The sequence below is a fragment of the Streptomyces sp. BJ20 genome, assembly GCF_022869105.1.
In the GTDB taxonomy this organism is placed as follows: Bacteria; Actinomycetota; Actinomycetes; order Streptomycetales; family Streptomycetaceae; genus Streptomyces; species Streptomyces griseoincarnatus.
Genome location: NZ_CP094918.1, coordinates 7,297,587 through 7,412,427, shown reverse-complemented (window position 1 = coordinate 7,412,427; position 114,841 = coordinate 7,297,587). Strand labels below are relative to the sequence as shown.

Genomic DNA, 114,841 nt, shown 5'->3' with positions numbered 1-114,841 from the left:
CCCACGATGAAGCAACGCATCCACGCCGAGGCGCACGGCAAGTCCCCCAGCTGCCGGCACCGGCCCCTCCCGGACACGGCCGAGGAGGACACCGAAGCGGAACAGGACAGTTCCACGGAACGCCGCCCCGAGTCCGAACTGGTCCCCGCGCACTGCTCCCCGGACACGGCGGCCACCCTGCCCGCACCCGCCTCGGCCCGGATCCCCCTGCAGCGCTGAGGCCGCCGCGCCCCGCCGCCCCGCGGACCCGACCCTCCTCGTGCCGTCGCTGCTTCACCGGAGTCCTGGCGAACTTGCGTACAGCACAACGGCACGACACGAGCAGAGAGAACCAAGACCCCGGTCGCCATCCGACCGGGGTCCGGGTCGTGTCCGGACCCGGCGCCCGCACACGGCGGCGTGAGCCTTTGTGAGGCTCACCTGGAACTTCCCACACCTCAGGGCCCTCGACAGGCTCTCAGAGCGGGCCGAGACGCCTCCTCAGCAGGCAGAACACGTTCCCCTCGGGGTCGAGCACATGCCACGTCTCCTCGCCGGTCTGCCCCACGTCGGCCGGCCGCGCCCCGAGCGCCAGGAGACGCTCCAGCTCGGCGTCCTGGTCGCGGTCGGTGGCGTTCACGTCGATGTGCAGCCGTGTCCTCTCCGGCTGCGGCCGCTCCTGCTTGCTGAGGATCAGAGTCGGCCGGGCCCCGCCGAACCCCTCGCGCGGGCCGATCTCGATGTCCTCCCCGTCTCGGTCCGGCTCCACGAAGTCGAGCACCTCGCACCAGAACCGAGCGAGCAGCTCCGGATCGCGGCACTCCAGCACCAGTTCACTGATCCGACTCGCCATGAGGCCCCACCTTCGCATCGGAAGCACGAGCCCGCGACCGTAGCGCCCGGCCCTGCGTCACGCGAGAGGTGCCGAGGCCCAGACGGCGCCGCGCAGGTCGGCGACGACACGGAAGCGCTCCAGGACGACCGGCGTCGTGTCGTCCACGGCGAAGTCCGCGTCGCCCAGAGCCGCGCGCATCTCCGCGCTGCCCCAGAACCGCTCGTGGCCCGCGCGCCACTCGGCCACGCCGGCGTACCCCTCCCCCTCGTCCACCGCGTGAGCGGTGTCCACCCGCGCCAGCGGGACGACACGCACCCCGGTCACCTCGAGGACCGCGACCGGCCGGTCCTCCGAATCGACGAGCACCGAACGGTCCCCGACCGCCGGCAGGGGCTCCCCCTCGCGCTCGTACTCGGCAACGAGTCCGGTCGTGGCGGTCTTGGAGCCGTCCAGGACCGCCGCGACCAGACGGTCGCGCAGCGGGCCGGGGAAGGCGAACTCCGCCTTGGGCAGCTCAGCGACGTCCGCGGCGAGCGACGTGGGGTCGGATGTCATCCGGCGACGGTAACCGCCTGACGCCGACCACGCACGGCAAAAACCCCCGGTCCGAGTGGACCGGGGGTTTCCGTGCTGTGGGGCTAACAGGATTTGAACCTGTGGCCTCATCCTTATCAGGGATGCGCTCTAACCAACTGAGCTATAGCCCCGCCGCGCTGTGCGGGGGTGTGTCCCGCGCGCTGACTCCTGAAGATTAGCGCACGACCGGGGCAGTCCCAAAATCGGTTCCCCGCGGACCGTCAGCGCGGCCCGGGCGCGCCCGGTGAGCTGGTCACTCGTCCTCGGCCAGGGTGAGCTCGACGCCGCCCACGAAACCGGCCGACAGGTTGTAGATGAACGCGCCGAGGGTCGCCAGCGCCGTCGCCAGGATGACGTCGATGACGGCGATGACCGTCGTGAACATCAGAACGTTCGGCAGCGACAGGAACGACTGCAGGTCGAAACCGTTCGAGCCCTCCGAGCCGGTCGCCTCGGAGATCGTGCCGCCGACGGTCGAGAAGACACCCATGGCGTCCATGACCATCCACAGCACTGCGGCCGCGACGATCGTGCAGATGCCGAGGGCGATCGACAGCAGGAAGCTGACCTTCATGACCGACCACGGGTCGGCCTTCGCCACGCGCAGGCGCGCCTTGCGCACGCGCGGGGTGGTGCTGGCGCCCGTCCGGGGACGGCGCACGGCGCCGGTGCGGCCGGCTGCGGCGCCGGCCTGGGCCGGGTAGGCCTGCGGCGGGTGGTACGGACCCGCCTGCTGCTGCGGCTGCCGTTCCCCCGGCAGCGGTGAGGCAGCCTGGGCGCCACCCTGACCGGGTGCGGCCTGCGTGCCTCGGGTGTCCGTCACGGTTCCCCCCTGGGATCCCTGTCTGGTGGACGAGGAGGCGTCGGGGACCGGCGCCTTGATCGCTTTGAGATTGGTCGTGTGCGGGTCTGTCGCCCGCGCGGCGGAGCCACGGCCGCCGCCGTCCGTTCCCGTACTGGTTCCGGCCGGTCCGGCGCCCGTGGCTCCGCTCACGCTGACTCACTCCTCGTGCTACTCGGACGCGGGCGCCTCGCCCTGGTCCGTACCGGTGGTCGCGTCCCCGTCGGCGGACTCGTCCACGACCACGTCGCCGTCGACTTCCTCCGCCTCGCGTCCTGCTTCGGCGTTACGGGCGATGCCGACCACGGCATCGCGCTTGCTCAGGTTGATCAGTTGGACGCCCATGGTGTCACGGCCGGTTTCCCTGATCTCGTTGACTCGCGTACGAATCACACCACCCGACAGCGTGATGGCGAGAATCTCGTCGGTTTCCTCGACCACCAGCGCGCCGACGAGGGAACCGCGGTCCTCGACGATCTTGGCGGCCTTGATGCCGAGGCCACCGCGGCCCTGGACGCGGTACTCGTCGACAGCGGTCCGCTTCGCGTACCCGCCGTCTGTGGCAGTGAACACGAACGTACCGGGTCGAACAACATTCATCGAGAGCAGCTCGTCCCCTTCGCGGAAACTCATGCCCTTGACGCCCGAGGTGGCACGGCCCATGGGCCGCAGCGCGTCGTCCGTCGCCGTGAACCTGATCGACTGTGCCTTCCGGCTGATCAGCAGCAGATCGTCCTCGGCCGAGACGAGTTCGGCGCCGATCAGTTCGTCGTCGGTTCCGTCCTCCTGCTCGCGCAGGTTGATCGCGATGACACCGCCGGACCGCGGGGAGTCGTAGTCCTTCAGCGGGGTCTTCTTCACCAGGCCGGCCTTGGTGGCCAGGACCAGGTACGGCGTCGCGTCGTAGTCGCGGATGGCGCGGATCTGGGCGATGGTCTCGTCCGGCTGGAAGGCCAGCAGGTTCGCCACGTGCTGCCCGCGCGCGTCGCGGCCCGCGTCCGGCAGCTCGTACGCCTTCACCCGGTACACGCGGCCCTTGTTGGTGAAGAACAGCAGCCAGTGGTGCGTGGTGGAGACGAAGAAGTGGTTGACGATGTCGTCTTCCTTGAGCTTCGCCCCGCGCACGCCCTTGCCGCCGCGCTTCTGCGCCCGGTAGTCGTCGGTCTTGGTGCGCTTGATGTAGCCGCCCCGCGTGACCGTGACGACGATGTCCTCCTCGGCGATCAGGTCCTCGATGGACATGTCGCCCTCGTAGGGGATCAGCTTCGTCTTGCGGTCGTCGCCGAACTTCTCGACGATCGCGGCCAGCTCCTGGCTGACGATGCCGCGCTGGCGGACGGGGGAGGCCAGGATCTCGTTGTACTCGTTGATCTTCGCCTGGAGTTCGTCGTGCTCCTGGACGATCTTCTGGCGCTCCAGGGCGGCCAGTCGGCGCAGCTGCATCTCGAGGATGGCGTTGGCCTGGATCTCGTCGATCTCCAGGAGGTCCATCAGACCGCCGCGCGCGACCTCGACGGTGTCGCTGCGCCGGATCAGCGCGATGACCTCGTCGATCGCGTCCAGGGCCTTCAGCAGACCACGCAGGATGTGCGCCCGCTCCTCGGCCTTGCGCAGCCGGAAACGCGTACGGCGGACGATGACCTCGATCTGGTGCGTCACCCAGTGGCGGATGAACGCGTCCAGCGACAGCGTGCGCGGCACGCCGTCGACCAGGGCCAGCATGTTGGCGCCGAAGTTGGTCTGCAGGTCGGTGTGCTTGTACAGGTTGTTCAGCACGACCTTGGCGACCGCGTCCCGCTTCAGCACGATGACCAGGCGCTGGCCGGTCCGCGAGGACGTCTCGTCGCGCACGTCGGCGATGCCGCCGATCCTGCCGTCCTTCACCAGGTCGGCGATCTTCTGCGCGAGGTTGTCGGGGTTGGTCTGGTACGGCAGCTCCGTGACCACCAGGCACTGGCGGTTCTGGATCTCCTCGACCTCGACCACCGCGCGCATGGTGATCGAGCCGCGGCCCGTGCGGTACGCCTCCTCGATGCCCTTGCGGCCCACCACCAGCGCGCCGGTCGGAAAGTCGGGGCCCTTGATGCGCTCGATGAGCGCGTCCAGCAGCTCCTCGTGCGACGCCTCGGGGTTCTCCAGGTACCACTGGGCGCCGGCGGCGACCTCGCGCAGGTTGTGCGGCGGGATGTTGGTCGCCATGCCGACCGCGATACCGGCCGAGCCGTTGATCAGCAGGTTCGGGAAGCGGGCGGGCAGGACGGTCGGCTCCTGGGAGCGGCCGTCGTAGTTGTCCGTGAAGTCGACGGTCTCCTCGTCGATGTCACGGACCATCTCCATCGACAGCGGCGCCATCTTGCACTCGGTGTAGCGCATGGCCGCCGCCGGGTCGTTGCCCGGGGAGCCGAAGTTGCCGTTGGAGTCCACCAGCGGCATGCGCATCGACCAGGGCTGCGCGAGGCGGACCAGCGCGTCATAGATCGAGGAGTCGCCGTGCGGGTGGTAGTTGCCCATGACGTCGCCGACGACACGGGCGCACTTGTAGAAACCGCGCTCGGGGCGGTAGCCGCCGTCGTACATCGCGTACAGCACGCGGCGGTGGACGGGCTTGAGCCCGTCACGGACGTCGGGCAGCGCACGCGACACGATGACGGACATCGCGTAGTCGAGGTACGAGCGCTGCATCTCCGTCTCGAGCCCGACGGGCTCGACGCGCATACCGGCCGCGTCCGGGTCCTCGAGAGGCGTGACGGGAGTGTTCTCGTCGGTCATTGCTGGTGAAGGTCCTTCCTGGTGCGGTCAGCTGAGACCGACTCAGATGTCGAGGAAGCGGACGTCCTTGGCGTTGCGCTGGATGAACGCGCGGCGGGCCTCGACGTCCTCGCCCATCAGGACGGAGAAGAGGTCGTCGGCCTGGGCGGCGTCGTCCAGGGTGACCTGCCCGAGGACCCGGTGCTCCTGGTCCATCGTGGTGATGCGCAGCTCCTCGGCGTTCATCTCACCGAGGCCCTTGAAGCGCTGGACGGAGTCCTCACGGATGCGCTTGCCGGCGTTGCGGCCCATCTCGATCAGCGCGTCACGCTCGCGGTCGGAGTACGCGTACTCGAAGTCGTCCTTGCCCCACTTGATCTTGTAGAGCGGGGGACGGGAGAGGAACACGTGCCCGGCCTCGACCAGCGGCCGCATGAAGCGGAACAGGAACGTCAGCAGCAGGGTGTTGATGTGCTGGCCGTCGACGTCGGCGTCCGCCATCAGGATGATCTTGTGATAGCGGAGCTTCTCGATGTCGAAGTCCTCGTGCACACCGGTGCCGAACGCGGAGATCATCGCCTGGATCTCCTGGTTCTGCAGGATCCGGTCGATGCGCGCCTTCTCGACGTTGAGGATCTTTCCGCGGATCGGGAGGATCGCCTGGTACTCGGGGTTCCGGCCGGACTTGGCCGAGCCGCCCGCGGAGTCACCCTCCACGATGAAGATCTCGCACTTGGTCGGGTCGTTCGACTGGCAGTCGGACAGCTTGCCCGGCAGCGACGCCGTCTCCAGCAGGCCCTTGCGGCGCGTCAGGTCGCGCGCCTTGCGGGCCGCCACGCGCGCGGTGGCCGCCGCGATGCCCTTGCGCACGATGTCCGCGGCCTCGTTCGGGTTGCGGTCCAGCCAGTCGGCGAGGTGCTCGTAGACGACCTTCTGCACGAAGGTCTTCACCTCGGTGTTGCCCAGCTTGGTCTTGGTCTGGCCCTCGAACTGCGGCTCGCTCAGCTTGACCGAGATGATCGCGGTCAGACCCTCGCGGATGTCGTCACCGGTGAGGTTGTCGTCCTTGTCGCGGAGCAGCTTCTTGTCGCGCGCGTACTTGTTGATCAGCGAGGTCAGCGCCGCACGGAAGCCCTCCTCGTGCGTACCGCCCTCGTGGGTGTGGATGATGTTGGCGAACGAGTACACGCCCTCCGTGTAGCCGCCGTTCCACTGCATGGCGACCTCGAGCGACAGGTGCCGCTCCTTGTCCTCCGCCTCGAGGTCGATGACGGTGGGGTGAACCACCTCGCCCTTGCGGGAGTTGAGGTACTTCACGAAGTCGACGATGCCGCCCTCGTAGTGGTACGAGACGCTCTTGACCTCGTGCTTCTCGTCCTCGCCCGCCTCGTCCGCGCCGGCGGTCGCCTTCGCCGACTCGCGCTCGTCGGTGAGGTTGATCCGCAGGCCCTTGTTCAGGAACGCCATCTCCTGGAAGCGCCGGGAGAGCGTCTCGAACGAGTAGTCCGTGGTCTCGAAGATGTCGCCGTCGGCCCAGAAGGTGACCGACGTGCCGGTCTCCTCCGTCGCCTCGTGCCGCTGCAGGGGCGCGGTGGGGACGCCCAGCTTGTAGTCCTGCGTCCAGCGGTGGCCGTCGGTCTTCACCTCGACGGCGACGCGCGTCGACAGCGCGTTGACCACGGACACGCCCACGCCGTGCAGACCGCCGGAGACCGCGTAACCGCCGCCGCCGAACTTGCCGCCCGCGTGCAGCACGGTGAGGACGACCTCGACGGCGGGCTTGCCCTCGGAGGGGACGATGCCCACGGGGATGCCACGGCCGTTGTCGACGACGCGGACGCCGCCGTCGGCCAGGATTGTCACGTCGATGGTGTCCGCGTGGCCGGCCAGCGCCTCGTCGACCGAGTTGTCGACGACCTCCTGCACCAGGTGGTGCAGGCCCCGCTCGCCCGTCGACCCGATGTACATGCCGGGTCGCTTGCGGACCGCGTCCAGGCCCTCGAGGACGGTGATGGCACTCGCGTCGTACGACGTGGCGTCTCCGGTCGAGGAGCCTGCCGCGTCGCCTGCGGCGGTGTCGGTGGACGGGATGTTCTCGTTGGGGTTGCCGGAATCGGCCACGAAGCGCCCTTTCTGGCACAGCACGAGCCGGGCTCGTCGGCAGGTTGCCGGAGCGGCTGCGGCATGTTGCGTTGGTAAGCCTTGATCAGCGTTGCTCAGCGTCTTCCCGGGCGGTCCCCACGATCGGGGCGGGATTGTCTTCCAGTCTACCGGTAGCGCTGACATCGATGGGGGTTTGCGGGCACCTGAGTCCGCATGTGCCGCCCGGAAACGGCCTCGCCCGACTCCCGATATGCGGATGGGGGCTCCAGAGGCCCCACGAGGGCGCTCAGCGCTTCCGGCCGTCAACCCTTGGCTACTTAGGAGTCAGGTGGCGATTCGCACCCGCGTCCGGTGGCACGACGACGTGGGCGTCCGGCCCGCGAACGCTGCGCTCGGACGCCCGGATGTGATGTCTCTCACGTATGAGCGGCGGGGCGGAAAAAGCCCCCGGATCACCCGTACGTGTCGCCCGGACCGGTGCTTCCCGGGGCGCGCAGCGGCCCGTAACGGCGGGCCGGACCGGACGGTCCCACCACCTTGATCAGCCGCACGGTGCCGTGCCCGAGGTCGTCGTTGAGACGAGCCACGAGCGTCGGCGCCAGCAACCGCAGATTGGTCGCCCAGGCCGTCGAGTCGCAGCGCACCACCAGCACCCGCTCGTCCTCGTCGTACCGCTCCGGCTCGCAGTGCTTGGCGACGTCCTCGCCGACGATCTCCGGCCAGCGCCCCATCACCCCGCCGACCGCCGCCGGGGCCTCCCAGCCGCGCTCGGTGAGCAGCCGGTTGATCGCCGCGCCCAGCGCCATCGGATCGCGCCGGTCGCCACGCGCGCCGGAGCGCAGCCCTCCGCGTCGCGCCTGCTTCTTCTGCTGCGCCGCGTCCCCCCGCGCGCGTGCCGCCTCCCGGGCCGCGCGCAGCGCCACGCGCGCCAGGTCGACGCCCGAGGGCTCGGGGTCCTTGCCGGCGCCGTCGGCAGGCGGCCGCTCCCCGCTCACGCGCGCTCCACCGTCCCCTCGGACACGGCGAACCGCGCGCCCGCCAGCACGTGCGGCACGTCGTCGTCGACGGCGGCCGTCACCAGCACCTGCTCGCCGGGGGCCACCAGCTCCGCCAGCCGCTCCCTGCGGCGCGTGTCCAGCTCGGCGAAGACGTCGTCGAGCACCAGCACCGGCTCGTTGCCCTCGGCCCGCAGCAGGTCGTAGGAGGCGAGCCGCAGCGCCAGCGCGTACGACCACGACTCGCCGTGCGACGCGTAACCCTTGGCGGGCATCTGGCCCAGTTTGAGCAGCAGGTCGTCGCGGTGCGGGCCGACCAGGGTGACCCCGCGCTCGATCTCCTGCTTGCGGACCTCCGCGAGCGCGGCGATCAGCTGCTCGAAGAGATCCTCACGGGTGTGCGCCTCCCCCGGCGCCGACGGCTTGTACTCCAGCGCCACCGGGCCGCCGCCGGGCGCCAGCTGCTCGTACGCCTTGTCGGCCAGCGGCTGGAGCGCGGCCAGCAGATCCAGGCGCTGCGCCAGCAACTCCGCGCCCGCGCGGGCGAGATGCTGGTCCCACACGTCGAGCGTGGAAAGGTCCAGGGTGCGGCCGCCGTGCCGGCGGGCCAGCGCCGCCGACTTGAGCAGCGTGTTGCGCTGCTTGAGCACCCGGTCGTAGTCGGAGCGCACGCCCGCCATGCGCGGGGAGCGCGCCGTGATCAGCTCGTCCAGGAAGCGCCGGCGCTCACCCGGATCGCCCTTGACCAGCGCCAGGTCCTCGGGCGCGAACAGCACGGTCCGCACGATCCCCAGCACGTCACGCGGCCTGACCTGCGAGGACCGGTTGACGCGGGCACGGTTCGCGCGGCCGGGGTTGAGCTCCAGCTCGACCAGCTGCTGCCGGTCGCCCTGCCGGACCTGGGCCCGGACGATCGCGCGGTCGGCTCCCATGCGCACCAGCGGCGCGTCCGAGGACACCCGGTGGCTGCCGAGAGTGGCGAGGTAGCCGACCGCCTCGACGAGGTTCGTCTTGCCCTGCCCGTTGGGACCGACGAAGGCCGTCACCCCGGGGTCGAGCGGGACCTCGACCCGGGGATAGGAGCGGAAGTCGGCCAGCGACAGATGCGTGACGTGCATGGGTGTTCCGCCGACCTCCTCGGGCGTTGTGGACCGCCGAGCGGCCCTGTGGACAAATGACGTGCCTGTGGACTACTTCTTCTCGACCGCGTGGCCGCCGAACTGGTTCCGCAACGCCGCGATCATCTTCATCTGCGGCGAGTCCTCCTGGCGCGAGGCGAACCGCGCGAACAGCGAGGCGGTGATCGCCGGCAGCGGGACCGCGTTGTCGATGGCGGCCTCCACAGTCCAGCGTCCCTCACCGGAGTCCTGTGCATAACCCCGGAGCTCGTCGAGGTGCTCGTCCTCGTCGAGGGCGTTGACCGCCAGGTCGAGCAGCCAGGAGCGGATGACGGTGCCCTCCTGCCAGGAGCGGAAGACCTCCCGGACGTCGGTCACCGAGTCGACCTTCTCCAGCAGCTCCCAGCCCTCGGCGTAGGCCTGCATCATGGCGTACTCGATGCCGTTGTGGACCATCTTCGCGAAGTGGCCCGCGCCGACCTTGCCCGCGTGCACCGATCCGAAGTCGCCCTCCGGCTTGAGGGCGTCGAATATCGGCTGCGCCTTGGCGACGTCCTCCTTGGAACCGCCGTACATCAGCGCGTAGCCGTTCTCCAGGCCCCAGACGCCGCCGGAGACGCCGCAGTCGACGAAGCCGATGCCCTTGGCCGCCAGCTCCGCGGCGTGCTTCTCGTCGTCGGTCCAACGGGAGTTGCCGCCGTCCACCACGACGTCGCCGGGCTCCAGCAGCTCGGCCAGCTCGTCGACCGTGGACTGGGTCGGCTCACCGGCCGGGACCATCACCCACACCACACGGGGGCCGCTGAGCTTGCCCACAAGCTCCTGCAGGCTGTGGACGTCGGCGAGGTCCGGGTTGCGGTCGTACCCGAAGACGGTGTGGCCCGCGCGGCGCAGCCGCTCGCGCATGTTGCCGCCCATCTTGCCGAGACCGACGAGACCGAGCTCCATCAGATGTGTTCCTTAAGGTTGCGACGGGACGTGCCGGCACTTGCGTACCGGCGTCCGAGCCTAAACCCTGGGGGTACCACCCACGCTTTTCGGGCAGTGGGGGAGCGCGCGCACATCTGTGGGCATACGCGCTCACACGCCCGTCCCCACCTGCGGCTTCGCCGCGGGCGGCGGATCAGCCGCTGAGCCGCACCGGCATGATCAGGTACTTGTAGGCCTCGTCCGCCTCCGCGTCCATCGCCGGGCGGCCGCTGAGCAGCGCCGGCTTGGTGGACGTGGTGAACGACAGCTGGGCCACCGGGGAGTCGATGGCGCTCAGGCCGTCCAGCAGGAACGTCGGGTTGAAGGCGATGGAGATGTCGTCGCCCTCGAGCTGGGCGTCGACCCTTTCCACAGCCTGTGCGTCGTCGCTGGAACCGGCCTCCAGGATCAGCACGCCCTGCTCGAAGCTGAGCCGCACCGGGGTGTTGCGCTCGGCGACCAGGGCCACGCGCTTCACGGCCTCCACGAAGGGGGCGGTCTCGATCACGGCGACGCTGTTGAACTCCGTCGGGAACAGCGTGCGGTACTTCGGGAGGTCGCCCTCCAGCAGACGCGTGGTGGTGCGGCGGCCCGCGCCCTCGAATCCGATCAGGCCCTCACCGGCGCCGGAGCCGGACAGCGCCAGAATCACCTGGTCGCCGCTGGTCAGCGCCTTGGCCGTGTCCAGCAGGGTCTTGGCGGGCACCAGGGCGACCGCGGAGGCCTCCGGGTTCTCCGGCTTCCACAGGAACTCGCGGACCGCGAAGCGGTAGCGGTCGGTGGAGGCCAGCGTCACCGTGTCGCCCTCGATCTCGATGCGCACACCGGTGAGGACGGGCAGGGTGTCGTCGCGGCCGGCCGCGATGGCGACCTGCTGCACGGCGGAGGCGAAGACCTCGCCGGGGACCGTGCCCGTCGCGTTCGGCATCTGCGGCAGCGCCGGGTACTCCTCCACAGGCAGTGTGTGGAGCGTGAACCGCGAGGAGCCGCAGACCACCGTCGCCCGTACACCGTCTGTGGAGATCTCGACCGGACGGTTGGGCAGGGCGCGGGAGATGTCGGCGAGCAGGCGGCCGGAGACCAGCACCGTGCCCTCCTCCTCGACCTCGGCCTCCACCGACACGCGCGCGGAGACCTCGTAGTCGAAGCTGGACAGGCTCAGCTGACCGTTGTCGGCCTTGAGCAGCAGGCCGGCGAGGACAGGCGCCGGCGGACGGGCCGGGAGGCTGCGAGCCGCCCAGGCCACTGCCTCCGCGAGTACGTCGCGTTCCACCCGGATCTTCACTGTTGCCGCCTCCTGCTGTTGCCGGCGCTTCTCGCCCTGTGCCTGGCTTCGTCGTCTGACTCGGTGTCGTCGGCCCCTCGGAGGGGAAGGACACCGGGGTCCAGTCTGACGCACCGCACTGACACTAGGCGCCTGTCGGGGTCAAGTCGTGACGGGTGGCAGGCGGGGCCGAGACAGCGAGTTGTGCACAGGACCCTCTTCGAAACGAATTCCTCGCTCTCTATGGTCGGGAGTAGTAGTAGGGCCTGTGGATACCGTGGATAACCGCGTTTTCGCAGCTCAGAGCCGGTTTTTTGTCCACGGTCCCTGTGGGCGGAGGCGGTGGACAACCGGGCCTCACTGTGGAGAACAGAAAGTTCTGCACATCCCGTGCACAGGGGAGGCCGACTTCTCCCCAGACGCGTCCCCAGGTTTGAGCTCCTTTCCCACAGCCCTCTCCGGCAGCTCGATGTGACGGCTTTCACTCGGGGCGGTGAGAGGACACGTCGCGTTGCCGAACAGTGGACAGCCATGTGGAGAAGCGGCCGATCACTGGGGACAACCGGCCACAGCCTGTGGGAAGCCCGTGGACAACTTGGTGCACAGGCTGTGGATCGTCGTGTCGTCCACAGTCTGTGGAGATCGTTCGTCCACGGATCCACAGGCAAGTGACCTGCGCAGACAGCTTTTCACCAGGGGCGGCTGTGGACGGTGTCGGGACAACTTTCCGGTCCCCAGCGTGTGGACGGGAAAAAGTCGCCGAATCTGTGGAGGAAGGCCGTAACCCGCGGTGGAAATCGAACAGTGCGCTCGGTCCGGCGTAGGGGGACGCGCGTCCGGAGGGCGCGGGTCGGACCCCGGGAGGGCGTGAATCGGGCTCCGGAGAGCCGGGGGCGGGCTCCGGAGAGCCGGGGGCGGGCTCCGGAGCACGAAGAAGGGCGCCCCCGGATCTCTCCAGGGGCGCCCTCAAGGGTGCGTGCGGGCCGTCAGCCGGCCTTGATGCGGTTGGTCAGCTCGGTGACCTGGTTGTAGATGGACCGCCGCTCGGCCATCAGATTGCGGATCTTCCGGTCGGCGTGCATCACCGTCGTGTGGTCACGCCCGCCGAACAGCGCGCCGATCTTCGGCAGCGACAGGTCCGTCAGCTCACGGCAGAGGTACATGGCGATCTGCCGGGCTGTCACCAGCGCGCGGCCCCGCGACGTGCCGCACAGGTCCTCGACGGTGAGCCCGAAGTAGTCGGCGGTCGCGCTCATGATGGCCGTCGACGTGATCTCCGGGGCCGAGTCGTCGCCCCCGGGCATCAGGTCCTTGAGGACGATCTCCGTGAGTCCCAGGTCCACCGGCTGCCGGTTGAGCGACGCGAAGGCCGTCACCCGGATCAGCGCGCCCTCCAGCTCGCGGATGTTGCGCGAGATCCGGGAGGCGATGAACTCCAGCACCTCCGGCGGGGCGTTGAGCTGCTCCTGCACCGCCTTCTTGCGCAGGATCGCGATGCGCGTCTCCAGCTCCGGCGGCTGGACATCGGTGATCAGGCCCCACTCGAAACGGTTCCGCAGCCGGTCCTCCAGCGTCACCAGCTGCTTGGGCGGCCGGTCGGAGGACAGCACGATCTGCTTGTTGGCGTTGTGGAGCGTGTTGAACGTGTGGAAGAACTCCTCCTGCGTCGACTCCTTGTCCGCCAGGAACTGGATGTCGTCGACGAGCAGGATGTCCATCTCGCGGTAGCGCTTGCGGAAGCTGTCGCCCTTGCCGTCGCGGATGGAGTTGATGAACTCGTTGGTGAACTCCTCGGAGCTCACGTACCGCACGCGCGTGCCCGGGTAGAGGCTCCGCGCGTAGTGCCCGATGGCATGCAGCAGATGCGTCTTGCCGAGGCCCGACTCCCCGTAGATGAACAAGGGGTTGTACGCCTTCGCCGGCGCCTCCGCGACGGCCACCGCGGCCGCGTGCGCGAAGCGGTTGGACGCGCCGATGACGAACGTGTCGAAGAGGTACTTCGGGTTCAGCCGCGCGGTCGGCTCGCCGGGACCCGTCGCCGGGGCCGGCTGCGCCGCCAGGGGGCCGGGCGCGCCGGTCGTCGGCAGGTTCGGGCCGACCGGGCCGCCGCGATGGACGTGCCCCGAGCCGGGCGGCGGCTCGGGCAGGTCGCGGCGGCGGTCGTCGCGCTGGTCGTAGTCGCCGCGGGACGGCTCGTAGTCGGAGCGCTGGTCGTAGGACGGGCGCTCCACAGGCTGGGGACGGTAGTCCTGGGAGGACGGACCGCCGTAGGAGTCCGAGCCGTACGGGTCCTGGGTGCCGTACGGATCCTGCGAGCCGTACGCGTCCTGCTGCGGGGAGCCGTAGGCGTCCTGGGACGGCGAGGCGTACGGGTCGCGGTCGGGGAAGCCGAGCCGCTGCTGCTGCCAGCCGTAGTCGTCCTGGGAGGGACGCGGCCAGGAGCCGGGCTCGTGACGCTGGTACTCCGACGGGTAGGCGGGGCGCGCCGAGGGCAGCTGGTCGTCCGGCCGGCCCTGCTTCTGGTCGCCGCCGCGGCGGCGGTCGTACCCGCCGTACGGCTCACGGTCCTGGTAGGACTCGCGCTCCTGGTACGGCTCGCGGTCGCGGTGGTCCGGACGCTCGCGGTGGTTCTGCCGTTCCGGGTGCGCGGAGGGCAGCTCCGGCTCCTCGTAGCGCGGCTGCGGACGGGAAGCGGGCGCGGGCGTGGCCGGCGGCTCGCCCGCGGTCTCGTCGACCGTGATCGCGATGCGGATCGGACGGCCGCATTCGCGGCTCAGGCTCTCGCTGACGACCGGGGCCAGACGGCCCTCGAGCACGCCCTTGGCGAATTCGTTGGGCACGGCGAGCAGGGCGGTGTCGGCGACCAGGGCCAGCGGCTGGCAGCGCCGGATCCAGTGTTCGTCCTTGCTCTCGACACCTTGTCCGCGTCCCTCGCCGAGCAGTTGCTCCAGTACGCGTGGCCACACTGCGGCAAGATCGGCAGGTACGTCAGCCACAGGGCACGCTCTCTCACAGGTCCCTCGATCGTGTGATGCGGGGGACGGGTCGGGATGTAAATCGGGTGGTGGAGGGTCAAGGGAACGAATCGGAGTCCAGTCACGGTAGTCAGCGCGACCGGTACGGTTCAAGTTGTTGTCCCCAGGCTGTGGACAAGTGTCTCCCGGCGCCCGTCGGTTTGACCGAATGGCGCAGTCGCGCGTACCGTAACCAGGTCGAGTTGTCGATGGCTGCTGCCGCCTGCCTCCGATGGGCACAGATCGCGCAAGATGATCGGTCAGCGGTGCACTCGGGCGTAACGCGAGCTACTCGTGGGCGCACGGTGACAGCCAGGACGGCACCCCGCAAACACCGATTCTTTCTGGAGCCCCCGAGTGAGCAAGCGCACCTTCCAGCCGAACAACCGTCGTCGCGCCAAGACCCACGGCTTCCGGCTGCGTATGCGCACCCGTGCCGGCCGCGCGATCCTCGCGTCCCGCCGCAGCAAGGGTCGCGCCCGTCTGTCCGCCTGATCCCGATCAGGTCATGACGTCGTGCTGCCCACCGAGAACCGGCTGAGGCGGCGCGAGGACTTCGCGACCGCGGTACGACGAGGACGCCGGGCCGGGCGCCAGCACCTCGTCGTCCACCTTCGTAGCGGTGCAACGGACCCGCATGCGCCTGGGGAGAGCGCTCCCCCGACGCGTGCGGGTTTCGTCGTGAGCAAGGCCGTGGGCGGAGCGGTGGTGCGCAACAAGGTGAAGCGGAGGCTTCGCCATCTGATGCGCGAGCGAGTCGACCAGCTGCCCCCCGGTAGCCTGGTAGTGGTACGAGCGCTGCCCCCCGCGGGCGACGCCGACCACGCACAGCTGGCCCGAGACCTGGACGCCGCTCTGCAGCGGCTGCTGGGAGGGGGCGCGCGATGAAGTACCCGCTGCTGGCACTGATCAAGCTCTACCAGTGGACGATCAGTCCGCTGCTGGGCCCGGTGTGCAAGTACTACCCGTCGTGCTCCCACTACGGCTACACGGCCATCGACCGGCACGGTGCCGTCAAGGGCACAGCACTCACGGCCTGGCGCATCCTGCGGTGCAATCCGTGGTCGCTCGGCGGTGTGGACCATGTCCCGCCGCGCAAGCGCCCGCGGTGGCACGAGATGCTGCGTAACGCCTGGCGTGCACGCAAGGGCGGGACCTCCGCCGCCGAACCGGCCACCGAGGGACAGACTTCTCCCACGAGTCCTACGAGTCCGTCGGGCCCGGCCGCAGAGACCTCGTCCCATGCCCAAGGAGCATGATTAGTGGACACGATTGCCAGCCTCTTCAGCTTCATCACGACACCTGTCTCCTGGGTCATCGTCCAGTTCCACAGCGTGTACGGCTCCCTCTTCGGGCCTGACACAGGATGGGCCTGGGGCCTGTCCATCGTGTCCCTGGTGATTCTCATCCGCATCTGCCTGATCCCGCTCTTCGTGAAGCAGATCAAGGCGACGCGCGCCATGCAGACGCTCCAGCCGGAGATGAAGAAGATCCAGGAGCGCTACAAGAACGACAAGCAGCGCCAGTCCGAAGAGATGATGAAGCTCTACAAGGAGACGGGCACCAACCCGCTCTCCTCGTGTCTTCCCATCCTGGCGCAGTCGCCGTTCTTCTTCGCCCTCTACCACGTGCTCAACAGCATCGCGTCGAACGACACCATCGGCGTGATCAACGAGCGACTGCTGGAGAGCGCTCAGAAGGCCCACATCTTCGGCGCCCCGCTCGCGGCCAAGTTCACGGACAGCCCCGAGAAGGTCGAGGCGCTCAACTCGTCGCTGACCGACGTGCGCGTCGTCACGGCGATCATGATCGTCCTGATGTCGCTGTCGCAGTTCTACACGCAGCGCCAGCTGATGACGAAGAACGTCGACACCACGGTGAAGACGCCGTTCATGCAGCAGCAGAAGATGCTGATGTACGTCTTCCCCGTCATCTTCGCCGTCTTCGGCATCAACTTCCCTGTCGGTGTCCTCGTCTACTGGCTGACCACCAACGTGTGGACCATGGGCCAGCAGATGTACGTCATCCACAACAACCCGACCCCGGGTTCCAAGGCCCAGGCCGCCTATCTGGAGCGCCTCTCCAAGCACATCGCCAAGCACGGCAAGACCCGCAACCGCCGGGAGCGCGCCATCGTCAAGGCGATCGTCGCGAAGGGTCGCGACCGCAACGAGTACGAGCGCAAGTTCATCAACGGCCTGAACAAGGCGGGCCTCGCAGCCCAGACCGACGGCGTCGTGATCAAGAGCGAGAACGGCGCCGACGCCCAGGCCGAGGACGGCACGACGACCACCGCCGCCGCCCCCAAGCGACAGCAGCCCAAGCGGCAGCCCAAGTCCAAGCGCCACCACTCCGGCGCGGCCAAGCCTGCGGGTGAACCCACCTCGCTGACCAAGGCCGACGACCCGCAGGATGCCAAGCCGAGCGGCAACAAGGGCAACGCCAAGCCTGCCGGCAACGGGTCCACGCGCAGCAGGGCCCAGTCCGGACAGCGCAAGGGCCCGCAGCGGCCCAAGTCCCCGTCGAAGAAGTAAGAAGGAGTCCATCCCGTGACGGAAGGCACCACCGCGGCCGCTGCCGAGGGCGCAGACACCCTGACCCGCCTCGAGCAGGAGGGCGAGATCGCGGCGGACTACCTGGAGGGTCTGCTCGACATCGCCGATCTCGACGGCGACATCGACATGGACGTCGAGGCCGACCGCGCCTCTGTCTCGATCATCAGTGACACGGGCACCCGCGATCTGCAGAAGCTCGTGGGCCGTGACGGTGAGGTGCTGGAAGCTCTCCAGGAGCTCACGCGCCTCGCGGTCCACCGGGAGACCGGCGACCGCAGCCGTCTGATGCTCGATATCGCGGGCTACCGCGCCCGCAAGCGCACCGAACTCGCCGACCTCGGCGCCAAGGCCGCGGCCGAGGCCAAGAGCAGCGGACAGCCAGTGCGGCTCGACCCGATGACCCCGTTCGAGCGCAAGGTCGTGCATGACGCGGTCAAGGCGGCCGGCCTGCGCAGCGAGTCCGAGGGCGAGGAGCCGCAGCGCTTCATCGTCGTGCTTCCCGCCTGATCGGCTCCCCCGTTCCACCGGCCCCGTCTGTTGCGCAGGCGGGGCCGCTCTTTGTCAGCCTGGTAGTTCTGGTTCTGGTGTCGGCGCCCCGCGCCGGCACGGTACGGAAGGACGGTCCCCCCGTGACGGAGGCAGCGGAGCTTCCCCCCGCGCCCGAGCAGGCCCGTGAGGTGTTCGGTGAACGCTTCGCGGACGCGGTCCGGTACGCCGAGCTGCTCGCCGAGGCGGGCGTGCAGCGCGGTTTGATCGGACCGCGCGAGGTGCCCCGCCTGTGGGAGCGGCATCTGCTGAACTGCGCGGTGCTCTCGGAGGTCGTGCCCGAGGGCGTCACCGTGTGCGACGTCGGCTCGGGTGCCGGTCTGCCGGGCATCCCGCTGGCGCTGGTCCGGGAGGACCTGAAGATCACCCTGCTGGAGCCGCTGCTCCGCCGCACCAACTTCCTGACCGAGGTCGTGGAGCTGCTCGGCCTGGACCATGTGACCGTGGTCCGGGGACGCGCCGAGGAGGTCATGGGCAAGCTGCCTCCCGTGCATGTGGTGACCGCTCGGGCCGTGGCGCCGCTCGACCGTCTGGCCACCTGGGGCATCCCGCTGCTGCGGCCGTACGGGGAGATGCTCGCGCTCAAGGGAGACGCCGCGGAGGAGGAGCTGAAGAGTGCCGCCACCGCCCTGACCAAGCTCGGCGCCGTGACCACGTCGATCGTGCACGTCGGCGAGGGCGTCGTGGATCCCCCGTCCACGGTGGTGCGGGTCGAGGTCGGGGAGAGCCCCGGCGGTGTGCGCTTCGCCGCCAAGCGTGCCAAAGCCGCTCGCACCGGACGTGCCCGACGCCGGCGAGGATAGCCGTATCCCTTCGTCGTGGAGAGCGAGGGGTCCCGTAGGGCGGAGACGCCCGTCGGGACGACCTGCCCGGTCCTCGGGGCCGGGCGTACTCCACACAAGCTGCCTCACCCACACATGCCGGAGTGTCGCGGCAGCGCCGCCTCCGCCGCTGTGCATCGTGTTTCACGTGAAACGTCGCTCACTGCTGCACGGCATCATCAGTCGGGGCCGCGCTGCGGCCGAACCTCGTGAACGGAAGCCTCTGGGCTCCCTCGGCGAGAGCTCCGCTCCACGCGAGTCACCTCCGCCCTTGCGGGGCACGGAGATGTCCACAGAGGTGGATTTCTCCACAGAACGTCAGGCCTCACTGGTTCGCGACCCCGAAGGCATGGGAGGCTCTGTTCATTGCGAGCCTGAAGTCGAGGAGAGTGAATCCTTGCGGTCCGACGCCAACATCGCGGGACCGATGACCGATCCGGTCCCCGGTCCCCGTACCGAATCGATGGGGGCGGATGTTTCACGTGAAACACCGCCTCCGATGGACGACACTCCCATCGGTCGCGCTGCCCAACTGGCGGTGGAGGCTCTGGGCCGTGCCGGTGAAGGGCTGCCGCGACCCGAGCAGACCCGTGTCATCGTGGTCGCCAACCAGAAGGGCGGCGTCGGGAAGACGACGACCACCGTCAACCTGGCTGCCTCGCTCGCTCTGCACGGTGCCCGCGTTCTGGTGATCGACCTCGACCCGCAGGGCAACGCGTCCACCGCCCTGGGGATCGACCACCACGCCGAGGTGCCTTCCATCTACGACGTTCTGGTGGAGAGCAAGCCCCTGTCGGACGTCGTCCAGCCCGTCCCCGATGTCGAGGGTCTCTTCTGCGCCCCCGCCACCATCGATCTCGCCGGTGCGGAGATCGAGCTGGTGTCGCTGGTGGCGCGCGAGAGCCGGCTGCAGCGGGCCATCCAGGCCTACGAGCAGCCGCTGGACTACATCCTCATCGACTGTCCGCCGTCGCTCGGCCTCCTCACGGTCAATGCCCTGGTGGCCGGCCAGGAGGTGCTCATCCCGATCCAGTGCGAGTACTACGCGCTGGAGGGACTCGGGCAACTGCTGCGCAACGTCGACCTCGTGCGGGGCCACCTCAACCCGGCCCTGCACGTCTCGACGATCCTGCTCACCATGTACGACGGCCGTACACGGCTCGCCTCCCAGGTCGCGGAGGAGGTGCGTACCCACTTCGGCGACGAGGTCCTGCGCACCAGCATCCCCCGCTCCGTCCGTATCTCCGAGGCACCGAGCTACGGACAGACGGTGCTGACTTACGATCCTGGGTCGAGCGGTGCTCTCTCGTACTTCGAGGCGGCACGCGAGATCGCGCTGAGGGGCGTCGGCGTCCGGTACGACGCGTCGCAGGCGCACATCGGCGCACAGCAGACTGATCCGAACATGGTGGAGGGCGTGCAGTGAGTGAGCGACGGAGGGGGCTGGGTCGTGGGCTCGGAGCACTGATCCCCGCTGCCCCGACAGAGAAGACGGTGCCGCCGGCCGCATTGGGCGGGACGGCCTCCCCGTCGCCCGCAGCGGTCCCGGTACTGCCGAATGAGCGCGGAGTGGCTGCCGCCAAGGTGGCCACCCTGGCTTCCGTTTCACGTGAAACGGAAGACACTGCAGCGGCGAGCCCTTCGGTGCCGGCTGCACCGATGGGTGCGCATTTCGCCGAGATCCCCCTCGACGCCATCACGCCGAACCCGCGGCAGCCCCGTGAGGTCTTCGACGAGGACGCTCTGGCCGAGCTCATCACCTCCATCAAGGAGGTCGGTCTGCTCCAGCCCGTCGTCGTCCGACAGGTGGGCGGCGGCCGCTACGAGCTCATCATGGGTGAGCGCCGGTGGCGTGCCTGTCGCGAGGCCGGCCTCGACGCCATCCCGGCCATCGTGCGCGCCACTGACGACGAAAAGCTCCTCTTGGACGCGCTGCTGGAGAATCTCCACCGTGCGCAGCTGAACCCGTTGGAAGAGGCCGCCGCCTACGACCAGCTGCTCAGGGACTTCAAGTGCACGCACGACCAGCTGGCCGACCGCATCGGCCGGTCCCGGCCGCAGGTGTCCAACACCCTCCGCTTGCTGAAGCTGTCCCCGACCGTGCAGCGCCGGGTGGCTGCCGGAGTGCTGTCCGCCGGGCATGCCCGAGCCCTGCTCTCCGTCGAGGACGCCGAGGAGCAGGACCGGCTGGCCCACCGCATTGTGGCCGAGGGCCTCTCGGTGCGAGCCGTTGAAGAGATCGTGACCCTGATGGGCTCGCGGCCGCAGAAGACTCAGCGCTCCAAGGGGCCGCGGGCAGGCGCCCGGGTGTCCCCGGCCCTGTCCGAACTGGCGACGCGTCTTTCGGACCGCTTCGAGACGCGGGTGAAGGTCGACCTCGGCCAGAAGAAGGGCAAGATCACCGTCGAGTTCGCCTCGATGGAGGACCTGGAACGCATCCTCGGCTCCCTCGCCCCAGGAGAGGGCCCGGTGCTTCAGAAGAGCCTCGTGGACGAGGACGACACCGCGGAGACCGACTCCTGAGGAGTCGCTCCGATCGGCCTGAGCCCTGTCAGGGCGGACCGTGTTCCGGTGCCTACCGGAACACGGTCCGCCCTTTGCCTTGTGGCGGTATCGGGGGAATCGCTTCATGGATACGATGCGTTCGTATATGGCGCATCCACCCGGCAACACGTCTGAGAGCTAGGCAGGGGCCATGCGAATGACGAGCCGCACCGGACTGATGAGCGCGGGGCTAGGGGTGGGCGTCGTCAGTGGCTTCATCGGCAGTCTGCTCAGAGAACGGAGTGCTCTGACCGCCGCCCGTGTAGCAGCGGGCGAAGGAAGCGAGGAACAGCCTCCATGGGCCGTCGGCTCGTACCGCTCACGCTGGACAACCTCCCGGACCTCCCCGAACGCTGCCGGTCGTGCGTCTTCTGGGAGCTCGACCCCGTCAGCGGCGAAGCAGCCGTAAAGGCGGGCACCGCGGCGCTGGAGAAGGAGTCCTGGATCTCGGCGGTCCTGCTCGACTGGGGCTCCTGCGGACGCGTCGTCTACGTGGACGAGGTCCCCGTCGGCTACGTCCTCTACGCGCCCCCGGCCTATGTGCCGCGCTCCACGGCGTTCCCCACCAGCCCGGTGGCCGCCGACGCGGTTCAGCTGATCACCGCGTTCATCCTGCCCGACTATCAGGGACAGGGACTCGGTCGCGTGATGGTGCAGACGGTGGCCAAGGATCTGCTGCGGCGAGGGTTCAAGGCGATCGAAGCCTTCGGCGACGCCCGCTGGAAGGAGCCGGCCTGTGTGCTTCCCGCGGACCATCTGCTCGCCGTGGGCTTCAAGACGGTCCGCCAGCACCACGCCTACCCCCGGCTGCGTCTGGAGCTGAGGTCGACACTCTCGTGGAAGGAAGATGTGGAGATGGCACTCGACCGTCTGCTGGGGGCCGTGCAGAAGGAGCCGGCGCTGCGGCCGCTCTGATTCCACTCACACGAATGGGCCGACCCAAGAGGGTCGGCCCATTCGTGTTTCACGTGAAACATCGACCACCGTGGAGGCGGCTCACCGTACTACTCGGCGATGAAGTCCTCGAGGTCGCGGACGATCGCAGCCTTCGGCTTGGCACCGACGATGGTCTTGGCGACCTCGCCACCCTGGTAGACGTTCAGGGTCGGGATGGACATCACGCCGTACTTGGCGGCCGTGCCCGGGTTCTCGTCGATGTTGAGCTTGACGACCTCGATCTTGTCTCCGTACTCGGCGGCGATGGCCTCGAGGGACGGGGCGATCTGGCGGCACGGACCGCACCAGGCGGCCCAGAAGTCCACCAGAACAGGCTTGTCGCTCTTGAGGACGTCCTGCTCGAAGGAGTCGTCGGTCACGTTCTTCAGGGTGCCGGCCACAGCGGGCTCCTTAATCGTTGATGCGTGGGGCGGGGGTCAGACAGTGGTCTTCTCGGGCTCGGCCTTGTCCTCGTCGGCGAGAGCGGCGAGGAAGCGCTCCGCGTCGAGGGCCGCCGAGCAGCCGGTACCGGCCGCGGTGATCGCCTGGCGGTAGGTGTGGTCCACCACGTCACCGGCCGCGAAGACGCCCGTGATGTTGGTGCGCGTCGAGGGCGCGTCGACCTTCAGGTAGCCCTCCTCGTCCAGCTCGAGCTGGCCCTTGAAGAGCTCGGTCCGCGGGTCGTGGCCGATCGCGATGAACAGGCCGGTCGCCGCCAGGTCGGAGAGCTCACCCGTCTTGACGTTGCGCAGCTTCAGCCCCGAGAGCTTCTGGTCGCCCAGGACCTCAGCGACCTCGCTGTCCCAGACGAACGAGATCTTCGGGTCGGCGAAGGCGCGCTCCTGCATCGCCTTGGAGGCGCGCAGGGTGTCACGGCGGTGGACGATCGTCACCGACTTGGCGAAGCGCGACAGGAAGGTCGCCTCCTCCATGGCCGTGTCACCGCCGCCGATGACGGCGATGTCCTGGTCCTTGAAGAAGAAGCCGTCACAGGTGGCGCACCACGAGACGCCGCGGCCGGAGAGGGCGTCCTCGTTCGGCAGGCCGAGCTTGCGGTGCTGCGAACCGGTCGTCACGATCACAGCCTTGGCCTGGTGGACCGTGCCGGCGGTGTCCGTGACGGTCTTGATCTCACCGGTCAGATCGACGGCCACGACGTCGTCCGGAACGAGCTCGGCGCCGAAGCGCTCCGCCTGGGCCCGCATGTTGTCCATGAGCTCCGGGCCCATGATGCCGTCCTGGAACCCGGGGAAGTTCTCCACCTCGGTGGTGTTCATCAGCGCACCGCCGGCGGTGACAGCGCCCTCGAACACGAGGGGCTTCAGCGACGCACGGGCGGTGTAGAGCGCCGCCGTGTAGCCGGCGGGCCCCGAGCCGATGATGATCACGTTACGGACGTCGCTCACGGCTGAATTCCTCGTCTCTGGTCTGGCGTCGTTCGACCGGTGGGAGCTTCTTTCGGAACTCTCACCCCACCCAACGGATCCTAAGGGGCCCGCATTCCCGCCGTGCCCGGGCACGGCGGGACCGTGCTCCGGCGGGCACGCCGGGGCCACACACCGTACGGGATACCACGCAGGGCCAAGACCACGCGTGTGCGGTCAGCGCGCGTAGGAGTGCTCCAGCAACACCCTCGCGGTGGTGGACGGAGAGGTGTTCTGCACGCAGGTCGCGTCGACGATGTACGCGGTCACCCGCGTGGCGTCCGAGGCGTCGGGCAGCACGACCAGCAGAGCGGCCTTGCCCTGATAGACACCCTGCTCGGTGGCCAGCGCGGCATCGTTGCGGCCGATGCCCTCCTGGACGCAGTGCGGGATCTCGGGCTTCGTCAGCACCCGGGGGTTCGCCTCGGAGGAGTCCGACTCCATGCCGAAGGTGTGGGGGGAGCGGGCTCCCTTGTCCTGCTCGGGGCTGCGTGCGAGCAGATCGTCGACCTTTTTCTCCAGCTTGCCCTCGGAGAAGGTGTCAGCAGCGGTCGTCGTCCGCTGCTCGTCGCCCGGGCCTTCGCCGCCGTTCAGCGACGACAGCACCACGGAACCGAGACCAAGTGCGGCCACGGCGAATGCCGCCCCCAGGACGGCTCGGCGGCTCCTACCCCGTAGCCGCGTTTTGCGGCCCGGCCCCGTGGTCGAGGAGCGAGGGCGTCCCGTAGGACGGTCGGAGTGGGGCGCCGATGTTTCACGTGAAACATGCAGTGGCCCGCCGTCGGCCGTCGCTGTTCCGACGGAGGCGTTCTCGTCCTCACTGTCGGTCGCCGGTGCCGTGGCATGCAGGAGCGCTTCGGCGGCCAGCGCCGCGTCGATGCGTCCCGCGACGTCCGCCGGCATCCGCGGCGGGCCCGGAACCGAGCCGAGCAGTCCCCGAATCTCCTCCAGGGAGGCCTGGACGTCGGCACAGAGCTCGCACCGTTCCAGATGCTCGCGGATGTCGTCCCTGCGGTCCGTCGGGAGGAGACCTTCGGTGAGGTCGGAGATCTCCGTGACGTCCGGGTGCTCCGCCTTGTCGGTCGTCGACGTCACGCTCGCCCACCTCCGCCCTTCACTGCAGCCGGGTCGTTCGATCCTGTGTCGGGTGGGTCCGGTCGTCGCCGTGGACCCGCTGCGGGTGGGACGGATGTCCCCCCTTTCCGGTTCCGTCCCGCGCCTCTGTGCTCCTCGTCACCAGTGCCTCCCGGGCGCAGGTGGGTGAGCAGGGGCAGGAGTCTCGCACGGCCCCGGGCACACCGGCTCTTGACCGTGCCGGTGGGCACGTCGAGGATGCGGGCCGCCTCGGCGACCGGGTAGCCCTGCATGTCCACGAGGACGAGTGCGGCCCGCTGGTCGAGCGGGAGGGTGCCCATCGCCTCGATCAGCTGCCGGTGCAGATCGTTGCGCTCCGCGGGGGCCGAGGCCGACTCGTGCGGCTCGAGCAGCTGCTCCAGACGCTCTGTGTCGTCGACCGGCGCGGTCTTCCGGGAGGCGGCCTTGCGGGCGCGGTCCAGGCAGGCGTTCACCGTGATGCGGTGCAGCCACGTCGTGACGGCCGACTGGCCGCGGAAGGTGTGGGCGGCCCGGTAGGCGGAGACGAGGGCGTCCTGGACGGCGTCAGCGGCTTCCTCTCGGTCCCCCAGCGTCCGGAGGGCCACGGCCCAGAGCCGGTCGCGGTGCCGCCGCACGATCTCACCGAAGGCATCGGCGTCGCCCTCGACATGCCGGGTGAGCAGATCCTGGTCGCTCACTCCGTCGTATGCGGCGCCGTCCGCCATCGGACCCCCTCCCTCGACGCAACCGGCCTCAGCTGGTCACCTTGATGTCCGCGATCCGGCCACGCCACTGCCCGACGTCGGTCTGCATGGGGAGCTCGGTCAGCCAGACCAGGAGGTAGCGGGTCCTCACCGTGTCCTTGGGCGCGAGGGAGACCGTGCTGCCCGACCCTTCGGTGACCTTGTCGTACGAGTCGAAGGAGGTCGGGCGGGACTGCGCGTCCCCGGGCGCGGCACGGAGTTCGACGGACGTGCTGCCGACGAAGGTGACGTCGACCTTCCCGACGTCCTGGCTCCTGCCGAGGTCGACGACGACGCCCACGCCCGGCTTCAGCCGGCCGAAGTCGGAGCTCGCGTAGTAGCTGGTCTGCCAGTAGCTCGCCGGATCGCCGTCCAGGATCTTGGGCAGGTTCTCCGGGTACTCGGACCCGTCCTGGCCGAACGGGTCGAAGTCGTGCAGCTCCGAGATGGCGATCGGCTTGCCGCGCACCGGCTTCGGGTCGTTCTTCTCGTCGCCGTCCGTCGTCTGGGTGTTGGTGGTGTCGTCGTTTGTGCCGCCCTGATCCATGAGGGCGTCCGCGAGCTGCCAACTGCCCAGTCCCAGCGCGGCGATCAGCAGCGCCGAGACCGCCCACTTCAGGGCCTTGCCGGTGCGGCTCTGCAGCGGAGGAGGCGGCACCGGCGTCGGCTGGGTGACGCGGGGAGAGGCGGCGGGGCGACCGTAGGAGCCTTGCTGGTACGTGGTGCGCTGGTAGTCCGGCGGGGTGGTGAAGGCGGGCTCCGGCGGACGGATGCGGGGCATCTCGCCGATCGCCTTCACCAGCTCCTCGGGCGTGGTGCACGGTGACTCGTGACGGGAGGCGGTGGCGCCGTCGTTGGCGAGGGCGCGCATGGCCAGTTCGGACAGGCCGCGGTGGACGCCGGCCCGGACCTGGTCGGGCGGGATCAGACCGATGTCCTTCGGCAGACCTGACATGCCGTAGGCGTCGTTCTCGTACGGCCAGCGCTGGGTCAGCGCCGCGTACAGCAGGGCGCCGATCGACTCGGTGTCCGTGCGCTGCGGGGTGTCCGAGCTGGCCCCGCGCAGCGCCGCGTTGACGGCGAGACCGCGGATACGCCATTGGCCGGTCGAGGTGCGCAGGACGGCGTTGGGGTTGAGACGGAGATGGGCGAGGCCCTCACGGTGGGCCGCCGCCATGGCGCTCGAGACCTGACTGACCATCTGGTAGGCGTCGTACACCTCCAGCGGACCGGAGGCGAGAAGGGTGGTCAGCTCGGTGGCGTCGGGCAGCCATTCGTGGACGACGTAGACCAGGTCGTTCTCCTCGACGGCGTCGAGGACCTGGACGAAGCGCGGGTCGCCCAGCAGGGCCGACGAGCGGGCCGCCGCCAGCACGGACCTGGCGCGCGAGTGGTCCGCGGGCAGGACGTGCACGCCGACGGCACGGCGGAGCTTCTCGTCCACGGCACGCCAACTGCTGAACCCGTCCAGACGGGTGACGCACTCCTCGAGGCGGTAACGTCCGGCCAGCTTGTGGCCGCTGTGCAGCTCCGGTGGCGAGGTCATCGCGGGGCCCTCGGTCCCGGTGCTCTCCTGTGCCTCGTCGTTGTCCGTGTCCTGCTCCCGGTTCTTGGCCACCCCGTCGGCCGTGGACTGGTCCGCCTCCGCGGTCAGCGACTGCTCGCCGCTGTTGTCTGCCACGTCGACGGCAGCTGTGCTCCGTTCCGCCACCGTCGTTCCCTGCCTCCCCATCCGTTGCGCGCCGGCCCGGCGTCCGTCGCGCGCAGTCCGACGCCGAACCCAATTGTGCCCACAGTCCGCCGCTATGCACGACACGCGGGGGCCGGTGATGGTTGTGCGCCTACCCCCTGCCTCAGCGTCCCAGGCGTCCCCGGACCATACCGACCAGCGAGTTGACCTCCTCGATGCGCATCCGGCGCGCGGCGACGTAGAAGACGCCCAGCAGGATGGCCCCGCCGCCGAGCAGCGCGGCGAACGAGCCGAGGACTCCCTGGCCCAGCACCTTGCTGATGCCGTAGCAGGCCGCGCCGCTGAGCAGGGCGGCCGGGACGGAGGCGATGCACAGGCGGGCGTAGGTCCGCAGCACCCGGGCGCCGTCCAGGTCGCCGCCCAGCCGCTTGCGCAGCCGACGCCAGGCGACGCCGACGCCGAGGGCGTAGGCGACCCCGTACGAGGCGGCCATGCCGACGACGGCCCAGCGGGCCGGCAGCACCAGGAAGCAGAGACCGGAGGCGATCGCGTTCGCGGCGGCCACGATGACCGTGTTGTAGAAGGGGGTCCGCGTGTCCTCGTAGGCGTAGAAGGCGCGCAGGACGACGTACTGCACGGAGTAGGGGATCAGACCGAGGCCGAACGCCATCAGCATGTAACCCATGTTGGTGGCCTCGCTGGTGCCCGAGGACCCGAAGATCAGGGTGCACATCGGGATGCCGAGCGCGAGGAAGCCGAAGGCGATGGGCACGATCGCGACGGCGGTGGTCCGCAGACCCTGGGAGATGTCGTCGCGGACGGCGCCCCCGTCGTCCTCCGCCGCCGAGCGGGAGATGCGCGGCAGCAGGGCGGCCATCAGGGACACCGTGATGATGGCCTGCGGCAGACCCCAGATCAGCTGGGCGTTGGCGTAGGCGGCGAAACCGGTGCCCTCGACGTGCGAGTCCAGACCCGCGGCGGTGGACAGCTGGGTGACGACCAGCGCGCCCGCCTGGTTGGCGAGGACGAACAGGATGGTCCACTTGGCGAGCATCGCCGCCTTGCCGAGGCCGTGGCCCTTCCAGTCGAAGCGCAGCCGCATGCGGAAGCCGGTCTCCCGCAGGTACGGGATCATCGCGAGGGCCTGCACCACGAGGCCCAGCAGCACGCCGACGCCGAGGAGCCGCATGCCCTCCGGCGGGATGTTCGAGACCTGCATCTTCGAGTCCGCGGCGGTGCCGTAGACCCAGATGAACGTGCCGAGCGTGACGATGATGACGATGTTGTTCAGGACAGGGGTCCACATCATCGCGCCGAACCGGCCGCGCGCGTTGAGGATCTGACCCATCACCACATGGACGCCCATGAAGAAGATCGAGGGCAGGAAGTACCGGGTGAAGGTGACGGCGACCTCGTTGGCAGCGGGGTCCGAGGCGACGGGGTTCGACAGCGCGCGCACCAGCAGCGGGGCGGCCAGCCAGGCGGCCGCGGTGAGCAGCGCCAGCGCCACCATCACCAGCGTCAGCAGCCGGTTGGCGTAGGCCTCGCCGCCGTCGTCGTCATCCTTCATGGCACGCACGAGCTGCGGCACGAAGACCGAGTTGAGGCCGCCGCCGACGGTGAGGATGTAGATCATCGTCGGCAGCTGGTAGGCGACCTGGAAGGAGTCGCCGAGCAGGCCGAGGCCCAGGGCCGACACGATCAGCGCAGACCGGATGAAGCCCGTGAGACGGGACACCATCGTGCCCGCCGCCATCACCGCGCTGGACTTCAGCAGACCGCCGGCGCGGCCGCCCTTCTTCGGCGCGGGCGTGGACGCGGGCTCCGGGGCCGCCGGCTCCGCGGCGGGGGGCGGAGTGGCGCCCGCGTAGTGGCCGGGCGTCGGGGACGCGGGTCCGGGCACCGGTGCGGCGGCGTACTGCTGCGGGCCGCCCGCCGGCTGCCCGGGGTGCGGGCCGCCCCGGGGACGGGCCTGACCGCCGTGCTGGTCGGGGAAGGCGCCGCTCTGTTGCTGGTCGCGGAAGAGGTGCGCGAAGGCGTCCGGCTCGTGGCGCTGCTCCCCCGCCTGACCGACGAGGTCGTCCACGCCGACGTACTGCGTGGTGCGCGGGTCGTCGCCGTACGGCAGGTGCTGGGTGGGGCCGTCGGGCTCCGGGGCGGGCGTCCGGGCCCACACCCGGGGGTCGGGCGCGTACGGCGACTGGGGCGGCTGCCCGTAGAGGGGCTGCTGCGGCTGGTGCGCGCCCGGCGGGGGCGGCGGGTGTGCCGACCGGTCGTAGAGTGCCTCCGCGACCGGGTCCTGGGCGTCGATGTCCCGCGCCCGGTAGGGGTCCTGGGCGTAGGCGTCCTGGACGTACGGGTCGGCGGGTGGCTGTGACGCCTGGTCGTGCCCGGGCGGCGGCCCCACGGCGGGGTCCGACTCGGGATGGCCCGAGTTGGCCGCGGCATCGCCACGGTCACCGTCGTACGGCGCGTTCATGGTTACCCCACCTCATCGTCCCTGGCCCACCGGCCACGACCTTCTCAACGGTCCACTCTCTCACCCGTGCCGGACGGGTCGGCGCTTTCCGGTGCGGTGTCCCGGGCCGGGTCACTCGGCTGCTCCGGAGCGTCCTCCCGGGTCCTCGGCGCGGACTCCCCGGTAGGACGCGTCTCGGAGACTGCGGGGTTCTTCGCGCCCTTGTCGGCGGCGTCGGCGTCCGCCTCGTCCGACGCGTCGTCCTGCTCCCGCTCCTCGGCCTGCCGGGCCGCGGCGCGCTTGCGCTGGGTGTACATCCTGAAGCCGGCCAGGACGAGCAGCAGCACACCGCCGCCGATGACCAGCATCACCGTCGCGGTGATCTCGGTGACCTTCACGTCGAACGTGACGGGCTGACCGTAGGGCCGTCCGTCCTGCGTGTACAGCTGGGCGACCACGGTGGCCCGGCCGTTGGCGTTGGCGTTCGTGGTGAACTTCACCGACTGGCTGTGGCCGCCGGAGACGGCGACGGGCTGCTCCTCGTAGGCGTCGCCGTCGATCTGCAGACGGGTCGGGTTCGTGGAGGTGAGCCGGAGCACCAGGTGCTCGACGCCCTGCACCAGGTTGTTCTGGACCGTCACCGGGATCGTGGCGCTGCGGCCGGAGAGCTTGGTCTCCGACTTCTCGATCAACCGGACCTGGCTGCTCAGCGTGTCCAGGTACGTCTCGACGCCGCTGCGGTAGATCGCGGCCTCGGCCGGCCGGCCGCGCCAGGACACCGCCATGCCCCTGTTCAGGGCACGGCCGAAGGGCGTCACCACGCGGGACTGGTCGGACAGGATCACCTTGAAGCGGTCGAGCTTGTCCTGCGTCCTGGCGATCTGCTCGAAGGCCGACCGGGGGAGCTCCTGCTTGCGCAGAGACTTGGGGTACGCGGACGCCGGGGGCACATCGGTGCCGGCGGCCGGGTCCGGCTTGGACTTAGCGGCCGCCGTGAGGTCCTGGGGCTGCGACCAGGTGCTGTCCTGGAGAGCACCGATGGCCTCGGCCATCGTCTGGGCCTGGGCGGCGGACGGGGTGCGCTGCGGGGCGACCACGACGCTGCGCGGGCGGTCCGTCTGCAGGGCGAGGGTGAGGCTCTGGGCGAGGAAGCGCTGCACCGCCTGGGTGGAGGCGGAGGCCCTGGTCATGTCGCCGTCGAACACGGTGGACAGCCGCGCGTCCGCCACCACGGCCGTGGTGCCGCCGCCGATGGGACGGGGCGCCGTGGGCGTGTAGGTCAGGTCACGGCCGCCCTCGAAGGTGTCGCCGCGGACGATCACCTTGTCGGCGCCGGCCGAGGTGGCGACCTTGATGATCGAGGGGTCCACGGCTCCCTCGACGGGCCAGGCGTAGTCCGTGCTGGGCACGACGTGGAGGATCGACTCGACGGTGCGGGCGGCGACGTCGGTCGCCTCCTTGAGGTGCCGCAGCGAACCCGTGACCGACGTGCCGTGGTGGGCGAGGGAGGCCAGGTCGGGGTCGCCGAACGGCAGCGCGACGACCTCCTTGTCCGCCACCGCCTTCTGCACCTCGGTGAGCCAGCGCTTGGCGACCTCCTGGTGGCCGCCGACGACGTCCTGGTCGTCCGTGTTCTCGCCGGGGATCTCGTAGCGGGTGGTCATCGCCTCGACGGAGGCGAGCAGGTCGGGGTCGATCACCCAGGTGACGTCGAGGTCCTTGCCGAGGGCCACCATCCGGTCCAGACGACCGCCGGGTGAGATCTCCGCGGCGAGCTCGTCGTCGTGGAAGACGGGAGTCTGCTCCTCGTCGGAGCCCGTCTCCGCCGTCATGTGGACGGTGGAGACCAGCGGCCACATGAAGGTCGTCTTCGTCTTGGCGTCCAGCTCGTCCGGCTGCCACGGCAGGAAGGTGTGGCGGACGCCGAGCGTCTGCTCCCAGGGCTGGTCGGAGGTCTCGCCGGTCAGGGTGACGGACAGGTCGTAGACGCCGTCCTGGCCGAGGTCCAGCTCGTCGGCCGGCACGGAGATCGTGTAGGGCTGCGAGACGCCGGGAGTGAGCTTGGAGAACTTCTCGGTGTACTTGTCGTCGATCTCCGCCCCGGCAGGGCTGTCGACGTCACCGGAGTTCTTGGCGGCCGTGTCGATGCTTGAGCGGGTGTCCAGCAGAGAGCCCACCCGCAGGCCGACGGAGGCGTCGGTGACGGCCTTCTTGCCCTTGTTGGTGACCGTCCCGGAGACGGTGACGGTGTCGCCCTCGCTGGGGGCGCCGGGTGTGAGGGAATCCACGGAGACGGCCACGGATCCGTCGGCGGAGGCGGCCCGGGGCGCGGCCGGGGTCGCCGCCTCCGCGGGGGACCCCGCGGGCAGCTGGAGGAACCCGGCCAGGAGGGGTGTCCCGGCGAGCACGGCACCGGTGCGCCGCAGCCAGCGGCGGGCAGGTGAGGGACTGGTCCCCTGGAAGTCTGCCGCCTCGGCCACGCGCTCGCCCGTCCCTTGTCGTCGTCAGTGGTCGTCGGAATGTGCGTCCAGGCATGGTAACGAGGTGCGAGGAGGGGAAGTGCCGCGGACCGGCGGCCAAGATCGAGGGGCGCACGCCTTGTCCATGATCGCCACAGGTGTCCGTCCTGGCGTCTTTTTCCGGACGCTCGGGGCCGTGCGGGCCACGTACCCTCTTCTGTTGTGCCGAACGCCAACGAAGCAACCAGTGCCCTGAGCCAGGTGCAGGACCGCGCCGTGAGTGAACTGCTGCGGGTCGCCCCTGTCGCCGACGACCTAGCCCGCCGTTTCCAGGAGGCGGGGTTCTCACTCGCTCTGGTCGGCGGCTCGGTGCGGGACGCGCTGCTCGGCCGCCTCGGCAACGACCTGGACTTCACGACCGACGCCCGCCCGCAGGACGTCCTGAAGATCATGCGTCCCTGGGCGGACACCGTCTGGGACGTCGGGATCGCCTTCGGGACGGTCGGCGCCCAGAAGGAGGCGCGGGTCGGGGACACCGACCGGAGCTTCCAGATCGAGGTGACCACCTACCGGTCCGAGGCGTACGACCGCACGTCGCGCAAGCCGGAGGTGTCCTACGGCGACTCCATCGAGGACGACCTCGTCCGTCGTGACTTCACCGTCAATGCGATGGCCGTCGCCCTCCCCGAGAAGAGGTTCATCGACCCCCACGGCGGTCTGAAGGATCTCGCCGAGCGCGTACTGCGTACGCCGGGGACGCCCGAGGAGTCCTTCTCCGACGACCCGCTGCGGATGATGCGGGCCGCGCGCTTCGCCGCCCAGCTCGACTTCGAGGTGGCCCCCGAGGTCGTCGCGGCGATGAAGGACATGGCGGGACGCATCGAGATCGTCTCCGCCGAGCGGATCCGGGACGAGCTGAACAAGCTGGTCCTCTCTCCGCATCCCCGTAAGGGCCTCACCCTGCTCGTGGACACCGGGATCGCCACCTCTGTACTGCCGGAGCTGCCGGCCCTGCACCTGGAGCGTGACGAGCACCACCGGCACAAGGACGTCTACGAGCACACCCTGATCGTGCTGGAGCAGGCGATGGCCCTGGAGGAGGACGGCCCCGACCTGACTCTGCGCCTCGCCGCCCTGCTGCACGACATCGGCAAGCCCCGCACCCGCCGCTTCGAGAAGGACGGCCGTGTCTCGTTCCACCACCACGAGGTGGTCGGGGCGAAGATGACCAAGAAGCGCATGACCGCGCTGAAGTACTCCAACGAGTTGGTGAAGGATGTCTCCCGGCTGGTCGAGCTGCATCTGCGGTTCCACGGCTACGGCATGGGAGAGTGGACGGACTCCGCCGTCCGCCGCTACGTCCGGGACGCGGGACCGCTGCTCAGTCGGCTGCACAAGCTGACCCGCTCGGACTGCACCACGCGGAACCGTCGCAAGGCCGCCGCGCTCTCCCGCGCGTACGACGGGCTGGAGGAGCGGATCGCCCAGCTGCAGGAGAAGGAGGAGCTGGACTCCATCCGTCCGGACCTCGACGGCAACCAGATCATGGAGATCCTGGATATCAAGCCGGGCCCGGAGGTCGGGAAGGCGTACAAGCACCTGCTGGAGCTCCGGCTGGAGAACGGCCCGATGGAGCATGACGAAGCGGTGAAGGCACTCAAGGAGTGGTGGGCCGAGCAGCAGGGCTGACAACGGAAGCGGGGTCACGTTTCACGTGAAACATGACCCCGCACACGGTTCGAGGGCGGTGTTTCACGTGAAACACCGCCCCCGGCGTCGTTCTTACTTGTCCTTCAGGCAGAGCAGGAAGCTCTTGCTGCCGTTGGTCTCCGTGTAGACGTACGCGAAGTCCTTGGCCTCGGCCTCGCACTTGCTCTGGGCGGTCAGGCCGGAGTAGTTGCCCTCGACCTTGGCCAGCACCTTGTACTGCGCCTTCGCGTCACCGCAGTCGACGACCTCGAGGTCCGGGTCGTTGTCGTCCGTGCTGCCACGGTGCATGCAGTCGCCCACGGCGGCCGTGTTGGCGTCGTCGCGGCTCGCGAGGAACCCACCGATGGCCACACCCGCGACGATCAGAACGATCACGATGTTCTTGATCATCTTGAAACTGATCTTGCGGCCCTGCGGCTGCGGGGGCACCGGGGCCCCCGGCGGCGGGAAGCCGGGCTGACCGGCCTGCTGCGGGAAGGGTGCCTGGCCCTGGGGCTGGCCGTAGGGCTGCTGCTGGCCCTGTGCGAACGGGTTGCCCTGGGGCGGCGGAGTGGTCACTTGGGGGTCCCCCTGTTACGTAGGCGCATGACGCGAAAGGCGCGTCGATAAGACCCACGTAAGTTATCGGTCCGCACCGACAACTCTGTAGTCAGTTCCCGCTTCGTGGCACTGATGTGACACTTACTGGCGTTCAAACCGGGCCATAGCCACCGCTACCGCTCCGTAGATAACGGCGATTGTTACCACCAGCGTGACTGAACGGCCGTCAGGTGGGAGCACCAGGGCGGCCACGGCCGCGGCTCCGACGAACGCGACGTTGAACAGCACGTCGTAGACCGAGAAGATCCGGCCGCGGAAGTCGTCCTCCACGGAGGCCTGGACGATGGTGTCCGTGGAGATCTTCGCGCCTTGGGTGGACAAGCCGAGCACGAACGCCCCCGCCAGCAACGGGCCGGTGGCGAACGGCAGGCCGAGCGCCGGCTCGAGCACGGCCGCCGCAGCGGCGCACGTCACGATCCAGCGGCCGGGTCCCCAGCGCCCCGCGGCCCACGGGGTCAGCACGGCCGCGGCGAAGAAGCCGGCGCCGGACGCCCCCAACACCAGTCCGAGCAGCGCGAGTCCCTCGTCCGTGGTCGATGTCAGGTGATACCGGCAGAGCATCAGCAGCATGACGAGCATCCCGCCGTAGCAGAAGCGCATGAGGAACATGCCCGTGAGCGCCCAGGCCGCGTCCCGGCGCGCGGGTGCCGCGAGATGACGTACGCCCGCCACGAGGTCGGCGACCGTGCCGGAGAGAGCGGTGGACAGCCGGGGGTGCTCCCACGCACGCTCCGGGCCGAGCAGTTCCTTGGCGATGCGCAGGGCCGACAGGGCCGCACACAGGTAGAGGGCGGCGCCCACCAGCACCACGGCCGCGTCCGAGTCCGAGACGGCCAGCCGGACCACGAAGGCCAGTCCGCCGCCCGCGGTCGCGGCGAGCGTCCCGGCGGTCGGGGAGAGGGAGTTGGCGATGACGAGCCGCTCGGCGTCCACCACGCGGGGCAACGCGGCGGACAGCCCCGCGAGGACGAAGCGGTTGACGCCCGTGACGCACAACGCGGCCACGAACAGAAGCCAGTCGGGGACCCGGACGAGGATCAGAAGGGCGGTCACCGACGCCATCAGGGCGCGCAGCAGATTGCCGTAGAGGAAGACCTGGCGGCGGCGCCAGCGGTCCAGCAGGACGCCGGCGAAGGGGCCGACCGCGGAGTACGGCAGGAGCAGGATGGCCATGGCCGAGGCGATGGCCGCGGCGGAGGTCTGCCGCTCGGGCGAGAAGACGACGTAGGCGGCGAGCGCGACCTGGAAGACGCCGTCGGCGCCCTGGGAGAGCAACCGGACGGCGAGCAGGCGCCGGAAGCCTTGGAAGCGCAGCAGAACGCGCAGGTCACGGACGACGGCCATGGAGCACAGCCTCACATACGGCGGGGGTCTCCGGGACATACGACCCGGAGACCCCCGACTGCCCGCGGTGGTCGCGCTTAGCGCTCGACCTCGCCCTTGATGAACTTCTCGACGTTCTCACGGGCCTCGTCGTCGAAGTACTGCACCGGCGGCGACTTCATGAAGTACGAGGAAGCCGACAGGATGGGGCCGCCGATGCCCCGGTCCTTGGCGATCTTCGCGGCGCGCAGGGCGTCGATGATGACACCGGCGGAGTTCGGGGAGTCCCAGACCTCGAGCTTGTACTCCAGGTTCAGCGGGACGTCACCGAAGGCGCGGCCCTCGAGGCGGACGTAGGCCCACTTGCGGTCGTCCAGCCAGGCGACGTAGTCGGACGGGCCGATGTGGACGTTCTTCTCGCCGAGCTCCCGGTCGGGGATCTGCGAGGTGACGGCCTGGGTCTTCGAGATCTTCTTCGACTCGAGGCGGTCGCGCTCGAGCATGTTCTTGAAGTCCATGTTGCCGCCGACGTTCAGCTGCATCGTGCGGTCCAGGACGACGCCCCGGTCCTCGAACAGCTTCGCCATGACCCGGTGCGTGATGGTGGCGCCGACCTGCGACTTGATGTCGTCGCCGACGATCGGGACACCCGCCTCGGTGAACTTGTCCGCCCACTCCTTGGTGCCGGCGATGAAGACCGGGAGGGCGTTGACGAAGGCGACCTTGGCGTCGATGGCGCACTGGGCGTAGAACTTCGCCGCGCCCTCGGAGCCGACGGGCAGGTAGCAGACGAGGACGTCGACCTGCTTGTCCTTGAGGACCTGCACGACGTCGACCGGCTCGTCGGCGGACTCCTCGATGGTCTCGCGGTAGTACTTGCCGAGACCGTCGAGCGTGTGGCCGCGCTGGACCGTCACGCCGGTGCGGGGGACGTCGCAGATCTTGATGGTGTTGTTCTCGGAGGCGCCGATGGCGTCCGCGAGGTCGAGGCCGACCTTCTTGGCGTCCACGTCGAAGGCGGCGACGAACTCGACGTCACCGACGTGGTAGTCGCCGAACTGGACGTGCATGAGGCCCGGCACCCTGGCCGCCGCATCGGCGTCCTTGTAGTACTCGACTCCCTGCACCAGCGATGCGGCGCAGTTGCCCACGCCGACGATGGCTACGCGAACCGAACCCATTCCGGTTGCTCCCTGTGTGTACGAGTGAGGTCCTCGCGGACTCTCACGTGGCGGTGTCGCCGGGCGTATCCGGCCGGGGGTCGTCCCCGGACCGGGGCAGGTCGCCCGTCGCTCCAGATGTGGTGTCCTGCTGAGCGGGCCCCCCGCCGGCGGACCCCTTGAGGTCCCGGCCGGCCCGCTCGCTCTCGATGAGCTCGTTCAGCCAGCGCACTTCGCGCTCCACGGACTCCATCCCGTGGCGCTGGAGCTCAAGCGTGTAGTCGTCGAGGCGCTCCCGGGTCCGGGCCAGGGAGGCGCGCATCTTCTCGAGGCGCTCCTCCAGTCGGCTGCGGCGGCCCTCGAGCACGCGCATACGGACGTCTCGCGACGTCTGCCCGAAGAAGGCGAACCGCGCGGCGAACGTCTCGTCCTCGTACGCGTCCGGTCCCGTCTGGGCGAGCAGCTGTTCGAAGTGCTCCTTGCCCTCCGCCGTCAGGCGGTAGACGATCTTGGCGCGGCGCCCGGCCAGCGGTGCGGCGAGGGCGTCCTCGGTGGTGTTCCCCGGTTCCTCGATCAACCAGCCGTTGGCGACCAGCGTCTTGAGGCAGGGATAGAGCGTCCCGTAGCTGAACGCACGGAACACACCCAGTGACGTATTGAGTCGCTTGCGCAGCTCGTACCCGTGCATCGGGGCCTCGCGGAGCAGGCCGAGTACGGCGAACTCAAGGATTCCGGAACGCCGGCTCATCGTCGCCTCCTCTCTGCCCCGGTCGTGCCGCGATGGGCTCGTGTGCGGCTCGTGGCCGCCTTTATGTCGCGCTGATGTATCGACTCGATACATCACGACGATAGAACGACCTTCCGGGAGCGACAAGAGGGGGGAGAGTGAACGGGATCACATCACCGTTTCATTGCGAGCAAGTTGCCTGATTTGAGGTGAACCTCTGCGCCCGGGGGGTTTCGGCGGTGCGTAGTCTGTGCGCCATGCAGACCACCGGGAACCGAGTGACGACTGGGGGCGTCCTTGTCCCCGGTGCAGTACGGATGAATGTGCCGAGCGCCGCATCCGTACTTCGGGGGGACCGGAAACCAGCCGCCGTTTCCAGGCGCGCAGAGATGCGCCTGCCCGAGGAGTAGTCGTTCGATGAGCGAGCACCGTCGCAAACCGCCGCAGCCGCAGGGAGGCGGACGTGCCGCGGCCCGACGCGGCCAGTCCGGCTCGTCCTCCGGCCGCCGCGCGGCACCGCGAGGCGCCACCGGATCTCCGTCCGATTCCTATGGGACGGGAACCCGCGGTGCGGGGGGTGAGGCCCCTCCTTACGGCAGCCGTGCCGAGGCACGACGCGCGGCACAGCGGGGAGGGTCCCGCCGCGCCGCCGGGCCAGGCCGCGGACGTGGACGCGCGGCCCCTCCGGCCAGCAAGAAGATCATCGACTATCCGCGCTACGACAAGGACGGCTGGCGCCGCTGGATGCCGTCCTGGAAGCTCGTGTCCGGCCTGTGCCTCGCCTTCTTCGGCGGCCTCGTCGCCGTGGCCGGGATCGGGTACGCGATGGTGAGCGTGCCCAGCGAGGAGAACGCCGCGGCGCTGTCGGAGAACAACGTCTACTACTGGGAGGACGGCACCCAGATGGTAGCCACTGGCAGCGGCCAGAACCGGCAGAACGTCACGCTCGACCGCATCCCCGAAGCGATGCGCTGGGCGGTGATCTCGGCCGAGAACAAGAGCTTCTACAAGGACTCGGGCATCGACCCCATGGGAATCGCCCGCGCGCTCGGCAACATGGCGACCGGTGGTGACACCCAGGGCGGATCGACGATCACCCAGCAGTTCGTGAAGAACACCTACCTGACCCAGGAGCAGACGGTCTCCCGGAAGTTCAAGGAGATGTTCATCTCGATCAAGGTGGGCACCAAGCTCTCCAAGGACGAGATCCTCCAGGGCTACCTGAACACCTCCTACTACGGCCGCGGCGCCTACGGCATCCAGGCTGCCGCCCAGACGTACTACGGCAAGGACGCGGTCGACCTCACGCCGAGCGAGTGCGCCTTCCTCGCGGCCCTCCTCAAGGGCCCGACGTACTACGACCCGGCCGGCAACCAGAGCATCGACAGCTCGGCCTCCCCCGAGGCCAACCGGAAGCGTTCCGAGGAGCGCTGGTCCTGGATCCTCGAGCAGATGCACAATGACGAGCACCTCTCGGCCGCCGAGTACCAGCAGGCGATCAAGAGGTACCCGCTGCCTCAGGGCCGCAAGGCCACCAAGGGCATGACCGGCCAGGTCAGCTACCTGGTCGACACGGCCAAGCGGTTCGTCCTGAAGAACTCGGAGATCACCGAGGCGCAGTTCGACCAGGGTGGTTACCAGATCTACACGACCTTCGAGAAGGACAAGGTCGAGGCGCTGGCCAAGGCCGTGAAGAAGGTCGAGAAGGAGAACATCGACCCGAAGCGCGAGAAGGACCAGCACGTCCAGTTCGGCGCGGCCACGGTGAAGCCCAAGGACGGCGCGATCGTCGCCCTGTACGGCGGCCCCGGGTTCGAGAACGGCCACTTCGTCAACAACGCCGACACCTCCGGTGTCCCGGTCGGTTCGACGTGGAAGCCCTTCGTGCTCGCCGCCGCGATGCAGCACGGCACGTACAAGACCAACGGTGTGGGCGTCTCGCCGGCCAGTAAGTACAACGGCAACGACCACCTGAAGATCCTGAACAACGACGGCTCCTACGTCCTCAAGAAGGACAACACGCCGTTCTTCCAGGAGAACGAGAGCGACAAGCCGTGGGGCTACATCAGCCTGCGGAAGGCGATGGAGCAGTCCGTCAACACCCCGTTCGTGCAGCTCGGCATGGACGTCGGGATGAAGAAGGTGGCGGACGTCGCACAGAAGTCCGGCATCCTCAAGGACAGCTTCGCCGGCCTCAACGCCTCGTTCGCCCTCGGTACGTCCACGCCCAGCGCGATCCGTATGGCGGACTCGTACGCGACGTTCGCGGCGTCGGGCAAGCAGGCCGACCCCTACTCGGTGACCGAGGTCAAGTACCGGGGCTCGGAGCTGCCCGGCTTCGAGAAGCCGCGGGTCAAGCAGGCGATGCCCGAGAAGGTGGCGAACAACGTCACCGACGTGCTCGAGAACGTGATCGAGAACGGTACGGCCCAGCACGCCAAGGAGCTGGGGCGCCGGGCGGCCGGCAAGACGGGTACCACGGACGAGAACAAGTCCGCCTGGTTCGTCGGCTACACCCAGCAGCTGTCGACCGCGGTCGCGATGTTCCGTGAGGACCCCAAGAGTCACAAGCTCCTCTCCATGAACGGCACGGCGGGCAAGGACTCGATCCACGGTGGTGACATCCCCACCGAGGTGTGGACCGAGTTCATGAAGATCGCGCTGAAGGGCGAGTCCGACCCCGGTTTCCCCAAGGCCGAGAAGATCGGCGAGATCGCCGACGGCGTCGGCGCACCGTCGCCGACTCCGACCGAGACGGAGACCGAGGAGGCGACGCCGTCCGAGGAGCCGACGCCGTCCGAGACGGTGACCACCCCGCCTCCGCCCACGGAGACCGAGACCTGCGGCCCCTTCGACTTCCGTTGCCGGGACGAGGAGGAGGACGACGGCGGGACAGGAAACGGCGGTGGTGACAACGGAGGCACCGACGGAGGCGTGACCACGTCGCCCGATCCCACCGAGAGCGAGGACCCCGGAGACTCCCGGGGCGGCGGCAACGGCGGCGGCTTGTTCGGAGGCACCGGCGGCTGAGCCGTCCCCACCGCCCGATGTGGGTGTTTCACGTGAAACATGGGCCGCCGTACCCGATGGGTACGGCGGCCCTCGCCGTATCACCGGACAGGTACGGCAGGATGTGCGGCATGCCCAGTGGAAAAACGACGAGCGTCCACGAGCCGGACCCGGTGCGGCCGACGGAGGAGGACCGGGTCGCAGCGGCCGGCAGCGAGCTGATCGGGGGACCGATCGGGCGGCGTGCCCTGCTCGGCAGATCCTGGTGGACCCCGGTGCGGGTGATCGCGCTCGTGGCGATCGGTGTGTTCGCCCTCGGGCTGGTGCAGAAGGCGCCCTGCTACAACGGCGCCTGGTTCTTCGGCGCCAGTTCGCAGTACACGCACGCCTGCTACTCGGACATTCCGCACCTGTACCAGGGGCGCGGCTTCGCCGACGGGCTGGTGCCGTACTTCGACCGGCTTCCCGGGGACATGGAGTACCTGGAGTACCCGGTCCTGACGGGCGTGTTCATGGAGGTCGCGGCCTGGCTCACCCCGGGCAGCGGCAGCATCCAGCACCAGGAGCAGTGGTACTGGATGGTCAACGCCGGGATGCTCATGGCGTGCGCGGCCGTCATCGCCGTGTGCGTGACGCGCACCCATGCCCGGCGGCCCTGGGACGGACTGTTCGTCGCTCTAGCCCCGGCCTTCGCGCTGACCGCCACCATCAACTGGGACCTGCTGGCGGTCGCTCTGACGGCTGCCGCGATGCTGATGTGGTCGCGGGGCCGGGCCCTCGCCTTCGGGGTCCTGCTGGGCCTCGCCACGGCCGCCAAGCTCTATCCCGTACTGCTCCTCGGGCCCTTGCTCGTGCTGTGCTGGCGCGCGGGCCGGTGGCGGCAGTACTGCACGGCGCTCGGCGGGGCCGCCGTCGCCTGGATCGTCGTGAACGGGCCGGTCATGTTGTTCGCCTTCGACGGTTGGTCGAAGTTCTACACGTTCAGCCAGGAACGCGGCGTCGACTTCGGGTCCTTCTGGCTGATCCTTGCGCAGAACTCGGACGACCCGATCGCCACCGAGACGGTGAACACGCTTGCGACGCTGCTGATGCTGCTGTGCTGCGTGGGCGTGGCGGCCCTGACGCTCACGGCGCCCCGCCGGCCGCGCTTCGCCCAGCTGGCCTTCCTGATCGTCGCGGCGTTCATCCTCACCAACAAGGTCTACTCGCCGCAGTACGTGCTGTGGCTGGTGCCCCTCGCGGCGCTGGCCCGGCCCAAGTGGCGTGACTTCCTGATCTGGCAGGCCTGCGAGGTGGCGTACTTCCTGGGCATCTGGATGTACCTCGCGTACACGACCAGCGGGGACGCCCACAAGGGCCTGCCCACCGACGGCTACCACTGGGCCATCGGTGCGCACCTGGCGGGGACGCTCTTCCTCTGCGTCATGGTCGTCCGCGACATCCTGATGCCGGAGCGGGACCCGGTGCGCCGCTCCGGCGATGACGACCCCTCAGGTGGTGTGCTGGACGGCGCCGACGACGTCTTCGTGCTCGGCCCCGCGGCGCGTCCCGCGCGGCACGCGGCCCACTTCGAGGCGCCTCAGGTCGAATGGGGCAGGACGCAGGCCGGCGGTTCGCTCTGAGCGAACCACCGGGAGGCGCCCTCCGGGCCACGCGAAGGGCCGTGCACGGAACGTCCGTGCACGGCCCTTCGTGATGGGGTCCGGTGTCGTCTCAGCGGTCGACGAGCCGGTCGAACTGGGTCGTGGTGTGCCGCAGATGGGCCACCAGTTCCTCGCCGACCTGGGGCTCCGGGGCGTCGGACGGCACGAACAGGATGGACACCTGCATGTGCGGCGGCTCGGCGAACCAGCGCTGCTTGCCGGCCCACACGAAGGGCGAGAGGTTCCGGTTGACGGTCGCGAGGCCCGCCCGGGCGACGCCCTTGGCGCGCGGCATGACGCCGTGCAGGGCCTTGGGGGACTCCAGCCCCACCCCGTGGGACGTTCCGCCCGCCACGACCACCAGGTAGCCGTCCGAGGCGGCCTTCTGCTGCCGGTAGCCGAACCGGTCCCCCTTGGCGACCCGGGTGACGTCCAGGACCGCGCCGCGGTACTCGGTGGCCTCGTGGTCCCCCAGCCAGAGCCGGGTGCCGATCCGGGCGCGGAAACGGGTCTGCGGGAACTGCTGCTGGAGGCGGGCCAGCTCGTCGGCCTTGAGGTGGCTGACGAACATCGTGTGCAGCGGCAGACGGGCCGCCCGCAGCCGGTCCATCCAGCCGATGACCTCCTCGACGGCGTCGGAACCGTCGGTGCGGTCCAGCGGGAGGTGGATGGCGAAGCCCTCCAGCCGGACGTTCTCTATCGCGGCATGCAGTTGGGGCAGGTCCTGCTCGCTGATGCCGTGCCGCTTCATCGAGGACATCACCTCGATGACGACGCGGGCGCCGACCAGGCCGTACACGCCGTCGACCGACGACACCGAGCGGATGACCCGGTCGGGCAGCGGCACCGGCTCCTCACCCCGCCGGTACGGCGTCAGCACCAGCAGGTCACCGCCGAACCAGTCCTTGATCCGTGCGGCCTCGTACGTCGTGCCGACGGCCAGGACGTCCGTGCCCAGCCGTGTGGCCTCCTCGGCGAGACGCTCGTGGCCGAAGCCGTAGCCGTTGCCCTTGCAGACGGGGACGAGCCCCGGGAACTGCTCCTGCACGTGCTTGTGATGCGCCCGCCAGCGCGCGGTGTCGACGTAGAGCGTGAGCGCCATGGCCGGACCTGGAACCTTTCTCGTGGCTGCGGTGTAGCAGAGGTATGGGGCGGTGAAGCCGTCGGGCTACGAAGACGGATACGGAAGCGCGGATCAGCGACGGGACATGTACATGTCGAGCGCCTTGTGGAGCAGCTTGTTGAGCGGGAAGTCCCACTCGCCGAGGTACTCGGCCGCCTGCCCGCCGGTGCCGACCTTGAACTGGATCAGGCCGAAGAGGTGGTCGGTCTCGTCCAGCGAGTCGGAGATGCCGCGGAGGTCGTAGACGGTGGCGCCGAGCGCGTAGGCGTCGCGCAGCATCCGCCACTGCATCGCGTTCGAGGGGCGGACCTCACGGCCGATGTTGTCGGAGGCACCGTAGGAGTACCAGACGTGCCCGCCGACGATCAGCATGGTCGCCGCGGACAGGTTCACGCCGTTGTGCCGGGCGAAGTACAACCGCATACGGTTGGGGTCCTCGGTGTTGAGGGCCGTCCACATCCGCTGGAAGTACGACAGCGGGCGCGGCCGGAAGTGGTCGCGCACGGCGGTGATCTCGTACAGCCGCTGCCACTCGGCCAGGTCCTCGTAGCCGCCCTGGACGACCTCGACGCCGGCCTTCTCCGCCTTCTTGATGTTGCGGCGCCACAGCTGGTTGAAGTTCTTGTGGACCTCTTCGAGCGAGCGGTTCGCCAGCGGCACCTGGTAGACGTAGCGCGGCTGGACGTCGCCGAAACCGGCGCCGCCGTCCTCGCCCTGCTGCCAGCCCATGCGGCGCAGCTTGTCCGCGACCTCGAAGGCGCGGGGCTCGATGAAGTCGGCCTCCAGGTCTCGCAGGCGCTTGACGTCCTGGTCCTGGATGCCCCGCTTGATGGTCGGAGCCTCCCAGCGGCGGATGATCACCGGCGGGCCCATCTTCACGGAGAAGGCGCCCTGCTGCTTCAGGTGGGCGAGCATCGGCTCGATCCACTCCTGGAGGTTCGGCGCGAACCAGTTGATGACCGGGCCCTCAGGCAGATAGGCGAGATAACGCTTGATCTTGGGCAGCTGCCGGTAGAGCACCAGACCCGCGCCGACCATCTCGCCGGTGCGGTCGTCGAACCAGCCGAGGTTCTCCGAGCGCCACTCCGCCTTCACGTCTGCCCAGGCCGGGACCTGCATGTGGCTCGCCGACGGCAGGCTCTGGATGTATGCCAGATGCTGCTCGCGACTGATGGTCCTCAGGGTCAGGCTCATTCGGGGCGCTCCTCGGGCTGGTGTGTCCCCATGGGTTCAGGGGCTCCGGCTCTCGCGCGAAGCCTACTGCGCCCCGGGTGTGGCCCGTCTGGGCGCACGGGACCTTCGCCCCGGCCAGCGGTCGGCCGGGGCGTACGACGATGTGTGGAAGGGCGGGGAAGGGCGGGTGGTGGCGACGTCAGTCGACGACTCCGCCGAAGAGTCCGCCGTGCGCCATGCCCAGGAAGAAACCGACCGCCGCCAGGCCGAGGCCCAGGATCAGCCCGAAACGCTCGCGCGTCGTGACGGAGATCCACTGGCCGTACGCCCCGGCGAGGATGCCGGCCAGGCCGGTCCAGGAGCTGAGCAGGTGCAGGTGGTGGAACTGCGCCGAGATGAAGGCGGTGAGCCCCAGCACCAGGGTCACCGCGAGCAGGGTGTCCTGGAGCGGATGGGGCTTGCCGTCGGTGGCGAAGAGTCCGCCGGCGGTGTTGGGTCGCATTGCCTGTGCCATGGGCACCTCCTGCGAAGGGCGGCGCATCGTAGCGCCGTACACACCCGATGTGTCCAGATTGACGGTCCTCACGGCCGGATTTCAACCGGAAGCCGCTGTGCGGGTACTCTGTAGCGTCTGCACCGGTGTCTGTCCGGACAGAGCCAGGCGGGAGCAGGAGAAGGCCACGGCCCCTCCGTCCGGCCCGGAAGCCCGCCGCCCGACCCCGTTGTCAGTGGCGGCTGTTCTACTGACAGGCAACGTTGCGCAACGCATCACGACCCTCCTGCCACGGAACGACCGTGGCCGCTGAGTCCAAAGGAGGTGGGTTCCACATGCGTCACTACGAGGTGATGGTCATCCTCGACCCCGATCTCGAGGAGCGCGCTGTCTCCCCGCTGATCGAGAACTTCCTCTCTGTCGTCCGTGACGGCGGCGGAAAGGTCGAGAAGGTCGACACCTGGGGCCGTCGTCGTCTCTCGTACGAGATCAAGAAGAAGCCCGAGGGCATCTACTCGGTCATCGACCTGCAGGCCGAGCCTGCGGTCGTCAAGGAGCTCGACCGCCAGATGAACCTGAACGAGTCGGTCCTCCGGACCAAGGTCCTCCGTCCCGAGACCCACTGAGCTCCGCTCAGCTGATCCCGGGATCCGATTAGCAGCACAAGCAGCCAGCAGCAAACCCGCCGAGAGGTTCCCCCATGGCAGGCGAGACCGTCATCACGGTCGTCGGCAATCTTGTCGACGACCCCGAGCTGCGCTTCACCCCGTCCGGTGCGGCCGTCGCGAAGTTCCGTGTCGCGTCGACCCCCCGCACCTTCGACCGTCAGACGAACGAGTGGAAGGACGGCGAGAGCCTGTTCCTGACCTGCTCCGTCTGGCGTCAGGCGGCGGAGAACGTCGCCGAGTCGCTCCAGCGAGGCATGCGCGTCATCGTGCAGGGCCGGCTGAAGCAGCGGTCCTACGAGGACCGTGAGGGCGTCAAGCGCACGGTCTACGAGCTGGACGTCGAGGAAGTCGGCGCCAGCCTGCGCAACGCCACGGCCAAGGTCACCAAGACCACCGGCCGCGGCGGCCAGGGCGGCTACGGCGGCGGCGGTGGCGGCGGCCAGCAGGGCGGCGGCTGGGGCGGCGGCCCCGGCGGCGGCCAGCAGGGCGGCGGGGCTCCTGCCGACGACCCGTGGGCGACCGGTGCTCCCGCCGGTGGCCAGCAGGGCGGTGGCGGCGGCTGGGGCGGTGGCTCCGGCGGCAGCGGCGGCGGCTACTCGGACGAGCCCCCCTTCTAGGGCGGGCCGTACCCACACTTCTTGATCACACAGGAGAATCACCATGGCGAAGCCGCCTGTGCGCAAGCCGAAGAAGAAGGTCTGCGCATTCTGCAAGGACAAGGTCACGTACGTGGACTACAAGGACACGAACATGCTGCGGAAGTTCATTTCCGACCGCGGCAAGATCCGTGCCCGCCGCGTGACCGGCAACTGCACGCAGCACCAGCGTGACGTCGCCACGGCCGTGAAGAACAGCCGTGAGATGGCGCTGCTGCCCTACACCTCCACCGCGCGATAAGGGAAGGGTGACCCACTCATGAAGATCATCCTTACCCACGAGGTCTCCGGCCTCGGTGCCGCGGGCGACGTCGTCGACGTCAAGGACGGCTACGCTCGCAACTACCTGATCCCGCGGAAGCTTGCGATCCGCTGGACCAAGGGTGGCGAGAAGGACGTCGAGCAGATCCGTCGTGCTCGCAAGATCCACGAGATCCACACCATCGAGCAGGCCAACCAGGTGAAGGCCCAGCTCGAGGGCGTCAAGGTCCGCCTGGCCGTCCGCTCGGGCGATGCCGGCCGTCTCTTCGGTTCCGTCACCCCGGCCGACATCGCTTCGGCGATCAAGGCGTCCGGTGGCCCCGAGGTCGACAAGCGCCGCATCGAGCTCGGTTCGCCGATCAAGACGCTGGGCGCCCACGAGACGTCGGTGCGTCTGCACCCCGAGGTTGCCGCCACGGTCAACATCGAGGTCGTCGCCGCCTGAGGGCAGCGCTCGCTGAAGCAGTGAGCATGGGGGCCGCATCCGTCAGGGTGCGGCCCCCATCGCTGTTCGTCATTAGGAATACGCTTCACGTGTCACCGGCATGAGCGCGGGGCTTCACGAGAAGTGCGGTGTTTCACGTGAAACGGTCAGCGTGCCGCGCCTGTCACGACCCAGCGGCCGGAGCGGGAACGCAGCCACAACGTCAGCATCCGCACGGCCATCATCAGCGTCATCGTGGCCCACAGTGCGGTGAGCCCGCCCCCGAGGACGGGCACCAGCAGGGCTGCCGGGGTGAAGACGGCGAGGGTCACGAGCATGGCCCAGGCCAGGTACGGTCCGTCGCCCGCGCCCATCAGGACACCGTCCAGCACGAAGACGATGCCGCAGATCGGCTGGGACAGCGCCACGATGATCAGCGCAGGCAGCGCCGCTTCCTTCACGGCGGAGTCGCTGGTGAAGAGCGGCAGGAACACCGGCCGTGCCAGTACGACCAGCACGCCCAGGGCGACACCGACGGCCATGCCCCATTCGACCATGCGGCGGCACGCGTCCCGCGCTCCCTGCGCGTCACCGGCTCCGAGATAGCGCCCAATGATGGCCTGTCCCGCGATGGCGATGGCGTCGAGGGCGAAGGCGAGCAGGCTCCACAGGGAGAGGATGATCTGGTGGGCCGCGATGTCGGAGTCGCCCAGCCGGGCGGCGACCGCCGTCGCGATCATCAGGATCGCCCGCAGCGAGAGCGTCCTTACCAGAAGCGGAGCGCCCGCCTGGGCCGACGCCCGGATACCGGCGGCGTCGGGTCGCAGGGACGCCTCGTGCTTGCGAGCGCCGCGCAGCACCACGGCCAGATAGACCGCGGCCATGCCGCATTGAGCGATCACGGTGCCCCAGGCGGACCCGGCGATACCGAGACCGGCGCCGTAGACCAGGACGACGTTGAGGATGCCGTTGGTGACGAAGCCGGCGACCGCCACATAGAGCGGGGTCCGGGTGTTCTGGAGTCCGCGGAGCACTCCGGTCGCCGCGAGCACGATCAGCATGGCCGGGATGCCGAGCGACGAGATCCGCAGATACGTGACGGCGTACGGGGCGGCGGTCTCTGAGGCGCCGAAGAGGTCCACGAGCGCGGGCGCCGTCGGGAGGACGAGGGCCATGACGGCGGCGCCGAGCAGCAGCGCCAGCCAGATGCCGTCCATGCCCTGACGGATGGCGGCGGGGAGGTCACCGGCGCCCACCCGCCGGGCGACGGCCGCCGTGGTGGCGTAGGCGAGGAAGACGAAGACGCTCACCGAGGTCACCAGGAGGGCCGACGCGACGCCGAGTCCGGCGAGCTGTGGCGTGCCGAGATGGCCGACGATGGCGCTGTCCGCCATCACGAACAGGGGCTCGGCGACGAGGGCGCCGAAGGCCGGGACGGCCAGCATGACGATCTCTCGGTCGTGCCGACGGCGGGCGGCCTTGGGGCGCGCGGGGGCCTGTGTCATGTGCACCAATCTAATCATCCACAGGTAAGAGATGCCAGCAGTTTGTGCCCCTTACTTTGTGGCTCTGGGTGTGGGGTTGCGTACACCTGTCGAACGGATTGTGATCCCTGTGGGGAAGTTTTTCTTCTGCACAGCCCGTGGATGGCAAACCGCCAGGTCAGGAGCTTCTTCACAGGGCGTTCACGGGCTTGTTCACAGCGCTGTCCACCGCCTCGTGCACAGGTTTCGCAGAGTTCTCCACAGCTCTGGGCTCGTCGTCCACACGGCCTGTGGATAACCAGATTGGCTGACGGTGCCGACGGGCCTACGGTGGTCCGGCACCTGCTCCGTCCACCGGTTCTGGAAACGTCACAAAACCGGCGTCCGCCAAGCGGAGCTGGGCCCCTTATTTGTCAGTGTCGTGCCGTAGAACTGAGAGGCACGGCGAGATCCGCTCCGGCGGACGGGAGGAGGTGGCTCGGTGAGCATTTCCGAGCCCTTGGACGACCCGTGGGCCGACAGCGGTCCCAGTGATCGTCTGCCCGCCTCCCGCCGTACGGGCGAGCACGGCAGAGGACGCGACGAGCAGCACGACCGCGGCCCGGACCGGGGCGTATGGGACGGCGGGGGCTCCGCCTTCGAGCGGGTGCCGCCCCAGGACCTGGAGGCGGAGCAGTCCGTGCTGGGCGGCATGCTGCTGTCCAAGGACGCCATCGCCGACGTCGTCGAGATCCTCAAGGGCCACGACTTCTACAAGCCGGCCCACGAGACGATCTACACCGCCATCCTCGACGTCTACGCCAAGGGCGAGCCGGCCGACCCGATCACCATCGCCGCGGAGCTGACCAAGCGCGGCGAGATCAACAAGGTGGGCGGGGCGTCGTACCTGCACACCCTCGTGCAGATGGTGCCCACGGCGGCCAACGCCGCGTACTACGCGGAGATCGTGCACGAGCGGGCGGTGCTGCGCCGCCTGGTCGAGGCGGGCACCCGCATCACCCAGATGGGATACGCGGCCGACGACGACGTCGACGAGATCGTCAACCGCGCCCAGGCGGAGATCTACGCCGTCACCGAGCAGCGCACCAGCGAGGACTACCTGCCGCTCGGCGACATCATGGAGGGCGCCCTCGACGAGATCGAGGCGATCGGGTCGCGCAGCGGCGAGATGACGGGTGTGCCCACCGGGTTCACCGACTTCGACTCGCTCACCAACGGACTGCACCCCGGTCAGATGATCGTCATCGCCGCGCGTCCCGCGATGGGCAAGTCGACGCTCGCGCTGGACTTCGCGCGAGCCGCCTCCATCAAGAACAACCTGCCCAGCGTCATCTTCTCGCTCGAGATGGGCCGCAACGAGATCGCGATGCGTCTGCTGTCCGCGGAGGCCCGCGTCGCCCTGCACCACATGCGGTCCGGCACGATGACCGACGAGGACTGGACCCGCCTGGCCCGGCGGATGCCGGACGTCTCGGCCGCCCCTCTGTACATCGACGACTCGCCGAACCTGTCGATGATGGAGATCCGGGCCAAGTGCAGGCGGCTGAAGCAGCGCAACGACCTGAAGCTGGTGGTCATCGACTACCTCCAGCTGATGCAGTCGGGCGGCTCCAAGCGGGCCGAGAGCCGTCAGCAGGAGGTTTCGGACATGTCCCGTAACCTCAAGCTGCTCGCCAAGGAGCTGGAGATCCCGGTCATCGCGCTCTCCCAGCTGAACCGTGGTCCCGAGCAGCGCACGGACAAGAAGCCGATGGTCTCCGACCTGCGTGAGTCGGGCTCCATCGAGCAGGACGCCGACATGGTCATCCTGCTGCACCGCGAGGACGCGTACGAGAAGGAGTCCCCGCGCGCGGGCGAGGCCGACCTGATCGTCGCCAAGCACCGTAACGGCCCGACGGCCACCATCACGGTCGCCTTCCAGGGCCACTACTCGCGGTTCGTGGACATGGCTCAGACCTGAGGCGCCCCGTCACACCGCGGGCGTGTCGGCCCGACTCACCTGCTGAACTGGTGGCATGACGTCACCTCAGGAAGAACTGCTGCCCGGTACCCGGCGGGCGCTGCTGCACCGGATCGCCGTCGCGCAGCGGGAAGGGCGGGCGCCGTCGCTCGTCGCGGCCGTCGTGCGGGACGGGAGGGCCGTGTGGAGCGGGGCCCGGACCTCGGTGGAGGGCGAGGTCCCGGACGGCGACGTCCAGTACCGGATCGGTTCGATCACCAAGACCTTCACCGCCGTCCTGGTACTGCGGCTGAGGGACGCGGGCCTGCTCGACCTCGCCGACCCGTTGGAGAAGCATCTGCCCGGCACCGGTGTGGGCGAGGTGACCGTCGTCGACCTGCTGGCGCACCGCGCCGGACTGGCCGCCGAGACGCCCGGCCCCTGGTGGGAGCGGACCCCCGGCTCCCTGCGTCCCGGACTCGCCGACGTCCTCGGTGAGCGCCCCTTGGTGCACCCGGTGGGGCGGCGCTTCCACTATTCGAATCCCGGCTACGCGCTCCTGGGTGCGCTCGTCGAGAAGCTGCGCGGGGCGCCCTGGGCGGACGTCCTGCGGCGCGAGGTGCTCGACCCTCTGGGGCTGCACCGCACCACCGTGGAACCCGTGGCGCCGCACGCGGGCGGCTGGGCCGTACATCCGTGGGCCGACGTGATGCAGCCCGAGCCCTTGGAGAACCTGGGTGTGATGGCTCCTGCCGGGCAGTTGTGGTCCACCACCGGCGACCTGGCACGCTTCGCTGCCTTCCTGGCCGCAGGGGACGAGCGGGTGCTGAGCGCCGAGTCGGTGCGGGAGATGAGGACGCCGGCGGCGCCGGCCGAGGCGGCGGACGTGGCCGACGGATACGCCTACGGCCTGGGGCTGGAGTTGCGCCATCAGCAGGGCAGGGCGTTCGTCGGGCACACCGGCTCGCTCCCGGGGTTCCTGGCCTGCCTGACGATGAGCCTTGCCGACGACGTCGGCGCCGTGGTCCTCGCCAACTGCACCTCCGGACCCGCGCCGTTCACCGTCGCCGCGGACCTGGTGCGGATCGTCGCGGAGGCGGAACCGCGCGTCCCCGCGCCCTGGCGGCCGCTCCGCAAGGCCGATTCCGCCGTGCTCGACCTGGTGGGCCAGTGGTACTGGGGGACGTACGCCTTCGGGCTGAGGCTGTCGGCCGACGGGCTGCTCGCGCTGGAACCCCTCTCCGGGAAGGGACGACGCTCGCGTTTCCGTCCGGACGGTGACGGCGGCTGGGTAGGGCTCGAGGGCTACTACGCCGGGGAGGTGCTGCAGCCCGTGCGACGCCCGGACGGCACGGTCAGCCACCTCGACCTGGGCTCGTTCGTGTTCACCCGGCAGCCGTACGAGGAGGGCGCTCCGTTGCCCGGCGGCGTGGACGCGGAGGGGTGGCGGGGCCTCCCATAGCCCGAGGGGCTCCCGACGTACGCGAGTGGCCGTGTTTCACGTGAAACACGGCCGCTTTTCTCACAGCGTCAGCTTGAAGCCCACGTGCGACGCCGTGAAGCCCAGCCGCTCGTAGAAGCGGTGGGCGTCGGTGCGGGTGTTGTCCGAGGTCAGCTGAACCAGATGGCAGCCCTCGCGGCGGGAGGTGTCGATCGCCCACTCCATCATCAGGCTGCCCAGACCGCTGCCGCGTTCGTCCGCGTGGATGCGTACGCCCTCGACGACCGAGCGCGTGGCGCCGCGCCGGGACAGTCCCGGAACGATCGTGAGCTGGAGCGTCCCGACGACCCGCTCTCCTCGGACGGCGACGACAAGATGCTGGTTCGGGTCGGCACGCAGCCGTTCCATCGCGGTCAGGTAGGGCGTGAGGTCGTCCGGAGACTCGCGCTGCGTGCCCAGCGGGTCGTCCGCCAGCATGGCGACGATCGCTGGGACGTCGTCGGTGGTCGCGGGCCGTATCTCAAGATCTCCCATGCCCGCACCTTATGCGGGCACCGGCGCCTTCAGCGTCTCCACGGCGCGGACCAGCGGGGCGAGTTCGGGGTTCTTCGCTGCCTCGTCGAGCGCCTCGCGCAGCGCGGTGTCGTTGGTGGGCCGCGCCTCCTCCAGCAGCTTGAGGCCGGCCCCGGTGACGTCGGTGTAGATGCCGCGCCGGTCAGTGGGGCAGAGGTACCGCTCCAGCAGGCCTCGGTCCTCGAGGCGGGTGACCAGCCGGGTGGTGGCGCTCTGGCTGAGCACGACCGCGTCGGCGACCTGCTTCATCTGCAGATGGCCGCCCTCGCCGGTGTGCTGCCGGCTCAACACGTCGAGCAGGGAGTACTCCCGCACGCTCAGATCGTGCCGGGCCTGCAGGACGCGCTCGATGTGGGCCTCGATCTTCCCGTGCAGCAGCGAGAGAGCGCACCAGCCCTGAGCAAGGGCGGTGAGTGCGGGATCTGTGGCTGTCATGGGGTGATTCCTCCGTCCAGCAGCGTCTGACACCAAGGGTAGACCACCGATGCAATATCCCGCGCTTGCAAATATCCCGCGTCTGCAATTATTGTCGGGACTCGTTAAGCGCTACCGCAATCTCTGGAAGGTCTGTTCCCTCATGCCTCTCGCGCTTCTGGCCCTCGCGATAGGGGCCTTCGGGATCGGCACCACCGAATTCGTGATCATGGGCTTGCTGCCCGAGGTCGCGGACGACTTCGGTGTCTCCATCCCCACCGCCGGTTACCTGGTGACCGGCTACGCCCTGGGTGTCATGTTCGGCGCCCCCCTGATGACCGTGCTCGGCACCAAGATCTCCCGGAAGCGCATGCTGATGCTGCTGATGGGCCTCTTCGTCGTCGGGAACCTGCTCTCGGCGCTGGCTCCCAGCTTCGGCCTCATGCTGACCGGACGGGTGGTCGCGTCGCTGGCCCACGGCGCCTTCTTCGGCATCGGTTCCGTCGTCGCCGCCGATCTGGTCGCCCCCGACAAGCGGGCCGGCGCCATCTCCCTGATGTTCACCGGTCTCACCGTCGCCAACGTCGTCGGCGTGCCGCTGGGCACCCTGGTCGGCCAGTCCCTCGGCTGGCGCGTCACCTTCGGCATCGTCGCCGCGCTCGGCGTGGTCGGCCTGCTGGGCGTCGCCAAGCTGGTGCCCGACATGCCGAAGCCCGAGGGCGTGCGGCTGCGCCACGAACTGGCCGCCCTGAAGAACGTGCAGGTCCTGCTCGCCATGGCGATGACCGTGCTCGGCTTCGGCGGCGTCTTCGCCGCGATCACGTACATCGCGCCGATGATGACGCACGTCGCGGGCTTCGCCGACGGCTCCGTCACCTGGCTGCTGGTGCTGTTCGGCCTCGGCATGGTCGGCGGCAACCTCGTCGGCGGCAAGTACGCCGACCGTGCCCTGATGCCGATGCTGTACGTGTCCCTCGGCGCACTCGCGGTCGTCCTGGCGCTGTTCACCCTGACCGCCCACAACAAGATCGCCGCGGCCGTCACCATCGCCCTCGTCGGCGCACTCGGCTTCGCCGCCGTTCCCCCGCTGCAGAAGCGGGTCCTGGACCACGCGCACGGCGCGCCCACCCTGGCCTCGGCACTCAACATCGGCGCCTTCAACCTGGGCAACGCGCTGTCCGCCTGGCTGGGCGGCCTCGTGATCGCCGCCGGACTCGGCTACACCGCCCCCAACTGGGTCGGCGCCGTCCTCGCCGCGGCCGCCCTGGCGCTCGCCGTCCTCTCGGCCGGCCTCGAGCGCCGCGAGCGGGCGGCCGGCACACCGCCCGCCGGCACGGTCACCGCGGAGCGGCCGACCGTCGCCACGCACTGAACCGCGGCGCCTCCGGGCGCGGGGCCAGGGCCGTCCCCGCGCCCACCGTTCCCCCTCCCGTCCGTCACGACGGACACCGCACCCACCGCAAGGAGAACCACCTCATGACCACCACCGCCGTCGCCCCGCTGACCACCGCGGACGCCGAAGCCCTCGTCACCACCGCGGTCGAGGCCGCCGAGAAGGCCGGTGTCACCGTCAGCGTGACCGTCCTCGACGCGGGCGGGCACCTGCTCGCCTTCCGCCGGGACGACCGGGCCGTGCTGATCTCCGGCGAGACCAGCACGCGCAAGGCCTACACCGCGTTGCAGCTGAACTCGCCCACCGCCGACCTGGTGGACGCCGTGCAGCCCGGTGGTCTCTTCCACACCCTGCCCACCGCCCTCGACCGGCCGCTGCTCTTCATCGCCGGCGGCGTGCCCGTACGGCGTGACGGCCGGCTGATCGGCGCCGTCGGCGTCGGCGGCGGCGCCCCGGAGCAGGACCACGGCTTCGCCACCGCCGCCGTGGAGTCCCTCGCCTGACGACGGAGGGGCGCCACGCCCCGGACGACGCACAGGACAGCCGTACAACGCACAGCACGTAGATACGGCGCACCGCACGGCGACGCCCGTCCCGCACAGCACAGGGGACCGGCGTCGCCGTCTGCGTGCCGTCAGGAGGCCGCCACCGTCACCGGGGCGAACCGCCGGCTCCAGTCGCCGGGAAGTTCCGTGATGCCGTGCGTCATCACGGCGTTGAACGCGACCGGTGCGAGGCCTCGCGCCTTCACCCAGTCGAGCAGCTCGCGGTGGCGGACGTCGATGTCGGTACGCAGCGGACGGTTGGTGTGGGCGGCCAGGGAGGCGATGAGCGCCTGGGCGGTCGCGGTGTCCCGGGCGATCAACGGGCCCACGACGTGGGTGTGCATGTTGGGCCATGCGGCGGCGTAGCCGATGATCCGGCCGTCCTCCTCGGCCACCCGCAGCTGGTCCGCGAAGGCGGGCAGGCGGGTCACGATGTGGGTCCGGTCCATGCCGAAGACCTCTTCGTCCAGCCGCAGGAGCGCGGGGAGGTCGTCGGCGGTGGCCGTGCGGGTCAGGACGTCCGGCCGGCCTGACGGGACGAAGAGGCCGCGCACCATCTCGGCCTGCCCGGTGACCTTGAAACCGAGCTCTTCGTACAGCGGCCGTCCGAGAGGCGTGGCGTGCAGGGTGAGGGGAGTGGTGCCCGCCTCCTCGAGGACATGGCGCATCAGCCGGCGCCCGAGGCCCTGACGGGAATGGCGTTCCGCGACGAGGACCATGCCCACGGCAGCCAAGGAGGGCCGCTCCCGGGGTCCGTACTCGGTGACGACGCAGGCGGCCGCCAGACCCCCGTCGGGGGCGTCGACCCCGTGGCCGCGTCCGGCCGCGAGCAGGAGTCCCCACTTGTGCTCCTCCCGGGGCCACCCCCGGTCCTCGGACAGGTCGGCGCAGGCGGTGAGATCGCGGAGCGTCAGACGGCGGATGGGCAGGGCGTCGAGAGAAGGTGTCGGCACGCAGGTCAGGCTGTCCGACCGGAGCCTTCGGCGTCCACCTGTTTCCGCAGATGCGTACGTGCTTTTGGCCATCCCGTTTCGGGCTCGGATCAGCCCAGGTCGGAGGCGTGCAGGGCGCGCACCCCTTCGATGTTGCCGTCGAGGTAGTGCCGCAGGGACAGCGGGACGAGGTGCACGGAGGCGATGCCGACCCGGGTGAACGGCACGCGCACGATCTCGTACTCTCCGGCGGGTTCCTCGACCTCCGGGCCGTGCCGCAGGGACGGGTCCATGGACTCCAGACGGCAGACGAAGAAGTGCTGCACCTTCACACCGGTGGAGCCCTCGTCCTCGCCGATGTGCTCCACGGTGTCCACGAAGCACGGCACCACGTCGGTGATCTTGGCGCCGAGCTCCTCGTACACCTCGCGGTGCAGGGCGTGAACGACGGTCGCGTCCTCCGGATCGACCCCGCCGCCGGGGGTGACCCAGTACGGGTCCACACCGGGTTTGGTGCGCTTGATCAGGATCAGGTGATCGCCGTCCAGGAGAACGGCTCGGGCGGTGCGCTTGACCACGGGTCGGACGGTCATGGGGGAAATGTGGCCCAGCCGGTTCCACGTGAAACATCGCCGGGCGCCCTTGCTCCGGCCGCCGGGACACCGCGCCGCCCCACCTCCTTCAGCACCAAGCGACGGCCGCCCGCTCCAGCCATTCATGGGCCCGTGCGATGTGCGGCATCGCCAGCGTGCCGGTGCGGACGGCCAGGAAGTAGGTGCGCAGCGGAGGCACCGTGGGCTCGTACAGGGCCAGCACGTCGCCGCGCTCCAGTGCGCCCGCGCACAGGTAACGCGGCAGCACGGCGAGGCCCGCCCCCGCGGTGGCGCATGCCAGCACGGCGCGCAGGTCCGGGACGATCACCGTGCCGGGACAGACCGGGCGGGAGTCGAACACGGAGGCCCAGTAGCGGGCGACGAAGGGCAACGACTCGTGCACCTCCACGACCGGGACCCGCTCGAGGGCGGCCGGGCCGTCCCGGCGGAGCGTCGCCGCGCCGATCCGCTCGGCCCAGCCGGGCGCGGCGACCAGGACGTGCTCCTCGTCGCAGAGCGCGGTTGCCGAGAGCAGCGCGCCGCGTGGGCGGACGGTGCTGATGGCCAGGTCGTGGTGGCCGGCGGCGAGCCCTTCGAGGACCTCGTCGGCGGTGCCGAAGGAGGCGCGGAGCGCGAAGCCGTGGCCGTCCTCGCCGGTCAGCTCCGTGAGCGCGGGCAGTGCTCGCTCGGCGGTGAACTCGGGAGGCCCGGCCAGATGCAGGGTGCGTAAGGAGGAGTCCTCCTCCAGCCCGGACTCGGCTATCTCCACCAGCGCGTCGAGGTGCGGCGCCGCCTTGTGGGCGAGCTCGTCGCCGATCGTCGTCGGCGTCACCCCGCGCGCCTGCCGCAGGAACAAGGGCCGTCCGACCTGCCGTTCCAAGGTCCTGATCTGTGAGGTGACGGCCGGCTGCGAGAGGCCCAGCAGGGCCGCCGCGCGCGTGAAGGAACCGGCCCGGTGCACGGTCACGAAGGTCCGCAGCAAGGCCAGATCCACGGCACGCACCCCTCTCTCGTCGGCCCGCCGCAGAACGGACGGAACCAACTATAAATTTGTCGATAGGTCGCTGTCGCTACTGTGATTGGACACTGACAGTGAGTCAACTAGCCTGAGTCGCGCGGTTCTTCGCGCGCAGAACCGAGGACGGTCCGAGCCACGAGGGGGGAGGCTCGGACCGTCCGCAGAGGGTGTCGTAGGTCGGATGTCCGCAGGTCAGCCCGCGGTCGCGTCCAGCGCCCGCAGCACGTCCGCGATCAGGTCCTCCGGGTCCTCGGCGCCGACGGAGAAGCGGACGAAGCCTTCCGGAACCGCGTCCCCGCCCCAGCGGCCGCGCCGCTCCGCCGTGGACCGCACGCCGCCGAAGCTCGTCGCATCGTCCACGAGCCGCAGGGCCTCGAGGAAGCGGTGCGCCCGCTCGCGGGACGGCAGCGTGAAGGACACCACGCACCCGTAGCGGCGCATCTGCTGCGACGCGATCTTGTGCGACGGGTCGTCCGGCAGTCCCGGGTACCGCAGACCCGTGACCTCCGTCCGCTCCCGCAGTGCCTCCGCGAGCCGCATCGCCGTCGCGTTCTGCCGATCCACCCGTAGTTGCAGCGTGGCGATCGACCGGTGCGCGAGCCACGCCTCCATCGGCCCCGGAATGGCACCGGTGATCTTGCGCCAGCGCCGCACCGCGGCCATCGCCTCGGCGTCGCGGCCGGTGACGTACCCGAGGAGCACGTCGCCGTGGCCGGTCAGCTGCTTGGTGCCGCTGGCCACCGCGAAGTCCGCGCCGAGTTCCAGCGGACGCTGGCCCAGCGGCGTCGCCAGGGTGTTGTCGACGGCGACCAGGGCCCCCCGCGCGTGGGCCGCTTCGGCGAGCCGCCGCACGTCGCACACGTCGAGTCCGGGGTTCGAGGGCGTCTCGATCCACAGCAGCTTCGCACCGTCCAGCACCTCCAGCTGGGCGTCGCCGCCGGTGGGCGCGGTGCGCACCTCGATGCCGTACGCCTCCAGCTGGGCGCGCGCCAGCGGCAGCGCCTGGTAACCGTCGTCGGGCAGGACGACCGCGTCCCCCGCGCGGAGCTGCGAGAACAGCACCGCGGAGATGGCGGCCATGCCCGAGGCGAACACGAGCGTCTCGACGTCGTCCCGCCCCGGGGCCTCCAGCTCGCCCACGGCCCGCTCCAGCAGCGTCCACGTCGGGTTCTCGTCCCGGCCGTAGGTGTACGGGCCGGTGGGGTCGCCCGGCAGATGGAAGTGGGCCGCGAACACCGGCCCGGGCAGGGTCGGCTCGTGTTTCACCGGTTCGGGCAGCCCGGCCCGCACCGCACGGGTGCCGTCGCCCGGTCCGCCCGTGCCCCTGGTCGCGTCGTTCATGCCGCCCGTCCTTCCACCCGCTCACGTACCGCGGCGAGCAGTCCGTGGCTCGCCGCCTCCACCATCTCAAGACACGCGTCGAAACCCTCGGGACCCCCGTAGTACGGGTCGGGCACGTCGAGATCGTCACCGGCCGCCGGGTCGTACGACCGCAGCAGCCGGACCTTCTCCGCGTCCCGTTCCGTGGGGGCGAGGCGGCGCAGCGCCCTGAGATGGCCGGCGTCCAGGGCGACGACCAGATCCAGCCGGCCGAACCAGGACGGGTCGAACTGCCGGGCCGTGTGCTCGGCCTCGTAGCCGTTCTCCCGCAGCACGGTGACGGTGCGGGGGTCCGCGCCCTCGCCCTCGTGCCAGCCGCCGGTACCGGCGCTGTCGACCTCGACCAGGTCCTCGAGACCGGCCTCCGCCACGCGGGCGCGGAAGACGAACTCGGCCATCGGAGAGCGGCAGATGTTGCCGGTGCACACGAAGCAGACGCGGTAGGTCATGGTGGTCAGTCCCCGTCGGGCAGGATCACGTTCAGGGCCCAGGAGACCACGGAGACGATCAGACCGCCCAGGACGGCCGTCCAGAAGCCCTCCACGTGGAAGCTCAGGTCGAGCTGGTCGGCGAGCCAGGAGGTGAGCAGCAGCATCAGGGCGTTCACCACCAGGGTGAACAGGCCCAGGGTCAGGATGAGCAGGGGCAGGCTCAGCAGCTTGACCACCGGCTTGACCAGGAAGTTCACCACGCCGAAGATCAGCGCGACCAGGAGGAGCGTGCCTATCTCCTTGCCGGTGCTGTCCCCGGTCAGCGTGATCTTGTCGAGGAGCCAGACCGCGACGGCGAGTGCTCCCGCGTTGGCGATCGTCTTGACTAGGAAATTCTTCATGTGTCTGATCGTGACAGACAGCATCGTGACCGGGCAGTGAGGGCAGGGGCGGGACCCGTGAAGGCATTCAGGCTGGACGAACTCGAAGCGGAACGCGCCGCGAACGACGGGGCGTACCTGCAGTTCCTGCGGGAACGGAACATGTCGGTCGGTCTCTACGCCCTGGACGCGGGTGCCCAGGACCCGCAGCAGCCGCACGGCCAGGACGAGGTGTACTTCGTGGTCAGCGGCCGCGCCTCGATCACCGTCGGCACGGAGACCACCGAGGTGGCACGCGGCAGCGTCGTCTACGTGCCGGCCGGGGTGCCGCACAAGTTCCACCACATCAGCGAGGACCTGCGGGTCCTGGTGGTGTTCTCTCCGCCGGAGAGCTGAGGCAGTGACTCGGGGTTCCCTAGGGGACGGGTCAGGGGAGGACAAGGGATCCGAGGCCCCCGTCCGACCCTGGGCAGCCCTAGCATCGAGAGCGGACATCATCGACACGACCCGGCAGGCAGCGGGCGGAGAGGTAAGGACGAGGCCATGCGAGAGATCTTCACGGGACTGCCGTGGTGGGTGAAGTGGATCGCGGTGCCGGTCATCGCCCTGGTGGTGTTCGGCGGCCTGATAGCGAGCGTGGTCGGCTTCGTCATCGGCCTGCTCTTCAAGGCGCTGGTCTTCGTCGCCCTGGTCGGCGGACTGATCTACGTGGTGCGCAAGTTCACGGCGAGTTCCTCGTCGCGCGACTGGTGAGCCGGCGGGAACCGGCGGGGCGGTAACGGGACACGCCGGTTCCCTCGGGTGGGGGAAGTTTCCGCGCAGGGCCTCCTGCGTGCGGTGACGGACGGTTAGAGTCCGGAACTCGACGCGGGGCAGGTCCCCGCGAGCGGCGACCCCACCACCCGTGTTCCCCGCACGGGCTGCCCCCTCGCGTTACGGGAGTGACCCTTGGCCACGACTGGCACCGCCCCCGCCCCACGGACCGCGGTCCCCCCGCAGCCCCGTTCGCCGGCGCCGCACACGTCGGCTCCCGGCGCGACCCTCATCGGTTCGGTCCAGCGCGCCATGCGCCTGCTGGAGACCGTCGCCGCGCACGAGCACGGCGCCCCCGCCAAGCAGCTCGCCCGGGAGACCGGACTGGCGCTTCCCACGGCCTACCACCTGCTGCGCACCCTGGTGCACGAGGGCTATCTGCGGCGCGACCGCGGGCTGTTCTTCCTCGGTGACGCCGCCGAGCGGCTCAGCAGCAGCGGAGCCCAGCAGAAACGTCGCAGCACGGTGACCGACACCCTCGCCCGCTGGCGGGACGCGGTGGGCGTCCCCGTCTACTACGCGGTCTACCGCGACGGCGAGATCGGCCTGATCGGCGTCGCCGACACCCCGGCCAGCCCGGCCGTCGAGGAGTGGGCCGACTTCCGGGAGACCGCCCACGCACACGCCCTCGGCCAGTGTCTGCTCGCGCAGCTGGACGACGCGGCCCGGCGCGACCACCTCGACCGCTACCCGGTGCGCCCGGTCACCCCCTACACGGTGCGCGACGCCGCGAGCCTCCTGCGGCGCCTTGAACGCGCTCGGGAGACCGACGTGGTGATCGAGCGTCAGGAGTACGCGCTGGGGACGGTGTGCGCCGCGGTCCCTCTCAGGGTCGGCGCCGCGGCGGCCTCCGTGGCCGTCTCATTGCCCGTGCACCAGGCCGACCGTCTCCTCCCGACGATCCAGCGGCTGCAGGCCGAAATGCGCTGCCTGCTGGGCTCGCTGGCGCTGTCTATCAGTATCTGAAAACTCACTCCTTGTGATCTGCTGTGTACGTTCAGCAAGATTCCCTTTGGTGCCAGGGGCCATGTCCGGCCAGTCCGCGGCGAATGACGGGGTAGGCGATGCGCGAATCCGTACAGGCAGAGGTCATGATGAGCTTTCTCGTGTCGGAAGAGCTTTCCTTCCGCATTCCGGTGGAGCTGCGTTATGACACCTGCGATCCCTACGCGGTGCGGCTGACCTTCCATCTTCCCGGGGACGCCCCGGTGACGTGGGCGTTCGGCAGAGAGCTGCTGGTCGACGGCGTGGGCAGGCCCTGCGGCGAGGGCGATGTGCGGGTCGCGCCGGTCGACCCCGACACCCTGGGCGAGGTGCTGATCCGGCTCCAGGTCGGGAGCGACCAGGCGCTGTTCCGCTCGTCGACCGCCCCGCTCGTGGCCTTCCTCGACCGCACCGACAAGCTGGTGCCGCTAGGGCAGGAAGGGGCGCTCGCCGACTTCGACGCCCACCTCGACGACGCGCTCGACCGCATCCTCGCGGAGCAGAGCGCCGGCTGACGCGTTGAGCCGACCGGGTGGGCCGGTGGCGTAGCGCTTCGGTGAGCCCCCGGCCCCCACCTGTGGCTGGGTCAGCGTTTGCGGCGGCGACCGCGTCCGCCGCGCGCCATGGACGGCCGGGGACCCGGCGCATGGCCGACGGCCTGGTCGTGCGCCGCCGTCTGCCCGGGCACCGGGGCACGGTCCGCCGGGCGGTCCGCCGACACGACCAGCGCGGCCAGGGCCGTGGTCACCGGTACCGAGGCCACCAGGCCGATCGAGCCGATCAGCGTGCGCACGATCTCCTCCGCGACCAGTTCGCTGTTGGCGACCGTTCCCACACCGCTCTGCGCCACGGAGAACAGCAGCAGCAGCGGCAGCGCGGCGCCCGCGTAGGCGAGGACGAGGGTGTTGACCACGGACGCGATGTGGTCGCGGCCGATGCGGATGCCCGCGCGGTACAGCGCGCGGCGGCCCATCGTCGGGTTGGCCTCGTGCAGTTCCCACACGGCCGACGTCTGGGTGACCGTCACGTCGTCCAGGACGCCGAGCGAGCCGATGATGACACCCGCGAGCAACAGGCCGCTCATGTCGATGTCGGGATAGAGACCGTGGATCAGGCCGGTGTTGTCGTCGGTGTTGCCGGTAAGGGCCGACCAGTCGATGAACACCGATCCCAGGATGCCGATCAGCAGCAGCGAGACCAGGGTGCCGAGCACCGCCACCGAGGTGCGGGCCGACAGCCCGTGACAGAGGTACAGCGCGAGCAGCATGATCAGGCTCGCTCCCACGACCGCCACGACCAGCGGGTTCGAGCCCTGCAGGATCGCCGGCAGGATGAAGAAGTTGAGCACCAGGAAGCTGACCGCCAGCGCGACCAGCGCCATCACGCCCCGCAGCCGGCCCACGGCCACCACGGCGAGCGCGAAGACACCGGCCAGCAGTGCCAGCGGGAAGCGGCGGTTCACATCGGCGACCGAGTACTGGAGGTCCTCCGGCGCCGAGGGCTCGTAGGCGACGACGACCCCCTGGCCCTGGCTCAGCTGCCGCGACTGGTCCGGCTGCACGATCTCGGTGAACGTCCGGCCCTTGTCCTTGCCGGTGTCGACCCGGATCGTCGCCTTCTTGCAGGTGCCGTTCGCCTGCTGCTGGGCCGAGGACCCTTCGGCGGTGGAGGTGTCACCGGTCGGGACGCCGGCCGAAGGGTTCGCGGAGGCGCAGTCCACCGCGACCACCTCGGTGACCGTGCCCTGCTGCGTCTGCCGGTCGAAGCCGACGCCGGTGCGTTCGTGGGCGGGAGCGCCGCCCGGCCACAGCACGGCCAGGCCGACGAGGACCGCCGCGGTGAAGGGGATGAGGACCGCGGCGATGACCTTGCGGAGATGGCGGGAGACGGGGGCGGCCGGACCGTGACTGTGGCTGTGCCCGTGGCTGGGGACCGGAGCATGACCGTGGCCGCGCCCATGGTCGTGCCCCGTCGTCGTGGGCGGGGTGTCACCCGGCGTCCCTGGCGTGGCCGAGCCCCGGTGCGAACCGGTGTGTTCGTGCGATCCCGTGCGTCCCGGCCCGGGACCGTGCCCATGCCACTGCCCGGGGCCGTGCCCGGGCTGGGCGTCGGCACCGTGCGGTGGCTCGGACGGCGGGAACGGAGGCGGAGAGTTCGAGGTCACCGACCGATCATCGCAAGAAGGAAGGGGGCCCTCTGTTCAGCGCGCCAGAAATGACGCTAGCGTGGAGGCACCTTTTGTACACGCGGGAGCTCGGAGCACCGGGCTGAGAGGGCGCTGACCTCCGTCCCAGCGATGTTCCACGTGAAACATCACCGACAGCGGGTGATGTTTCACACGGGGCGTCGGCAGACGGAAGCCGCTGCGTCGACCGCCGAACCTGTTACCGGGTAATGCCGGCGTAGGGAGTAGGTCTCATGACCAACAAGGACACACGCACGCCTGCCTCCACGCAGAACCCGACCGAGACGTCGGAGGCCGCGGAGGCCGGGAAGTCCATCGGCTGGCACAAGGCGTACGTCGAGGGCAGCCGCCCCGGCCTGCGGGTGCCGGTCCGTCAGGTGCACCTCACCAACGGGCAGTCGGTCACTCTGTACGACACATCGGGCCCGTACACCGATCCACTCGTCGACACCGACGTCCGCCGGGGACTGGCCCCGCTGCGCGAGAACTGGATCGTCGCCCGCGGCGACACCGAGGAGTACTCGGGCCGTCCCGTCCGTCCTGAGGACGACGGGATCAAGCACACCTCGCCGCGCGGGGGACTGCGCAACCTCGACGCGGTCTTCCCCGGCCGGCCGCGACTGCCGCGCCGGGGCCGTGAGGGGAAGGCCGTCACGCAGCTCGCGTACGCGCGCCGGGGCGAGATCACGCCCGAGATGGAATTCGTGGCGATCCGGGAGAACGTCTCCCCCGAGGTGGTCCGCGAGGAGATCGCGGCGGGCCGCGCGGTGCTGCCGGCCAACGTCAACCACCCGGAGAGCGAGCCGATGATCATCGGCAAGCGGTTCCTGGTGAAGGTCAACGCCAACATCGGCAACTCGGCGGTCACGTCCTCCATCGAGGAGGAGGTGGAGAAGATGACCTGGGCGACCCGCTGGGGCGCCGACACGGTCATGGACCTCTCCACCGGCCGCAACATCCACACCACCCGCGAGTGGGTCCTGCGCAACTCCCCCGTCCCCATCGGCACCGTGCCGCTCTACCAGGCGCTGGAGAAGGTCGACGGCAAGGCCGAGGAGCTGACCTGGGAGATCTACAAGGACACGGTCATCGAGCAGGCCGAGCAGGGCGTGGACTACATGACGGTCCACGCGGGCGTCCGGCTCGCGTACGTGCCGCTCACCGCCAACCGCAAGACGGGCATCGTCTCGCGCGGCGGGTCGATCATGGCGGCGTGGTGCCTGGCGCACCACAAGGAGTCGTTCCTGTACGAGCACTTCGAGGAGCTGTGCGAGATCCTCGCCGCGTACGACGTGACGTACTCGCTCGGCGACGGTCTGCGGCCGGGGTCCATCGCGGACGCCAACGACGAGGCGCAGTTCGCGGAGCTGCGCACGCTGGGCGAACTGAACCGGATCGCCAAGCGGCACGACGTGCAGACCATGATCGAGGGCCCGGGACACGTCCCGATGCACAAGATCAAGGAGAACATCGACCTCCAGCAGGAGATCTGCGAGGAGGCGCCGTTCTACACGCTCGGCCCGCTCACGACGGACGTCGCGCCCGCGTACGACCACATCACCTCGGGCATCGGCGCAGCGATGATCGCCTGGTGGGGCACGGCCATGCTCTGCTACGTCACGCCGAAGGAGCACCTGGGGCTGCCCAACCGGGACGACGTGAAGACCGGCGTGATCACCTACAAGATCGCGGCCCATGCGGCCGACCTCGCCAAGGGGCATCCGGGCGCCCAGGAGTGGGACGACGCGCTGTCCGACGCGCGCTTCGAGTTCCGGTGGGAGGACCAGTTCAACCTGGCCCTCGACCCGGACACGGCCCGTGAGTTCCACGACGAGACCCTCCCGGCGGAGCCGGCGAAGACGGCGCACTTCTGCTCCATGTGCGGGCCGAAGTTCTGCTCGATGAAGATCTCCCAGGACATCCGCCGCGAGCACGGCGGAAGCCGCACGGAGATCGAGGAGGGCATGGCCCAGAAGTCCCGCGAGTTCGCGGAGGCGGGCAACCGCGTGTACCTGCCCATCGCGGACTGACGGAGGTGAGGCGGTGCCGGCGGCCACACGGATGTCGGCACCGCCGCCCTGCCGGCGGCTCAGAGCACGTCGGCTCTCCAGACCACCAGACCCGCCCGCTCCGCCTGGTCGAAACCCACCGCGAACGGCTTCTCAGCCTGGCCCGTCACCACGTGAATGCTGCACTGCGTGACGCTTTCGCCCGTCGGGACAGTCGCGAACATCCAGTCGGAAGGGCAGCCGGGGACCTCCGAGTCCACGAAACTGTGGCTCTTCTCCGGGATCTGCCGACCGTGCTGCGTGAGGAGGCGAATGCGACCGGACTGGTCGTTGTAGAGGTCCGACGTACCGGTGTTGGTGTAGGTGACCGAGACGTAGTACGGCACGCCGTGCCGCTCCTCCGCGGTGAGCGGGAGATCCGGGCCCTTGACGTCTGCCGTGCTGCCCCGGCGTACGGACACCAGCGTGGCCGGCAATTCGAGGATGCCGTCCGCGTCGGCGTCGTGCCGGACGGGGATGACGTCCCCTGGCTCCGCAAGCCCGGCGGACACTGTCTCCAGGCCGCCGTCGACGGGCCAGACCGCGACGGCGCCCGTCTCGTCGAGGTAGCCGCCGGCGTAGTGCATCACCGACAGCACGCCGACGCCCTCGGGCAGTGCGTAGGTCACGCAGGTCTCGTAGGAGGCGCCGGGCGCCAGTGTCTCCGGCGGGAGATTCGCGCACGGCAGATCGACGCCCCCCGGCCTCCCGCCACTGACGTGGACCTCTTGCCCGTGTTCCCAGTCGGTGCCGATGAGGAGGAGATCGCTGTCCACCATGAAGGCGTCGGGGATCGTCCTCGGGCTGGTGTTGGTGACCTCGAAGGTGAGGTAGTGGGGAACCGTCCCCTTCAGCCCCTCGTCCACACGGTCCCCGCGCATGTCCTCCTCGGTGCCCCGGACCAGGCTCCTGACCGTGATCCGGACCGCGTGCGGCCGGTCGTCGGCGTCCGTGTGGACGACGTTCCGCGCGTCGGCCTTCACCGGCAGGTCGATCCAGGAGGTCGGCCTCTCCGGAGTCCGTTCCGGCGCCCCGCCCGCGTCGCTCTCCCCTGCGCACCCGGCGAGGAGAGACAGCGCCACCACGCCGACGGCGGCCTTCCCGAGCTGGCTGGACAGGCGCATCGAGCTTCCTTGCTGTACAGGTGACCGGGAGGCGCCCGGAGGACTGACGCATCGTAGGACGCCGTGAGTGACCCGACGGCCGGGGTGGGGGGACTGCCGGTCCCGGTTGCACGACGTGCCGGGGCGGCACCCGTGGGTCACCTCGTGGAAATCGGCGGGTGTGGGCAGACTGGGGCCATGGCTGTGTGGGCGATGAGCAAGGGGTCCAACTGTTCCGTCGAGGCGCCCGTGGTGCGGGCCGAGCTCGTATGGGCGGCGGGGCCCGGGGTGCCCGACATCGACGCGTCGGCCCTGTTGCTGACGTCGGTGGGGCGGGTGCGTGACGACGGGGACTTCGTGTTCTACAACCAGCCGCGGCACGCCTCCGGGGCCGTGCGGTACCTGGGCAAGCAGCATGCCGACGGGACCGCCACCGACACCGTCGAGGTGGACCTGCGTTCGGTGGAGCCGGCCGTCGAGCGGATCGTGCTCGGGGCGTCGGCCGACGGCGGGACGTTCGGGCAGGCGCCCGGACTGGTGCTGCGGCTGCTGGACGCCGCCTCGGGCGCCCCGATCGCCCGCTTCGACATGGCGGCCGGGTCCGAGACCGCGTTCATCGGCGGCGAGCTGTACCGGAGGCAGGGCGCCTGGAGGTTCCGCGCGGTCGGCCAGGGGTACGCCTCCGGCCTCGCCGGACTCGCCACGGACTTCGGCATCACCGTCGACGACCCTGCCCAGGCGCCCCTCGTCGCCGTGCCGCTGCTCCCTCCACCGGCCGCCCCGGCGCCGCCCCCGTCCGGCGCCACCCGCCTCAGCAAGGGCGAGGAGCAGCTGCCCGTCGACATGCGCAAGCGGCTGTCGCTGCGCAAGGAGCAGGTCGCGGTCAGTCTGCGCAAGCACGGGGCCGCCGACGTCACCGCGCGCGTGATCCTCGTGCTGGACGCCTCCGGGTCGATGTCCTTCCTGTACTCCAAGGGCGTCGTCGCCGACGTCGTCGAGCGGATGGCGGCGGTCGCCGCACAGCTGGACGACGACGGGGAGATGCAGGCCTGGACGTTCGCCACCCACCCCGCCCGGCTGCCGGACCTGCGGCTCGGGGAGCTTCCCGAGTGGCTGCGGCTGCACGTCCGCGTGGGGGAGATCTCCCTGTTCCGGCGCAAGCGCAAGAGGGGCCTCGACCCGAGCCAGGCCGACATGCGCGACGTGGGCATCCAGAACGAGGAGCAGAAGGTCATCGCGGAGGTGCGCGCGTACGTACGGGAGAACCCGACGTCCGCCCCCACGCTCGTGCTGTTCTTCTCCGACGGCGGCGTCTACCGCAACGCCGAGATCGAGACGCAGCTGCGTGAGGCCGTCGAGGAGCCCGTGTTCTGGCAGTTCGTGGGACTCGGGCACGCCAACTACGGCGTGCTGGAGCGGTTCGACACGCTGCCCGGGCGGCGCGTGGACAACGTCGGCTTCTTCTCCGTCGACGACATCAGCATGGTCCCTGACGCGGAGCTGTACGACCGGCTGCTGTCGGAGTTCCCGCAGTGGATCAAGGCGGCGCGCGGGGCGGGCATCCTCTGACGCCCCGGCCCCGGGACGTACGCCGGCCGTCCGGCGTGCGCCCCGTCGCGCTGCCGTGGCGGCTACTCCGGCTGGTGTTCCGGACCGCCGAAGTCCGGGCTCGAGTAGTCCGGGCTGGAGTAGCTGGGGCGGGTGCCCCGGTGCCTCCCGTCGTCGGGGCTGGAGAAGCCCGGCCGGTCGTACCCCAGGTGCGGGATGCGGCTGGTCGGGGCGTTCGGCGCCGTGTGCTGCAGCGCCGTGGCCCCCGTCGGGTCGGCGAGCGCCTCCCGCAGGAACGGCACGATGCCCCGTTCCAGCAGCGCCTCGCGCCAGGCGTCCCTGGCCTGGGCGACCTCCTCGTCGAGTTCGCGGTACGTCCCCCCGAGCGCCGAGGGCTTGTTGCGCAGCGCGGTGAGCAGGAGGCCCGCTCCGGCGACGAGGATGGCGACCGCCGTGACCGCGCCGAACACCCAGCCGGTGGTCAGCATCGTCCCGGCGAACTCGTTCTCGGAATCGAGCGTCCGCAGCACGAAGCCGACGAGCAGGAATATCGCGGCGGCGGTCCCGGCCAGGACCGGCGCCAGGACGGCGACGACCGCCGCCACCCCCGCTCCGGCGGCCTCGGCCATCTCGCCCATCGACGCGGCGAATCCCGCCGCGCCGCCGGCGCCCGGCTCACCGGTGCCCGCGTCGCGCACGGACGGGTCGACCGTGGGCGGCCTGCGGGCCTCCTCGCGGACCTTCACGTAGTGCTGGTACTCGGTGGCCGCGGCCGCGCTGATGAGCGCGGTGGCGCTGAGCGCCATCGTGCGCAGTTGCTCCGAGTTGAGCCGCTGTCCCACCGCGGCCAGCTCCGGGTTGTGTGGTGCGGAGCGCAGCGCCTCATCGAGAATCCGCTCGTAGTCCTGGCGGTCCTCGCTCAGCAGGTGCTGCGGAACGCTGTTCATGTGCATCCCCCGATGCTCCGTAGGGCTTGGGGCTCGGCATGCTGACGAGCCGTCGGGCAGAAACGGAGGGGAGCCTGCTACGGATAAGCCGATGGTAGAGCGGTGACGGCGCGCGGTGACAGGGGGTCTGCGGAAATTGCCGTCCCCGGGATGCGGCCGAGGGGCGTCTCAACAGGGCCCGCGCACCCCTCAGTTGGTCAACGGCAACTTCCGTACCAGCAGTTTTCCTGCCATCGTCACACCGCCGTCCATCGCGATGGCGAGTCCGTCGGCGTACACGTGCGGTTCGGCCACCGTGGGGCCGCCGTCGTCCTCGCCGTCCTCGGAGCCGACCTCGCCCAGCAGATACGGGATCGGGCTGTGGCCGTGAACGACCCGGGTGCCGCCGTACGTATGGAGCAGGGAACGCACCGCGTCGGCGCCGCCCTCGTCCCGGAAGGAGAACCGCTTGGTGAACTTGCGGAACAGGTCCCAGACCTCGTCGGCGTCGTTGCGGGTGAGGGTCTCGCGGACCGTGTCGTTGACCTCTTCGATCGAACGGCCGTAGTCGAGGTAGGCGGTGGTGTCGGAGTGCAGCAGCAGATGGCCGTCGACCTCCTCGACGGCGTCGAGGCGTGCCATCCACTGCAGGTGGTGGTCCTGGAGGCGGTCCATGTCGGTCTTCTGGCCGCCGTTCAGCAGCCAGGCGGCCTGGAAGGTGGCGGTGCCCGCGCCGGAGTTGACGGGCGTGTCGCCGAACCGCTTCGCGCCGAGCAGCAGCAGCTCGTGGTTGCCCATGAGGGCCTTGCAGTACCCGCCGGCCGCGGCGGCCTCGGCGGACAGCCGCATCACCAGGTCGATGACGCCGATGCCGTCCGGACCGCGGTCGGTGAAGTCGCCGAGGAACCACAGGCGCGCGGTGCCGGCGCACCAGTTGCCCGCGGAGTCGATGAGTCCCTGCTCCTGGAGGGCGGCCACCAGCTCGTCCAGATAGCCGTGGACGTCGCCGACCACGTACAGCGGGCCCTTGCCGGTGGCGGGCTGCGGGGCGGGCGCGGTCACGGGGTCGACGGTCACCTGGACCGTGTCACCCCGGTTGATGACGGGGAGGTCCCGCTGGGTCGGCGTGTACCCCTCCGGGTACGCCTCCTCGGCCGGCGGGACGACGTCACCGGGGTGGGTGCTGCTGTGGACGTACGGACCGGTCTCGTGGACGTACGCGGGCACCCGGAAGTCGCGCAACGTCGCCGTCCGCTCCACCTCGGGTCCCTGACCGGCCCCCTGAGTCATCGACCCCTCCACCATCGCGCCGCATCTGCACCGCGTCGGACTGCCTGGTCGCAGCGGCCCGCGGTGTCGTGGGCCCATCATAGGAATGCGGATCGCGCCGTGTGATGACCCAGGGGTGGTGAATCAGAACAGGACTCCGGTTCATCGGGGTTTTCGCCCCGTTTGCGGGGGTCTCCGGCCTGTCGAATGGTGTTCGACACCGACGCCCGGGCGTTCCCCCGGACGCTCCACGAACGTCCGACCGGGGTTCGCCCGGTGCCCGGCCGGTGGTCCGGATTCCGCTTCCGGGCCGGTCCCGCCGCCCGAGGCCGTCGTCCTGCTTCCGGTTCGTCCCCTCGTCATTCCTGCGGCGCGCACTCCGCGTGTCGCCCCCCGGGGGCGCGCATCCCCGAGCCCGCCTCCGTCGACCGGACCGTTCCGCAGGACGGCCGGTCCGTCTTCCCCGGGAGCCCTGAGCGGGCCGGGTTCCGCCTCGCCTCACCCCTCCGGAAGCGGGGCCTCCTCCCTGGCCCTCCGGCCTTCGCGCCCCCGGGTGTTCATGTGCCCTGCGGCGACCTCGGCGGGCTGACCGTCGTGCGGGGCGGCCGGCGCTGCGACGACCTGCGCACGATCAGCTCGGTCGGTATCACCTGCTCGACCGGCTGGTCCGAGTCGACGCCCTCGATGGCGTCGATCAGCAGCTGCACCACCGCCGTGCCGATGCGGCGGGGTTTCAGGGAGAGTGTGGTGACGGGCGGCTCGGTGTTGGCGTACACCGTGGACTCGCTGCAGCAGACGATGAGCAGGTCCTCCGGCACGCGCAGCCCGTAGCGGCGAGCTGCGGCGAGCAGATCCGTGCCGTTGGGGTCGAAGAGGCCGTAGACCGCGTCGGGGCGGTCCGGGCGGGCGAGCAGCCGGTCGGCGGCGACGGCGCCCGCGCACGGGTCGTGCGCCGGGTACGCCTCGTACACCGGGTCCTGCCCCATCCGCTCGCACCAGCGCAGGTACGCGGTGGTCGACAGGTGGGTGTACGTGTCGGTGGTGGTGCCGGTCAGCAGGCCGATGCGACGGGCGCCGGCGTCGGCGAGGTGGTCGAGGATGCCGAGCACGGCGGCCTCGTGGTCGTTGTCGACCCAGGCCGTGACCGGCAGGGAGCCGGCCGGGCGGCCGTCGGAGACCACGGGTAAGCCCTGGCGGACCAGCTCGCTGACCACCGGGTCGTGGTCGGAGGGGTCGATCACCACCGTGCCGTCCAGGGCCACGTTGGACCACACGTCGTGACGCGAGGTCGCGGGCAGGATGACGAGGGCGTAGCCGCGGGCGAGCGCGGCGGACGTGGCGGCCCGCGCCATCTCGGCGAAATACGCGAACTCGGTGAAGGTGAAAGGTTCATCCCCGTACGTCGTCACGGTCAGGCCGATGAGTCCGGACTTCCCGGTGCGGAGCGTACGGGCGGCGGCCGAGGGGCGGTACCCCAGTCTGTCGGCCACCTCGCGGACGTGGCGCCGGGTGGCGTCCGGGAGCCGGCCCTTGCCGTTGAGGGCGTCGGAGACGGTCGTGATGGAGACTCCGGCGGCGGCGGCCACGTCCCTGATGCCCGCTCGACCCGGCCGGCTGCCTCGGCGTGAGGTTTCCGCGCGGCTCACCTGGTGCTTCCCTGCTGCTGTCATGGCGAGCCGATAGTAGGGCTCATACGGTGGGGTAGGGCGGACGCATATGCACGCGTTGACAGGCACGTTTCTGCATGATCATTTCGCATCGATCACCATGGAAACCATGGGTGTTGAACGGTTCAATGCCAGTCCCTGACGTGTCCGTGCACGCGTGCCTGGCGAGGGTGCGATGTTGCGAAGAGGTCTCAACTCACCTGCACGGGTGACGCGCGCCACGGCGCGAACCACCGGCGCATAGATATATGTGCGGCGCGCCCCTGACCCGCACGCCCTTCGTACCCGTACGAGCGATGTTTCCCGTGTTGTCCATGTGACGCAGGAGGAGGAAGGCCCGGTCGTCGCCCCTGTACGCAGCGAGGCCGAATCCTCATAAGGTGAGCAGTATTGGATGTCGGCGGCGGTCATGGGCCGCCGGTCTTCGCGAGGAGGACTGCGGTGAGCGAGACGAGCCCCAAGCTGCGCGCCGAGCTGGAGGGGATCCCCACCTACAAGCCGGGCAAGCCCGCGGCGGCCGACGGGCCGGTGGCGTACAAGCTGTCCTCCAACGAGAACCCCTACCCGCCGCTGCCGGGCGTGATGGAGACGGTGACGGCCGCCGCCTCCTCCTTCAACCGCTACCCGGACATGGCCTGCACCGCCCTCACGGCCGAGCTGGCCGAGCGTTTCGGTGTGCCGGCGTCCCACGTGGCGACGGGCACCGGCTCGGTCGGCGTGGCCCAGCAGCTGCTGCAGGCCACCTCGGGCCCCGGCGACGAGGTGATCTACGCCTGGCGCTCCTTCGAGGCGTACCCGATCATCACGCAGATCAGCGGCGCCACGTCCGTCCAGGTCCCGCTGACCGAGGGCGACGTGCACGACCTGGACGCGATGGCCGACGCGATCACCGGGCGGACCCGGCTGATCTTCGTCTGCAACCCCAACAACCCGACCGGCACCGTGGTGCGCCGCGCCGAGCTGGAGCGGTTCCTCGACCGGGTGCCCCGCGACGTCCTGGTGGTGCTGGACGAGGCCTACCGCGAGTTCATCCGCGACCCCGAGGTGCCGGACGGCGTGGAGATCTACCGCGAGCGGCCCAACGTCTGCGTCCTGCGCACCTTCTCCAAGGCCTACGGTCTCGCCGGGCTGCGGGTCGGTTTCGCCATCGCCCACGAGCCGGTGGCCGCGGCGCTGCGCAAGACGGCGGTGCCGTTCGGCGTGAGCCAGATCGCCCAGGAGGCGGCGGTCGCCTCGCTGCGGGCCGAGGACGAGCTGATCGGCCGGGTCGGCTCCCTGGTCTGCGAGCGCAACCGGGTGGTGGACGGGCTGCGCGCCCAGGGCTGGACGGTGCCCGAGACCCAGGCCAACTTCGTGTGGCTGCGGCTGGGGGAGCGCACCGTGCCGTTCGCGCAGGCGTGCGAGCAGGCGGGCGTGGTCGTCCGGCCGTTCCCCGGCGAGGGCGTTCGGGTCACCATCGGTGAGACGGAGGCGAACGACATCTTCCTGAAGGTCACCGAGGAGTTCCGCGCCCGGGGCTGACCTGCGGCGACAGCAGACCCGACCAGCACGGACGAGGAGCGGCCGACGGTTGATCCGCCGGCCGCTCCCGTGCGTCGGGGACCGGCCGCGAGGCCTCGTCGGGGCTTGCCCGGAGAAGGGGCTGACGTCACACAGGACCCCCCTTCCAGGTCGGAAAAGCAGTAGGTCATAATTGCTTGTGAATGTGAACGCGTTCACAAGCGCATCCCGTTTCTCCCGAGATGGCCGGGGATGGAGCGGGCCCCGCGCGGCTGCTGCACCACGGCGAAGTAAGGAGCGACGACGTGGATCTGGCTCTGGCGCCGGAGACCCTGGCGCGATGGCAGTTCGGCATCACCACCGTCTACCACTTCCTCTTCGTTCCCCTGACGATCTCGCTCGCCGCCCTCGTCGCCGGGCTGCAGACCGCCTGGGTGCGGACGGAGAAGGAGAAGTACCTCAGGGCGACGAAGTTCTGGGGCAAGCTCTTCCTGATCAACATCGCGATGGGCGTCGTCACCGGCATCGTGCAGGAGTTCCAGTTCGGGATGAACTGGTCCGACTACTCGCGCTTCGTCGGTGACGTCTTCGGCGCCCCGCTCGCCTTCGAGGCGCTGATCGCCTTCTTCTTCGAGTCCACCTTCATCGGCCTGTGGATCTTCGGTTGGGACCGGCTGCCGAAGAAGATCCACCTGGCCTGCATCTGGATGGTGTCGATCGGCACGCTGCTGTCGGCGTACTTCATCCTCGCCGCCAACTCCTGGATGCAGCACCCGGTCGGCTACCGGATCAACGGCGAGAAGGGCCGCGCCGAGCTCACCGACTTCTGGCTGGTGCTCACCCAGAACACCACGCTCAACCAGGTCTTCCACAGCTTCTCGGCGGCCTTCCTCACCGGCGGCGCCTTCATGGTCGGCATCGCGGCCTTCCACCTGATGCGCAAGAAGCACATCCCGGTGATGCGCACCTCGCTGCGGCTCGGCCTGGTGACCCTGGCGGTCGGCGGACTGTTCACCGCGATCAGCGGCGACACCCTGGGCAAGGTCATGTACGAGCAGCAGCCGATGAAGATGGCCGCCGCCGAGGCCCTCTGGGACGGCGAGGAGCCCGCGCCCTTCTCCGTCTTCGCCTATGGCGACGTCGACAAGGGGCACAACGAGGTCGCCCTGGAGATCCCCGGCCTGCTGTCCTTCCTCGCCCACAGCGACTTCGAGTCCTATGTGCCCGGGATCAACGACACGAACGAGGCGCTGCAGGAGAAGTTCGGGCCCGGCGACTACAAGCCCATCGTGCCCGTCGCCTACTGGGGCTTCCGCTGGATGATCGGCTTCGGCATGGCCTCCTTCTCGGTGGGCCTGCTGGGGCTGTGGCTCACCCGGAAGAAGTTCTTCCTGCCGGCCGCGTACCGCACCGGCGAGGACGAGGTGCCGCACCTTGTGCTGCTGAAGAAGCCGCTGGGATCCCGGCTGACCCGGCTCTACTGGCTGGCCGCGGTGTGGACGATGGCCTTCCCGCTGATCGCCAACGCCTGGGGCTGGATCTTCACCGAGATGGGCCGTCAGCCCTGGGTCGTCTACGGCGTGATGCGCACCGAGGACGCGGTCTCCCCCGGCGTGTCCCAGGCCGAGGTCATCACCTCGATGACCGTCTTCACCCTGCTCTACGCCGTGCTGGCCGTCATCGAGGTCCGGCTGCTCGTCAAGTACGTCAAGGCGGGGCCGCCCGAGCTGAGCGACTCCGACCTCAACCCGCCCACGAGGCTCGGCGGCGACGTCCGTGACGCCGACAAGCCGATGGCCTTCTCGTACTAGGCCGAGGGAGCTGCACTGTCATGGAACTGCACGACGTCTGGTTCGTCCTCATCGCCGTCCTGTGGACCGGCTACTTCTTCCTCGAGGGCTTCGACTTCGGGGTCGGTGTCCTCACCCGGCTGCTGGCCCGGAACCGGGCCGAGAAGCGGGTGCTCATCAACACCATCGGCCCGGTGTGGGACGGCAACGAGGTCTGGCTGCTCACGGCCGGCGGCGCCACCTTCGCCGCCTTCCCCGAGTGGTACGCCACCCTCTTCTCCGGCTTCTACCTGCCGCTGCTCGCCATCCTGATCTGCCTGATCGTCCGCGGGGTCGCCTTCGAGTACCGGGCCAAGCGGCCCGAGGAGAACTGGCAGCGCAACTGGGAGACGGCGATCTTCTGGACCTCGCTGCTCCCGGCGTTCCTGTGGGGTGTCGCCTTCGGCAACATCGTGCGGGGGGTCAGGCTCGACGCCGACTTCGAGTACGTGGGCACCGTCTGGGACCTGCTCAACCCGTACGCCCTGCTGGGCGGTCTGGTCACGCTCACCCTGTTCACCTTCCACGGCACGGTGTTCACGGCGCTCAAGACGGTCGGGGACATCCGGGAGCGGGCGCGGAAGCTGGCTCTGAAGGTGGGTCTGGTCACCGCCGTGCTGGCGCTGGTCTTCCTGCTGTGGACGCAGGTCGAGAGCGGCGACGGGGCCAGCCTGGTCGCGTTCGGTGTGGCGGTCGCCTCCCTGGTCGCCGCCCTGGGAGCCAATCAGGCGGGACGCGAGGGATGGGCGTTCACCCTGTCCGGCGTCACCATCGTGGCCGCGGTGGCCATGCTCTTCCTGACGCTGTTCCCGAACGTCATGCCCTCCACCCTGGACCCCGAGTGGAGCCTGACCGTCACCAACGCCTCGTCCAGCCCGTACACGCTGAAGATCATGACCTGGCTGGCGGTCGTCGCCACCCCGCTGGTGCTGCTCTACCAGGGCTGGACCTACTGGGTCTTCCGCAAGCGGATCGGCACGCAGCACATCGCCGACCTCGTGCACTGAGGGTGTGTTTCACGTGAAACCAATCGACCCCCGCCTCCTCCGGTACGCGCGTGCCACCCGGGGTTTCCTGGCAGCGGTCGTCGGCCTCGGAGCCGTCGGCGCGGGGCTGGTCGTCGCCCAGGCCATGCTCATCGCCGAGATCGTGGTCGGCTCGTTCCAGGACGGCCGGCCCGCCGGTGAGCTGCGCACGCCCCTGCTGCTGCTCGTCGCGACGGCGGCCGGCCGGGGCCTGGTCGGCTGGCTGACCGAGCTGGCCGCGCACCGGGCGAGCGCCGCCGTGAAGTCGGAGCTGCGGGGGCGGTTGCTGGACCGGGCGACGGCCCTCGGGCCGGGCTGGCTGGACGGGCAGCACACCGGGTCGCTGGTCACCCTGGCGACCCGGGGAGTCGATGCCCTCGACGGCTACTTCTCGCGGTATCTGCCCCAGCTGGGTCTCGCGGTGGTCGTCCCGGCCGCCGTGCTGGCGCGCATCGTCACGGAGGAGTGGGTGTCGGCGGCGATCATCGTCGGCACCCTGCCGCTCATCCCCGTCTTCATGGTGCTGATCGGCTGGGCCACCCAGAATCGGATGGACCGTCAGTGGCTGCTGCTGTCGAGGCTGTCCGGGCACTTCCTGGATGTCGTGGCCGGGCTGCCGACGCTGAAGGTCTTCGGGCGGGCCAAGGCGCAGGCCGAGTCGATCCGCGCCATCACCGCCGAGTACCGGCGCGCGACCATGCGGACGCTGCGGATCGCCTTCATCTCCTCGTTCGCGCTGGAACTGCTCGCCACCCTCTCCGTGGCGCTGGTCGCCGTGACCATCGGCATGCGCCTGGTCCACGGCGAGCTGGACCTCTACACGGGTCTGCTCATCCTGATCCTGGCGCCGGAGGCGTATCTGCCGCTGCGCCAGGTGGGGACGCAGTACCACGCGGCCGCGGAAGGGCTCGGCGCGGCCGAGGAGATCTTCACGGTGCTCGAGACGCCCGTGCCCACGGAGGGGCAGGGCACGGTGCCACAGGGCCCCCTCGCCTTCCAGAACGTGACCGTCCGTTACCCCGGCCGGGTCACGGACGCCGTGACGGACGTATCGTTCACCGTCGCCCCCGGTGAGACGGTCGCCCTGGTCGGGCCCAGCGGGTCCGGGAAATCCACCCTGCTCAGCGCGGCGCTGGGTTTCGTCCGTCCCGACGCGGGCCGGGTGAGCGTCGGCGGGGCCGACCTCACCGGACTCGGCCTGGCCGAGTGGCACCGCCGCGTCGCCTGGGTGCCGCAGCGGCCCCATCTGTACGCCGGGACGATCGCGGAGAACGTCCGGCTCGCCCGCCCCGACGCGGACGACGCGGCGGTGCGGCGCGCGCTGCGGGACGCGGGCGCGCTGGACTTCGTGGACGCCCTCCCCCACGGCGCCGGCACCGTACTCGGTGAGGACGGTGCGGGGCTCTCGGCCGGGCAGCGGCAGCGGCTCGCGCTGGCCCGCGCGTTCCTCGCGGACCGGCCCGTGCTCCTGCTCGACGAGCCGACGGCCGCCCTCGACGGGGCCACGGAGGCCGAGGTCGTGGCGGCGGTACGGCGCCTGACGGAGGGCCGGACGGTGCTGCTCGTGGTGCACCGACCGGCGCTGCTCGCCGTCGCCGACCGTGTGGTCCGGCTGCCGATGCCCGAGGCTCGCGACGAGGTGGCCGTCGCCTCGGGCCGGACGGAGGCACACGCGACGTCCGGCGCGGCGCCCGAAGCGGGCTCCGGGACGACCGAGCCGGTCACCGACGCGCCCGCCGGGCCGGCTCCCGGCCGTGTGCTCGCCCGGGTCCGTGCCCTGTCGGGCGCCCGGCGGGGGAGGATCACGCTCGCGCTGCTCCTCGGCGCCCTCGCCCTGGGCAGCGCCGTCGGCCTCATGGCCACGTCCGGCTGGCTCATCTCCCGTGCCTCGGAACAACCGCCGGTGCTGTACCTGATGATGGCCGTCACCGCGACGCGCGCCTTCGGCATCGGCCGGGCCGTGTTCCGCTACGCCGAGCGGCTGGTGTCCCACGACGCCGTGCTGCGCATGCTGGCGGACACCCGGGTCGCGGTCTACCGGCGACTGGAACGCCTCGCGCCCGCCGGACTGCGCGGCACCCGCCGGGGCGACCTGCTCACCCGGCTGGTCTCCGACGTGGACGCGCTCCAGGACTACTGGCTGCGCTGGCTGCTCCCGGCCGGCGCCGCCCTCGCCGTGTCCGCCCTGTCCGTCGGCTTCACCGCGTGGCTGCTGCCCGAGGCCGGTGCCGTGCTCGCGGCCGGGCTTCTTCTGGCGGGCGCGGTCGTGCCGCTGCTCACCGTCGCTGTGGCGCGGCGCACCGAGCGCCGGCTGGCCCCGGCCCGCGGCGACCTCGCCACCCGGGTGACCGACCTGCTCAGCGGCACCGCCGAGCTGACCGTCGCCGGGGCGCTGCCCGCCCGGTCCGAGGGGACGCGGCGGGCCGACGGCGTGCTGACCCGCATCGCGTCGCGCTCCGCCGCCGTCACCGGACTCGGCGACGGGCTCACCGCGCTGATCTCCGGGCTGACCGTGGCGGCCGCCGCGCTCGTCGGCGTGCAGGGCGTGACCTCCGGGCGGCTCGACGGCGTGGCCCTGGCCGTGGTGGTCCTCACCCCGCTGGCCGCGTTCGAGGCGGTCCTCGGCATGCCCCTCGCCGTGCGGTACCGGCAGCGGGCACGCCACAGCGCGGAGCGCGTGTACGAGGTGCTGGACGCGCGGCCGCCCGTACGCGAGCCGGAGACGCCCCGACGGGCGCCCGTCTCACCGTTCCCGCTCACCCTCACGGGACTCACCGCCCGCCACCCCGGGCAGGACCGGGACGCGCTCGCCGGGCTCGACCTGACGCTGGAGCGGGGCCGCCGCGTCGCGGTGGTCGGTCCCTCCGGCTCCGGGAAGACGACGCTCGCCCAGGTGCTGCTGCGGTTCCTGGAACCCGGCGCCGGCAGCTACACGCTCGCGGGTGTGGACGCCCGCGCCCTGGACGGGGACGACGTACGGCGCATGGTAGGGCTGTGCGCGCAGGACGCGCACCTGTTCAACAGCTCCGTCCGGGAGAACCTGCTGCTGGCGCGGAAGGACGCGACCGAGGCCGATCTGCGCGACGCGCTCCGCCGGGCCCGGTTGCTGGACTGGGTGGACGGGCTGCCGGACGGGCTGGACACGCTGGTGGGCGAGCACGGCGCGCGGCTGTCCGGGGGACAGCGGCAGCGGCTCGCCCTGGCGCGGGCCCTGCTGGCGGACTTCCCCGTGCTGGTGCTGGACGAGCCCGCCGAGCACCTCGACCTGCCGACCGCGGACGCGCTCACGGCCGATCTGCTGGCCGCCACCGAGGGCCGCACCACCGTTCTCGTCACCCACCGGCTGGCCGGGCTGGACGCGGTGGACGAAGTGATCGTGCTGGAGGCGGGACGGGTGGCGCAGCGCGGACCGTACGAGGAACTGCGCGTCGTCGACGGGCCGTTGCGGGACATGGCGCTGCGGGAGGAGGAGGCGGGGACACTGGTCGCGGTGTCCTAGCCGACCCCCGCGCACACACGAGGGGGCCGCCCCGGCACAGCGTCGGGACGGCCCCCTCCGGCACGTCAGACGAGCCAGCCCACGAGGTGGACGACACCGGCGAGCAGCTCGGTCAGAACGTTCATGGCAGATCCTCCTGTGAAGGTGCATCGCGTACGTGGGACTACGCACGCTCCACGCGCCGGAACGCGTGGGGGACATGCGCAAGACACCGGTCTGCAGCCCGTTGCTTGCGCCCTACAAGGATCATCGAGTCACGCGGGCCACGGCAGCCACATGAGCATCGGGCACCCGATCCGGGGAGTGCCTGACCGCCAGTTCGATTCCGGAGGGACGCGGCAGCGAACGGACGTTGACGCCTCGTCAGCGTCGCCGGGCTTCCGGCGGCCGCCGAAGCATCCGTCCGGGGGCGTGTCCTCCCCCATGTGTACGACGTGAACGCGCCGCCCGGCCCGGAGCGGGGACAGGATCGCAGGCATGCGTCTCACCCGCCGTCGTCCGCTGCTCGTCGCCGTGCTGTTCTGCGCGCTCGCCGTGCTCGCCGCCCGGCCCGCCGAGGGCGACGGATCCCACGCCCCCGGCCACGGCTCGCCCTCCGTCAGCGCCGAGGTGGCGCGGCTGTACGAGGAGGCGGCGAAGGCCACCGAGCGGTACGAGGCCGGGCGCGAGGAGGCGGAGAAGCAGCGCGAGCTGGCGCAGCAGCTGGAGGAGCGGCTCGACCACGAGCGGCAGGAGGCCGCCGTGCTCCGTGAGGACCTGGGCCGGATCGCCAGCTCCCAGTACCGGGACGGCGGCGGGCTTCCGCTCACCGCGCACATGCTTCTCGCCGACGACCCCGAGCAGCTGATGCGTGGTCAGCGTGTGGTGCACCACGCCGAGGTCGCGCTGGACCAGGCGCTCGGCCGCAGTCAACGGGCCGAGGCGCGGCTCGCCCGGGACGAGGCGAAGGCGGGGGCGGCCTGGAAGAAGCTGGAGGAGCGGAACGAGGAACTCGCCGCGCTGCAGCGGGACATCGAGGACAAGCTCGAGACGGCGCGCCGGCAGCTCCAGGGCGAGGCGGACGCCTCGGTGGCGGCTGGCGCCTGCCGTGGTGCCGTACGTCTCGACCAGCCGCCGGCGCAGTTCACCACCCCGTGGGTGGCGCCCGTGGAGGCGTACGAGCTGTCCGCCTCCTACGGCAGCGGCGGCGCGCGCTGGGCGAACCGGCACACCGGACAGGACTTCGCGGTGCCGATCGGGACGCCGGTGCGGTCCGTGGGCAGCGGCACCGTGGTGAAGGTGTCCTGCGGCGGCGCGTTCGGCATCGAGATCGTGGTCGAGCACCCGGGCGGCTACTACACCCAGTACGCGCACCTGGCCGCCGTCGCCGTCGACCAGGGGGAGCGGGTGACTCCTGGGCAGTGGATCGGGCAGTCCGGCACCAGCGGCAACTCCACCGGTCCGCACCTGCACTTCGAGGTACGCGTGACCCCGGAGATGGGGTCGTCGGTGGACCCGGTGTCGTGGCTCACCGCACGCGGGGTGACCCTCTGAGCGGCGGCCCCGGCCGGCCCGACCCGTCCCGTGAACCGCAGGACTCAGATCCGCCCGTTCAGCAGCTGCTCGATCACCACGGCCACGCCGTCGTCGTTGTTCGCGACCGTGTGACCCGAGGCGGCGGCCAGCACGTCCGGGTGGGCGTTGCCCATCGCGTACGAGCGGCCCGCCCAGGTCAGCATCTCGACGTCGTTCGGCATGTCGCCGAAGGCGACGACCTCCTCGTGCGAGATGCCCCGCTCGGCGCAGCACAGCGCGAGGGTGCTCGCCTTGGAGACGTCGGGTCCGCTGATCTCCAGCAGGGCGCTCGGGCTGGAGCGGGTCACGGTGGCGCGCTCACCGACGGCGAGCCGGGCCAGGGTGAGGAACGCGTCCGGCTCCATCTCGGGGTGGAACGCCAGGATCTTGAGCACCGGTTCGGCGGTGGTGGGGGAGCCGTCGGCCAGCAGGTCCTCGGCGGGCGCCAGGTCGTCCGGGACCTCCATGTGCAGCTTCGGGTACGCGGGCTCCTGGTAGAAGCCGTAGGTCTGCTCCACGGCGTACACCGTGCCCGGGGCGGCGTCGCGCAGCAGGCCCACCGCCTCCAGGGCGTTGTTCCGGGGCAGCTCGCGCACCTTGACGAAGCGGTGCGCGCCCGGGCCGCCGTGCAGGTCGACGACGGCGGCGCCGTTGCCGCAGATGGCGAGGCCGTGGCCGTGCACATGGTCGCTGACCACGTCCATCCAGCGGGCCGGGCGGCCGGTGACGAAGAAGACCTCGATGCCGGCCTCCTCGGCGGCGGCCAGGGCGGCGACGGTCCGTGGGGACACCGACTTGTCGTCGCGGAGCAGGGTGCCGTCGAGGTCGGTGGCGATGAGCCGCGGTGGGGTGGTGGCGGCCGGGGTCTCGGGCTCTCGGATCGCTGAGGTCACCCGCTCATTGTCCCGCATATGCCCGCACGGTCGTGCGGGACTCCGCACATCTGAGTGATTACCGATGTCACCAGCGGCTTCTCGTCCCGCATCGGAGGGGCGGCACCCGTTCTCGTTCACCGCAGCTGCGCCAGGGCCTCCATCGCGATCCGTTCGAAGACCTTCTGGTCAGCCGCGAAGTCGGAGCCCGGGATGGGCCAGTGCACCACGATCTCGTTGAATCCCAGCTCGACGTGGCGGCCGGCGAAGTCGACGAAGGCGTCCAGGGACTCCAGCGGGCGGCCCCGGTCGGGGGTGAACCCGGTCAGCAGGATCTTGTCCAGCTCGGTCACGTCCCGGCCGATCTCGGCGCAGGCGCCGGCGAGCTTCTCGGCCTGACCGCGAATGGCCTGAACCGACTGCTCGGGTGTGCCGTCCTCGTACAGCTTCGGGTCGCCGGTGGTCACCCACGCCTGTCCGTACCGGGCCGCGAGCCGCAGTCCCCGTGGGCCGGTCGCCGCCACGGCGAAGGGCAGCCGGGGCCGTTGGACACAGCCGGGGATGTTGCGCGCCTCGTGCGCCTGGTAGAAGTCGCCCTCGTACGACACGGCGTCCTCGGTGAGCAGCCGGTCCAGCAGGGGCACGAACTCGGCGAAGCGGTCGGCGCGCTCGCGTGGGGTCCACGGCTCCTGGCCGAGGGCGGTGGCGTCGAAGCCGGTGCCGCCCGCGCCGATGCCGAGGGTGACGCGGCCGCCCGAGATGTCGTCGAGGGAGATGAGCTCCTTGGCCAGGGTGACCGGGTGCCGGAAGTTCGGCGAGGTGACCAGAGTGCCGAGCCGCATGCGCTCGGTCACGCCCGCGGCGGCGGCCAGGGTCGGGACGGCGCCGAACCAGGGGCCGTCGCGGAAACTCCGCCAGGACAGGTGGTCGTAGGTGTAGCCCGCGTGGAAGCCCAGCTCCTCGGCCCGCACCCAGGCGGAACGGCTGCCTTCGTGCCAGCGGCGGTACGGGAGGATCACGGTGCTCAGACGCAGGCTCATGCCCCGAGCCTAAGCGGCGCGTCCGGTTTCACGTGAAACACGTGAGGCCTCCCGGGCCCCCGCTGCTCGCCCGTCACCGTACTCGGGCGCTCAGCCAGGGAGTGAGCACGACCATCGGGATGAACTCCTTGTGCGTCCGGTCCCCCGGCAGCGGCACGACGAGGAAGTAGCCCGGCGGGAAGCGCCGCGCCTTCACATACGCCAGCCCGTCGAACAGCGAGCGCAGAAAGGCGGGTACGTCGTCGCGGGGGATGTCCGGGCATTCGACGCCCTCGACGTCGATCAGCGCGTCGTCCTCCGGGAACAGGCGCACCCGCACTCGGGGCAGGCCGCCGAACTCGGCATGAGCCTCGTGCGGCAGGGAGCCGTCGGGGTCGGTGGTCACACCGACGCCGGCCGCGGTGCGGCGCGAGGTCTGGTCGGCGCCGATGTCGTGGGTGACCTCGATCTCGCGTCCGTACCGCTCGGCGAGGGCACGGAGGGCGGTGACGGCGGCCTCGGTGGTGGGCAGATGCTCCATGCCGTCGATCATGGCCTACCGGCTCTCGCCGAAGCGCAGATACCGGCTGGGAACGGCCTCGGTCAGCCAGACGCCGTTGGCGCTGACGTGGAAGACATGGCCGTCGCGGTGCATGGCGCCCGCATCGACCGACAGCACCACCGGCCGTCCCCGGCGGGCGCCGACGCGGGTGGCGGTCTCGCGGTCGGCGGAGAGATGCACGGCGTGCCGGTCCATGGGCCGCAGGCCCTCGCAGCGGATCGCGTCCAGGTGCCGGGCGACGGTGCCGTGGTAGAGCCAGGCCGGGGGCACGGCGGTAGGCAACTGAAGGTCCACGGGGATGGTGTGGCCCTGGCTGGCGCGGATCCGGGAGCCCTCGACGGCGAAACGCCGCTTGTCGTTGGCGGCGACGACATGGTCCAGTTCGTCCCGGGTGATCGGGAAGCCGTGGTCCGCCGCTGCGGCGATCAGCGCGTCGATCTCCACCCAGCCGGCCGCGTCGGGGGTCAGCCCGATCCGCTCGGGCTGGTGGCGCAGATGCTTCGCGAGGTACTTCGACACCCGCACGGTGCGTCTTTCGTCCATCTGTTCAGACTGCCGGGAGAGACGCGCATCACGCGATCGATTTACATCCGAAGGTTTGATCCACAGATAAGTGAGGTTATCCACAGCGGAACGAGGGGTTCTGTGGACAACCGGCCCTCTCAGACCGGCGGCTTCACCCGCGCGACCCTCCGCGCCGCCCCCGGCAGCCAGCGCGCCAGCGCGTACGCGGCCCGCGCCTCCGGGGTGACCCGCACGACCGCCTGGTCGCGCACCACCGCGCGCAGTACCGCGGCGGCGACCTTCTCCGGCGGGTAGTTCCGCAGCCCGTACAGCCGTGCCGCCTTCCGCCGCCTGCGCCGCTCCTCCGCCGCGTCCGTGCCCGCGAATCGCGCGGTGGACGTGATGCCCGTGTTGACGAATCCCGGGCACACCGCCGTCACACCGATCCCCCGCTCCGCCAGCTCGGCCCGCAGGGACTCGCTGAGCATCAGCACCGCCGCCTTCGACGCCCCGTAGGCGGGCAGCGCCCGCGACGGCTGGAACGCCGCCGCGGACGCCACGTTGACGATGTGGCCGCCCTGCCCGCGCTCCGCCATCCGCCGTCCGAAGTACAGACAGCCGTGGATCACGCCCCACAGGTTGACGTCGAGGACCCGCTTCCAGTCCTCCGTCGTGGTGTCGAGGAAGGCGCCGCCCAGGCCGACGCCCGCGTTGTTCACCAGCACGTCCACCACCCCGTGCGCGGCGGTGACCCGCTCGGCGAGCTTCTCCACGGCCTGCTCGTCGGCCACGTCGGCCGTCTCCGCCCAGGCGTCCGCCGCGCCCCGCGCCCGGGCCTCCCCGGCGGTGCGGAGCGCCGCGCCGGTGTCCCGGTCGACCGCCACCACCCGCGCGCCCGCCTCGGCGAACGCCAGCGCGGTGGCCCGCCCGATGCCGCTCCCCGCGCCCGTCACCAGCACCAGCCGCCCGCCGAACCGGTCGGCGTACCGGCCCCCGGCCCGCCCCTCGGGCCGTCCGTCCTCCACGGACGTCACGAAGTCGGCGATCCAGGTGGCCAGCTGGTCGGGCCTGCTGCGCGGCACCCAGTGGCCCGACGACAGCGTGCGCCGGGTCAGCCGGGGCGCCCATTGCTCCAGGCCGTCGTGGAGCCGAGGCGAGAGGAACCTGTCCCCCAGCGGCGTGACGAGCTGCACGGGTACGTGCGCGTAGGCGTCGGGACGCGGGTCGCCCAGCCTGGACCGCACGTTGTCCCGGTAGAGCCAGGCGCCGTGCGCCGCGTCCGACGGCAGGGACGCCGTCGGGTAGCCGTCTCCGGGCGCCCGTTCCATACGCTCCAGCAGCCGCGGCCAGTACCGGCCGAGCGGCCCGCGCCAGGCCAGCTCGGGCAGCACGGGCGTGTGCAGCGCGTACACGTACCAGGACCGGACGCCCTGGCCCAGCAGATGCCCCGCCCGGCGTGGGGTCGGGCGGGACACCCGGCTCTTGATCCAGTGCCCGAAGTGGTCCAGCGAAGGGCCCGAGACCGAGGTGAAGGACAGGATCCGCTCCCGCGCACGCGGCGCCGTGACGAACTCCCATCCCTGCACCGAGCCCCAGTCGTGCCCCACCAGATGTACCGGCCGGTGCGGACTGACCGCCTCCACCACGGCCAGGAAGTCGTCCGTCAGCTTCTCCAGCGTGAATCCGCCGCGCAGCGGACGCGGTGCCGTGGACCCGCCGTGCCCCCGGACGTCGTAGGCCACCACGTGGAACCGCTCGGCGAGGCGCGGCGCGACCCGCGACCACACCTCCTTGCTGTCCGGGTAGCCGTGCACCAGGACGACCGCCGGCCGCTCCGGGTCGCCCAACTCGGCCACGCACAGCTCGACCCCGCCCGTCCGCACCCACCGCTGCCGCGCACCCTCGATTCCCGTCACAGCGGCGAATCTCGCAGCTGTGAGACAAGCCGTCAACAGTGCGCCCCGAGCTGTGCATAACTCTCAGGCAGGGCGTCCCCTACGGGCGCGTACGACTCCAGACGGACCCCAAGACGGCCCCGGGGTCTGACGACCGCAGTGGTACGGGTCACTACCTTCATGGATGTGACTGTGATCGCGACCGAAAGCCTGAGCAAGCGGTTCCCCCGGGTGACCGCGCTTGACCGGCTCTCCGTGGACGTCGGGCCCGGTGTGACCGGGCTCGTCGGAGCCAACGGGGCCGGCAAGTCCACGTTGATCAAGATCCTGCTGGGTCTGTCTCCCGCCACGGAGGGCCGCGCCGAAGTGCTCGGACTCGACGTCGCCACCGAGGGCGCCGCCATCCGGGAACGGGTGGGCTACATGCCCGAGCACGACTGCCTCCCCCCGGACGTCTCGGCCACCGAGTTCGTCGTCCACATGGCGCGCATGTCCGGCCTGCCGGCCACCGCCGCCCGGGAGCGCACCGCGGACACCCTGCGCCACGTCGGCCTGTACGAGGAGCGCTACCGCCCCATCGGCGGCTACTCCACCGGCATGAAGCAGCGGGTGAAGCTGGCGCAGGCCCTGGTGCACGACCCGCAACTGGTCTTCCTGGACGAGCCCACCAACGGCCTCGACCCGGTCGGCCGCGACGAGATGCTCGGCCTCATCCGCCGCATCCACACCGACTTCGGCATCTCGGTCCTGGTCACCTCCCACCTGCTGGGCGAGCTGGAACGCACCTGCGACCACGTCGTCGTCGTGGACGGCGGCAAGCTGCTGCGCTCCTCCTCCACCCGGGACTTCACGCAGACCACCACGACCCTCGCGATCGAGGTCACCGACACCGACGAGCACCCCGACGGCACCCGCGCGGTGCGCGAGGCGCTCCACGCGCGCGGGGTGACCGTCCAGGACGGCAGCGGACTGCCGGGCGCCGGCCACATCCTGCTGCTCACCGCGCAGGGCGAGGACACCTACGACCTGGTCCGCGACGTGATCGCCGACCTCGGGCTCGGCCTGGTGCGCATGGAACAGCGGCGGCACCAGATCGCCGAGGTCTTCACGAACGACGACGACGCACAGCGGAAGGAGGCGGTCGGTCATGGCGGCTGAGCAGTCCCCGCAGGCACTGGCCACCCCGGCGGGTGACACCCGTATCCACAACATCGGCTACCGCTCCTACGACGGCCCCCGCCTGGGCCGCTCGTACGCCAGGATGTCGCTGTACTCGCAGTCCCTGCGCGGCGCCTACGGCCTCGGCCGCTCGGCCAAGTCCAAGGTGCTGCCGATGCTGCTGTTCGTCGTGATGTGCGTGCCGGCCGCCATCATGGTGGCCGTCGCCGTCGCCACCAAGGCGAAGGAACTGCCGCTCGACTACACGCGCTACGCGATCGTCATGCAGGCCGTCATCAGCCTGTACGTCGCCTCGCAGGCGCCCCAGTCGGTCTCCCGCGACCTGCGCTTCAAGACCGTGCCGCTGTACTTCTCGCGGCCCATCGAGACCGGCGACTACGTCCGCGCCAAGTACGCCGCGCTGGCCTCCGCCCTGTTCATCCTCACCGCCGCCCCCCTGCTGGTGCTGTACGTCGGGGCGCTGCTGGCCGAGCTCGACTTCACCGACCAGACCAAGGGATTCGCACAGGGACTGGTGTCCGTGGCCCTGCTCTCACTGCTCTTCGCCGGCATCGGCCTGGTCATCGCGTCGGTCACGCCGCGCCGCGGCTTCGGCATCGCCGCCGTGATCGCCGTCCTGACCATCTCCTACGGCGCCGTCTCCACCCTCCAGGCCATCGCCGACGTCCAGGGCAGCGGCGACGCGGGCATCCTGATCGGCCTGTTCTCGCCGATCACCCTCATCGACGGGGTGCAGTCCGCCTTCCTGGGCGCGAGCTCCGCCTTCCCCGGCGGGGTCGGCCCCGACCGGACCGAGGGCATCCTCTTCGTCCTGGTCACCCTGGGCCTGATCGTCGGCTCCCACGCTCTCCTGATGCGCCGTTACAAGAAGGTGGGGCTGTGACAACCCTCAGCATCGACCACGTCTCCCGCTGGTTCGGCAACGTGGTCGCCGTCAACGACGTCACGATGACCATCGGCCCCGGCGTCACCGGCCTGCTCGGCCCCAACGGCGCCGGCAAGTCCACCCTGATCAACATGATGGGCGGCTTCCTCGCCCCCTCCACCGGCACCGTCACCCTCGACGGCGAGCAGGTGTGGCGCAACGAGAAGATCTACCGCCACATCGGCATCGTCCCCGAGCGCGAGGCGATGTACGACTTCCTCACCGGACGCGAGTTCGTCCTCGCCAACGCCGAGCTGCACGGCCTGGGCGCCAAGACGGCCCAGAAGGCGCTCGCCACGGTGGAGATGGAGTACGCACAGGACCGGAAGATCGCCACCTACTCCAAGGGCATGCGGCAGCGCGTGAAGATGGCGTCAGCGCTGGTCCACGACCCGTCGCTGCTGCTGCTCGACGAGCCGTTCAACGGCATGGACCCGCGCCAGCGCATGCAGCTGATGGACCTGCTGCGGCGCATGGGCGACGAGGGCCGCACCGTGCTGTTCTCCTCGCACATCCTGGAGGAGGTCGAGCAGCTCGCCTGGCACATCGAGGTCGTCGTGGCCGGACGGCACGCGGCCAGCGGCGACTTCCGCCGGATCCGCCGTCTGATGACGGACCGCCCGCACCGCTACCTGGTGCGCTCCAGCGACGACCGCGCCCTCGCGGCCGCGCTGATCGCCGACCCGTCCACCTCCGGCATCGAGGTCGACGTCACCGAGGGCGCCCTGCGCGTCCAGGCCGTCGACTTCGGCCGCTTCACCGCGCTGCTGCCGAAGGTCGCGAGGGAGCACGGCATCCGCCTGCTCACGGTCTCGCCGTCCGACGAGTCCCTCGAGTCCGTGTTCTCGTACCTGGTCGCGGCGTAGGAGGCCCTGATGTACGACCCCACAGTCGCCCGGCTCACCTACCGGGCCCTGCTCGGCCGTCGCCGGGCCCTCATCCTGGGCGCGCTGCCCCTGCTGCTGATCGTCATCTCGCTGGCGGTCCGCGCCCTCGCCGGCGCCGACGACCAGACCGCCGCCGACGTCCTCGGCGGGCTCGCGCTCGCCACGATGGTGCCGATCATCGGCGTCATCGCGGGCACCGGCGCGATCGGCCCGGAGATCGACGACGGCTCCGTGGTGTACCTGCTGTCCAAGCCGATCAAGCGGCCCACGATCATCTACACCAAGCTGATCGTCGCCGTCGCCGTCACCATGGTGTTCTCCGCGGTGCCGACGCTGATCGCCGGCTTCATCCTCAACGGCAACGGCCAGCAGGTCGCCGTCGCCTACACGGTGGCGGCGCTGGTCGCCTCCATCGCCTACGCGGCGCTGTTCCTGCTGCTCGGCACGGTCTCGCGGCACGCGGTCGTCTTCGGCCTGGTGTACGCGCTGATCTGGGAGGCGCTGTTCGGCTCCCTGGTGCCCGGCGCGCGCACGCTCAGCGTCCAGCAGTGGTCCCTCGCCGTTGCGGAGAAGGTGGCCGGCGGTGAACTGGTCACCTCTGACGTGGGCCTGACCACGGCGACGGTCGCGCTGGCCGCCGTCACGGTGCTGGCCACCTGGTACGCCGGCCAGAAGCTGCGCACGCTGACGCTCGCCGGCGAGGAGTGAGGGGCACACGCCCCGAGGTGCGCGAGGGCGGTGCCGCCGGTGTCGGCGGCACCGCCCTTCGTCATTTCCTGCGGTGATTTATTCGGTGGCGCCGGACGGGCCCGGCCGGGCACAGTGAGGTGTCCGCGCCGCCGGGAACGTCCGGCGGCCGAGAGCCGGGAGAGGAGCGGGACCATGCCCATGCACGGCAGTACGTTCCGCTTCCGTCGGGGCGGCCCGAGGCGGACTCCGGAGTAATCCCTACTGCTCCGTCGAGTCCCCCCGAGGACCGCCCGGGGCGGCCGCTTCGAGCGCGCGCACCGCGCGCGGGCCGCCCACCCGGAGGATTGGCCGAGTGGTAACGCACCGGCTTGCTAAGCCGTGGTCGGGTGAGAGCCCGCGCACGTTCGATCCGTGCATCCTCCGCCGGACGCCGGACGCCGGACGCCGGACGCCGGACGCCGGACGCCGGACGCCGGACGCCGGACGCCGGACGCCGGACGCCGGACGCCGGACGCCGGACGCCGGACGCCGGACGCCGGACGCCGAACGCCGAACGCCGAACGCCGAACCTGCCGGGCGTCAGCCCAGCAGGCGTTCCAGCACCACCGCGATGCCGTCGTCCTCGTTGGACGTCGTCACCTCGTCGGCGACCGCCCGCAGCTCGCGGTGGGCGTTGGCCATGGCGACGCCGTGGCCGGACCAGGCGAACATCGGGATGTCGTTGGGCATGTCGCCGAAGGCGATCGTCTCCGCCGCCTTCACGCCGAGCCGACGGGCGGCGAGCGACAGGCCGGTCGCCTTGGACAGCCCCAGCGGCAGCAGTTCGACGATGCCCTCGCCCGCCATGACGACGGTGACGAAACCGCCCGCGGTGCGCTCGGCCGCCGCGGCCAGCTCGTCCGAGGTCAGCTCGGGATGCTGGATGTACAGCTTGTTCAACGGGGCGGCCCAGAGGTCGGAGGCGTCCGTGAACGGCGTCGCGGGCAGCTTGCCGACGACGTCGTAACCCGGCCCGACCAGCACCTCGCCGTCCAGGCCGTCCCGGCTCGCCGCCAGGTGCAGCGGGCCGACCTCCGCCTCGATCTTCGCGAGCGCCACCCCGGCGAGCTGCCGGTCCAGCGTCACGGAGGTCAGCAGCCGTCCCGCGCCGGCGTCGTACACCTGGGCGCCCTGGCCGCAGACCGCGAGGCCCTGGTAGCCGAGGTCCTCGAGTATCGGACGGGTCCAGGGCACGGCGCGGCCGGTGACGACGATGTGCGCGGCACCCGCCACGGTGGCCGCGACGAGCGCCTCACGGGTGCGTGCGGACACCGAGTGGTCGTCACGCAGCAGCGTGCCGTCCAGGTCGGTGGCGACCAGCCGGTACGGGAAGGTGGACGACGCGCCGCTCACTTGGCGACCGGTTCCAGGATCTCCCGGCCGCCCAGGTAGGGACGCAGCACCTCGGGCACGCGGACCGACCCGTCGGGCTGCTGGTGGTTCTCCAGGATCGCCACGATGGTGCGCGGTACGGCGCACAGCGTGCCGTTGAGCGTGGCCAGCGGGCGCACCTTCTTGTCCTCGCGCATCCGGATCTGCAGGCGGCGCGACTGGAACTCCGTGCAGTCCGAGGTCGAGGTCAGCTCGCGGTACTTGCCCTGGGTCGGGATCCACGCCTCGCAGTCGTACTTACGGGCGGCCGAGGAGCCCAGGTCTCCCGAGGCGACGTCGATGACGCGGAACGGCAGCTCCAGCGAGGTCAGCCACTGCTTCTCCCACTCCAGCAGCCGACGGTGCTCCTCCTGCGACTCCTCCGGGGCGACGTAGGAGAACATCTCCACCTTGTCGAACTGGTGGACGCGGAAGATGCCCCGGGTGTCCTTGCCGTGCGAGCCGGCCTCGCGGCGGAAGCAGGGCGAGAAGCCCGCGTAGCGCAGCGGCAGCTTGCCGGCCTCCAGGATCTCGTCCATGTGATAGGCGGCCAGGGCCACCTCGGACGTGCCGACCAGGTACAGGTCGTCCTTGTCCAGGTGGTAGACGTCCTGCGCGGCCTGGCCGAGGAAGCCGGTGCCCGCCATCGACTGGGGGCGTACCAGCGCCGGGGTCAGCATCGGCGTGAAACCGGCCGCCGTGGCCTGCGCCATCGCGGCGTTCACCAGGGCCAGCTCGAGCAGCGCGCCGACACCGGTGAGGAAGTAGAAGCGGCTGCCGGAGACCTTGGCGCCGCGCTCGACGTCGATCGCGCCGAGGAGCTGGCCGAGCTCCAGGTGGTCCTTGGGCTCGAAGCCCTCGGCGGAGAAGTCGCGGACGGTGCCGTGGGTCTCGAGCGTGACGAAGTCCTCCTCGCCGCCGACGGGCACGTCGGGGTGGACGAGGTTGCTCAGCTTGAGCAGGAGCTCCTGGGTCTCGGTGTCGGCGGCGTCGCGCTCGGCGTCGGCGGCCTTGACGTCGGCCTTGAGCTGCTCGGCCCTCCTGAGCAGCTCGCTCTTCTCGTCGCCGGTGGCCCGGCCGATGAGCTTGCCGAGCGACTTCTGCTCGGCGCGCAGCTCGTCGAAGCGGACGCCGGACGACCTGCGCCGTTCGTCGGCGGAGAGGAGGGCGTCGACGAGCGCGACGTCCTCTCCACGGGCGCGCTGCGAAGCGCGCACACGGTCGGGGTCCTCACGGAGCAGGCGAAGGTCAATCACGCGGTCAAGGCTACCGGTGCGGGATGACGGCTCACGACTCACTATTGCGGTGACGCCTTCCGTGTCCCTTTCCTGAAGAAATATCCCTTGTGTTCCTCAAGGTCAATAAAAGGTGCGTGACCGCTTGAAAGAGTCGGTCGCAGGGATCAGGGTTGACCGGAAACCCTTGTGCGGAACGGGACTTGGAGCCGTGCTGTCCACAGCTGTCCACACCGCACGAGAAGTTATCCACAGGTTGTGGGGAAGATCTGTGGACGCCGGAATTGATCACTCCGAAACGCTCGGCCGACGACGGGCATTCACCGCACGAACTCGCTCCGCCGCCACTTTCGAGTGGAAAGGCCTCCCCCTAAAGGATTGATCCCTTCAAAAAGGTGGACGAAGGGTGAGGTGCGGCGCAATGAACGTGATCATGGCTCGTAGGGCGATTTGTCGACCGAAGGCCGCCTCGGTGTCGACTTGTCCCCAGGTCGAGAAGCGGACCTGTGGATAACTTCTGTGGATAACGACGATCGGCAGGGAGGACCGGCGGCGGACCGGTCAGAACCGGCCGTCCTGGCAGCGCGCCACCCAGTCCGCCGCCCCCACGAACTCCTCGTCCGAGGTCCCCGGGAACGGCGGCCGCACCTCGCCCGGCTGCACGTCCGCCCTCGGGTACGAACCGAGATAGCGCACCTGGAGGCAGATGCGCTTCAGCCCCATCAGCGCCTCCGCCATCCTGCGGTCCGAGATGTGTCCCTCGGCGTCGATGCAGAAGCAGTAGTTGCCGATGCCGGCGCCGGTCGGCCGCGACTGGAGCAGCATCAGGTTGATGCCCCGGGTGGCGAACTCGCCCAGCAGGTCACGCAGACCGCCCGGGTGGTCGTCGCGCTGCCACAGCACCACCGAGGTCTTGTCCGCGCCCGTCGGCGCCGCGGGACGCGCGGGCCGGCCCACCAGCACGAACCGGGTCTGGGCGTTCTCCGCGTCGTGGATGCCCGTCTCCAGCGCCTCAAGCCCGTACCGGGCCGCCGCGAACTCACCGGCGAAGGCCGCGTCGTACCGGCCCTCCTGGACCAGCCGCGCGCCGTCCGCGTTCGAGGCGGCCGACTCCCAGAGGGCGTCGGGCAGGTGGGTGCGCAGCCAGTTGCGCACCTGCGGCTGCGCGGCCGGGTGCGCGGTCACCGTCTTGATGTCCGACAGCTTCGTACCCGGGCGGACCAGCAGCGCGAAGGTGATCGACAGCAGCACCTCGCGGTAGATCATCAGCGGGGTGCCCGCGACCAGCTCGTCGAGGGTGGTGGTGATCCCGCCCTCCACCGAGTTCTCGATGGGGACGAAAGCGGCCTCGGCCTCGCCGGCGCGCACCGCGTCGAGCGCGGACTGCACGGACACGTACGGGACCAGCTCACGCGTGGCCGCCTCGGGAAGCGTGCGCAGAGCGACTTCGGTGAAGGTGCCCTCTGGGCCGAGATACGCATAGCTCGCTGGCATGACCTCACCCTAATGGGCCCACGCCGACAGCCCCTCCCGAGAGAGCTCCGGAGAGTGACTCCGGGCGGTTCTCACCCCTCCAGCAGCGCCTGACCCACATACTCGCCCTCCGCCGCCCCGCCCGGGACCGCGAACAGCCCGCTCGCCTCGTGGCGGATGAACGGCGTCAGCGCGTCGCCCCGGTCGAGCTTGCGCTGCACCGGCACGAAGCCGCGCAGCGGGTCCGCCTGCCAGCAGACGAACAGCAGGCCCGCGTCCGGAGTCCCGTCCGCGTCGATGCCGTCGTGGTACGAGAACGGCCGACGCAGCATCGCGGCCCCGCCGTTCTGGTCGGGCCGGGTGATCCGCGCGTGTGCGTTGACGGGGACGACCAGATTGCCCTTGGCGTCGGTCTTCTCCAGGTCCATCTCGGTCGTCTCGTCACCCCCGGAGAGCGGGGCGCCGTCCGCCTTGCGCCGCCCGATGACGCCCTCCTGCTTCCTGAGTGACAGCTTCTCCCAGTCGTCCAGCAGCATCCGGATCCGGCGGACGACCACGTAGGAGCCGTTCGCCATCCAGGCGGGCTCGCCCTGCGCGGGCACGAAGATCCGCTCGTCGAAGTCGGGCTCCTCGGGCTTCGGGTTGCGGGTGCCGTCGACCTGGCCCATGAGATTGCGGGTGGTCATCGGGCGGGCGGTGGCGCCCGGCGAGCGGTTGAAGCCGTTCATCTGCCAGCGCACCCGGGCCGCCGCGCCCGCGTCCTTCTGCACCGCGCGCAGGGCATGGAAGGCCACGAGGGCGTCGTCGGCGCCGATCTGCACCCACAGGTCCCCGTCGCTGCGGGCCCGGTCGAGACGGTCGGAGGAGAAGGCGGGCAGCGGATCCAGGGCGGCCGGACGCTGCTTCTCCAGCCCGGTGCGCGCGAAGAAGCTGTGCCCGAAACCGAAGGTCAGGGTCAGCGAGGAGGGCCCGGCGTCACGGGCCACGTCGCTGTCGCCCTCGGCGCCGAACTCCCCGGCCATCAGCCGACGGGCGGTGTCGGACCAGCGGCGCAGCAGTGCGGCCGCCTCCTTGCGCCCGGCGCCGGGCGCGAGGTCGAAGGTGAGGAGATGGCCGCGCGACTGGAGCGGGTCGGTGATGCCCGGCTGGTGTTTCACGTGAAACGGCACCTCTGTGGCGCCGACCGAGGTGAGCGGGGTGGCGCCGGAGGGCGCCGACGCGTACCCGACGGCACCGCCGGCCGCCCCGAGTACGAGCCCGGTGGCGCCGGCCGTGCCGAGCAGGCGTCGCCGCGAGATGCCCGTCCCGGAGGCGGCGGATTCGACCCGGGGCTCCTCAGGGGTGCGGGTCTGTGACAGGGAAGTGTCAGCCATGGTGGTTCAGCCGATCTGAGCGTTCTTGGAGACGGTCACCTGGTCGATGTCGGAGGTCCGCACGGTCACCTCGACCTTCCAGTCGCCCGCCATGGGGATCTGCACCCGGCTCGCCGACCAGTGTCCGGTGGTGACGTGATCGGGTGCGACGGGCAGCGGCCCGATGTTCTGGGCGGCGAGTGTGAGCGCGATCTTCACCTCGGGCACGTCGACGGGCGTGCCGTCCGGTCCCTCGACGTAGAGGTGCAGGGCGTTGTCGCCGGCCTGGGCGGGGTCGAGGTCGATCGAGACGACACCCTTGCCGCTCTTGCCGCCCGTGTCGAACGGCATGGTCAGGCTCACCGCGCCACTGCCCTGCCCGGTCGCCGAGGCCGAGGACGAGGCGGCGGTGGCCGCCCGCGCGTCCTGCTCGGTGCGCCCCGGCTCGGTCTGCGTCAGCACGGTGGTCACGGCCAGCAGTACGAGGGCGACGCCCGCCTCGGCGAGCACCGAGCGGCGCAGTCCGAAGCGGTTCGGGTCGGCGTCCCGCAGCCGCTTCTGCCGGGCGGCCTCCGCCGCGGCCCGTTGCCGGGCGAGCTGCGCGGCCCGCACGGAGTCCTGTCCGGCCTCGGCTTTCTCCGCATCGAACGCATCGGACGCACCGGAAGCCTTGGGCGGCTCAACCGCCATGGACGCCCCGGGCACCTCAGAAGTCCCGGACGCCTCGGCCGGGGCGGTGCCGGCCGGCTGCTTCTCCTCCTCGGCCCGCTCGGTCGCCTCGGCTCGCACGGCCTCCTTGGCCCGCACGGTCGCCTTGGCCCGCTCGGCTTCCTCGGCTCGCACGGCCTCCTCGGCTCGCTCGGCTTCCTCGGCTCGCACGGCCTCTTCGACCCGCTCGGTCGCCTCGGTCCTCTCCGCCTCCTCGGCCGCCTCGGAGACGCGCGCGTCCGCCAGCCGCTGCGTCCAGCGGCGCGACAGGAAGGCGACGGCGACCATCACGGCCACCAGCGCGATCTTGACGAGGAGCAGCTGTCCGTACCGGGTGTCGGTGAAGGCGGACCAGGAGCCGAGCTGCCGCCAGCTCTGGTAGACGCCGGTGACGGCCAGCGTCACCACGCTGCCGAAGGCGAGGCGCGAGAACCGCCGGACGGCGTCCCGCCCGACCGGCGTCTCCACCGGCGCGCGGTAGAGCGCGACAAGGAGGGCGGTCAGCCCGCCCAGCCAGGCGGCGACCGCCAGCAGGTGCACCACGTCGACCGGCATGGCCACGCCCGCCTGGAGACCCTGCGAGGCGTGCTCGGACATGGCCCAGCTCGCGGCCAGCCCGGCCGCGACGACCGTCCCGCCGAGGGCCAGCCCGAAGGTCAGGTCCCGCTTGTCCGGCCCCCCGTCGTCGCCCCCGCCGTCGCGGTCCGGCTCGACAGCGTCCGCCGTGCGGGCGTATGCCCCGAACAGCACCGCTATGAACAGCGCCGCCGCCGCGAGCAGCAGCAGCCGCGACACCAGGGCCGCGCCCGTCTTGGTCTGGAGGACGTCGCCGAGCAGTTCCAGGTCGAAGACGTCGCCGACCTTGCCGGAGGTGATGTACGAGCCACGCAGCATCAGCAGGCCCAGGGTGGCCGCGGTGAGCGCGAGCCAGCCGGAGACGACCAGACGCTGGACCGCCCGCACCCGGGCGCCCGGCGCCCAGCAGGCGAGGACGAAGGCGGCGCCGCCCGCCAGGACGACGAAGCCCGCGTAGGAGACGTAGCGGCCGAAGCCGTAGAGCCACCCCACGAGGCCGTCGTCGGAGCCCTGCGCGGAAACCGAGACGGTGGTCTCCGAGGGGGCGCCGATGGAGAAGGTGAAGGCGCCGGCGACGGGGTGGCTGTCGGCGGACACCACCTGGTAGGCCACCGTGTAGGTGCCGTCGGGCAGGCCGCTCACCAGCCGCACGCTGTACGTGGTGCCGCTGGGGTTGGCCGGGTCGCCCTTGTCCACCCGCTCGCCCTTGGGGTCGAGCACCCGCACGGAGTCGTCGCCCACCGCGATCGGCTCCGAGAAGGTGAGCGAGACCTGCGAGGGCGCGGTGTCGACCACCGCCCCCTGCGCGGGGTCGCTGCCGGTCAGCGCGGCGTGCGCGGAGGCGGGAGCGGCCCCGGCGAGGAGCGCGCCGGCGACGGCCAGGATCAGCAGCACCAGGGTCCGTACGCGGGGGGCGATGGTCTGGGTCACAGGGGTGTCTCCCTCAGTGTCCGGTCGTCGGGCGGTAGGTGGCCGGTTTCACCGGGAGCTCGACCGTGACGGGGTCGGAGTGGGCGAAACGCAGCTCGACGGAGACCTTCTGACCCTGCTTCGGCTTGCGCTTCAGCTGCTCGAACATCAGATGGTTGCCGCCGCTCTCCAGCACGAGGCTGCCGTGGGCCGGGATGTCGAGGGACTCGACCTCCCGCATCGACCCGTCGACGGTCTCGTGCACGGTGACCTGGCCGGCGACGTCACTGCTGACCGAGGTCAGCCGGTCCGCGGCGTCGCCGTCGTTGGTGATCGTGAGGAAGCCCGCCGCCAGGTCCGACACCGGCTGCGGCATGTACGCGGCGCCGACCGACAGCCGTGCCGAGCCGTCGTCCGAACCGCCGCACGCGGTCAGGGCGAGCGCGCCGGCCAGAGCCAGGGCGGCGGCCGCGCGGCGCCTCACGGGTTCTCACCCTTGATGATCCTGGGCAGGTCCTGGGTGTAGTCCTCAACGGTGGCGTCCTCGCCGTAGAGGACGTAACCGCCGTCCGTCTTGGGGGAGAAGGCGATGACCTGGGTGCCGTGGTCGGAGACGGTCTTGCCGTTGTCGTCCTTGCGCGGCGGGTCGATGGAGATGCCGAGGGTGCGGGCGCCGGCCTGGATGGTGGCGAAGTCACCGGTCAGACCGACGACCTGGGAGTCGATGCCCTTGAGCCACTTGCCGAGCTCGGCCGGGGTGTCGCGCTCGGGGTCGGTGGTGACGAAGACGATCCGCAGCTGGTCCTGCTGCTCCTTCGGGAGCTGCTTCTTGGCCACCGCGAGGTTGTTCATCGTCAGCGGGCAGACGTCGGGGCAGTGCGTGTAGCCGAAGTAGATCAGCGTGGGCTGCCCAGCGGTCTGCTCGCGGAAGTCGTACGGCTTGCCCTGGGTGTCGGTGAGGACGAGGTCGGGCTTCTCGAAAGGCTTGTCGAGGACGGTGGCCGCCTTCTGGCCGCCGGACTCCTCGGACACCACGGAGACGGGCGAGCCGCCGGTGCCGTCGTCGCCGCCGCAGGCGGTGAGGGTCAGCGGGACGACGGCGAGCAGAGCCGCCGCCGCGAGGGTCTTCTTGCGCATGGAATGGTCCTGGAGGTGGGTGTGCGGCGCGCACCGGGAGGCCGCGGGGCCGGGCCCGGCGCGCGCCGTGGAGAGGGGAGGCTCAGGCGGAGCGCCGGCGCCCGGCGAGCACGCCGTACGCCACGCCCGCGGCGCCGACCACGATGCCGACGACGCCCAGCACGCGGGCGGTGGTGTCGGTGCCGCCGGAGTCGTCGGACGCGGCGGTGGTCTCGGCGGAGGCCTGCTCCGCGTCGTCGGACGCCTTGTCGTCAGCGGCGGCGCCGTGCCCGTGGCCGTCCTCGGCGGGCGCGGACAGGGCCAGCACCGGAGCCGGGTTGTCGGGCTCGTCCTGGCCTTCCTGCGGCACCTCGATCCAGCGGACGACCTCCTTGTTGGAGTACGTCTGCAGGGCCTTGAAGACGAGCTGGTCGGTGTCCTCGGGCAGCGTGCCGACGGACACCGGGAACTTCTGGTAGAAGCCCGGCTCGATGCCGTCACCCTCGGCGGTCCAGGTGACCTTGGTGACGGCCTCGTCGATCTTCTTGCCGTGCACCTCGAGCGGCTCGGCCAGGCGCGACTTGGTGACCTTGATGTCCCAGCCCTCGACGGGCTGCGGCAGCACGGACGACAGGGGGTGGTCCGACGGGAAGGTGACCTCGAGCTTGGTGGTCGAGGCGTTGTCCCGCTCGTTGGGGACCTTGAAGCCGACGACCGCGTAGCCGCCCTTCGCGGCCTCCCCTTCGGGCTGCACGCTGACGTGCGCGAAGCAGGGGGAGGACACGGCGAGGACGGCGGCGCCGGCGACGGCACCGGCGGCGGCGATACGGGAAGCCTTCATGGCAGAAGCACTCCGCTTCGTAGAGGTTTTCACGGACGGTGAGGGATGCGCGGCGCGGACGGCGGTCGCTCCGCTCGGCGGGACGACGGCCGGGCGCACGCGGCGGGACCGGCGCACACGCGTGCCGCACGGAGGCGTCCCTCATCCCGTCCGGAATGCCGGACCGGTGGGTCGCCCCGCGTCAGGCGGCGAGCGCGAGTGCGGAGGCGGGGGCCGGGGGACCCCGGCGGATCACCGTGTGGTGCAGGCCCGCGGAGCGCGGGGGAAGCGATGGGAGCAGAGCGGTGCGCGGGGTGACCGGGCCGGCCTCGGGAGCGCCGGGGAGTCCGGCGCGCAGGGCCCGCACCAGGGCCAGCGCCCCGCGCAGCGACCGCACGAGGGCACCTTCGGCGACACCCTGCGCGGACAGCTCGGCCAGACGCAGCAGCGCCAGGTCGCCCCGGCGCAGCAGCCAGCCCGCGACCATCGCGGCGAGGACGTGCCCGAGCAGCATCGGCAGCGACGGCAGCAGCGACCCCACGGGGCCCGCCGCCACGGCATCGGGCCCGTGTGCGCCGGCCCCGTGCGGCACGATCCGGGCGTCGGCGAGGAGCCGCTCGGCCTGGGCCGGGCTGAGCGTGCCGGGACCGCACCACAGACGGGCCGCCTGGGCGACCAGCGCGGCGTCGGACGAGCCGGCGCCGTGCTGCCCGAGCCCGAACAGCGTGTGCAGCGCGGTCTGCCCGCCGGCCAGCAGGGCGGTGATCACCGGCAGCGGGCGGGTGCGCCCGGCGAGCGGCACGGCGACGGCGACCGCCGCGAGGAATCCCGCGCCGAGCGTCCACAGCGGGACGGCGTCGCAGGAGGCGAGCGAGTGGCCTGCCCCGGCCAGCACGACGCAGACCGCGGCGAACACCGCGGCCCGCAGGATCCGGAGTCCTCGTCCGGCGCGCGTCGTGCGCGGATAAGGGGCAGACATGGCGGCCTCATCATCGCACCAGCCCCCGGGGCGCCGTACGCCAGGTCCGCAAGATGAGGTACGACCGTAAGATCACCTGTGCGGTGCGGCGTCCCACATACACCGATCGGCTCCCCGGTACACCCGCCATATGGGCGGTGTCACGTCAACTTCGCGCTTACAGGTCACCACTCAGGGCAATACGTAACGGTATGTCGAGCCGCAGCCAGGAGGCTGGAGCATGAGCATCTGGTGGTCACTCCATCTGCGGCGTGATGCCGCCAGCGTGCCGCTCGCCCGGCGCCTGCTGCTCGGCACCATGGAGACCGCGGGCGTCGATCCCGAGATCTCCTACGACCTGTCCGTCGCCCTCAGCGAGGCCTGCGCGAACGCCGTGGAGCACGGCGGCGGCGCCGCACGCGACCACACCTCGGAGGCGTTCCGGGTGACCGCCTACCTGGACGGCGAGAAGTGCCGCATCGAGGTCGCCGACGCCGGCCCCGGCTTCCCCGCCGCCGGGCCCCGCCCCCGCCCCCAGCCCGTCCCCGCCGAGGCGGAGCACGGCCGCGGCCTGTGCCTCATCGAGCAACTGGCCGACCACGTCCACATCGGCAACAAACCGGGCCGCGGCGGCGCGGTGGTGAGCTTCGACAAGATCCTCAAATGGCGCGAGGACGCGCCGCTGACGGCGGTCTAGCCCATACGACGAGGGCCCTCCCGGCATCCGGGAGGGTCCTCGTTCATGCGTACCGGGTGCGACTCAGCCCTTGAGGCCCGCCATCCATGCCTCCACCTCGTCCGAGCGGCGGGGCAGGGCGGAGGACAGGTTCTTGTTGCCGTCCTCGGTGACCAGGATGTCGTCCTCGATGCGGACGCCGATGCCCCGGTACTCCTCGGGGACCGTCAGGTCGTCGGCCTGGAAGTACAGGCCCGGCTCCACGGTGAGGACCATGCCGGGCTCCAGCGTGCCGTCGACGTAGGTCTCGGTGCGCGCGGCGGCGCAGTCGTGGACGTCCATGCCGAGCATGTGACCGGTGCCGTGCAGCGTCCAGCGGCGCTGCAGACCCAGCTCCAGCACCCGCTCCACCGGGCCCTCGACCAGGCCCCACTCGACGAGCCGCTCGGCCAGCACGCGCTGTGCGGCGTCGTGGAAGTCGCGGTACTTGGCGCCCGGCCGCACCGCCGCGATGCCCGCCTCCTGGGCGTCGTACACCGCGTCGTAGATCTTCTTCTGCAGCTCGGTGTAGCGGCCGTTGATCGGCAGGGTGCGGGTGACGTCGGCGGTGTAGTACGTGTGCGTCTCCACGCCGGCGTCGAGCAGCAGCAGGTCGCCGGAGCGGACCGGGCCGTCGTTGCGCACCCAGTGCAGGGTGCAGGCGTGCGGGCCGGCGGCGCAGATGGAGCCGTAGCCGACGTCGTTGCCCTCGACGCGGGCGCGCAGGAAGAACGTTCCCTCGATGTAGCGCTCGCTGGTGGCCTCGGCCTTGTCGAGGACCTTCACCACGTCCTCGAAGCCGCGCACGGTGGAGTCGACGGCCTTCTGCAGCTCGCCGATCTCGAAGTCGTCCTTGACCAGCCGCATCTCGGAGAGGAAGACGCGCAGTTCCTCGTCGCGCTCGGCGGTGATCTTGTCGGTCAGCGCCTCCTCGATCCCGGCGTCGTAGCCGCGCACCACACGGACCGGGCCGGTGGCCTCGCGCAGCGCGCCGGCCAGCTCGCGGACGTCGGAGGCGGGGATGCCGTACCGCTTCTCGGCCTCGGTGAGGGAGTGGCGGCGGCCCACCCACAGCTCGCCCTGGCCGTCCAGCCAGAACTCGCCGTTCTCGCGGTCGGAGCGGGGCAGGAGGTAGATCGTCTCCTGGTGGCCGTCCGCCGTCGGCTCCATGACGAGGACGCCGTCCTCCGTCTGGTTGCCGGTGAGGTAGGTGTACTCGACGGACGCCCGGAAGGGGTACTCCGTGTCGTTCGAGCGGGTCTTCAGGTTGCCCGCCGGGATCACCAGGCGCTCACCGGGGAAGCGGGCGGACAGCGCCGCGCGGCGGGCGGCCGTCTCGGCGGCCTGGGCGATCGGCTCCAGGTCGTGCAGTTCGGTGTCCGCCCAGCCGCTCTTCATGCTCTCGGCCAGCTCGTCGGACACGCCCGGGTACAGGCCGTTCTTCCGCTGCTTGACGGGCTCCTCGTCGGCAGTCTCCGGGGTCTCCGGCAGCTCCTCCGCCACGGTCATCCTCCTCGATACGGCACTGGACCACCCCCATCGTACGGTCGGGCGGAAACGGACGAACCGGGGAAGCGCCTGTTACCTCGGAGGCACGCGCGGTGAGCGGTGCGCGGGACGGGCGGCTCAGTCGAAACGCGCCGCGAGCAGCACCACGTCCTCCGAGGTGTCCGCGCCCTCCCCGCCCTCGGGCAGCACCGCGCGCAGCACGTGGTCGGCGACGGCGCCCGGGTCGCGGCGCAGCGCCCGCGGCACCCCGGCGGCGGCGGCGTGCAGCCGGGCGAAGGCGCGGTCGGTGGGATCGCCGGTGCGGTGCAGCAGACCGTCGGTGTACAGCAGGACGGTGTCACCGGCCTCCGCCTGCACCTCCACGCTGGGCGCCTCCCAGCAGGCGAGCATCCCGAGGGGGGCCGAGACGGAGGTCTCCACGAACTCGGTGCGGCGCTCGCCGAGCAGCAGCGGCGGGCTGTGCCCGGCCCCGGCCAGGGTGATCCGGCGCACCGCGGGCTCGCAGTAGCCGAACAGCGCGGTGGCCGACCGGGCCGGTTCGGTCAGCCGCAGCAGCAGCTCCAGGTCGGACAGGACGGCGACCGGGTCCTCCCCCTCCATCACGGCGTACGCCCGCAGGGACGCCCGCAGCCGGCCCATCGCGGCGACCGCGCTGGGGCCGGAGCCGGTGACGGAGCCGACGACGAGTCCGAGCGCGGCGTCCGGCAGCGGCAGCGCGTCGTACCAGTCGCCGCCTCCGCTCGGGCAGGTGCGATGACGCGCGGCGAGCTGCACGCCGGCCACGCGCGGCAGGCGGGAGGGCAGCAGCTCCTCGGTCATCGTGGCCATCGACGCGCGCGTGTGCTCCAGTTCGAGGAGCCGGGCGAGATGCTCCGCGGCGTGCCGGACGTACAGGCCGACGAGGTGGCGCTGCCGCTCGACGGGTTCGGCGGGCTCGTCGTAGAGCCAGACGACCGCGCCGAGGCGTCCGGCGGTGTCGGTGGCGAGGGGCATGGCGTAGCTCGCTGCGTAGCCGAGGCGGGCGGCCACCTCACGGTGCCGGGGGTCGAGGCCCTTCTCGGCGAACAGGTCGGGCTCGGCGACGCCGTCGTCCCCGCCGGGCAGTCCGTCGAGGATCCGGCCGTGCGGCAGGGCGCCGCGCGGCACCGTTTCCATGTGGCCCAGGTCCGCGCGGCCGAGGCCCAGCCCGACGGTCGTGGACGGCCCGCGGCCGTCGGCGGGCTCGAGGGCGACGAGCCCACGCCGGGCGCCCACCAGGGCGGCGCCCGCGCGCAGCAGTTCGTCCAGCGCGGCGTCGAGCGTGCCGGCGCGGACCAGGCGCTCGGTCAGTTCGTGCAGGGTGGTGAGGTCCGAGACCCAGCCGGCGAGGCGGTCCTGGAGCAGCGCTCCCGGGGCGTTCTGGGGGTGTGCCACGGCGGACGGGGCGGTACCCGTGGCGGGCGCGACAGTGTGTGCGGGGGCGGGAACAGTTGAATCGATTCCGGCCACTTTCGGAGGGTGCGGAGCGTTCATGGCGTCCGGCTTTCCGGCCGGTACGTACTGCTCAAAAGCATCGCAAACCCCCATGTCGTTCTGCGTCGCCGGCAGTGTCTCCACATGTACACGTACTCGTGAGGAGATGTCCAGCATTGTCCTGCTGGGATTCCTGGTGTCCGTGGGGCCGAGGAGAACTCCCGGCAGAACTCTTGCCGAAATTCGAAGTTGGCTTGAAACTGCCTCAGGGGGAGGCTTACTGCGGTCGACTGGCCTTGCTCGACGGAGCGTCACAGCGGTCGTGATGGGTACGTACTCGGAGAAGGCCAGGGGTGGTTGGGAACCGCCCGGGAACCTGGCGACGGACCCGGGCGTCTTAACCACCGACGACCGTGCCCCATCCTCCCGTGGCGGAGGCGGAGAGAACCACGCGCGACGGTAAACGCCAGACTTCGCCACCCCACGCCGTACCCGTACTTCTGATAGACGCTGTATGGGTGGAACGGCCGCGGAGGCAGCCCATGCCCGGCCTATAGGGGTTCTCCCTGCCCGGCGCGGGGGTGTGATGCGCCAACAGGTACGCACAGTGAAGTGATCGACACATGACGTGAGTGGTCCACGGTGTTGCCAGGCGTGCAACGGAAAGGAACGAGCGCTCATGCGCGAGATCCTCGGAAGGCGACGCAGGCTCCTGTCCCGGCGCGGTGACGAAGGGCCCGATTTGATCGGTGCGGCCCTGGCCTTCGCCGCGGAGTGGCAGTGGCCCGTACTCCCCGGCGTGGCGGCCGACCCGCAGGACGGGTCCCGCTGTGCCTGCCCCGACCCGGAGTGCACGGTGCCGGGCGCCCATCCGTTCGACCCGGGTCTTCTCGCCGCCACCACCGACGCGCGGATGGTGCGCTGGTGGTGGACCAACCGGCCGACGGCGCCGATCGTGCTCGCCACCGGCGGCAAGGCCCCGTGCGCGGTGTCCCTGCCCGCCCTGCCGGCCGCCCGCGCCCTCGCCGCGCTGGACCGCCGTGGGATGCGGCTGGGCCCGGTCGTCGCCTCGCCGACCCGCTGGGCGATCCTCGTCAAGCCGTACTCCCTGGAGCAGCTGGGCGAGCTGCTGTACGCCCAGGACTTCGTCCCCGGATCCCTCCGCTTCCACGGCGAGGGCGGCTACCTGGCCCTGCCCCCGTCCGTCACCGCGCAGGGCGAGGTCCGCTGGGAGCGGGCGCCGCTGCCCGGATCGGCGTCGCCCTGGGTGCCCGACGTCGAGGCCGTGGTGGACGTGGTGGTCGACGCCCTCACTCGTACGGGTGTGAGCGCCCCCGAGATGTAGGCGGCGCCGTCGCGCGCCGCGCCCGGCACCCGGTGCCGGGCCGCTATCTTCCCGGGGCATGCCGCGTCATGCCGGGGGCCGTGCCCGGACGTCCCGCAGAGCCCGTGCGACCGCCCTCGCGGGCGTCGCGGCAGCCTGCGCGCTCGCGCTGCCACTGGCGGTGGCCTGCGCGGGCCAGGACGACGGCCGGCGCCACACCGCGGCCGGGCCGGACGATCTTCGTCCGATTTCCGTCCCCGGGCCAGGCGCTACGGAACTCCGCGCTGAGGAGAGAGGCGCGCCCGATGGACGCGTCCCCGGGAGACACGCCCCCGAGAAGGGTGCCAAGGAGATCCACGTCCCGGAGGACGGGGACGTCCTGGTGCGGGCGCCGACGGTGGACGAGGCGCCTCCGGGCGGGCCTGTGTCGACCGCCCTGCGCTGCGGCACCGCCCTGTCCTCGCCCGACGGCGTGGAGGCGCAGACGTGTGTGGCGGTGCGAGGGGAGGACGTGTGGGCGCGGACGTACTACCGCAACACCACCGGGGCGCGCCTGGACGCGGCCCTGTCCCTGCTCGGACCGGACGGGCACAGCGTGCGGAGCCGGTGCGTGGCGGGGCCCGGGGACGATCCGTCCCTGTGCGAGACGCCGCGCGTACGCCTGAAGAGCGAGCCGCTGCGGTACACGGCGGTCGCGGAGTTCGCGGCACAGGCGGGCGGTGCGCAGGAGGGGCGGCTGCTGCTGCGGGCCGGGAGCACCTCCCGTCGGTGACGGACCGGTGAGGCGCGCAAGAGCCTGTGCCGACGCCTGGGGACGCGCCGGGTGCCGGAGTTCGGAGCGGCTGACGCGGGAGGGCCCGTACGCAGGGCGCGCGGCGGGCATGTAAAGACCCGGTTGCTGGCGACGGGGGATGCACCAGCAACCGGGCTACTGGAACGGTAACAAGAGATCGGCGGTAAGCAAATTCGATCTCGGTGTTTCCGGTCACCGACTGGCTTGCGCGTATGGGGAGTTACGCGAGCGTAAGGAGATTCGTCCCGGGCGGTTCAACCGCCCGGGACGCCTGCGGGAAACCGGGTGCGGAGCGACTCAGCTCAGCGTGACCTGGCGGTTCGTCAGACCGCCGCGCGCCCGGCGCTCGTCCGCGGTGAGCGGAGCGTCGGTCGCCAGTGCGGCGGCGAGCCGCTCGGCGAACTCGGCGGCCGGCTTCTCCACGTCCTCCGCGCGGACCTCGCTCGGCAGGTCCCAGACCGGCACGGTGAGCCCGTGAGCGCGGAAGGAGCCGACCAGACGGGTGCCCTCGCCGAGGGAGGAACGGCCCGCCGCGTGCAGCCGCGCGAGCGCGTCCAGAAGCTGCTCCTCCGGGTGCGGCATGACCCACCGCAGGTGGTTCTTCTCGGGCGTCTCGCACCAGTACGCGGAGTCCACGCCCGTCAGCTTCACAGTCGGGATCGCGGCCGCGTTCGCCCGCTCCAGAGAGGCGGTGACGTCCGGGGAGGCGTTCTCCGGGTCCGGGACCCAGAACTCGAACCCGTCGTGCACGACCGGCTCGAAAGCGCCCTTCGGGTCGAGCAGGTCCTGCAGCCGGGGGCCGTCGGCGGGCGCGCGGCGGGCCTGCACCGGGGTGCCCGGCTCGGCGGTCAGCGCGCGCTGCAGCGTGTCGGCGAGGTCGCGGCTGAGGTCGCCGGAAGGCGTGTCGTTCTGCAGGCCGAGCAGCACCGAGCCGTCGTCGCGGCGCAGCGCCGGCCAGGCCATCGGAAGCACCGTGGCCAGGGTGACGGACGGAACTCCCTCGGGCAGGCCGTCCTTCAGGGTCAGCTCGACGGTCGCGGCGGGCACCAGCTCGCGCAGCGCCACCCAGTCGCACTCGCCCGGAAGACCTTCGAACGGGCGGTGCACCAGCTCGGTCACCGCCTGCGCGGCTGCGCGGCCGTGGCACGCCTTGTAGCGGCGGCCGCTGCCGCAGGGGCAGGGCTCGCGGGCGCCGACGACCGGGATCTGCCCGTCCGTGAGCTGCGGGCGCTTGGCCTTCGTCTGGGGTCGCTTCTTGGCCATCGTGGGTGTCTCCCGGTTACGGCTCGTCTCGTACGGCGCGAGCCTAGCCGTTCGCGCCACGGCCGACGGGAACCTGTGGACGACGGGGCGGTCCGTGGACAACCCGGGGCGCGTCGGCGCGACCCCTTCGGGAGAGCTGTATGCGGTGCCGGCTGTCTGGGGAGCCGGACCGGATGCCGGATGCCGGATGCCGGATGCCGGATGTCGGGGGAGCCCGGTCCTGTGTCGGTGGTGGGGGAGCCGGAACCGGTGCCGGTGCCGGTGGCGGCTGTCGGGAAAGCGGGCAGGGGTGTCGGCTGTCGGGGAGACGGACCGGATGCCGGCCGTCGGGGGGAACCCGGTCCCGCGTCGGTGGTCAGGGGAGCGGGAACCGGTGCCGGTGCCGGCTGTCGGGGAGACGGACCGGATGCCGGCCGTCGAGGGGGCGGACCCGTGTCGGCGGTCGGGGAACCCGACACCGGTGCCGGCCGCTGCGGGAGCCGGAACCGGTGTCGGCTGTCCGGAAAGCCGGACGGTGTCGGCTGTGGGAGAGCCGGGCCCGATGCCGGCTGTCGCGGAGCCGGCTCCGGCGACCGTCTTCCGGAAGGGCCCGGCCGGTACCGGCCGCGATCCGCCCGGGCGGCCGCACCGGTCCAGGCGATCAGTCCAGGTCGTCGAAAACGTCCGCGAAGTCCAGCCCCGTGAGGCGCGCGACCGGCGGGGCGGTCACCCGTGCCGCGAAGTCCTCACGGCGGTAGCAGCTCCCGGCGTCCGGGTCGTGCACGTCCTCGTGGACGACGACCCACACCGTGACCTCCCCGGGCACCTCGTCGCGCACGCCCCAGTCGTCGGAGAGCGCGGAGATGATGTTGAGCCCACGGCCGCCGTGCGCGGTGACCGACGGGGTGGCAGGCGCTGGGCGGGTCGGACCGCCCCCGTCGGTGACCTCGACGACGAGCCGGCCGCGCGGGTCCACCCGCCAGGCCGCACGCACGTCGCCGTCGCCCGCCAGGCTGTCGCCCAGGGGCCGGCCGTGTTTGCAGGCGTTGCTCAACAGCTCGGAAAGGATCAGTACGGCATCGTCGACGACCGATTCCGGGACGCCTCCGTCACGCAACTGCGTGCGCATCCGGCGCCTCGCCTTCCCCACGCCCGCAGGGCCATGGGGCACGGCCATGCTCGACGACGTGGGCACCTCCTGTGCCACCACCAACGCCACCCCCGAGACCTCCTTCGCCCCACGCCACGGTGTGGATGCCCCATCGGCCTGAACCGGAAACCGGCCCATCCGTGCGCGGTGACGCATTCGGAACGATCGAACACGCACCGAACGCGCCGGAGCACTCCCCGTAGTCGCATGGCTGGATTTCGTCGATGTGGCCGAGATATGAGGATGTGGGTGACCGGTCCCGTGGGTCAAGAGGTGGGTGATAACCACTGGGACACAAGGGGCGGATGCGACGGCCGAGGGCGCGAGGTCCCGGGGTGCGCTTTCCGGCCCGTCCGCCGGGTCCGGCGCGCTGAAGCGCGCGGATCGCCCCACATCGCGCCGCGTCGATCCGTACCGGCAAGTGTCTCCGTCGGCCCGTCGGCCCGTCGGCTCAGCGCCCGAGCCGGTCCAGCACCGCGCGCGGCCGGTTGGTGATGATGGCGTCCACGCCCAGGCCCACGCACAGGTCGACGTCCGCCGCTTCGTTGACCGTCCAGACGTGCACCTGGCGCCCGGTCCGCTTCAGACGCTCGATGTAGGCGGGGTGGCTGCGCAGGATGCGGATCGACGGGCCCGCGATGTCCACGCCCTCGGGCAGCCGCCCGTCGCGCAGTCGTGGTGTGACGAACTGCATGAGGTACACCGTCGGCAGCGTCGGGGAGGCGGCGTGCACGCGGTGCAGGGAGCGCGCGGAGAAGCTCATGACGCGCACCGGTGAGTCCTCGCGGGAGGCGGGCGCGTCCAGCCCGAAGCGCTTGAGGAGGACCAGCAGTCGTTCCTCGACCTGCCCCGCCCAGCGCGTGGGGTGCTTGGTCTCGATCGCCAGTTCCACCCGGCGCCCGGCGTCGGCGACGAGCTCCAGCAGCCGTTCCAGGGTGAGCACGGAGGTGGCTTCGCGGTCCTCCGGGCGGTGCTCCCAGTCGGGCTCCTCGACGCGGGGCCCGCCGGCCGCGTCCCGGGTCTTCCACGAGCCGAAGTCGAGCGCGGCGAGGTCGGACAGCTCGAGCGCCGAGACGGCGCCGCGCCCGTTCGACGTACGGTTGACGCGACGGTCGTGTACACACACCAGGTGTCCGTCGGCGGTGAGGCGTACGTCGCACTCGAGTGCGTCCGCGCCGTCCTCGATCGCCTTGCGGTACGCGGCCAGGGTGTGCTCGGGGGCGTCCTCGGACGCCCCGCGGTGCGCGACGACTCGGGTCAGGTGCTGACGTGCGTGGGTCACCGCGTCATGGTGCCACCGCTCGCCGGTCGGCGGGCGGGCGGTGTGGCGCGATCGGTACGGCAGTCCGGTCGGAGCCATCGAGTGGCACACCTTACGTGAGTAATGCCCTATATAAAGAATGACCCCGGACCCACAGGAACGGCTTACGGTGCCCTGACGGCGCGTGGGAAAAGCTGACGTCATACAAAGAGACGTGCACAGCTCCATCTGCATCGCGCCGGACTCAGGCGCGCGTGACATGCGGGCCCGAGTGCGACCGAGACCGAACAGCCGTGGATCGAGGAGAGAAGCTGTGAGCACCGAGAACGAGGGCACCGCGGTACCCCCGGCCCCGTCGGCTCCGCCGCCCCCGGCGGATGCTCCCGCTGCTTCCGCACCCCAGGGCGCACACCCGGGGTCGGCTCCGGCGGCCGGCGACCCCTACGGCCCCCCGGCCTCCCAGGTTCACCACGACCCGGGCGAGTCCACCTCCGCCCCCGACCCCTCCTGGCCGCCGCCCCCGCCACCGTCCACCCCGGCGTACGGCGGTGACGGCGGCGCGGGACACGGCGGCGCGGGACACGGCGGCGCGGGCCAGGGCTGGGGTGGTGGCGGCTGGGGCGCCGGCTGGGGCGCCGCGCACCAGCAGCCCGCGCCGAAGAACGGCCGCGGGCGCGGCGGGCTCGTCGCCGCCGTCCTGGCGGCCGCGCTGGTCGCGGGCGGCCTGGGCGGCGGCCTCGGCTACACACTCGCCCGGGAGAACGACAGCGGCGGCTCGACGACCGTGTCGGCGGGCACCACCGGCGGCAACGTCAAGCGCGACCCGGGCACGGTCGCCGCGGTCGCGGCGGCGGCGCTGCCCAGCACGGTCACCATCGAGGCGGCGAGCAGCAGCGGCGAGGGCGGCACGGGCACCGGCTTCGTCTTCGACAAGCAGGGCCACATCGTGACCAACAACCACGTGGTGGCGGACGCCGTCGACGGCGGCAACCTCTCCGCGACGTTCCCCGACGGCAAGAAGTACGAGGCGGAGGTCGTCGGCAACGCGCAGGGGTACGACGTCGCCGTCATCAAGCTGAAGAACGCGCCGTCGGACCTCAAGCCGCTCACCCTGGGCAACTCCGACGACGTGGCGGTCGGCGACTCGACCATCGCGATCGGCGCGCCCTTCGGCCTGTCCAACACGGTGACGACCGGCATCATCAGTGCGAAGAACCGCCCGGTCGCCTCCAGCGACGGCAGCGGCGACAAGGCCTCCTACATGAGCGCGCTGCAGACCGACGCGTCGATCAACCCGGGCAACTCCGGCGGTCCGCTGCTGGACGCGCAGGGCAACGTGATCGGCATCAACTCCGCGATCCAGTCGACCAGCAACGGCGGCTTCGGCACGGGCCAGGCCGGCTCCATCGGCCTCGGCTTCGCCATCCCGATCAACCAGGCCAAGTACGTCGCCCAGGAGCTGATCAAAAACGGCAAGCCGGTGTACGCCAAGATCGGAGCGTCCGTCTCCCTGGAGGCCACCACCAACGGCGCGAAGATCACCGAGCAGGGCGTGGGCGGCACCGAGCCCGTCGATCCGGGCGGCCCCGCGGACGAGGCGGGCCTGAAGCCGGGTGACGTCATCACCAAGCTCGACGACCGGGTCATCGACTCCGGCCCCACGCTGATCGGCGAGATCTGGACCCACAAGCCCGGCGACGAGGTCACGATCACCTACGAACGCGGCGGCAAGGAGCGCACCACGGAACTCACCCTGGGCTCCCGCGTGGGCGACAGCTGACCCCACCCGCCACTCCCGAACCCGTTACCCTTGTCCCCGCGCCGCCGATCACCGGCCGGCGCGGGGAGGCGTGCCCGAGCGGCCGAAGGGAACGGTCTTGAAAACCGTCGTGGCAGCGATGTCACCGTGGGTTCAAATCCCACCGCCTCCGCGCGATGAGCAGTGAGAACGGCCCCTGACCCGAGTAGTTGGCCAGGGGCCGTCCGTATGCCCGGGCTCCGACGCCGTCCGGCTTTCCCCGTGGCTCACCACTCGATCGGGCACGGCCGGGGCACGGCCGGCCGGACACCGGGCCGACTCGCCCGGGGCGTGTCGTCTCCAGTGCACAGGTCGGGTCAGGCTCCGGAGGAGAGCAGGGAAGCGTTCTCACCTCTGGAATCGCTTGCTTCGCGCTTCTCCGCACCAGTACGGCACCGCTCGGCCCTCTCGACGGGCGTCCAGTTGCTCGGTGCAGGGCGCATCAGAAGTCGGCGGCGTCCCCCACTGTCCGTCGTACCTCCAGAACTCTGTCGACACCGGTGAGCTCACAGAGCCGCCGGACCTGCCGTGACGGCGAGACCACGCGCAGGGTGCCTGTCTGATGGTTGAGGATCAGCAGATTCAGAAACGTCGAGTCCGCGAAGGTGACGCCGGAGGCGTCCAGCACCACTTTCGGATGCCGTCCGACAGCGGCCTTCAGTGCATCCGCCAACGGCCTGACCGTGTGCATGTCGAAGGAGCCGTGCGCGGTGACGACCCAGGCGCCGCGGTATTCGTACTGGTACACCGAGGCCTGTTCCGGGACACGCTCGATGGCCCGTCTCGGCGTCGGCTTCTCGTCGGCGTCACTCATGAGTGTCGGCGAGACAGCCTCGTCCCAGGGCACCATCGGGCTCCTCCTGCTGTGCCGCTCCCACGCGGGAGTGGGTCATCGATTACCTGAAAAGTATGTCATGTATCTGTGTTCCGGCAACGGTGGGCCGTAAAATGCAGAGCATGGTTGGAGTGCCCGAACCTCACACCGGATGGACGTTCATCACCAATCACGCGCGTGTGCTTGCAGCCATCGCCGACAACCCGAACGTCCGGATCCGCGACATCGCCGCCCACTGCCGACTCACCGATCGTGCCGTCCAGCGGATCATTTCGGATCTCGAGCAGGATGGTTACCTCTCCCACACCCGTGACGGGCGCACCAACACCTACCGCATCGAGCCGGACAAGGTGCTGCGCCACCCGGCAGAAGCCGGCCTCCCGGTGGCCTCTCTGCTGTCCCTGCTCGTGCAGGACGAGACCGAACGCGTCAGGAAACCGGTCACTCAGTACGGACGGTTCGGGTCAAGCGCTGTGAAGTAGTGCCGGGTCGGATGCCGTCCGTCGCGTCCCGTGCTCGCCTGTACCGGTGGTTGAGCCGATGCAGCCGAACGCCTTCGGGCACGTAGAAGGGCACGGTGGCGATGACGGAGGCGGGGTCGGCAGAAGCACGCGCTCGTGACCCGCGGCATCGTCAAGCGGCTTCTGACCTGAGTCTCAGGTCGAGGGCCGTTGCCATGCACCGGCGCCGATGCGACGGCACACCTGAGTACCTGAGCTCATGTGCGACACCCGCCGCAACACCACACTGACCGCATGAGCTCAGGAGAAACGCCACCGGCGGATGAGCCCTCCACCGGCCCGCAGATCGGCGTCAGCGCGGCGCTGCTTCTTGTCGACCTCATGCTCGTCGCCGGGTCGGTGTACTGCGTCGGAACAGCGGGCTGGGCCGGCAGCTACGAAAGTGGCGGCTCGGCGGCGTCGGGTGCGTCACGGACGGCGGCGCAGGCGATGTGGCTTCTGGGCGGCGGCGCAGTCCTGACAGGCGGCGGCCTCCTCGCCCTGGGGTGGCGCATCCCCGGCATCGTGCAACTGGTCGTCCTCGGCGTCGGGGCCGTGCTGGTGTCCGCCATGGGGGCCGGTTGAGTGCTCCGGCAAGCGGCCGTTGCCTTCAGCCGGCGCCGGTACACGGCCACCCCCTCCGCCCCCCGGCGGAGCCTGGCCGCCGCCCGCCGACGGCAGCGGACCCAACTGCCGTGTCAGGCGGGCGCGGAGGAGTTCGTACTCGGGGTGGCGGCGGGGCGGCGGGCCCGGAGGCCGTGTCACCGTGCGGGGTGGGGAGAGGGTCTCACCCGCTCGGAACTGTTCCAGCGTCAGGTCGAGTTCGACGCCGTTGGGGAGGCGGTTCCACCAGTGGTAGCCGTGCGGGGATCCGGCCCGGCGGACGGCGGCGACCAGGAGGTCGCCGCCGAAAAGGTCGTTGACGACCAGCGTCGTAATGTCGCAGTGGCCCACGGACGGATTGTCCGGGCGCCAGTCGGGCAGATCGTCGGGCGAGCAGGTGTCGGCCGCCCAGCAGGCGCGGATCGCCCTGTCGAGGGCGAGCAGGGACCACGGCGGCCGGGTGGCGGCGGCGTCACCGTTCATGACGCCGCCCGTAGCAGGCGGAGCTGGCCGATCTCCGTCGCGTTCTTCATCAGCTCCGCGTTCACCCAGGCCAGCATGTGCGCCTTCGTGTGGGACGGGTCGTCGGGCCAGGGGAAGGGCGCCGGAGTGTCCAGGTCGGCGTCCGTGAGGGTGTCGAGGTGGGCGAGCCACTCCGTGCGCAGGAAGCGGAGCCAGGTGAGCGTGGGTTCGCCCGCGCCGGGCCACAGGATCTCGGTCCGCTCGCGCGGACGCTCCCCTCGCGCGTGGTCCAGCGTCACGCTCCACCACCAGCCGATGTGCCAGCTCACCCACGCGACGGTGGGCACCGGTACGGGGTCGGGCTCGGTGTCCGCCCAGTCGGGGACCCACGAGCCCTCGGGCGACCGGCGGAGAGTCCAGCAGAGCGGGGCGGGCTCCCAGAGGAAGTCCTCCGGCACCAGGCGTTCCAGGTGGTACTCGAACAGGGACCAGGTCAGGTCGAACTGCCGGCGGAGGAGGCCGACCCGGCCGGCGGCGGAAGGGGTGGGCGCGGTCACAGTTCCTCGTCGGCGGCGAGTCGCTCCCAGTCCATGTCCAGCAGCTCCGTCTCCGCGTCGTACCCCGCGGGGATGCACGACGTCGGCTGGAACCAGACCACGGTGAGGCGGGAGCGGTACAGGGCACGGTCGTGTCCCGGGTCGAGGGCCTCGGAGCGGAAGCTGCCGACGCAGGTCACGGCGGGCAGCACCTCCACCGGGCCGAAGGCGCCCGCGAACTGGTCGGGGTACTCGCGCGGCGGTGGAATCAGATGCACCGGGGCGCCCGGGTGGAAGCGTTCGGCGGACCGGAGCAGCCCGGCGATCGCGTGGTCGTTCAACGGCTTGCACGGGTATCCCTCGAGCACGTTCGCGTACGTCGCCGACAGGTGCACCCCGGTCAGGTCGACGGAGC

General features: G+C 70.7%; 101 protein-coding genes, 3 tRNA genes, 1 pseudogene and 1 riboswitch (2 of these 106 only partly in view). Of the genes and pseudogenes, 43 read left to right on the top strand and 62 right to left on the bottom strand.

All coding sequences use genetic code 11. The annotated features are described in order from the left end of the window. On the top strand, positions 1-219 hold the 3' portion of the coding sequence (locus tag MTR79_RS33425) for a DUF6344 domain-containing protein (protein WP_244792991.1). Its footprint begins 207 nt before the window's first position; the window shows 219 of its 426 coding nt (coding positions 208-426); its start codon lies off the left edge, out of view; it ends in the stop codon at positions 217-219. Between the two features lie 238 nt (positions 220-457). On the opposite strand, the gene MTR79_RS33420 is transcribed toward MTR79_RS33425, so the two are convergent. The 11 genes from MTR79_RS33420 to dnaA form a co-directional block, all read right to left on the bottom strand. Next, positions 458-832: a VOC family protein gene (locus MTR79_RS33420; protein WP_244792989.1), complete on the bottom strand. Its 375-nt coding sequence runs from the start codon at positions 830-832 to the stop codon at positions 458-460. Between the two features lie 57 nt (positions 833-889). Continuing rightward, positions 890-1,369, bottom strand: coding sequence for an ASCH domain-containing protein (locus MTR79_RS33415; RefSeq protein WP_189363759.1), 480 nt, complete (start codon positions 1,367-1,369; stop codon positions 890-892). A 78-nt stretch (positions 1,370-1,447) separates the two neighbouring features. After that, positions 1,448-1,521, bottom strand: a tRNA-Ile gene (locus tag MTR79_RS33410). Positions 1,522-1,643: 122 nt separating this feature from the next. Continuing rightward, positions 1,644-2,384, bottom strand: coding sequence for a DUF3566 domain-containing protein (locus tag MTR79_RS33405; RefSeq protein WP_086700765.1), 741 nt, complete (start codon positions 2,382-2,384; stop codon positions 1,644-1,646). An 18-nt stretch (positions 2,385-2,402) separates the two neighbouring features. Then, complete coding sequence (gyrA, locus tag MTR79_RS33400) at positions 2,403-5,000, bottom strand: DNA gyrase subunit A (protein ID WP_048457199.1); 2,598 nt, start codon at positions 4,998-5,000, stop codon at positions 2,403-2,405. Between the two features lie 42 nt (positions 5,001-5,042). Beyond that, complete coding sequence (gene gyrB / locus MTR79_RS33395; RefSeq protein WP_181383121.1) at positions 5,043-7,100, bottom strand: DNA topoisomerase (ATP-hydrolyzing) subunit B; 2,058 nt, start codon at positions 7,098-7,100, stop codon at positions 5,043-5,045. 434 nt (positions 7,101-7,534) lie between these two features. Then, on the bottom strand, positions 7,535-8,077 hold the full coding sequence (locus MTR79_RS33390; protein ID WP_244792987.1) for a DciA family protein: 543 nt from the start codon (positions 8,075-8,077) through the stop codon (positions 7,535-7,537). Next, positions 8,074-9,195, bottom strand: coding sequence for a DNA replication/repair protein RecF (recF, locus tag MTR79_RS33385; protein WP_244792985.1), 1,122 nt, complete (start codon positions 9,193-9,195; stop codon positions 8,074-8,076). The genes MTR79_RS33390 and recF overlap by 4 nt, the downstream gene beginning before the upstream one ends. A gap of 72 nt (positions 9,196-9,267) precedes the next feature. Continuing rightward, entirely contained in the window at positions 9,268-10,143 is an 876-nt protein-coding gene (gnd, locus tag MTR79_RS33380) for a phosphogluconate dehydrogenase (NAD(+)-dependent, decarboxylating) (RefSeq protein ID WP_086700772.1), read from the bottom strand. Between the two features lie 175 nt (positions 10,144-10,318). Further along, positions 10,319-11,449, bottom strand: a complete 1,131-nt coding sequence (dnaN, locus tag MTR79_RS33375; protein ID WP_048457204.1) for a DNA polymerase III subunit beta — start codon at positions 11,447-11,449, stop codon at positions 10,319-10,321. A 965-nt stretch (positions 11,450-12,414) separates the two neighbouring features. After that, positions 12,415-14,424, bottom strand: a complete 2,010-nt coding sequence (gene dnaA / locus MTR79_RS33370) for a chromosomal replication initiator protein DnaA (RefSeq protein ID WP_280518385.1) — start codon at positions 14,422-14,424, stop codon at positions 12,415-12,417. Positions 14,425-14,799: 375 nt separating this feature from the next. On the opposite strand from dnaA, the gene rpmH reads away from it, so the two are divergent. The 9 genes from rpmH (at position 14,800) to MTR79_RS33325 (ending at position 21,823) form a co-directional block, all read left to right on the top strand. Then, the gene (gene rpmH, locus MTR79_RS33365; protein ID WP_003956500.1) at positions 14,800-14,937 is read left to right on the top strand and encodes a 50S ribosomal protein L34; all 138 of its coding nucleotides are present in this window, start codon (positions 14,800-14,802) and stop codon (positions 14,935-14,937) included. A 21-nt stretch (positions 14,938-14,958) separates the two neighbouring features. Continuing rightward, positions 14,959-15,330 (top strand): ribonuclease P protein component, encoded by a 372-nt coding sequence (gene rnpA / locus MTR79_RS33360; RefSeq protein ID WP_006134075.1) that lies wholly within the window; start codon positions 14,959-14,961, stop codon positions 15,328-15,330. After that, a complete protein-coding gene (yidD, locus tag MTR79_RS33355) occupies positions 15,327-15,701 on the top strand; it encodes a membrane protein insertion efficiency factor YidD (RefSeq protein WP_086700081.1) in 375 nt (124 codons plus the stop codon). The genes rnpA and yidD overlap by 4 nt, the downstream gene beginning before the upstream one ends. Positions 15,702-15,704: 3 nt before the next feature. Continuing rightward, positions 15,705-16,976: a membrane protein insertase YidC gene (yidC, locus tag MTR79_RS33350; RefSeq protein ID WP_189363757.1), complete on the top strand. Its 1,272-nt coding sequence runs from the start codon at positions 15,705-15,707 to the stop codon at positions 16,974-16,976. 15 nt (positions 16,977-16,991) lie between these two features. Further along, positions 16,992-17,504, top strand: coding sequence for a R3H domain-containing nucleic acid-binding protein (locus MTR79_RS33345; protein ID WP_048457209.1), 513 nt, complete (start codon positions 16,992-16,994; stop codon positions 17,502-17,504). Positions 17,505-17,626: 122 nt separating this feature from the next. Then, a complete protein-coding gene (rsmG, locus tag MTR79_RS33340; protein ID WP_048457210.1) occupies positions 17,627-18,346 on the top strand; it encodes a 16S rRNA (guanine(527)-N(7))-methyltransferase RsmG in 720 nt (239 codons plus the stop codon). 367 nt (positions 18,347-18,713) lie between these two features. Beyond that, positions 18,714-19,790, top strand: a complete 1,077-nt coding sequence (locus MTR79_RS33335; protein WP_078492903.1) for a ParA family protein — start codon at positions 18,714-18,716, stop codon at positions 19,788-19,790. Further along, positions 19,787-20,887: a ParB/RepB/Spo0J family partition protein gene (locus MTR79_RS33330; RefSeq protein ID WP_086700088.1), complete on the top strand. Its 1,101-nt coding sequence runs from the start codon at positions 19,787-19,789 to the stop codon at positions 20,885-20,887. The genes MTR79_RS33335 and MTR79_RS33330 overlap by 4 nt, the downstream gene beginning before the upstream one ends. Positions 20,888-21,205: 318 nt before the next feature. Beyond that, on the top strand, positions 21,206-21,823 hold the full coding sequence (locus tag MTR79_RS33325) for a GNAT family N-acetyltransferase (RefSeq protein ID WP_086700090.1): 618 nt from the start codon (positions 21,206-21,208) through the stop codon (positions 21,821-21,823). Between the two features lie 89 nt (positions 21,824-21,912). On the opposite strand, the gene trxA is transcribed toward MTR79_RS33325, so the two are convergent. The 7 genes from trxA to MTR79_RS33290 all read right to left on the bottom strand — a co-directional run bounded on the left by trxA (position 21,913) and on the right by MTR79_RS33290 (position 31,734). Then, the gene (trxA, locus tag MTR79_RS33320; RefSeq protein ID WP_003991504.1) at positions 21,913-22,245 is read right to left on the bottom strand and encodes a thioredoxin; all 333 of its coding nucleotides are present in this window, start codon (positions 22,243-22,245) and stop codon (positions 21,913-21,915) included. Positions 22,246-22,281: 36 nt separating this feature from the next. Beyond that, positions 22,282-23,250 (bottom strand): thioredoxin-disulfide reductase, encoded by a 969-nt coding sequence (gene trxB / locus MTR79_RS33315; RefSeq protein WP_048457213.1) that lies wholly within the window; start codon positions 23,248-23,250, stop codon positions 22,282-22,284. 195 nt (positions 23,251-23,445) lie between these two features. Further along, a complete protein-coding gene (locus tag MTR79_RS33310; protein ID WP_244792981.1) occupies positions 23,446-24,363 on the bottom strand; it encodes a hypothetical protein in 918 nt (305 codons plus the stop codon). Continuing rightward, positions 24,360-25,088: an RNA polymerase sigma factor SigM gene (gene sigM / locus MTR79_RS33305; protein WP_244792979.1), complete on the bottom strand. Its 729-nt coding sequence runs from the start codon at positions 25,086-25,088 to the stop codon at positions 24,360-24,362. The genes MTR79_RS33310 and sigM overlap by 4 nt, the downstream gene beginning before the upstream one ends. Before the next feature lie 28 nt (positions 25,089-25,116). Continuing rightward, a complete protein-coding gene (locus tag MTR79_RS33300; RefSeq protein WP_244792977.1) occupies positions 25,117-26,817 on the bottom strand; it encodes a protein kinase family protein in 1,701 nt (566 codons plus the stop codon). A gap of 142 nt (positions 26,818-26,959) precedes the next feature. Then, entirely contained in the window at positions 26,960-29,275 is a 2,316-nt protein-coding gene (gene murJ / locus MTR79_RS33295) for a murein biosynthesis integral membrane protein MurJ (RefSeq protein ID WP_244792975.1), read from the bottom strand. Positions 29,276-29,319: 44 nt separating this feature from the next. After that, positions 29,320-31,734 (bottom strand): DUF6049 family protein, encoded by a 2,415-nt coding sequence (locus tag MTR79_RS33290; protein WP_189363753.1) that lies wholly within the window; start codon positions 31,732-31,734, stop codon positions 29,320-29,322. 201 nt (positions 31,735-31,935) lie between these two features. On the opposite strand from MTR79_RS33290, the gene MTR79_RS33285 reads away from it, so the two are divergent. Further along, on the top strand, positions 31,936-33,402 hold the full coding sequence (locus MTR79_RS33285) for a CCA tRNA nucleotidyltransferase (protein ID WP_244792973.1): 1,467 nt from the start codon (positions 31,936-31,938) through the stop codon (positions 33,400-33,402). A 93-nt stretch (positions 33,403-33,495) separates the two neighbouring features. On the opposite strand, the gene MTR79_RS33280 is transcribed toward MTR79_RS33285, so the two are convergent. The 4 genes from MTR79_RS33280 to MTR79_RS33265 form a co-directional block, all read right to left on the bottom strand. Further along, a complete protein-coding gene (locus MTR79_RS33280) occupies positions 33,496-33,981 on the bottom strand; it encodes a hypothetical protein (protein WP_086700099.1) in 486 nt (161 codons plus the stop codon). 123 nt (positions 33,982-34,104) lie between these two features. After that, complete coding sequence (locus tag MTR79_RS33275; protein ID WP_086700100.1) at positions 34,105-35,367, bottom strand: MFS transporter; 1,263 nt, start codon at positions 35,365-35,367, stop codon at positions 34,105-34,107. A gap of 77 nt (positions 35,368-35,444) precedes the next feature. Beyond that, positions 35,445-36,527 carry an inositol-3-phosphate synthase gene (locus MTR79_RS33270; protein WP_244792971.1) on the bottom strand — a complete coding sequence of 361 codons (1,083 nt, stop codon included), beginning with the start codon at positions 36,525-36,527 and terminating at the stop codon, positions 35,445-35,447. Positions 36,528-36,570: 43 nt separating this feature from the next. Continuing rightward, positions 36,571-37,254, bottom strand: a complete 684-nt coding sequence (locus MTR79_RS33265; protein WP_086700103.1) for a PadR family transcriptional regulator — start codon at positions 37,252-37,254, stop codon at positions 36,571-36,573. A 723-nt stretch (positions 37,255-37,977) separates the two neighbouring features. On the opposite strand from MTR79_RS33265, the gene MTR79_RS33260 reads away from it, so the two are divergent. Both MTR79_RS33260 and MTR79_RS33255 read left to right on the top strand, forming a co-directional pair. Continuing rightward, positions 37,978-40,263, top strand: a complete 2,286-nt coding sequence (locus tag MTR79_RS33260) for a transglycosylase domain-containing protein (RefSeq protein ID WP_244792969.1) — start codon at positions 37,978-37,980, stop codon at positions 40,261-40,263. A gap of 101 nt (positions 40,264-40,364) precedes the next feature. After that, complete coding sequence (locus MTR79_RS33255; RefSeq protein ID WP_189363751.1) at positions 40,365-41,864, top strand: glycosyltransferase 87 family protein; 1,500 nt, start codon at positions 40,365-40,367, stop codon at positions 41,862-41,864. Between the two features lie 91 nt (positions 41,865-41,955). Here MTR79_RS33255 and MTR79_RS33250 read toward each other — a convergent pair whose 3' ends face one another. The 3 genes from MTR79_RS33250 to MTR79_RS33240 all read right to left on the bottom strand — a co-directional run bounded on the left by MTR79_RS33250 (position 41,956) and on the right by MTR79_RS33240 (position 44,695). After that, a complete protein-coding gene (locus MTR79_RS33250) occupies positions 41,956-42,987 on the bottom strand; it encodes an alanine racemase (protein ID WP_033273266.1) in 1,032 nt (343 codons plus the stop codon). Positions 42,988-43,080: 93 nt separating this feature from the next. Then, positions 43,081-44,202 (bottom strand): peptidoglycan bridge formation glycyltransferase FemX, encoded by a 1,122-nt coding sequence (gene femX, locus MTR79_RS33245; RefSeq protein WP_048457227.1) that lies wholly within the window; start codon positions 44,200-44,202, stop codon positions 43,081-43,083. A gap of 178 nt (positions 44,203-44,380) precedes the next feature. Beyond that, on the bottom strand, positions 44,381-44,695 hold the full coding sequence (locus MTR79_RS33240; RefSeq protein ID WP_048457228.1) for a hypothetical protein: 315 nt from the start codon (positions 44,693-44,695) through the stop codon (positions 44,381-44,383). 314 nt (positions 44,696-45,009) lie between these two features. On the opposite strand from MTR79_RS33240, the gene rpsF reads away from it, so the two are divergent. The 4 genes from rpsF (at position 45,010) to rplI (ending at position 46,704) form a co-directional block, all read left to right on the top strand. Then, on the top strand, positions 45,010-45,300 hold the full coding sequence (gene rpsF / locus MTR79_RS33235) for a 30S ribosomal protein S6 (protein ID WP_004985983.1): 291 nt from the start codon (positions 45,010-45,012) through the stop codon (positions 45,298-45,300). Positions 45,301-45,374: 74 nt separating this feature from the next. Further along, positions 45,375-45,959 carry a single-stranded DNA-binding protein gene (locus tag MTR79_RS33230; RefSeq protein WP_033273269.1) on the top strand — a complete coding sequence of 195 codons (585 nt, stop codon included), beginning with the start codon at positions 45,375-45,377 and terminating at the stop codon, positions 45,957-45,959. A gap of 43 nt (positions 45,960-46,002) precedes the next feature. Next, positions 46,003-46,239: a 30S ribosomal protein S18 gene (rpsR, locus tag MTR79_RS33225; protein WP_003949403.1), complete on the top strand. Its 237-nt coding sequence runs from the start codon at positions 46,003-46,005 to the stop codon at positions 46,237-46,239. An 18-nt stretch (positions 46,240-46,257) separates the two neighbouring features. Continuing rightward, positions 46,258-46,704 (top strand): 50S ribosomal protein L9, encoded by a 447-nt coding sequence (gene rplI / locus MTR79_RS33220; protein ID WP_048457230.1) that lies wholly within the window; start codon positions 46,258-46,260, stop codon positions 46,702-46,704. A gap of 146 nt (positions 46,705-46,850) precedes the next feature. On the opposite strand, the gene MTR79_RS33215 is transcribed toward rplI, so the two are convergent. Next, positions 46,851-48,188 (bottom strand): MATE family efflux transporter, encoded by a 1,338-nt coding sequence (locus tag MTR79_RS33215; RefSeq protein WP_244792967.1) that lies wholly within the window; start codon positions 48,186-48,188, stop codon positions 46,851-46,853. Positions 48,189-48,648: 460 nt separating this feature from the next. Between MTR79_RS33215 and dnaB the strand changes: the two genes are divergently transcribed. Beyond that, entirely contained in the window at positions 48,649-50,127 is a 1,479-nt protein-coding gene (gene dnaB, locus MTR79_RS33210; protein WP_086700111.1) for a replicative DNA helicase, read from the top strand. 55 nt (positions 50,128-50,182) lie between these two features. Continuing rightward, positions 50,183-51,568, top strand: coding sequence for a serine hydrolase domain-containing protein (locus tag MTR79_RS33205; RefSeq protein ID WP_244792965.1), 1,386 nt, complete (start codon positions 50,183-50,185; stop codon positions 51,566-51,568). A gap of 60 nt (positions 51,569-51,628) precedes the next feature. Here MTR79_RS33205 and MTR79_RS33200 read toward each other — a convergent pair whose 3' ends face one another. Both MTR79_RS33200 and MTR79_RS33195 read right to left on the bottom strand, forming a co-directional pair. Beyond that, positions 51,629-52,081, bottom strand: coding sequence for a GNAT family N-acetyltransferase (locus MTR79_RS33200; RefSeq protein WP_086700113.1), 453 nt, complete (start codon positions 52,079-52,081; stop codon positions 51,629-51,631). 9 nt (positions 52,082-52,090) lie between these two features. Further along, entirely contained in the window at positions 52,091-52,555 is a 465-nt protein-coding gene (locus MTR79_RS33195; RefSeq protein WP_086700115.1) for a MarR family transcriptional regulator, read from the bottom strand. Positions 52,556-52,697: 142 nt separating this feature from the next. Between MTR79_RS33195 and MTR79_RS33190 the strand changes: the two genes are divergently transcribed. Together MTR79_RS33190 and MTR79_RS33185 are read left to right on the top strand one after the other, a co-directional pair. Further along, the gene (locus tag MTR79_RS33190) at positions 52,698-53,906 is read left to right on the top strand and encodes an MFS transporter (RefSeq protein ID WP_244792963.1); all 1,209 of its coding nucleotides are present in this window, start codon (positions 52,698-52,700) and stop codon (positions 53,904-53,906) included. A gap of 104 nt (positions 53,907-54,010) precedes the next feature. Further along, entirely contained in the window at positions 54,011-54,430 is a 420-nt protein-coding gene (locus tag MTR79_RS33185) for a heme-binding protein (protein ID WP_048457237.1), read from the top strand. A 131-nt stretch (positions 54,431-54,561) separates the two neighbouring features. Here MTR79_RS33185 and MTR79_RS33180 read toward each other — a convergent pair whose 3' ends face one another. The 6 genes from MTR79_RS33180 to MTR79_RS33155 form a co-directional block, all read right to left on the bottom strand. Further along, on the bottom strand, positions 54,562-55,425 hold the full coding sequence (locus MTR79_RS33180; protein WP_086700118.1) for a GNAT family N-acetyltransferase: 864 nt from the start codon (positions 55,423-55,425) through the stop codon (positions 54,562-54,564). Between the two features lie 89 nt (positions 55,426-55,514). Then, positions 55,515-55,997, bottom strand: a complete 483-nt coding sequence (locus MTR79_RS33175; protein WP_189363748.1) for an NUDIX hydrolase — start codon at positions 55,995-55,997, stop codon at positions 55,515-55,517. An 88-nt stretch (positions 55,998-56,085) separates the two neighbouring features. Beyond that, complete coding sequence (locus tag MTR79_RS33170) at positions 56,086-56,991, bottom strand: LysR family transcriptional regulator (RefSeq protein ID WP_244792961.1); 906 nt, start codon at positions 56,989-56,991, stop codon at positions 56,086-56,088. Positions 56,992-57,207: 216 nt separating this feature from the next. Beyond that, positions 57,208-58,356 (bottom strand): cystathionine gamma-lyase, encoded by a 1,149-nt coding sequence (locus tag MTR79_RS33165; RefSeq protein WP_244792959.1) that lies wholly within the window; start codon positions 58,354-58,356, stop codon positions 57,208-57,210. After that, positions 58,353-58,844, bottom strand: coding sequence for a low molecular weight protein-tyrosine-phosphatase (locus MTR79_RS33160; protein ID WP_189363746.1), 492 nt, complete (start codon positions 58,842-58,844; stop codon positions 58,353-58,355). Before MTR79_RS33160 ends, MTR79_RS33165 begins: the two co-directional genes overlap by 4 nt. Positions 58,845-58,849: 5 nt before the next feature. Then, positions 58,850-59,227: a phage holin family protein gene (locus MTR79_RS33155; protein WP_048457241.1), complete on the bottom strand. Its 378-nt coding sequence runs from the start codon at positions 59,225-59,227 to the stop codon at positions 58,850-58,852. Positions 59,228-59,284: 57 nt separating this feature from the next. Between MTR79_RS33155 and MTR79_RS33150 the strand changes: the two genes are divergently transcribed. The 4 genes from MTR79_RS33150 to MTR79_RS33135 all read left to right on the top strand — a co-directional run bounded on the left by MTR79_RS33150 (position 59,285) and on the right by MTR79_RS33135 (position 61,518). Continuing rightward, a complete protein-coding gene (locus MTR79_RS33150; RefSeq protein WP_048457242.1) occupies positions 59,285-59,602 on the top strand; it encodes a cupin domain-containing protein in 318 nt (105 codons plus the stop codon). A gap of 147 nt (positions 59,603-59,749) precedes the next feature. Next, positions 59,750-59,959 carry a DUF5326 family protein gene (locus MTR79_RS33145; RefSeq protein WP_019525342.1) on the top strand — a complete coding sequence of 70 codons (210 nt, stop codon included), beginning with the start codon at positions 59,750-59,752 and terminating at the stop codon, positions 59,957-59,959. Positions 59,960-60,250: 291 nt separating this feature from the next. Further along, entirely contained in the window at positions 60,251-60,985 is a 735-nt protein-coding gene (locus MTR79_RS33140; RefSeq protein WP_280518396.1) for an IclR family transcriptional regulator C-terminal domain-containing protein, read from the top strand. Positions 60,986-61,083: 98 nt separating this feature from the next. Next, positions 61,084-61,518 carry an SsgA family sporulation/cell division regulator gene (locus MTR79_RS33135; protein WP_019525340.1) on the top strand — a complete coding sequence of 145 codons (435 nt, stop codon included), beginning with the start codon at positions 61,084-61,086 and terminating at the stop codon, positions 61,516-61,518. Between the two features lie 71 nt (positions 61,519-61,589). On the opposite strand, the gene MTR79_RS33130 is transcribed toward MTR79_RS33135, so the two are convergent. After that, positions 61,590-63,167, bottom strand: a complete 1,578-nt coding sequence (locus tag MTR79_RS33130) for a YibE/F family protein (RefSeq protein WP_244792955.1) — start codon at positions 63,165-63,167, stop codon at positions 61,590-61,592. 72 nt (positions 63,168-63,239) lie between these two features. Beyond that, positions 63,240-63,429, top strand: a riboswitch (TPP riboswitch). Here MTR79_RS33130 and thiC point away from each other — a divergent pair. Then, positions 63,422-65,218 carry a phosphomethylpyrimidine synthase ThiC gene (gene thiC / locus MTR79_RS33125; protein WP_244792953.1) on the top strand — a complete coding sequence of 599 codons (1,797 nt, stop codon included), beginning with the start codon at positions 63,422-63,424 and terminating at the stop codon, positions 65,216-65,218. Its footprint overlaps the riboswitch before it by 8 nt. 59 nt (positions 65,219-65,277) lie before the next feature. On the opposite strand, the gene MTR79_RS33120 is transcribed toward thiC, so the two are convergent. After that, on the bottom strand, positions 65,278-66,360 hold the full coding sequence (locus tag MTR79_RS33120) for a hypothetical protein (protein ID WP_244792951.1): 1,083 nt from the start codon (positions 66,358-66,360) through the stop codon (positions 65,278-65,280). Positions 66,361-66,537: 177 nt separating this feature from the next. Here MTR79_RS33120 and MTR79_RS33115 point away from each other — a divergent pair, with 177 nt between their 5' ends. Next, on the top strand, positions 66,538-67,908 hold the full coding sequence (locus tag MTR79_RS33115) for a VWA domain-containing protein (protein ID WP_189363742.1): 1,371 nt from the start codon (positions 66,538-66,540) through the stop codon (positions 67,906-67,908). A 62-nt stretch (positions 67,909-67,970) separates the two neighbouring features. Here MTR79_RS33115 and MTR79_RS33110 read toward each other — a convergent pair whose 3' ends face one another. From MTR79_RS33110 to MTR79_RS33100, 3 genes are all read right to left on the bottom strand, one after another. After that, a complete protein-coding gene (locus tag MTR79_RS33110; protein WP_086702834.1) occupies positions 67,971-68,840 on the bottom strand; it encodes a hypothetical protein in 870 nt (289 codons plus the stop codon). Between the two features lie 183 nt (positions 68,841-69,023). Beyond that, complete coding sequence (locus tag MTR79_RS33105) at positions 69,024-70,118, bottom strand: metallophosphoesterase (protein ID WP_244792949.1); 1,095 nt, start codon at positions 70,116-70,118, stop codon at positions 69,024-69,026. Positions 70,119-70,639: 521 nt separating this feature from the next. Then, positions 70,640-71,752, bottom strand: a complete 1,113-nt coding sequence (locus tag MTR79_RS33100; protein WP_078895299.1) for a LacI family DNA-binding transcriptional regulator — start codon at positions 71,750-71,752, stop codon at positions 70,640-70,642. A 438-nt stretch (positions 71,753-72,190) separates the two neighbouring features. On the opposite strand from MTR79_RS33100, the gene hisC reads away from it, so the two are divergent. The 5 genes from hisC (at position 72,191) to MTR79_RS33075 (ending at position 81,135) form a co-directional block, all read left to right on the top strand. Then, positions 72,191-73,270 (top strand): histidinol-phosphate transaminase, encoded by a 1,080-nt coding sequence (gene hisC, locus MTR79_RS33095; RefSeq protein ID WP_086702831.1) that lies wholly within the window; start codon positions 72,191-72,193, stop codon positions 73,268-73,270. A 284-nt stretch (positions 73,271-73,554) separates the two neighbouring features. Next, the gene (locus MTR79_RS33090; RefSeq protein WP_244792947.1) at positions 73,555-75,060 is read left to right on the top strand and encodes a cytochrome ubiquinol oxidase subunit I; all 1,506 of its coding nucleotides are present in this window, start codon (positions 73,555-73,557) and stop codon (positions 75,058-75,060) included. 20 nt (positions 75,061-75,080) lie between these two features. Then, positions 75,081-76,085, top strand: a complete 1,005-nt coding sequence (cydB, locus tag MTR79_RS33085; RefSeq protein ID WP_086702828.1) for a cytochrome d ubiquinol oxidase subunit II — start codon at positions 75,081-75,083, stop codon at positions 76,083-76,085. 13 nt (positions 76,086-76,098) lie between these two features. Then, complete coding sequence (cydD, locus tag MTR79_RS33080; protein WP_244792945.1) at positions 76,099-79,602, top strand: thiol reductant ABC exporter subunit CydD; 3,504 nt, start codon at positions 76,099-76,101, stop codon at positions 79,600-79,602. 477 nt (positions 79,603-80,079) lie between these two features. Continuing rightward, on the top strand, positions 80,080-81,135 hold the full coding sequence (locus tag MTR79_RS33075) for a M23 family metallopeptidase (RefSeq protein WP_244792943.1): 1,056 nt from the start codon (positions 80,080-80,082) through the stop codon (positions 81,133-81,135). A 44-nt stretch (positions 81,136-81,179) separates the two neighbouring features. Here the strand turns inward: MTR79_RS33075 and MTR79_RS33070 are convergent, their stop codons facing one another. The 5 genes from MTR79_RS33070 to MTR79_RS33050 form a co-directional block, all read right to left on the bottom strand. Further along, the gene (locus tag MTR79_RS33070; RefSeq protein ID WP_175447259.1) at positions 81,180-82,067 is read right to left on the bottom strand and encodes a Cof-type HAD-IIB family hydrolase; all 888 of its coding nucleotides are present in this window, start codon (positions 82,065-82,067) and stop codon (positions 81,180-81,182) included. Positions 82,068-82,165: 98 nt separating this feature from the next. Further along, complete coding sequence (locus MTR79_RS33065) at positions 82,166-83,068, bottom strand: LLM class flavin-dependent oxidoreductase (protein WP_244792941.1); 903 nt, start codon at positions 83,066-83,068, stop codon at positions 82,166-82,168. 73 nt (positions 83,069-83,141) lie between these two features. After that, a complete protein-coding gene (locus MTR79_RS33060; RefSeq protein WP_086702822.1) occupies positions 83,142-83,600 on the bottom strand; it encodes a hypothetical protein in 459 nt (152 codons plus the stop codon). A gap of 3 nt (positions 83,601-83,603) precedes the next feature. Then, positions 83,604-84,152 (bottom strand): RNA 2'-phosphotransferase, encoded by a 549-nt coding sequence (locus tag MTR79_RS33055; RefSeq protein ID WP_244792939.1) that lies wholly within the window; start codon positions 84,150-84,152, stop codon positions 83,604-83,606. A gap of 119 nt (positions 84,153-84,271) precedes the next feature. Next, positions 84,272-86,029, bottom strand: coding sequence for an SDR family oxidoreductase (locus MTR79_RS33050; protein ID WP_189363738.1), 1,758 nt, complete (start codon positions 86,027-86,029; stop codon positions 84,272-84,274). A 171-nt stretch (positions 86,030-86,200) separates the two neighbouring features. Between MTR79_RS33050 and MTR79_RS33045 the strand changes: the two genes are divergently transcribed. The 5 genes from MTR79_RS33045 to MTR79_RS33025 all read left to right on the top strand — a co-directional run bounded on the left by MTR79_RS33045 (position 86,201) and on the right by MTR79_RS33025 (position 90,112). Further along, entirely contained in the window at positions 86,201-87,166 is a 966-nt protein-coding gene (locus MTR79_RS33045) for an ABC transporter ATP-binding protein (RefSeq protein WP_048460242.1), read from the top strand. Next, positions 87,156-88,070, top strand: a complete 915-nt coding sequence (locus tag MTR79_RS33040) for an ABC transporter permease (protein WP_048460241.1) — start codon at positions 87,156-87,158, stop codon at positions 88,068-88,070. Before MTR79_RS33045 ends, MTR79_RS33040 begins: the two co-directional genes overlap by 11 nt. After that, a complete protein-coding gene (locus MTR79_RS33035) occupies positions 88,067-88,978 on the top strand; it encodes an ABC transporter ATP-binding protein (protein WP_244792937.1) in 912 nt (303 codons plus the stop codon). Before MTR79_RS33040 ends, MTR79_RS33035 begins: the two co-directional genes overlap by 4 nt. A 9-nt stretch (positions 88,979-88,987) precedes the next feature. Then, complete coding sequence (locus MTR79_RS33030; protein ID WP_033273304.1) at positions 88,988-89,707, top strand: ABC transporter permease; 720 nt, start codon at positions 88,988-88,990, stop codon at positions 89,705-89,707. A 320-nt stretch (positions 89,708-90,027) separates the two neighbouring features. After that, a tRNA-Ser gene (locus tag MTR79_RS33025) sits at positions 90,028-90,112 on the top strand. Between the two features lie 156 nt (positions 90,113-90,268). On the opposite strand, the gene MTR79_RS33020 is transcribed toward MTR79_RS33025, so the two are convergent. From MTR79_RS33020 to MTR79_RS32980, 9 genes are all read right to left on the bottom strand, one after another. Beyond that, positions 90,269-91,081 carry an HAD family hydrolase gene (locus MTR79_RS33020; protein WP_244792935.1) on the bottom strand — a complete coding sequence of 271 codons (813 nt, stop codon included), beginning with the start codon at positions 91,079-91,081 and terminating at the stop codon, positions 90,269-90,271. Next, positions 91,078-92,355 (bottom strand): serine--tRNA ligase, encoded by a 1,278-nt coding sequence (gene serS / locus MTR79_RS33015; RefSeq protein ID WP_189363735.1) that lies wholly within the window; start codon positions 92,353-92,355, stop codon positions 91,078-91,080. The genes MTR79_RS33020 and serS overlap by 4 nt, the downstream gene beginning before the upstream one ends. A 540-nt stretch (positions 92,356-92,895) precedes the next feature. Continuing rightward, the gene (pheA, locus tag MTR79_RS33010) at positions 92,896-93,828 is read right to left on the bottom strand and encodes a prephenate dehydratase (protein ID WP_086704156.1); all 933 of its coding nucleotides are present in this window, start codon (positions 93,826-93,828) and stop codon (positions 92,896-92,898) included. Between the two features lie 71 nt (positions 93,829-93,899). Continuing rightward, a complete protein-coding gene (gene efeB / locus MTR79_RS33005) occupies positions 93,900-95,180 on the bottom strand; it encodes an iron uptake transporter deferrochelatase/peroxidase subunit (RefSeq protein ID WP_189363734.1) in 1,281 nt (426 codons plus the stop codon). Between the two features lie 6 nt (positions 95,181-95,186). After that, complete coding sequence (locus MTR79_RS33000) at positions 95,187-97,373, bottom strand: copper resistance protein CopC (protein ID WP_244792933.1); 2,187 nt, start codon at positions 97,371-97,373, stop codon at positions 95,187-95,189. Between the two features lie 13 nt (positions 97,374-97,386). Beyond that, entirely contained in the window at positions 97,387-97,836 is a 450-nt protein-coding gene (locus tag MTR79_RS32995; RefSeq protein ID WP_048460235.1) for a copper chaperone PCu(A)C, read from the bottom strand. Beyond that, entirely contained in the window at positions 97,833-98,489 is a 657-nt protein-coding gene (locus MTR79_RS32990) for an SCO family protein (RefSeq protein ID WP_048460234.1), read from the bottom strand. The genes MTR79_RS32995 and MTR79_RS32990 overlap by 4 nt, the downstream gene beginning before the upstream one ends. Positions 98,490-98,571: 82 nt before the next feature. Next, entirely contained in the window at positions 98,572-99,309 is a 738-nt protein-coding gene (locus MTR79_RS32985; RefSeq protein WP_086702916.1) for a YcnI family protein, read from the bottom strand. Between the two features lie 181 nt (positions 99,310-99,490). Continuing rightward, positions 99,491-100,267: a hypothetical protein gene (locus tag MTR79_RS32980; protein WP_086702915.1), complete on the bottom strand. Its 777-nt coding sequence runs from the start codon at positions 100,265-100,267 to the stop codon at positions 99,491-99,493. Between the two features lie 220 nt (positions 100,268-100,487). On the opposite strand from MTR79_RS32980, the gene MTR79_RS32975 reads away from it, so the two are divergent. After that, on the top strand, positions 100,488-100,943 hold the full coding sequence (locus MTR79_RS32975; protein ID WP_033273314.1) for an ATP-binding protein: 456 nt from the start codon (positions 100,488-100,490) through the stop codon (positions 100,941-100,943). A gap of 63 nt (positions 100,944-101,006) precedes the next feature. Here the strand turns inward: MTR79_RS32975 and MTR79_RS32970 are convergent, their stop codons facing one another. Both MTR79_RS32970 and MTR79_RS32965 read right to left on the bottom strand, forming a co-directional pair. Next, entirely contained in the window at positions 101,007-102,470 is a 1,464-nt protein-coding gene (locus MTR79_RS32970; protein WP_244792930.1) for an aminopeptidase P family protein, read from the bottom strand. Positions 102,471-102,587: 117 nt separating this feature from the next. Then, the gene (locus tag MTR79_RS32965; RefSeq protein ID WP_244792928.1) at positions 102,588-104,099 is read right to left on the bottom strand and encodes a PP2C family protein-serine/threonine phosphatase; all 1,512 of its coding nucleotides are present in this window, start codon (positions 104,097-104,099) and stop codon (positions 102,588-102,590) included. Between the two features lie 502 nt (positions 104,100-104,601). Between MTR79_RS32965 and MTR79_RS32960 the strand changes: the two genes are divergently transcribed. Together MTR79_RS32960 and MTR79_RS33740 are read left to right on the top strand one after the other, a co-directional pair. Continuing rightward, complete coding sequence (locus tag MTR79_RS32960) at positions 104,602-105,267, top strand: bifunctional DNA primase/polymerase (protein ID WP_189363729.1); 666 nt, start codon at positions 104,602-104,604, stop codon at positions 105,265-105,267. Positions 105,268-105,628: 361 nt separating this feature from the next. Then, the gene (locus MTR79_RS33740) at positions 105,629-106,018 is read left to right on the top strand and encodes a hypothetical protein (protein WP_346089449.1); all 390 of its coding nucleotides are present in this window, start codon (positions 105,629-105,631) and stop codon (positions 106,016-106,018) included. Positions 106,019-106,336: 318 nt separating this feature from the next. Here the strand turns inward: MTR79_RS33740 and MTR79_RS32950 are convergent, their stop codons facing one another. From MTR79_RS32950 to MTR79_RS32940, 3 genes are all read right to left on the bottom strand, one after another. Continuing rightward, positions 106,337-107,302 (bottom strand): DUF5926 family protein, encoded by a 966-nt coding sequence (locus tag MTR79_RS32950; protein ID WP_086702714.1) that lies wholly within the window; start codon positions 107,300-107,302, stop codon positions 106,337-106,339. Positions 107,303-107,942: 640 nt separating this feature from the next. After that, positions 107,943-108,587 (bottom strand): ATP-binding protein, encoded by a 645-nt coding sequence (locus MTR79_RS32945; protein ID WP_189363727.1) that lies wholly within the window; start codon positions 108,585-108,587, stop codon positions 107,943-107,945. A gap of 295 nt (positions 108,588-108,882) precedes the next feature. Further along, positions 108,883-109,713, bottom strand: a complete 831-nt coding sequence (locus MTR79_RS32940) for a glycerophosphodiester phosphodiesterase (RefSeq protein ID WP_048460270.1) — start codon at positions 109,711-109,713, stop codon at positions 108,883-108,885. A gap of 292 nt (positions 109,714-110,005) precedes the next feature. Between MTR79_RS32940 and MTR79_RS32935 the strand changes: the two genes are divergently transcribed. Beyond that, positions 110,006-111,472, top strand: coding sequence for a trypsin-like peptidase domain-containing protein (locus MTR79_RS32935; protein ID WP_244792926.1), 1,467 nt, complete (start codon positions 110,006-110,008; stop codon positions 111,470-111,472). A 64-nt stretch (positions 111,473-111,536) separates the two neighbouring features. Next, a tRNA-Ser gene (locus MTR79_RS32930) sits at positions 111,537-111,623 on the top strand. Positions 111,624-111,932: 309 nt separating this feature from the next. Here the strand turns inward: MTR79_RS32930 and MTR79_RS32925 are convergent. Continuing rightward, positions 111,933-112,340: an STAS domain-containing protein gene (locus tag MTR79_RS32925; protein WP_086703715.1), complete on the bottom strand. Its 408-nt coding sequence runs from the start codon at positions 112,338-112,340 to the stop codon at positions 111,933-111,935. A 107-nt stretch (positions 112,341-112,447) separates the two neighbouring features. On the opposite strand from MTR79_RS32925, the gene MTR79_RS32920 reads away from it, so the two are divergent. Continuing rightward, positions 112,448-112,807, top strand: a complete 360-nt coding sequence (locus MTR79_RS32920; protein ID WP_078895302.1) for a helix-turn-helix domain-containing protein — start codon at positions 112,448-112,450, stop codon at positions 112,805-112,807. Positions 112,808-113,500: 693 nt separating this feature from the next. Here the strand turns inward: MTR79_RS32920 and MTR79_RS32915 are convergent. The 3 genes and pseudogenes from MTR79_RS32915 to MTR79_RS32905 all read right to left on the bottom strand — a co-directional run. After that, a pseudogene (locus tag MTR79_RS32915) lies at positions 113,501-113,911 on the bottom strand (hypothetical protein); the annotation flags it as partial. Continuing rightward, the gene (locus MTR79_RS32910; RefSeq protein ID WP_244792924.1) at positions 113,908-114,447 is read right to left on the bottom strand and encodes a DinB family protein; all 540 of its coding nucleotides are present in this window, start codon (positions 114,445-114,447) and stop codon (positions 113,908-113,910) included. The gene MTR79_RS32910 and the pseudogene MTR79_RS32915, both read right to left, overlap by 4 nt. Further along, positions 114,444-114,841 carry the 3' portion of a hypothetical protein gene (locus tag MTR79_RS32905; RefSeq protein WP_244792922.1) on the bottom strand. Its footprint extends 34 nt past the window's final position, so only the last 398 of its 432 coding nucleotides appear in the window; the start codon falls outside the window, past its right edge; its stop codon occupies positions 114,444-114,446. Before MTR79_RS32905 ends, MTR79_RS32910 begins: the two co-directional genes overlap by 4 nt.

What these genes read in the sequence shown, in the direction of transcription:
- MTR79_RS33190 (WP_244792963.1), top strand. Translation starts at nt 52,698, where the DNA reads ATGCCTCTCGCGCTTCTGGCCCTCGCGATAGGGGCCTTCGGGATCGGC.
- MTR79_RS32960 (WP_189363729.1), top strand. Translation starts at nt 104,602, where the DNA reads ATGCGCGAGATCCTCGGAAGGCGACGCAGGCTCCTGTCCCGGCGCGGT.
- femX (WP_048457227.1), bottom strand. Translation starts at nt 44,202, where the DNA reads ATGAGCCTGACCCTGAGGACCATCAGTCGCGAGCAGCATCTGGCATAC.
- rpsR (WP_003949403.1), top strand. Translation starts at nt 46,003, where the DNA reads ATGGCGAAGCCGCCTGTGCGCAAGCCGAAGAAGAAGGTCTGCGCATTC.
- MTR79_RS33175 (WP_189363748.1), bottom strand. Translation starts at nt 55,997, where the DNA reads ATGACCGTCCGACCCGTGGTCAAGCGCACCGCCCGAGCCGTTCTCCTG.
- MTR79_RS32975 (WP_033273314.1), top strand. Translation starts at nt 100,488, where the DNA reads ATGAGCATCTGGTGGTCACTCCATCTGCGGCGTGATGCCGCCAGCGTG.
- MTR79_RS32970 (WP_244792930.1), bottom strand. Translation starts at nt 102,470, where the DNA reads ATGACCGTGGCGGAGGAGCTGCCGGAGACCCCGGAGACTGCCGACGAG.
- MTR79_RS33200 (WP_086700113.1), bottom strand. Translation starts at nt 52,081, where the DNA reads ATGGGAGATCTTGAGATACGGCCCGCGACCACCGACGACGTCCCAGCG.
- thiC (WP_244792953.1), top strand. Translation starts at nt 63,422, where the DNA reads ATGACCAACAAGGACACACGCACGCCTGCCTCCACGCAGAACCCGACC.
- MTR79_RS33185 (WP_048457237.1), top strand. Translation starts at nt 54,011, where the DNA reads ATGACCACCACCGCCGTCGCCCCGCTGACCACCGCGGACGCCGAAGCC.
- MTR79_RS33075 (WP_244792943.1), top strand. Translation starts at nt 80,080, where the DNA reads ATGCGTCTCACCCGCCGTCGTCCGCTGCTCGTCGCCGTGCTGTTCTGC.
- MTR79_RS33325 (WP_086700090.1), top strand. Translation starts at nt 21,206, where the DNA reads ATGGGCCGTCGGCTCGTACCGCTCACGCTGGACAACCTCCCGGACCTC.
- MTR79_RS33260 (WP_244792969.1), top strand. Translation starts at nt 37,978, where the DNA reads ATGCCGTCCTGGAAGCTCGTGTCCGGCCTGTGCCTCGCCTTCTTCGGC.
- MTR79_RS32985 (WP_086702916.1), bottom strand. Translation starts at nt 99,309, where the DNA reads ATGAAGGCTTCCCGTATCGCCGCCGCCGGTGCCGTCGCCGGCGCCGCC.
- sigM (WP_244792979.1), bottom strand. Translation starts at nt 25,088, where the DNA reads ATGGCGGACGGCGCCGCATACGACGGAGTGAGCGACCAGGATCTGCTC.
- MTR79_RS33055 (WP_244792939.1), bottom strand. Translation starts at nt 84,152, where the DNA reads ATGGACGAAAGACGCACCGTGCGGGTGTCGAAGTACCTCGCGAAGCAT.
- yidD (WP_086700081.1), top strand. Translation starts at nt 15,327, where the DNA reads ATGAAGTACCCGCTGCTGGCACTGATCAAGCTCTACCAGTGGACGATC.
- MTR79_RS33040 (WP_048460241.1), top strand. Translation starts at nt 87,156, where the DNA reads ATGGCGGCTGAGCAGTCCCCGCAGGCACTGGCCACCCCGGCGGGTGAC.
- MTR79_RS33205 (WP_244792965.1), top strand. Translation starts at nt 50,183, where the DNA reads ATGACGTCACCTCAGGAAGAACTGCTGCCCGGTACCCGGCGGGCGCTG.
- MTR79_RS33060 (WP_086702822.1), bottom strand. Translation starts at nt 83,600, where the DNA reads ATGATCGACGGCATGGAGCATCTGCCCACCACCGAGGCCGCCGTCACC.
- MTR79_RS33415 (WP_189363759.1), bottom strand. Translation starts at nt 1,369, where the DNA reads ATGACATCCGACCCCACGTCGCTCGCCGCGGACGTCGCTGAGCTGCCC.
- MTR79_RS33230 (WP_033273269.1), top strand. Translation starts at nt 45,375, where the DNA reads ATGGCAGGCGAGACCGTCATCACGGTCGTCGGCAATCTTGTCGACGAC.
- MTR79_RS33070 (WP_175447259.1), bottom strand. Translation starts at nt 82,067, where the DNA reads ATGCGGGACAATGAGCGGGTGACCTCAGCGATCCGAGAGCCCGAGACC.
- cydB (WP_086702828.1), top strand. Translation starts at nt 75,081, where the DNA reads ATGGAACTGCACGACGTCTGGTTCGTCCTCATCGCCGTCCTGTGGACC.
- MTR79_RS32990 (WP_048460234.1), bottom strand. Translation starts at nt 98,489, where the DNA reads ATGCGCAAGAAGACCCTCGCGGCGGCGGCTCTGCTCGCCGTCGTCCCG.
- MTR79_RS33065 (WP_244792941.1), bottom strand. Translation starts at nt 83,068, where the DNA reads ATGAGCCTGCGTCTGAGCACCGTGATCCTCCCGTACCGCCGCTGGCAC.
- MTR79_RS32980 (WP_086702915.1), bottom strand. Translation starts at nt 100,267, where the DNA reads ATGTCTGCCCCTTATCCGCGCACGACGCGCGCCGGACGAGGACTCCGG.
- MTR79_RS33145 (WP_019525342.1), top strand. Translation starts at nt 59,750, where the DNA reads ATGCGAGAGATCTTCACGGGACTGCCGTGGTGGGTGAAGTGGATCGCG.
- MTR79_RS33115 (WP_189363742.1), top strand. Translation starts at nt 66,538, where the DNA reads ATGGCTGTGTGGGCGATGAGCAAGGGGTCCAACTGTTCCGTCGAGGCG.
- efeB (WP_189363734.1), bottom strand. Translation starts at nt 95,180, where the DNA reads ATGGCTGACACTTCCCTGTCACAGACCCGCACCCCTGAGGAGCCCCGG.
- gnd (WP_086700772.1), bottom strand. Translation starts at nt 10,143, where the DNA reads ATGGAGCTCGGTCTCGTCGGTCTCGGCAAGATGGGCGGCAACATGCGC.
- gyrA (WP_048457199.1), bottom strand. Translation starts at nt 5,000, where the DNA reads ATGACCGACGAGAACACTCCCGTCACGCCTCTCGAGGACCCGGACGCG.
- rpsF (WP_004985983.1), top strand. Translation starts at nt 45,010, where the DNA reads ATGCGTCACTACGAGGTGATGGTCATCCTCGACCCCGATCTCGAGGAG.
- MTR79_RS33030 (WP_033273304.1), top strand. Translation starts at nt 88,988, where the DNA reads ATGTACGACCCCACAGTCGCCCGGCTCACCTACCGGGCCCTGCTCGGC.
- MTR79_RS32950 (WP_086702714.1), bottom strand. Translation starts at nt 107,302, where the DNA reads ATGGCCAAGAAGCGACCCCAGACGAAGGCCAAGCGCCCGCAGCTCACG.
- MTR79_RS33275 (WP_086700100.1), bottom strand. Translation starts at nt 35,367, where the DNA reads ATGGCCGTCGTCCGTGACCTGCGCGTTCTGCTGCGCTTCCAAGGCTTC.
- MTR79_RS33165 (WP_244792959.1), bottom strand. Translation starts at nt 58,356, where the DNA reads ATGAACGACGCGACCAGGGGCACGGGCGGACCGGGCGACGGCACCCGT.
- MTR79_RS32925 (WP_086703715.1), bottom strand. Translation starts at nt 112,340, where the DNA reads ATGGTGCCCTGGGACGAGGCTGTCTCGCCGACACTCATGAGTGACGCC.
- MTR79_RS33110 (WP_086702834.1), bottom strand. Translation starts at nt 68,840, where the DNA reads ATGCACATGAACAGCGTTCCGCAGCACCTGCTGAGCGAGGACCGCCAG.
- MTR79_RS32965 (WP_244792928.1), bottom strand. Translation starts at nt 104,099, where the DNA reads ATGCTGGACATCTCCTCACGAGTACGTGTACATGTGGAGACACTGCCG.
- MTR79_RS33335 (WP_078492903.1), top strand. Translation starts at nt 18,714, where the DNA reads ATGGGAGGCTCTGTTCATTGCGAGCCTGAAGTCGAGGAGAGTGAATCC.
- MTR79_RS33105 (WP_244792949.1), bottom strand. Translation starts at nt 70,118, where the DNA reads ATGGTGGAGGGGTCGATGACTCAGGGGGCCGGTCAGGGACCCGAGGTG.
- MTR79_RS33420 (WP_244792989.1), bottom strand. Translation starts at nt 832, where the DNA reads ATGGCGAGTCGGATCAGTGAACTGGTGCTGGAGTGCCGCGATCCGGAG.
- recF (WP_244792985.1), bottom strand. Translation starts at nt 9,195, where the DNA reads ATGCACGTCACGCATCTGTCGCTGGCCGACTTCCGCTCCTATCCCCGG.
- MTR79_RS33135 (WP_019525340.1), top strand. Translation starts at nt 61,084, where the DNA reads ATGCGCGAATCCGTACAGGCAGAGGTCATGATGAGCTTTCTCGTGTCG.
- MTR79_RS33100 (WP_078895299.1), bottom strand. Translation starts at nt 71,752, where the DNA reads ATGACAGCAGCAGGGAAGCACCAGGTGAGCCGCGCGGAAACCTCACGC.
- MTR79_RS32920 (WP_078895302.1), top strand. Translation starts at nt 112,448, where the DNA reads ATGGTTGGAGTGCCCGAACCTCACACCGGATGGACGTTCATCACCAAT.
- murJ (WP_244792975.1), bottom strand. Translation starts at nt 29,275, where the DNA reads ATGAACGCGCCGTACGACGGTGACCGTGGCGATGCCGCGGCCAACTCG.
- MTR79_RS32945 (WP_189363727.1), bottom strand. Translation starts at nt 108,587, where the DNA reads ATGCGTCACCGCGCACGGATGGGCCGGTTTCCGGTTCAGGCCGATGGG.
- MTR79_RS33195 (WP_086700115.1), bottom strand. Translation starts at nt 52,555, where the DNA reads ATGACAGCCACAGATCCCGCACTCACCGCCCTTGCTCAGGGCTGGTGC.
- MTR79_RS33215 (WP_244792967.1), bottom strand. Translation starts at nt 48,188, where the DNA reads ATGACACAGGCCCCCGCGCGCCCCAAGGCCGCCCGCCGTCGGCACGAC.
- MTR79_RS33255 (WP_189363751.1), top strand. Translation starts at nt 40,365, where the DNA reads ATGTGCGGCATGCCCAGTGGAAAAACGACGAGCGTCCACGAGCCGGAC.
- pheA (WP_086704156.1), bottom strand. Translation starts at nt 93,828, where the DNA reads ATGCCAGCGAGCTATGCGTATCTCGGCCCAGAGGGCACCTTCACCGAA.
- MTR79_RS33240 (WP_048457228.1), bottom strand. Translation starts at nt 44,695, where the DNA reads ATGGCACAGGCAATGCGACCCAACACCGCCGGCGGACTCTTCGCCACC.
- rplI (WP_048457230.1), top strand. Translation starts at nt 46,258, where the DNA reads ATGAAGATCATCCTTACCCACGAGGTCTCCGGCCTCGGTGCCGCGGGC.
- MTR79_RS33265 (WP_086700103.1), bottom strand. Translation starts at nt 37,254, where the DNA reads ATGAGCCGGCGTTCCGGAATCCTTGAGTTCGCCGTACTCGGCCTGCTC.
- MTR79_RS33270 (WP_244792971.1), bottom strand. Translation starts at nt 36,527, where the DNA reads ATGGGTTCGGTTCGCGTAGCCATCGTCGGCGTGGGCAACTGCGCCGCA.
- MTR79_RS33120 (WP_244792951.1), bottom strand. Translation starts at nt 66,360, where the DNA reads ATGCGCCTGTCCAGCCAGCTCGGGAAGGCCGCCGTCGGCGTGGTGGCG.
- MTR79_RS33160 (WP_189363746.1), bottom strand. Translation starts at nt 58,844, where the DNA reads ATGACCTACCGCGTCTGCTTCGTGTGCACCGGCAACATCTGCCGCTCT.
- MTR79_RS33250 (WP_033273266.1), bottom strand. Translation starts at nt 42,987, where the DNA reads ATGGCGCTCACGCTCTACGTCGACACCGCGCGCTGGCGGGCGCATCAC.
- MTR79_RS33155 (WP_048457241.1), bottom strand. Translation starts at nt 59,227, where the DNA reads ATGAAGAATTTCCTAGTCAAGACGATCGCCAACGCGGGAGCACTCGCC.